At 71.7% G+C, this 107,496-nt stretch carries 116 protein-coding genes and 3 pseudogenes (2 of these 119 cut by a window edge); 73 read left to right on the top strand and 46 right to left on the bottom strand.

Annotation, left to right across the window (positions count from 1 at the left end):
- Positions 1-88: the 5' portion of a hypothetical protein gene (locus ACFFF6_RS03895; RefSeq protein WP_376978384.1), read on the bottom strand. The gene continues 323 nt to the left of window position 1, outside the view; 88 of the gene's 411 nt are visible here — the first part of the coding sequence; its start codon is at positions 86-88; its stop codon lies off the left edge, out of view.
- A gap of 526 nt (positions 89-614) precedes the next feature.
- Here ACFFF6_RS03895 and rplN point away from each other — a divergent pair.
- The 20 genes from rplN (at position 615) to ACFFF6_RS03795 (ending at position 12,876) form a co-directional block, all read left to right on the top strand.
- On the top strand, positions 615-983 hold the full coding sequence (rplN, locus tag ACFFF6_RS03890) for a 50S ribosomal protein L14 (RefSeq protein ID WP_376978382.1): 369 nt from the start codon (positions 615-617) through the stop codon (positions 981-983).
- Positions 984-985: 2 nt separating this feature from the next.
- Positions 986-1,372 (top strand): 50S ribosomal protein L24, encoded by a 387-nt coding sequence (rplX, locus tag ACFFF6_RS03885; RefSeq protein ID WP_376978380.1) that lies wholly within the window; start codon positions 986-988, stop codon positions 1,370-1,372.
- Positions 1,372-1,941: a 50S ribosomal protein L5 gene (gene rplE / locus ACFFF6_RS03880; RefSeq protein ID WP_376978378.1), complete on the top strand. Its 570-nt coding sequence runs from the start codon at positions 1,372-1,374 to the stop codon at positions 1,939-1,941. The genes rplX and rplE overlap by 1 nt, the downstream gene beginning before the upstream one ends.
- A gap of 1 nt (position 1,942) precedes the next feature.
- On the top strand, positions 1,943-2,128 hold the full coding sequence (locus tag ACFFF6_RS03875; protein ID WP_038371350.1) for a type Z 30S ribosomal protein S14: 186 nt from the start codon (positions 1,943-1,945) through the stop codon (positions 2,126-2,128).
- A gap of 67 nt (positions 2,129-2,195) precedes the next feature.
- Positions 2,196-2,594: a 30S ribosomal protein S8 gene (gene rpsH / locus ACFFF6_RS03870; protein WP_376978377.1), complete on the top strand. Its 399-nt coding sequence runs from the start codon at positions 2,196-2,198 to the stop codon at positions 2,592-2,594.
- Between the two features lie 19 nt (positions 2,595-2,613).
- Complete coding sequence (gene rplF / locus ACFFF6_RS03865) at positions 2,614-3,156, top strand: 50S ribosomal protein L6 (protein ID WP_376978375.1); 543 nt, start codon at positions 2,614-2,616, stop codon at positions 3,154-3,156.
- Between the two features lie 2 nt (positions 3,157-3,158).
- Complete coding sequence (gene rplR, locus ACFFF6_RS03860; protein ID WP_376978373.1) at positions 3,159-3,545, top strand: 50S ribosomal protein L18; 387 nt, start codon at positions 3,159-3,161, stop codon at positions 3,543-3,545.
- Positions 3,546-3,582: 37 nt separating this feature from the next.
- Positions 3,583-4,266 carry a 30S ribosomal protein S5 gene (rpsE, locus tag ACFFF6_RS03855; protein WP_376978372.1) on the top strand — a complete coding sequence of 228 codons (684 nt, stop codon included), beginning with the start codon at positions 3,583-3,585 and terminating at the stop codon, positions 4,264-4,266.
- Positions 4,263-4,445, top strand: a complete 183-nt coding sequence (rpmD, locus tag ACFFF6_RS03850) for a 50S ribosomal protein L30 (protein ID WP_376978370.1) — start codon at positions 4,263-4,265, stop codon at positions 4,443-4,445. Before rpsE ends, rpmD begins: the two co-directional genes overlap by 4 nt.
- 4 nt (positions 4,446-4,449) lie before the next feature.
- The gene (gene rplO, locus ACFFF6_RS03845; protein ID WP_376978368.1) at positions 4,450-4,905 is read left to right on the top strand and encodes a 50S ribosomal protein L15; all 456 of its coding nucleotides are present in this window, start codon (positions 4,450-4,452) and stop codon (positions 4,903-4,905) included.
- Positions 4,906-5,069: 164 nt separating this feature from the next.
- The gene (gene secY, locus ACFFF6_RS03840; RefSeq protein ID WP_376978366.1) at positions 5,070-6,374 is read left to right on the top strand and encodes a preprotein translocase subunit SecY; all 1,305 of its coding nucleotides are present in this window, start codon (positions 5,070-5,072) and stop codon (positions 6,372-6,374) included.
- Complete coding sequence (locus tag ACFFF6_RS03835) at positions 6,371-6,964, top strand: adenylate kinase (protein ID WP_376978365.1); 594 nt, start codon at positions 6,371-6,373, stop codon at positions 6,962-6,964. The genes secY and ACFFF6_RS03835 overlap by 4 nt, the downstream gene beginning before the upstream one ends.
- Positions 6,964-7,806 carry a type I methionyl aminopeptidase gene (gene map, locus ACFFF6_RS03830; RefSeq protein WP_376978363.1) on the top strand — a complete coding sequence of 281 codons (843 nt, stop codon included), beginning with the start codon at positions 6,964-6,966 and terminating at the stop codon, positions 7,804-7,806. The genes ACFFF6_RS03835 and map overlap by 1 nt, the downstream gene beginning before the upstream one ends.
- 274 nt (positions 7,807-8,080) lie before the next feature.
- Positions 8,081-8,305 carry a translation initiation factor IF-1 gene (gene infA, locus ACFFF6_RS03825; RefSeq protein WP_376978361.1) on the top strand — a complete coding sequence of 75 codons (225 nt, stop codon included), beginning with the start codon at positions 8,081-8,083 and terminating at the stop codon, positions 8,303-8,305.
- Between the two features lie 69 nt (positions 8,306-8,374).
- Positions 8,375-8,488, top strand: coding sequence for a 50S ribosomal protein L36 (rpmJ, locus tag ACFFF6_RS03820; RefSeq protein WP_038371361.1), 114 nt, complete (start codon positions 8,375-8,377; stop codon positions 8,486-8,488).
- A 218-nt stretch (positions 8,489-8,706) separates the two neighbouring features.
- Complete coding sequence (gene rpsM / locus ACFFF6_RS03815) at positions 8,707-9,081, top strand: 30S ribosomal protein S13 (protein ID WP_376978359.1); 375 nt, start codon at positions 8,707-8,709, stop codon at positions 9,079-9,081.
- A gap of 106 nt (positions 9,082-9,187) precedes the next feature.
- Positions 9,188-9,592: a 30S ribosomal protein S11 gene (gene rpsK / locus ACFFF6_RS03810; RefSeq protein WP_376978357.1), complete on the top strand. Its 405-nt coding sequence runs from the start codon at positions 9,188-9,190 to the stop codon at positions 9,590-9,592.
- 124 nt (positions 9,593-9,716) lie between these two features.
- Positions 9,717-10,715 carry a DNA-directed RNA polymerase subunit alpha gene (locus tag ACFFF6_RS03805; RefSeq protein ID WP_376978355.1) on the top strand — a complete coding sequence of 333 codons (999 nt, stop codon included), beginning with the start codon at positions 9,717-9,719 and terminating at the stop codon, positions 10,713-10,715.
- 25 nt (positions 10,716-10,740) lie between these two features.
- The gene (rplQ, locus tag ACFFF6_RS03800; RefSeq protein WP_376978353.1) at positions 10,741-11,232 is read left to right on the top strand and encodes a 50S ribosomal protein L17; all 492 of its coding nucleotides are present in this window, start codon (positions 10,741-10,743) and stop codon (positions 11,230-11,232) included.
- A gap of 132 nt (positions 11,233-11,364) precedes the next feature.
- Positions 11,365-12,876 (top strand): N-acetylmuramoyl-L-alanine amidase, encoded by a 1,512-nt coding sequence (locus ACFFF6_RS03795; RefSeq protein WP_376978351.1) that lies wholly within the window; start codon positions 11,365-11,367, stop codon positions 12,874-12,876.
- Between the two features lie 152 nt (positions 12,877-13,028).
- Here ACFFF6_RS03795 and purL read toward each other — a convergent pair whose 3' ends face one another.
- The 3 genes from purL to ACFFF6_RS03780 form a co-directional block, all read right to left on the bottom strand.
- Entirely contained in the window at positions 13,029-15,365 is a 2,337-nt protein-coding gene (purL, locus tag ACFFF6_RS03790; RefSeq protein ID WP_376978349.1) for a phosphoribosylformylglycinamidine synthase subunit PurL, read from the bottom strand.
- Between the two features lie 275 nt (positions 15,366-15,640).
- Positions 15,641-17,764 carry an acyl-CoA dehydrogenase family protein gene (locus ACFFF6_RS03785; protein WP_376978348.1) on the bottom strand — a complete coding sequence of 708 codons (2,124 nt, stop codon included), beginning with the start codon at positions 17,762-17,764 and terminating at the stop codon, positions 15,641-15,643.
- Entirely contained in the window at positions 17,761-18,591 is an 831-nt protein-coding gene (locus ACFFF6_RS03780) for a TetR/AcrR family transcriptional regulator (RefSeq protein ID WP_376978347.1), read from the bottom strand. The genes ACFFF6_RS03785 and ACFFF6_RS03780 overlap by 4 nt, the downstream gene beginning before the upstream one ends.
- A 236-nt stretch (positions 18,592-18,827) precedes the next feature.
- Here ACFFF6_RS03780 and ACFFF6_RS03775 point away from each other — a divergent pair, with 236 nt between their 5' ends.
- From ACFFF6_RS03775 to ACFFF6_RS03765, 3 genes are all read left to right on the top strand, one after another.
- On the top strand, positions 18,828-20,132 hold the full coding sequence (locus ACFFF6_RS03775) for an acetyl-CoA C-acetyltransferase (RefSeq protein WP_376978428.1): 1,305 nt from the start codon (positions 18,828-18,830) through the stop codon (positions 20,130-20,132).
- A 67-nt stretch (positions 20,133-20,199) separates the two neighbouring features.
- The gene (locus ACFFF6_RS03770; RefSeq protein ID WP_376978345.1) at positions 20,200-21,570 is read left to right on the top strand and encodes a 3-oxoacyl-ACP reductase; all 1,371 of its coding nucleotides are present in this window, start codon (positions 20,200-20,202) and stop codon (positions 21,568-21,570) included.
- Between the two features lie 4 nt (positions 21,571-21,574).
- Positions 21,575-22,462, top strand: coding sequence for a MaoC family dehydratase (locus tag ACFFF6_RS03765; RefSeq protein WP_376978343.1), 888 nt, complete (start codon positions 21,575-21,577; stop codon positions 22,460-22,462).
- 24 nt (positions 22,463-22,486) lie between these two features.
- Here the strand turns inward: ACFFF6_RS03765 and ACFFF6_RS03760 are convergent, their stop codons facing one another.
- A complete protein-coding gene (locus ACFFF6_RS03760; RefSeq protein WP_376978342.1) occupies positions 22,487-23,455 on the bottom strand; it encodes a nucleoside hydrolase in 969 nt (322 codons plus the stop codon).
- Between the two features lie 95 nt (positions 23,456-23,550).
- Here ACFFF6_RS03760 and ACFFF6_RS03755 point away from each other — a divergent pair, with 95 nt between their 5' ends.
- Both ACFFF6_RS03755 and ACFFF6_RS03750 read left to right on the top strand, forming a co-directional pair.
- Complete coding sequence (locus tag ACFFF6_RS03755; protein WP_376978340.1) at positions 23,551-24,819, top strand: MFS transporter; 1,269 nt, start codon at positions 23,551-23,553, stop codon at positions 24,817-24,819.
- Positions 24,820-24,828: 9 nt separating this feature from the next.
- Positions 24,829-26,049, top strand: coding sequence for a class I SAM-dependent methyltransferase (locus ACFFF6_RS03750; RefSeq protein ID WP_376978338.1), 1,221 nt, complete (start codon positions 24,829-24,831; stop codon positions 26,047-26,049).
- Positions 26,050-26,160: 111 nt separating this feature from the next.
- Here the strand turns inward: ACFFF6_RS03750 and purQ are convergent, their stop codons facing one another.
- Both purQ and purS read right to left on the bottom strand, forming a co-directional pair.
- Entirely contained in the window at positions 26,161-26,886 is a 726-nt protein-coding gene (purQ, locus tag ACFFF6_RS03745; protein WP_376978337.1) for a phosphoribosylformylglycinamidine synthase subunit PurQ, read from the bottom strand.
- The gene (gene purS / locus ACFFF6_RS03740) at positions 26,886-27,152 is read right to left on the bottom strand and encodes a phosphoribosylformylglycinamidine synthase subunit PurS (RefSeq protein WP_376978336.1); all 267 of its coding nucleotides are present in this window, start codon (positions 27,150-27,152) and stop codon (positions 26,886-26,888) included. Before purS ends, purQ begins: the two co-directional genes overlap by 1 nt.
- A 307-nt stretch (positions 27,153-27,459) precedes the next feature.
- On the opposite strand from purS, the gene ACFFF6_RS03735 reads away from it, so the two are divergent.
- Positions 27,460-28,164, top strand: coding sequence for an MBL fold metallo-hydrolase (locus tag ACFFF6_RS03735; protein ID WP_376978334.1), 705 nt, complete (start codon positions 27,460-27,462; stop codon positions 28,162-28,164).
- Positions 28,165-28,215: 51 nt separating this feature from the next.
- On the opposite strand, the gene ACFFF6_RS03730 is transcribed toward ACFFF6_RS03735, so the two are convergent.
- Both ACFFF6_RS03730 and purD read right to left on the bottom strand, forming a co-directional pair.
- The gene (locus ACFFF6_RS03730; RefSeq protein WP_376978332.1) at positions 28,216-29,124 is read right to left on the bottom strand and encodes a phosphoribosylaminoimidazolesuccinocarboxamide synthase; all 909 of its coding nucleotides are present in this window, start codon (positions 29,122-29,124) and stop codon (positions 28,216-28,218) included.
- Entirely contained in the window at positions 29,121-30,404 is a 1,284-nt protein-coding gene (purD, locus tag ACFFF6_RS03725; protein WP_376978330.1) for a phosphoribosylamine--glycine ligase, read from the bottom strand. Before purD ends, ACFFF6_RS03730 begins: the two co-directional genes overlap by 4 nt.
- 50 nt (positions 30,405-30,454) lie before the next feature.
- On the opposite strand from purD, the gene truA reads away from it, so the two are divergent.
- The 7 genes from truA (at position 30,455) to ACFFF6_RS03690 (ending at position 35,765) form a co-directional block, all read left to right on the top strand.
- The gene (gene truA, locus ACFFF6_RS03720) at positions 30,455-31,378 is read left to right on the top strand and encodes a tRNA pseudouridine(38-40) synthase TruA (RefSeq protein WP_376978328.1); all 924 of its coding nucleotides are present in this window, start codon (positions 30,455-30,457) and stop codon (positions 31,376-31,378) included.
- 50 nt (positions 31,379-31,428) lie between these two features.
- The gene (locus tag ACFFF6_RS03715) at positions 31,429-32,427 is read left to right on the top strand and encodes a LacI family DNA-binding transcriptional regulator (RefSeq protein WP_376978326.1); all 999 of its coding nucleotides are present in this window, start codon (positions 31,429-31,431) and stop codon (positions 32,425-32,427) included.
- Between the two features lie 319 nt (positions 32,428-32,746).
- A complete protein-coding gene (gene rplM / locus ACFFF6_RS03710; protein ID WP_376978426.1) occupies positions 32,747-33,190 on the top strand; it encodes a 50S ribosomal protein L13 in 444 nt (147 codons plus the stop codon).
- Between the two features lie 49 nt (positions 33,191-33,239).
- Positions 33,240-33,743: a 30S ribosomal protein S9 gene (gene rpsI, locus ACFFF6_RS03705; RefSeq protein ID WP_376978325.1), complete on the top strand. Its 504-nt coding sequence runs from the start codon at positions 33,240-33,242 to the stop codon at positions 33,741-33,743.
- Positions 33,744-33,850: 107 nt separating this feature from the next.
- On the top strand, positions 33,851-34,678 hold the full coding sequence (locus ACFFF6_RS03700) for a hypothetical protein (protein ID WP_376978323.1): 828 nt from the start codon (positions 33,851-33,853) through the stop codon (positions 34,676-34,678).
- Positions 34,675-35,226, top strand: coding sequence for a hypothetical protein (locus ACFFF6_RS03695; protein WP_376978321.1), 552 nt, complete (start codon positions 34,675-34,677; stop codon positions 35,224-35,226). The genes ACFFF6_RS03700 and ACFFF6_RS03695 overlap by 4 nt, the downstream gene beginning before the upstream one ends.
- On the top strand, positions 35,223-35,765 hold the full coding sequence (locus tag ACFFF6_RS03690) for a hypothetical protein (RefSeq protein ID WP_376978319.1): 543 nt from the start codon (positions 35,223-35,225) through the stop codon (positions 35,763-35,765). The genes ACFFF6_RS03695 and ACFFF6_RS03690 overlap by 4 nt, the downstream gene beginning before the upstream one ends.
- Here ACFFF6_RS03690 and ACFFF6_RS03685 read toward each other — a convergent pair.
- Entirely contained in the window at positions 35,737-37,113 is a 1,377-nt protein-coding gene (locus tag ACFFF6_RS03685; RefSeq protein WP_376978317.1) for a hypothetical protein, read from the bottom strand. The two genes, ACFFF6_RS03690 and ACFFF6_RS03685, sit on opposite strands and share 29 nt — an antisense overlap.
- A gap of 123 nt (positions 37,114-37,236) precedes the next feature.
- Between ACFFF6_RS03685 and glmM the strand changes: the two genes are divergently transcribed.
- On the top strand, positions 37,237-38,583 hold the full coding sequence (gene glmM, locus ACFFF6_RS03680) for a phosphoglucosamine mutase (RefSeq protein ID WP_376978315.1): 1,347 nt from the start codon (positions 37,237-37,239) through the stop codon (positions 38,581-38,583).
- A 414-nt stretch (positions 38,584-38,997) separates the two neighbouring features.
- Here glmM and coaA read toward each other — a convergent pair whose 3' ends face one another.
- Positions 38,998-39,954, bottom strand: a complete 957-nt coding sequence (coaA, locus tag ACFFF6_RS03675; RefSeq protein WP_376978313.1) for a type I pantothenate kinase — start codon at positions 39,952-39,954, stop codon at positions 38,998-39,000.
- Positions 39,955-40,242: 288 nt separating this feature from the next.
- Here coaA and glmS point away from each other — a divergent pair, with 288 nt between their 5' ends.
- From glmS to ACFFF6_RS03645, 6 genes are read left to right on the top strand one after another with little or no spacing between them, the layout of a single operon-like run.
- On the top strand, positions 40,243-42,111 hold the full coding sequence (gene glmS, locus ACFFF6_RS03670; RefSeq protein WP_376978312.1) for a glutamine--fructose-6-phosphate transaminase (isomerizing): 1,869 nt from the start codon (positions 40,243-40,245) through the stop codon (positions 42,109-42,111).
- Positions 42,112-42,126: 15 nt separating this feature from the next.
- Positions 42,127-42,618, top strand: a complete 492-nt coding sequence (locus tag ACFFF6_RS03665) for a holo-ACP synthase (protein WP_376978310.1) — start codon at positions 42,127-42,129, stop codon at positions 42,616-42,618.
- Positions 42,615-43,805, top strand: a complete 1,191-nt coding sequence (alr, locus tag ACFFF6_RS03660) for an alanine racemase (RefSeq protein WP_376978308.1) — start codon at positions 42,615-42,617, stop codon at positions 43,803-43,805. The genes ACFFF6_RS03665 and alr overlap by 4 nt, the downstream gene beginning before the upstream one ends.
- A complete protein-coding gene (gene tsaE / locus ACFFF6_RS03655; protein WP_376978306.1) occupies positions 43,802-44,353 on the top strand; it encodes a tRNA (adenosine(37)-N6)-threonylcarbamoyltransferase complex ATPase subunit type 1 TsaE in 552 nt (183 codons plus the stop codon). The genes alr and tsaE overlap by 4 nt, the downstream gene beginning before the upstream one ends.
- Positions 44,353-45,102, top strand: a complete 750-nt coding sequence (gene tsaB, locus ACFFF6_RS03650; protein WP_376978304.1) for a tRNA (adenosine(37)-N6)-threonylcarbamoyltransferase complex dimerization subunit type 1 TsaB — start codon at positions 44,353-44,355, stop codon at positions 45,100-45,102. The genes tsaE and tsaB overlap by 1 nt, the downstream gene beginning before the upstream one ends.
- A complete protein-coding gene (locus tag ACFFF6_RS03645) occupies positions 45,099-45,650 on the top strand; it encodes a GNAT family N-acetyltransferase (RefSeq protein ID WP_376978302.1) in 552 nt (183 codons plus the stop codon). Before tsaB ends, ACFFF6_RS03645 begins: the two co-directional genes overlap by 4 nt.
- Positions 45,651-45,768: 118 nt before the next feature.
- Here the strand turns inward: ACFFF6_RS03645 and ACFFF6_RS03640 are convergent, their stop codons facing one another.
- Together ACFFF6_RS03640 and ACFFF6_RS03635 are read right to left on the bottom strand one after the other, a co-directional pair.
- Positions 45,769-47,481: a hypothetical protein gene (locus ACFFF6_RS03640; RefSeq protein WP_376978300.1), complete on the bottom strand. Its 1,713-nt coding sequence runs from the start codon at positions 47,479-47,481 to the stop codon at positions 45,769-45,771.
- Positions 47,466-48,353, bottom strand: a complete 888-nt coding sequence (locus tag ACFFF6_RS03635) for an ABC transporter ATP-binding protein (RefSeq protein ID WP_376978298.1) — start codon at positions 48,351-48,353, stop codon at positions 47,466-47,468. Before ACFFF6_RS03635 ends, ACFFF6_RS03640 begins: the two co-directional genes overlap by 16 nt.
- A gap of 183 nt (positions 48,354-48,536) precedes the next feature.
- Between ACFFF6_RS03635 and ACFFF6_RS03630 the strand changes: the two genes are divergently transcribed.
- Positions 48,537-49,727 carry an AI-2E family transporter gene (locus ACFFF6_RS03630; protein WP_376978296.1) on the top strand — a complete coding sequence of 397 codons (1,191 nt, stop codon included), beginning with the start codon at positions 48,537-48,539 and terminating at the stop codon, positions 49,725-49,727.
- 103 nt (positions 49,728-49,830) lie between these two features.
- Here ACFFF6_RS03630 and greA read toward each other — a convergent pair whose 3' ends face one another.
- On the bottom strand, positions 49,831-50,322 hold the full coding sequence (greA, locus tag ACFFF6_RS03625; RefSeq protein WP_376978294.1) for a transcription elongation factor GreA: 492 nt from the start codon (positions 50,320-50,322) through the stop codon (positions 49,831-49,833).
- Positions 50,323-50,496: 174 nt separating this feature from the next.
- Positions 50,497-50,889, bottom strand: coding sequence for a DUF4307 domain-containing protein (locus ACFFF6_RS03620; protein ID WP_376978293.1), 393 nt, complete (start codon positions 50,887-50,889; stop codon positions 50,497-50,499).
- A 232-nt stretch (positions 50,890-51,121) separates the two neighbouring features.
- Between ACFFF6_RS03620 and mca the strand changes: the two genes are divergently transcribed.
- Entirely contained in the window at positions 51,122-52,006 is an 885-nt protein-coding gene (gene mca / locus ACFFF6_RS03615) for a mycothiol conjugate amidase Mca (protein WP_376978291.1), read from the top strand.
- 70 nt (positions 52,007-52,076) lie between these two features.
- Positions 52,077-52,442, top strand: a complete 366-nt coding sequence (locus tag ACFFF6_RS03610; RefSeq protein ID WP_376978289.1) for a hypothetical protein — start codon at positions 52,077-52,079, stop codon at positions 52,440-52,442.
- A gap of 44 nt (positions 52,443-52,486) precedes the next feature.
- Here ACFFF6_RS03610 and trhA read toward each other — a convergent pair whose 3' ends face one another.
- Complete coding sequence (trhA, locus tag ACFFF6_RS03605; protein WP_376978424.1) at positions 52,487-53,143, bottom strand: PAQR family membrane homeostasis protein TrhA; 657 nt, start codon at positions 53,141-53,143, stop codon at positions 52,487-52,489.
- 221 nt (positions 53,144-53,364) lie between these two features.
- Between trhA and ACFFF6_RS03600 the strand changes: the two genes are divergently transcribed.
- From ACFFF6_RS03600 to ACFFF6_RS03575, 6 genes are all read left to right on the top strand, one after another.
- A complete protein-coding gene (locus ACFFF6_RS03600; protein ID WP_446680628.1) occupies positions 53,365-54,159 on the top strand; it encodes an isoprenyl transferase in 795 nt (264 codons plus the stop codon).
- A 127-nt stretch (positions 54,160-54,286) separates the two neighbouring features.
- A complete protein-coding gene (gene phoH2, locus ACFFF6_RS03595) occupies positions 54,287-55,702 on the top strand; it encodes an RNA 5'-3' helicase PhoH2 (protein WP_376978288.1) in 1,416 nt (471 codons plus the stop codon).
- Positions 55,703-55,799: 97 nt separating this feature from the next.
- Positions 55,800-56,114: a hypothetical protein gene (locus ACFFF6_RS03590; protein ID WP_376978286.1), complete on the top strand. Its 315-nt coding sequence runs from the start codon at positions 55,800-55,802 to the stop codon at positions 56,112-56,114.
- A gap of 129 nt (positions 56,115-56,243) precedes the next feature.
- Positions 56,244-57,182: an ABC transporter ATP-binding protein gene (locus ACFFF6_RS03585; RefSeq protein ID WP_376978284.1), complete on the top strand. Its 939-nt coding sequence runs from the start codon at positions 56,244-56,246 to the stop codon at positions 57,180-57,182.
- Complete coding sequence (locus tag ACFFF6_RS03580) at positions 57,179-57,922, top strand: ABC transporter permease (RefSeq protein ID WP_376978283.1); 744 nt, start codon at positions 57,179-57,181, stop codon at positions 57,920-57,922. Before ACFFF6_RS03585 ends, ACFFF6_RS03580 begins: the two co-directional genes overlap by 4 nt.
- 118 nt (positions 57,923-58,040) lie before the next feature.
- Positions 58,041-58,793 (top strand): DinB family protein, encoded by a 753-nt coding sequence (locus ACFFF6_RS03575; RefSeq protein ID WP_376978282.1) that lies wholly within the window; start codon positions 58,041-58,043, stop codon positions 58,791-58,793.
- Positions 58,794-58,856: 63 nt separating this feature from the next.
- Here the strand turns inward: ACFFF6_RS03575 and ACFFF6_RS03570 are convergent, their stop codons facing one another.
- From ACFFF6_RS03570 to ACFFF6_RS03550, 5 genes are all read right to left on the bottom strand, one after another.
- Positions 58,857-59,510: a response regulator transcription factor gene (locus tag ACFFF6_RS03570; protein ID WP_376978280.1), complete on the bottom strand. Its 654-nt coding sequence runs from the start codon at positions 59,508-59,510 to the stop codon at positions 58,857-58,859.
- The gene (locus ACFFF6_RS03565; RefSeq protein ID WP_376978278.1) at positions 59,501-60,661 is read right to left on the bottom strand and encodes a sensor histidine kinase; all 1,161 of its coding nucleotides are present in this window, start codon (positions 60,659-60,661) and stop codon (positions 59,501-59,503) included. Before ACFFF6_RS03565 ends, ACFFF6_RS03570 begins: the two co-directional genes overlap by 10 nt.
- A 32-nt stretch (positions 60,662-60,693) precedes the next feature.
- A complete protein-coding gene (locus ACFFF6_RS03560) occupies positions 60,694-61,335 on the bottom strand; it encodes a DedA family protein (RefSeq protein ID WP_376978277.1) in 642 nt (213 codons plus the stop codon).
- 165 nt (positions 61,336-61,500) lie between these two features.
- Entirely contained in the window at positions 61,501-62,910 is a 1,410-nt protein-coding gene (locus tag ACFFF6_RS03555) for a class II fumarate hydratase (protein WP_376978276.1), read from the bottom strand.
- Positions 62,911-63,016: 106 nt separating this feature from the next.
- Positions 63,017-63,934: a carbohydrate kinase family protein gene (locus tag ACFFF6_RS03550; protein WP_376978274.1), complete on the bottom strand. Its 918-nt coding sequence runs from the start codon at positions 63,932-63,934 to the stop codon at positions 63,017-63,019.
- 55 nt (positions 63,935-63,989) lie between these two features.
- On the opposite strand from ACFFF6_RS03550, the gene ACFFF6_RS03545 reads away from it, so the two are divergent.
- The gene (locus ACFFF6_RS03545; protein ID WP_376978272.1) at positions 63,990-64,664 is read left to right on the top strand and encodes a DUF4245 family protein; all 675 of its coding nucleotides are present in this window, start codon (positions 63,990-63,992) and stop codon (positions 64,662-64,664) included.
- A 124-nt stretch (positions 64,665-64,788) separates the two neighbouring features.
- Here the strand turns inward: ACFFF6_RS03545 and ACFFF6_RS03540 are convergent, their stop codons facing one another.
- The 3 genes from ACFFF6_RS03540 to ACFFF6_RS03530 form a co-directional block, all read right to left on the bottom strand.
- A complete protein-coding gene (locus ACFFF6_RS03540; protein ID WP_376978270.1) occupies positions 64,789-65,049 on the bottom strand; it encodes an exodeoxyribonuclease VII small subunit in 261 nt (86 codons plus the stop codon).
- A complete protein-coding gene (gene xseA / locus ACFFF6_RS03535) occupies positions 65,046-66,341 on the bottom strand; it encodes an exodeoxyribonuclease VII large subunit (protein ID WP_376978268.1) in 1,296 nt (431 codons plus the stop codon). Before xseA ends, ACFFF6_RS03540 begins: the two co-directional genes overlap by 4 nt.
- Before the next feature lie 130 nt (positions 66,342-66,471).
- Positions 66,472-67,677: a DNA recombination protein RmuC gene (locus tag ACFFF6_RS03530; protein WP_376978267.1), complete on the bottom strand. Its 1,206-nt coding sequence runs from the start codon at positions 67,675-67,677 to the stop codon at positions 66,472-66,474.
- Positions 67,678-67,793: 116 nt separating this feature from the next.
- Between ACFFF6_RS03530 and ychF the strand changes: the two genes are divergently transcribed.
- Positions 67,794-68,879: a redox-regulated ATPase YchF gene (gene ychF, locus ACFFF6_RS03525; protein WP_376978265.1), complete on the top strand. Its 1,086-nt coding sequence runs from the start codon at positions 67,794-67,796 to the stop codon at positions 68,877-68,879.
- Positions 68,880-69,499: 620 nt separating this feature from the next.
- Positions 69,500-69,895 (top strand): annotated as a pseudogene (locus ACFFF6_RS03520) (DUF933 domain-containing protein); the annotation flags it as partial.
- 6 nt (positions 69,896-69,901) lie between these two features.
- Here the strand turns inward: ACFFF6_RS03520 and ACFFF6_RS03515 are convergent.
- A complete protein-coding gene (locus ACFFF6_RS03515; protein ID WP_376978263.1) occupies positions 69,902-71,320 on the bottom strand; it encodes an ApeA N-terminal domain 1-containing protein in 1,419 nt (472 codons plus the stop codon).
- A 255-nt stretch (positions 71,321-71,575) separates the two neighbouring features.
- On the opposite strand from ACFFF6_RS03515, the pseudogene ACFFF6_RS03510 reads away from it, so the two are divergent.
- A pseudogene (locus ACFFF6_RS03510) lies at positions 71,576-72,828 on the top strand (IS256 family transposase).
- A 109-nt stretch (positions 72,829-72,937) separates the two neighbouring features.
- Here the strand turns inward: ACFFF6_RS03510 and ACFFF6_RS03505 are convergent.
- On the bottom strand, positions 72,938-74,485 hold the full coding sequence (locus tag ACFFF6_RS03505; protein ID WP_376978261.1) for a hypothetical protein: 1,548 nt from the start codon (positions 74,483-74,485) through the stop codon (positions 72,938-72,940).
- Positions 74,486-74,875: 390 nt separating this feature from the next.
- Here ACFFF6_RS03505 and ACFFF6_RS03500 point away from each other — a divergent pair, with 390 nt between their 5' ends.
- The gene (locus ACFFF6_RS03500; RefSeq protein WP_376978259.1) at positions 74,876-75,214 is read left to right on the top strand and encodes a VOC family protein; all 339 of its coding nucleotides are present in this window, start codon (positions 74,876-74,878) and stop codon (positions 75,212-75,214) included.
- 200 nt (positions 75,215-75,414) lie between these two features.
- On the opposite strand, the gene ACFFF6_RS03495 is transcribed toward ACFFF6_RS03500, so the two are convergent.
- Positions 75,415-76,407 (bottom strand): EamA family transporter, encoded by a 993-nt coding sequence (locus ACFFF6_RS03495; RefSeq protein WP_376978257.1) that lies wholly within the window; start codon positions 76,405-76,407, stop codon positions 75,415-75,417.
- Positions 76,408-76,478: 71 nt separating this feature from the next.
- Between ACFFF6_RS03495 and ACFFF6_RS03490 the strand changes: the two genes are divergently transcribed.
- Entirely contained in the window at positions 76,479-77,381 is a 903-nt protein-coding gene (locus ACFFF6_RS03490; RefSeq protein WP_376978255.1) for a LysR family transcriptional regulator, read from the top strand.
- Positions 77,382-77,693: 312 nt separating this feature from the next.
- Here the strand turns inward: ACFFF6_RS03490 and ACFFF6_RS03485 are convergent, their stop codons facing one another.
- From ACFFF6_RS03485 to ACFFF6_RS03465, 5 genes are all read right to left on the bottom strand, one after another.
- Positions 77,694-78,272: a hypothetical protein gene (locus ACFFF6_RS03485; RefSeq protein WP_376978253.1), complete on the bottom strand. Its 579-nt coding sequence runs from the start codon at positions 78,270-78,272 to the stop codon at positions 77,694-77,696.
- 5 nt (positions 78,273-78,277) lie between these two features.
- Positions 78,278-79,090: a hypothetical protein gene (locus ACFFF6_RS03480; protein ID WP_376978251.1), complete on the bottom strand. Its 813-nt coding sequence runs from the start codon at positions 79,088-79,090 to the stop codon at positions 78,278-78,280.
- Positions 79,091-79,110: 20 nt separating this feature from the next.
- Positions 79,111-79,632 carry a hypothetical protein gene (locus ACFFF6_RS03475; RefSeq protein ID WP_376978249.1) on the bottom strand — a complete coding sequence of 174 codons (522 nt, stop codon included), beginning with the start codon at positions 79,630-79,632 and terminating at the stop codon, positions 79,111-79,113.
- 75 nt (positions 79,633-79,707) lie between these two features.
- Positions 79,708-80,265, bottom strand: coding sequence for a dihydrofolate reductase family protein (locus tag ACFFF6_RS03470; protein WP_376978247.1), 558 nt, complete (start codon positions 80,263-80,265; stop codon positions 79,708-79,710).
- A 151-nt stretch (positions 80,266-80,416) separates the two neighbouring features.
- Positions 80,417-81,037, bottom strand: a complete 621-nt coding sequence (locus ACFFF6_RS03465; RefSeq protein WP_376978245.1) for a CGNR zinc finger domain-containing protein — start codon at positions 81,035-81,037, stop codon at positions 80,417-80,419.
- Between the two features lie 83 nt (positions 81,038-81,120).
- On the opposite strand from ACFFF6_RS03465, the gene ACFFF6_RS03460 reads away from it, so the two are divergent.
- Entirely contained in the window at positions 81,121-82,008 is an 888-nt protein-coding gene (locus tag ACFFF6_RS03460) for an NAD(P)-dependent oxidoreductase (protein WP_376978243.1), read from the top strand.
- Complete coding sequence (locus ACFFF6_RS03455) at positions 82,005-83,207, top strand: MFS transporter (RefSeq protein WP_376978242.1); 1,203 nt, start codon at positions 82,005-82,007, stop codon at positions 83,205-83,207. The genes ACFFF6_RS03460 and ACFFF6_RS03455 overlap by 4 nt, the downstream gene beginning before the upstream one ends.
- A 64-nt stretch (positions 83,208-83,271) precedes the next feature.
- Here ACFFF6_RS03455 and ACFFF6_RS03450 read toward each other — a convergent pair whose 3' ends face one another.
- The 5 genes from ACFFF6_RS03450 to ACFFF6_RS03430 form a co-directional block, all read right to left on the bottom strand.
- Positions 83,272-83,904 (bottom strand): hypothetical protein, encoded by a 633-nt coding sequence (locus ACFFF6_RS03450; RefSeq protein WP_376978241.1) that lies wholly within the window; start codon positions 83,902-83,904, stop codon positions 83,272-83,274.
- 337 nt (positions 83,905-84,241) lie between these two features.
- Complete coding sequence (locus ACFFF6_RS03445; protein ID WP_376978240.1) at positions 84,242-84,601, bottom strand: VOC family protein; 360 nt, start codon at positions 84,599-84,601, stop codon at positions 84,242-84,244.
- 139 nt (positions 84,602-84,740) lie between these two features.
- Entirely contained in the window at positions 84,741-85,370 is a 630-nt protein-coding gene (locus ACFFF6_RS03440) for a glyoxalase superfamily protein (RefSeq protein ID WP_376978239.1), read from the bottom strand.
- 104 nt (positions 85,371-85,474) lie between these two features.
- Entirely contained in the window at positions 85,475-85,702 is a 228-nt protein-coding gene (locus ACFFF6_RS03435) for an N-acetyltransferase (RefSeq protein WP_376978237.1), read from the bottom strand.
- A 140-nt stretch (positions 85,703-85,842) separates the two neighbouring features.
- Positions 85,843-86,520 carry a dihydrofolate reductase family protein gene (locus tag ACFFF6_RS03430; protein WP_376978235.1) on the bottom strand — a complete coding sequence of 226 codons (678 nt, stop codon included), beginning with the start codon at positions 86,518-86,520 and terminating at the stop codon, positions 85,843-85,845.
- Positions 86,521-86,793: 273 nt separating this feature from the next.
- On the opposite strand from ACFFF6_RS03430, the gene ACFFF6_RS03425 reads away from it, so the two are divergent.
- The 4 genes from ACFFF6_RS03425 to ACFFF6_RS03410 all read left to right on the top strand — a co-directional run bounded on the left by ACFFF6_RS03425 (position 86,794) and on the right by ACFFF6_RS03410 (position 90,382).
- Positions 86,794-87,660, top strand: coding sequence for an AraC family transcriptional regulator (locus ACFFF6_RS03425; RefSeq protein WP_376978233.1), 867 nt, complete (start codon positions 86,794-86,796; stop codon positions 87,658-87,660).
- Positions 87,661-87,883: 223 nt separating this feature from the next.
- Positions 87,884-88,342 (top strand): hypothetical protein, encoded by a 459-nt coding sequence (locus ACFFF6_RS03420; protein WP_376978231.1) that lies wholly within the window; start codon positions 87,884-87,886, stop codon positions 88,340-88,342.
- Positions 88,343-88,761: 419 nt separating this feature from the next.
- Complete coding sequence (locus tag ACFFF6_RS03415) at positions 88,762-89,325, top strand: dihydrofolate reductase family protein (RefSeq protein ID WP_376978229.1); 564 nt, start codon at positions 88,762-88,764, stop codon at positions 89,323-89,325.
- 121 nt (positions 89,326-89,446) lie between these two features.
- The gene (locus tag ACFFF6_RS03410) at positions 89,447-90,382 is read left to right on the top strand and encodes an alpha/beta fold hydrolase (RefSeq protein ID WP_376978227.1); all 936 of its coding nucleotides are present in this window, start codon (positions 89,447-89,449) and stop codon (positions 90,380-90,382) included.
- A 120-nt stretch (positions 90,383-90,502) separates the two neighbouring features.
- Here ACFFF6_RS03410 and ACFFF6_RS03405 read toward each other — a convergent pair whose 3' ends face one another.
- On the bottom strand, positions 90,503-91,486 hold the full coding sequence (locus ACFFF6_RS03405; RefSeq protein ID WP_376978225.1) for a GlxA family transcriptional regulator: 984 nt from the start codon (positions 91,484-91,486) through the stop codon (positions 90,503-90,505).
- 184 nt (positions 91,487-91,670) lie between these two features.
- Here ACFFF6_RS03405 and ACFFF6_RS03400 point away from each other — a divergent pair, with 184 nt between their 5' ends.
- From ACFFF6_RS03400 to ACFFF6_RS03380, 5 genes are all read left to right on the top strand, one after another.
- A complete protein-coding gene (locus ACFFF6_RS03400; RefSeq protein WP_376978223.1) occupies positions 91,671-92,261 on the top strand; it encodes a cysteine hydrolase family protein in 591 nt (196 codons plus the stop codon).
- A 108-nt stretch (positions 92,262-92,369) separates the two neighbouring features.
- Complete coding sequence (locus ACFFF6_RS03395; protein WP_376978221.1) at positions 92,370-95,492, top strand: DEAD/DEAH box helicase; 3,123 nt, start codon at positions 92,370-92,372, stop codon at positions 95,490-95,492.
- A gap of 225 nt (positions 95,493-95,717) precedes the next feature.
- The gene (locus tag ACFFF6_RS03390) at positions 95,718-96,221 is read left to right on the top strand and encodes a putative glycolipid-binding domain-containing protein (RefSeq protein WP_376978219.1); all 504 of its coding nucleotides are present in this window, start codon (positions 95,718-95,720) and stop codon (positions 96,219-96,221) included.
- Positions 96,222-96,473: 252 nt separating this feature from the next.
- A complete protein-coding gene (locus tag ACFFF6_RS03385) occupies positions 96,474-96,869 on the top strand; it encodes a ribosomal maturation YjgA family protein (protein ID WP_376978218.1) in 396 nt (131 codons plus the stop codon).
- 73 nt (positions 96,870-96,942) lie between these two features.
- A complete protein-coding gene (locus ACFFF6_RS03380) occupies positions 96,943-97,518 on the top strand; it encodes a hypothetical protein (RefSeq protein WP_376978217.1) in 576 nt (191 codons plus the stop codon).
- A 21-nt stretch (positions 97,519-97,539) separates the two neighbouring features.
- Here the strand turns inward: ACFFF6_RS03380 and ACFFF6_RS03375 are convergent, their stop codons facing one another.
- Together ACFFF6_RS03375 and ACFFF6_RS03370 are read right to left on the bottom strand one after the other, a co-directional pair.
- The gene (locus ACFFF6_RS03375; RefSeq protein ID WP_376978215.1) at positions 97,540-97,770 is read right to left on the bottom strand and encodes a hypothetical protein; all 231 of its coding nucleotides are present in this window, start codon (positions 97,768-97,770) and stop codon (positions 97,540-97,542) included.
- A 306-nt stretch (positions 97,771-98,076) separates the two neighbouring features.
- Positions 98,077-98,874, bottom strand: a complete 798-nt coding sequence (locus ACFFF6_RS03370) for a metallophosphoesterase (RefSeq protein WP_376978213.1) — start codon at positions 98,872-98,874, stop codon at positions 98,077-98,079.
- On the opposite strand from ACFFF6_RS03370, the pseudogene ACFFF6_RS03365 reads away from it, so the two are divergent.
- Positions 98,806-99,924: pseudogene (locus tag ACFFF6_RS03365) on the top strand (phosphotransferase family protein). The gene ACFFF6_RS03370 and the pseudogene ACFFF6_RS03365 sit on opposite strands and share 69 nt — an antisense overlap.
- A gap of 73 nt (positions 99,925-99,997) precedes the next feature.
- On the opposite strand, the gene ACFFF6_RS03360 reads toward ACFFF6_RS03365, so the two are convergent.
- Positions 99,998-100,681: a type 1 glutamine amidotransferase domain-containing protein gene (locus ACFFF6_RS03360; RefSeq protein WP_376978211.1), complete on the bottom strand. Its 684-nt coding sequence runs from the start codon at positions 100,679-100,681 to the stop codon at positions 99,998-100,000.
- Positions 100,682-100,715: 34 nt separating this feature from the next.
- A complete protein-coding gene (locus tag ACFFF6_RS03355) occupies positions 100,716-101,330 on the bottom strand; it encodes a TetR/AcrR family transcriptional regulator (protein ID WP_376978209.1) in 615 nt (204 codons plus the stop codon).
- 117 nt (positions 101,331-101,447) lie between these two features.
- Here ACFFF6_RS03355 and ACFFF6_RS03350 point away from each other — a divergent pair, with 117 nt between their 5' ends.
- Positions 101,448-102,386 carry an NAD-dependent epimerase/dehydratase family protein gene (locus ACFFF6_RS03350; RefSeq protein ID WP_376978207.1) on the top strand — a complete coding sequence of 313 codons (939 nt, stop codon included), beginning with the start codon at positions 101,448-101,450 and terminating at the stop codon, positions 102,384-102,386.
- A gap of 141 nt (positions 102,387-102,527) precedes the next feature.
- Entirely contained in the window at positions 102,528-103,199 is a 672-nt protein-coding gene (locus ACFFF6_RS03345) for a hypothetical protein (protein WP_376978205.1), read from the top strand.
- Positions 103,200-103,215: 16 nt separating this feature from the next.
- Here the strand turns inward: ACFFF6_RS03345 and ACFFF6_RS03340 are convergent, their stop codons facing one another.
- The 3 genes from ACFFF6_RS03340 to ACFFF6_RS03330 all read right to left on the bottom strand — a co-directional run bounded on the left by ACFFF6_RS03340 (position 103,216) and on the right by ACFFF6_RS03330 (position 104,582).
- On the bottom strand, positions 103,216-103,512 hold the full coding sequence (locus tag ACFFF6_RS03340; protein WP_376978203.1) for a hypothetical protein: 297 nt from the start codon (positions 103,510-103,512) through the stop codon (positions 103,216-103,218).
- Between the two features lie 47 nt (positions 103,513-103,559).
- On the bottom strand, positions 103,560-104,240 hold the full coding sequence (locus ACFFF6_RS03335) for an SDR family NAD(P)-dependent oxidoreductase (protein WP_376978201.1): 681 nt from the start codon (positions 104,238-104,240) through the stop codon (positions 103,560-103,562).
- A 96-nt stretch (positions 104,241-104,336) separates the two neighbouring features.
- On the bottom strand, positions 104,337-104,582 hold the full coding sequence (locus tag ACFFF6_RS03330) for a PspC domain-containing protein (RefSeq protein ID WP_376978199.1): 246 nt from the start codon (positions 104,580-104,582) through the stop codon (positions 104,337-104,339).
- A gap of 97 nt (positions 104,583-104,679) precedes the next feature.
- Here ACFFF6_RS03330 and ACFFF6_RS03325 point away from each other — a divergent pair, with 97 nt between their 5' ends.
- The gene (locus tag ACFFF6_RS03325; protein ID WP_376978197.1) at positions 104,680-105,087 is read left to right on the top strand and encodes a VOC family protein; all 408 of its coding nucleotides are present in this window, start codon (positions 104,680-104,682) and stop codon (positions 105,085-105,087) included.
- Positions 105,088-105,102: 15 nt separating this feature from the next.
- Here the strand turns inward: ACFFF6_RS03325 and ACFFF6_RS03320 are convergent, their stop codons facing one another.
- Positions 105,103-105,669: a histidine phosphatase family protein gene (locus ACFFF6_RS03320; RefSeq protein ID WP_376978196.1), complete on the bottom strand. Its 567-nt coding sequence runs from the start codon at positions 105,667-105,669 to the stop codon at positions 105,103-105,105.
- Between the two features lie 101 nt (positions 105,670-105,770).
- On the opposite strand from ACFFF6_RS03320, the gene ACFFF6_RS03315 reads away from it, so the two are divergent.
- The 3 genes from ACFFF6_RS03315 to ACFFF6_RS03305 all read left to right on the top strand — a co-directional run.
- Entirely contained in the window at positions 105,771-106,679 is a 909-nt protein-coding gene (locus ACFFF6_RS03315) for an alpha/beta fold hydrolase (RefSeq protein ID WP_376978194.1), read from the top strand.
- Positions 106,680-106,801: 122 nt separating this feature from the next.
- A complete protein-coding gene (locus tag ACFFF6_RS03310) occupies positions 106,802-107,005 on the top strand; it encodes a hypothetical protein (RefSeq protein WP_376978193.1) in 204 nt (67 codons plus the stop codon).
- 103 nt (positions 107,006-107,108) lie between these two features.
- On the top strand, positions 107,109-107,496 hold the 5' portion of the coding sequence (locus ACFFF6_RS03305; protein ID WP_376978191.1) for a GNAT family N-acetyltransferase. Its footprint extends 77 nt past the window's final position; only the first 388 of its 465 coding nucleotides appear in the window; its start codon is at positions 107,109-107,111; its stop codon lies beyond the right edge, outside the window.

Here is a 107,496-nt window from a genome sequence, read left to right as displayed (position 1 = left end):
CGGTGTCGATCGCGAAGTGGTCGCCGTCCGCAGGGGACCAGCGCAGGCCTGCGTCGCGAAGCCGATAGGCGATGTCGATGTCGATCATGCCGGGAGTGTAGGAGATCCGGCTCCGAGCGGACCGCACCGCAGCCCGCGTCATCGCGGTCCGCGCGCTGCGGGGATCCCGGCACCCATCGGAGGCTCGGCTATGAGTTCCGCCATGAGCTCGGTCATGAGCTCCGTCATGAGCAAGGACACACGCGCCCGCGCTCCACCCATCTTCCCTGGGCGTGCCCGCCTCCCGTATGCTGGACGGGTTGCGATGTCGTGGTACGTCGTGCCCACCGGTCGGGTCCGCCCCGAACGGAGGTCCGGCGCAGCATGGCACTCGCGGACGGCAGCGTCCATCCCCCGACGGAGACCTCGCACCGCCCGTACCGCCCGCCACCGCGCGGACCGGGACGACAGCGTGTGCCTGAGTCCGCCGGAGGGTTTTTTGATGCCCGAGGCCGGCCGCGCCGACAGCACCCCGCCGGGGACGCTGCCGGGCAACGGTCCACCATCCGTTCCGCCAGGCTCGCGCCGCCCGCATCGCGGGGACGAGAGAACCGGCGAGACGACAGGAGTACGGAGTGATTCAGCAGGAGTCGCGACTCAAGGTCGCCGACAACACGGGTGCCAAGGAGATTCTCTGCATCCGCGTTCTCGGTGGCTCCGGTCGCCGTTACGCCAGCATCGGCGACACCATCGTGGCCACCGTCAAGGACGCGATCCCCGGTGGGAACGTCAAGAAGGGCGATGTGGTCAAGGCCGTCGTCGTCCGCGTCACCAAGGAGGTCCGTCGTGCCGACGGCTCCTACATCCGCTTCGACGAGAACGCAGCGGTCATCCTCAAGAACGACGGCGAGCCGCGCGGCACGCGCATCTTCGGCCCGGTCGGTCGCGAGCTTCGCGACAAGCGGTTCATGAAGATCGTCTCGCTCGCACCGGAGGTGATCTGATCATGTCGAAGATCAAGATCAAGAAGGGTGACCTGGTCCAGGTCATCACGGGTCGCACCAGCGACGAGGAGAAGGCCGCCAAGCGCGGGCTCTCCGCCGGCGACAAGGGCAAGCAGGGCCGTGTCCTGCAGGTCTTCCCCGACAGCCAGCGCGTGCTGGTCGAGGGCGTCAACCGGCGCACCCACCACCTCAAGCCCACCCAGCAGGGCGGCGCCGGCGGCATCGAGCAGCGCGAGGCCCCCATCCACGTCTCGAACGTGGCCCTGGTCGACCCCGAGGACAACAAGCCCACCAAGGTCGGCTACCGGGTGGAGACCGTCGAGCTCGAGAACGGCCGCACCAAGCAGATCCGCGTGCGGTACGCCAAGCGTTCCGGGAAGGACATCTGATGACCGACACCGCCATCGCGGCGCCCGCACCGCGTCTGAAGACCACCTACCGCGAGACCATCAAGGCCCAGCTCACCGAGCAGTTCGGCTACAAGAACGTCATGCTCGTCCCGGGCCTGACCAAGATCGTCGTGAACATGGGCGTCGGCGAGGCTGCTCGCGACTCCAAGGTCATCGACGGCGCGATCCGCGACCTGACCCAGATCACGGGCCAGAAGCCGCAGGTCACGAAGGCTCGCAAGTCCATCGCCCAGTTCAAGCTGCGTGAGGGTCAGCCCATCGGCGCCCACGTCACGCTGCGCGGCGATCGCATGTGGGAGTTCCTGGACCGTCTGCTGTCGACCGCGCTTCCGCGCATCCGCGACTTCCGCGGCCTGTCGCCGAAGCACTTCGACGGCAACGGCAACTACACCTTCGGTCTCACGGAGCAGGTCATGTTCCACGAGATCGACCAGGACAAGATCGACCGGGTCCGCGGCATGGACATCACGGTCGTGACCACCGCGAAGACCGACGACGAGGGACGCGCGCTGCTCAAGCTGCTCGGCTTCCCCTTCAAGGAGAACTGACATGGCAAAGACCGCCCTGATCAAGAAGCAGGAGCGCAAGCCCAAGTTCGCGGTGCGCGCCTACACCCGGTGCCAGCGGTGCGGTCGTCCGCACTCGGTGTACCGCAAGTTCGGGCTGTGCCGCGTCTGCCTGCGGGAGATGGCCCATCGCGGCGAACTCCCCGGCGTCACGAAGAGCAGCTGGTAAGGACTATCGCCACAGGTCCCGCATCGCCCGTCGATGAGGGAAACCAGGTGAGGAAGAAGCAAACGACATGACCATGACCGACCCGATCGCGGACATGCTGACGCGGATCCGGAACGCCTCCGGGGCGTACCACGAGACCGCCTCCATGCCGTACTCGAAGTTGAAGAGCCGTATCGCGGACATCCTCAAGGCGGAGGGCTACATCCTCGGCTGGCACGAGGAGGAGGCCGAGGTCGGAAAGACCCTCGTCCTCGAGCTGAAGTACAACCAGAGCCGCGAGCGCGCCATCTCCGGCATCCGCCGCATCTCGAAGCCCGGTCTTCGCGTGTACGCCAAGTCCACCAATCTGCCCAAGGTCCTCGGCGGCCTGGGCGTGGCGATCCTGTCCACGTCCAGCGGCCTCCTGACCGACAAGCAGGCAGCCAAGAAGGGTGTGGGTGGGGAAGTCCTCGCCTACATCTGGTGAGCGGAAGAGGAGAGGCGAAATGTCCCGCATCGGACGCCTGCCGGTCGTAGTGCCGGCCTCTGTCCAGAACGTCAACATCCAGGGCCAGACGGTCACCGTCACCGGCCCCAAGGGCGAGCTGACCCATGTGGTCCCCGCGCCCCTGAGCGTCGAGCGCGGCGAGGACGGCTCCATCGTCGTCAGCCGCCCCGACGACGAGCGCGAGAGCAAGGCCCTGCACGGCCTGACCCGCACGCTCATCAACAACATCGTCCTCGGCGTGACCGAGGGCTACCAGAAGAAGCTCGAGATCGTCGGCACCGGCTACCGCGTGACCGCGAAGGGCGCGGACCTCGAGTTCGCGCTCGGCTTCTCCCACCCTGTGATCGTGAAGGCGCCCGCGGGCATCTCCTTCACCGTCGAGACCCCGACCAAGTTCTCGGTCAACGGCATCGACAAGCAGGCTGTGGGCGAGGTCGCCGCCAACATCCGCAAGCTGCGCAAGCCGGAGCCCTACAAGGGCAAGGGCGTGCGCTACGCGGACGAGACGGTCCTGCGCAAGGCCGGAAAGGCTGGTAAGTGATCATGGGTTACGCACTCAAGCACACCAAGGGCCGCGTCGGAAGCAAGCTGCGTGCGCGCGGCCGTCGTCACCTGCGCGTGCGTCGTCGTGTGGTCGGCACCCCGGCGCGTCCGCGCCTGGTGGTCACCCGCTCGCAGCGCCACGTGTTCGTCCAGGTCGTCGACGACTCCCAGGGCGTCACGCTGGTCTCGGCCTCCACCATGGAGGCGGACCTGCGCGCCGCGTCCGCCACGAAGTCGGACAAGGCCCGCACGGTCGGCACTCTGGTCGCCGAGCGCGCCAAGGCCGCCGGCATCGAGGCCGTCGTCTTCGACCGCGGCGGCAACAAGTACCACGGCCGAGTGGCCGCCGTCGCCGACGGCGCCCGCGAAGCCGGCCTGGCACTGTGACCGCCCTCCGGAACCAGGACGAGAAGAGGATCTGAACATGGCTGCACAGCAGCGAAGCAACGGTCCCGCGGCCTCCGGCCGACGGGGCGAGAACAGCAACGAGAGCAGCGGCGGCGATCGCCGTGAGCGCGGCGGCCGTCGCGGCGAGGGCCGCGGCGGGCGCAACCAGGAGGCGGAGAAGTCCGCGTTCCTCGAGCGCGTCGTGAGCATCAACCGCGTGTCGAAGGTCGTCAAGGGCGGTCGCCGCTTCAGCTTCACGGCCCTCGTGGTCGTGGGCGACGGCGACGGCACCGTGGGCGTGGGCTACGGCAAGGCCAAGGAGGTCCCTGCGGCGATCTCCAAGGGTGTCGAGGAGGCGAAGAAGAACTTCTTCCGCGTCCCGCGCATCCAGGGCACCGTCGTGCACCCCGTCCAGGGCGAGGATGCGGCGGGCGTCGTCCTGCTGCGTCCGGCGGCCCCCGGCACCGGTGTGATCGCCGGCGGTCCGGTCCGCGCCGTCCTCGAGTGCGCCGGAGTGCACGACGTGCTCTCCAAGTCGCTCGGCTCGACCAACGCCATCAACATCGTCCGCGCGACCATCGCGGCGCTCAAGCAGCTGGAGGAGCCGGAGGCCGTCGCGGCCCGCCGTGGCCTCCCGGTCGAGGACGTCGTCCCCGCCGCCCTGCTGCGCGCCCAGGCCGCCGGTCGCGCCGCGGCGCGCGCCGAGAAGGTGGGTGCGTGATGCAGCTGAAGGTGACCCAGGTCCGTTCCAGCATCGGCGGTACCCAGCCCCAGCGTGCGACCCTGCGCGGCCTCGGCCTCAAGCGCATCGGCGACGTGGTGGTGAAGGAGGACCGTCCCGAGATCCGCGGCATGATCCGCGCCGTCACCCACCTGGTGACGGTCGAAGAGGTGGACTGAATCCATGACTGACAACACCAACCCCCTGAAGCTCCACGACCTGCGCCCCGCGCCCGGCGCCAAGACCGCGCGCACCCGCGTGGGCCGTGGTGAGGCCAGCAAGGGCAAGACCGCTGGCCGCGGCACCAAGGGCACGAAGGCCCGCTACCAGGTGAAGGCAGGCTTCGAGGGCGGGCAGATGCCCCTCCACATGCGCCTTCCCAAGCTGCGCGGCTTCACCAACCCCTTCCGCGTCGAGTACCAGGTCGTGAACCTGGCGGCCCTGCAGGAGCTGTTCCCCGAGGGCGGCACCGTGACGGTCGAGGATCTCGTCGCCAAGGGCGCCGTGCGCAAGAACCAGCCCGTCAAGGTGCTGGGCACCGGCGACGTGAGCGTCAAGCTCGACGTCACCGCGCAGAAGTTCTCGGCATCGGCCGAGGCGAAGATCACCGCGGCGGGTGGGTCCGTCACCACCGCGTGAGTGTCTTTTGACGGGGCACCGCGGCGCAGAATACTCTGTGCCGCGGTGCCCCTTCGTCATGGTCGGGGCCGGTCAGCCGCCGCTGGCGCACGGCACCGGTTCCCCACAGCTGGACCGGTCATACTGACGCCTCGTCCGCCATCGGACCCACAGGAGGGACATCCGTGAACGCGTTCATCAGAGCGTTCCGCACTCCGGAGCTCCGGGCGAAGATCTTCTTCACCCTCGCCCTGCTCGCCGTGTACCGCCTCGGCGTCTTCATCCCCACTCCCGGATTCGACTACACCAACGTGTCGATCTGCGCGGAGCCCACCACGTCCGGCGGCACCAGCGTGCTGGGGATGGTCAACCTCTTCTCCGGCGGCGCCCTGCTGCAGCTGTCGATCTTCTCCCTCGGCGTGATGCCCTACATCACCGCCTCGATCATCGTGCAGCTCCTGCGCGTGGTGATCCCGCGGTTCGAGGCCCTCCACAAGGAGGGGCAGGCCGGCACCGCCAAGCTCACCCAGTACACGCGCTACCTGACCATCGGCCTGGCGATCCTGCAGGCCACCACGATCATCACCCTGGTACGCTCCGGCAACTTCTTCGTCGGCTGCACCCTCGACGTCATCCCCGACCAGTCGATCCCCACCCTGCTGGGCATGGTGCTCACGATGACCGTCGGCACGGTCATGATCATGTGGATGGGCGAGGTCATCACCGAGCGCGGCATCGGCAACGGCATGTCGCTGCTGATCTTCACGTCGATCGCGGCCTCGTTCCCCGGTGCGATGGGACAGATCTTCGAGCTGCAGGGCTGGATGACCTTCTCGCTGGTCATCCTGGTGGCCCTCGTGGTGATGGTCGGGGTCGTCTTCGTCGAGCAGTCGCAGCGCCGCATTCCCGTCCAGTACGCCAAGCGAATGGTCGGGCGTCGCATGTACGGCGGGACGTCCACATACATCCCGATCAAGGTCAACCAGGCCGGCGTGATCCCCGTGATCTTCGCGGCCTCGATCCTCGCGCTGCCGCAGCTGGCGACGTCCTTCGCCAAGGACGCCTCCGCTCCCTGGGTGCAGTGGGTGAACTCGCACCTGGTCATGGGGGCGAGCTTCTCCTGGATCTACGCGACCGTCTACGTCCTGCTCATCATCTTCTTCGCCTTCTTCTACACGTCGATCACCTTCAACGCGGAGGAGATCGCCGACAACATGAAGAAGTACGGCGGATTCGTGCCCGGCGTCCGCGCGGGCAGGCCGACCGAGCGGTACCTGCAGTACGTCATCAACCGCATCCAGACTCCGGGGGCGGTCTACCTCGCGGTGATCTCCCTCATCCCCCTGTTCGCCCTCGTGTTCCTGGGCGCGTCCCAGGACTTCCCGCTCGGCGGGGCCTCGCTGCTGATCATCATCGGCGTCGGCCTCGACACGGTGAAGCAGATCGACGCGAAGCTCCAGCAGCACCACTATGAAGGGATCCTTCGTTGACCAGCTCCAGCACCTCCGCCTCCGCCCGTCGCCTGCTGATCGTCGGGCCTCCCGGCGCGGGCAAGGGCACGCAGGCGGTGCGGATCGGCGAGGCCCTCTCGATCCCCGCGATCTCCACCGGCGACATCTTCCGCGCGAACGTCTCCCAGCAGACGGAGCTCGGCGTCCTCGCCCAGTCCTACATGGACAAGGGCGAGTACGTGCCGGACTCCGTCACCAACGACATGGTCCGCGATCGTCTCGCCCAGGCCGATGCACGGGAGGGCTTCCTGCTGGACGGGTACCCCCGGACGCTCGACCAGGTCGGCGCGCTCGACGCGATCCTCGCCGAGGCCGGCACCGCCCTGGACGCCGTGCTCCTGCTCGAGGTCGATCTCGAGGCGGTCGTGGCGCGCCTGGTCGCCCGCGGCGCCGAGTCCGGGCGCAGCGACGACACCGAGGACACGATCCGTCGCCGCATCGACGTGTACTCCGAGCAGACCACCCCGCTCGTGGACGTCTACGACGAGCGCGGTCTGCTGCGCCGCGTCGACGGCATGGCGAGCATCGACGAGGTCACCGCGGCGCTGCTCGCGGAGCTGGGCGCCTGATGTCGCGCCGGGGCCGCCCCCGCGTCGAGCTCAAGACGCCCGAGCAGATCGCGCTCATGCGACGGAGCGGGGAGCTGCTCTCGCGCGTGCACGACATGCTCGCCGCGGAGCTGCGCCCCGGCATCACGACGGGGCGGCTCGACGTCCTCGCCGAGACGATGATCCGCGACGAGGGGGCGACCCCGAACTTCCTGGGGTACCAGGGCTTCCCGGCCACGGTGTGCATCAGCGTCAACGAGGAGATCGTCCACGGCATCCCCGGGCCGCGCGTGATCGAGGAGGGCGACGTCGTCTCGATCGACGGCGGCTGTATCGTGGAGGGCTGGCATTCCGATGCCGCCCGCACGCACATCGTCGGAGAGCCCCGTTCCGCGGCGGACGTCCGGCTCGTCGAGGTCACCCGCAGCGCCCTGTGGGCGGGGATCGTCGCCCTCGCCGGCGCCCGACGGGTGGGGGAGATCGGCGCCGCGATCGAGGACCATGTCGAGGGGGAGGTGGGGGAGGAGCTCTCCCACTTGGAGGACTTCGGCGGCCACGGCATCGGCTCGGCCATGCATCAGCCCCCGGACGTCATGAACTTCCGGACCCGGGACCGCGGGCCGTCGATCCGGGCGGGTCTCTGCCTGGCGATCGAGCCGATGCTCATCCAGGGGCCCGGCGACTGGCGGATGCTCGAGGACGACTGGACGGTCGTGGCGACCGGCGGCGGGCGTGCCGCCCACGCCGAGCATTCGGTCGCCGTCACCGAGCAGGGGCTGCTGGTGCTGACCGAGGGGGACGGCGGCCGCGCGGAGCTCGCCGCGCGAGGGGTGCGGATCGCCCCGGACCCGATCCAGGGATGACCCGGCCGGGCCGGCGGCCGCTCGCGTCGTCCGCTCGGGCCTCCGATGCCCGTCGCTCCCGGGAGTGACGGGCATCATCCGTCCTCCCCTCGGTGATCCGGATCCGCGCGTGTAGGATGGTCGATCGGGTGTGCTCCGTTCTGACAGCGTTCCGGCGCCTGGTGCCACCCCGGCGCGCTTCTGCGACATCCCTGGGGGAACCCGGGAACCGAGGAGCGTGCTCGGAGACGAAACGACCCCGCCCCGCAGCGCTGGGCGAGGAGATCGGAGAGGCATGGCCAAGAAGGACGGCAGCGTGATCGAGGTCGAGGGCACGGTCACGGAGGCGCTCGCGAACGCGCGCTTCCGCGTCGAGCTGGACAACGGGCACAAGGTTCTGGCGCACATCTCCGGGAAGATGCGGCAGCACTACATCCGCATCCTCCCCGAGGACCGGGTGGTCGTCGAGCTGAGCCCCTACGACCTCGACAAGGGCCGCATCGTATACCGCTACAAGTGATCGGATCCGCCCGGGCGGAGACGGTCCAGGGCGCCCCGCGGGCGTCCTCCCTCTCGTGAGAAGGAAGAAATGAAGGTCAAGCCGAGCGTCAAGCCGATCTGTGACAAGTGCAAGGTGATCCGTCGCCACTCGCGCGTCATGGTGATCTGCTCCAACCCGCGTCACAAGCAGCGCCAGGGCTGATCAGGTCCCGTACCTGAGCGCACTGCCGCTCCCGTCGCCACGGCGACATGGCCTCCGGGCCGCCGCCCGCGTAGCGGGCACACAACAGAAGAGACGACACCGCCGAGGGCCACGCCCTCGGACACCCGCAGTGCGGAGGCTGCGGCGCAGCGGATCAGAGGATCCGCGGGATGCGAGGTGTCGGATCAGGCCTCCGGCAACAGTAGGAGAACTGCACTATGGCACGTCTGGTGGGCGTCGACCTCCCGCGCGATAAGCGCCTCGAGGTCGCCCTGACGTACATCTTCGGCGTGGGTCGCACCCGCGCCCTCGAGACCCTGGCCGCCACCGGCGTCTCGGGCGACAAGCGCGTGCGCGAGCTGAGCGACGAGGAGCTCGTCCAGCTGCGCGACCACATCGAGGCGAACTACCGGATCGAGGGCGATCTTCGCCGCGAGGTCGCCGCGGACATCCGTCGCAAGGTCGAGATCGGCAGCTACGAGGGTCTGCGTCACCGCCGCGGCCTGCCCGTGCGCGGCCAGCGGACCAAGACGAACGCGCGCACCCGCAAGGGCCCCAAGCGCACCGTCGCCGGCAAGAAGAAGGCTCGCTGACCCGCAGCCGTCGCCGCAGCCTCGTCCCCCCGGGACGCTGCAGTCACTTCGCGCCGCAGGACAGGGCGCACCGATCACCTGAACTTTTCCGAGGAGTTCCGCCGATATGGCCACCAAGACTCGCCAGTCCGCAGCGCGCAAGCCGCGCCGCAAGGACAAGAAGAATGTCGTCAACGGACAGGCTCACATCAAGAGCACGTTCAACAACACCATCGTCTCCATCACCGACCCGACCGGCGCCGTGATCTCCTGGGCCTCCGCCGGCCAGGTGGGCTTCAAGGGCTCGCGCAAGTCGACGCCCTACGCCGCGCAGATGGCCGCCGAGGCCGCCGCCCGCCGCGCGCAGGAGCACGGCATGAAGAAGGTCGACGTGTTCGTGAAGGGCCCGGGCTCGGGCCGCGAGACCGCGATCCGCTCGCTCACCGCGACCGGCCTCGAGGTCGGCTCCATCCAGGACGTCACGCCCCAGCCCCACAACGGCACCCGTCCCCCGAAGCGTCGGCGCGTCTGAGCCGCCGGTGCGGAGGCCGCGCCCGCATCGGCTCGGCTTCCGCACGCCCGCGTCTTGGACCTTCCACCCCTTCTGAGCCCCCTCCAGAGCGTCATATGGCGGACGCTCGCAGAAAGGACACATCGTGCTCATTGCACAGCGCCCCACGCTGACCGAAGAGGTCGTGTCGGAGTACCGCTCCCGGTTCGTGATCGAGCCGCTCGAGCCCGGGTTCGGGTACACGCTGGGTAACTCCCTGCGCCGCACCCTCCTGTCCTCCATCCCCGGCGCCGCGGTCACCTCGATCCGCATCGACGGCGTGCTGCACGAGTTCAGCACCGTCCCCGGGGTCCGGGAGGACGTCACCGAGATCATCCTCAACATCAAGAACCTCGTCGTCTCCTCGGAGAACGACGAGCCGGTCGTGATGTACCTCCGCAAGGACGGCGAGGGCAAGGTGACGGCCGCGGACATCACGCCGCCGGCGGGTGTGGAGGTCCACAACCCCGACCTGCACATCGCCACCCTGAACGAGAAGGGTCGGCTCGAGATCGAGCTGATCGTCGAGCGCGGACGCGGATATGTCTCCGCCGCGCAGAACAAGGGCATCGACGGGGAGATCGGGCGCGTCCCGGTCGACTCGATCTACTCGCCCGTGCTCAAGGTGACCTACAAGGTCGAGGCGACCCGTGTCGAGCAGCGCACCGACTTCGATCGTCTGATCGTGGACGTCGAGACGAAGCCGGCGATCTCGCCGCGCGACGCCGTCGCCTCCGCGGGCAAGACGCTGGTCGAGCTGTTCGGCCTGGCCCACGAGCTGAACGAGGAGGCGGAGGGCATCGACATCGGCCCCTCGCCGACCGACCAGGCGATGGCCGCGGATCTGGCGCTGCCGATCAACGACCTGAACCTCACGGTCCGCTCGTACAACTGCCTCATGCGCGAAGGCGTCCACACCGTCGGCGAGCTGGTCGCTCGCAGCGAGGCGGACCTGCTGGACATCCGCAACTTCGGGCAGAAGTCCATCGACGAGGTCAAGGCCAAGCTCGCGGAGCTGGGCCTGGCCCTGAAGGATTCCCCGGCCGGGTTCGACCCGTCGGCCGCGCTGGACTCCTACTCCGATGACTTCGGCGATCAGTACTGACATTTCTTGAACTAGGAGAACGACAATGCCTGCACCCACCAAGGGCGCGCGCCTGGGAGGCTCCCCCTCCCACGAGCGGCAGATCCTCGCGAATCTCGCCACGGAGCTGTTCCGTCACAAGTCCATCACCACGACCGAGACGAAGGCCAAGCGCCTGCGTCCGCTCGCGGAGCGCCTGGTCAGCCAGGCCAAGAAGGGCGACCTCGCCTCGCGCCGTCGTGTCATGCGCACGGTCCGCGACCGCGGCGTGGTCCACGCCCTCTTCGAGGAGATCGCCCCGACGTTCTCGGAGCGCCCCGGCGGCTACACCCGCATCACCAAGGTGGCGCCGCGCAAGGGCGACAACGCTCCGATGGCCGTCATCGAGCTCGTCACCGAGGCCTACTCCCCGAAGCAGGCCGTGGTGAAGGAGGCCGAGGGAGCCGCCAAGGTCGCCGCCGCCGAGGAGGCCCCGGCCGAGGTCGTCGAGGACGCCGTCGCCGAGGAGACCCCTGCTGAGGAGACCGAGAAGGCCTGACGCCTCTCTCGTCGCTCGCCGGAACGGGCCACCAGGATCATTCCTGGTGGCCCGTTCCGGCGTACAGTGGTGCTCCGGCCCCAGGCCCGGCGCCTCCGGCCGCTTCCCGTCCCCTCCCCGGAAGCCAGTCCGATGCCCCCTTCCTCCTCCGCTCCCCGCCGTCCGGCGGCCTCTCGTCCCCTCAGCCGTCGGAGCCTGCTCGCGGCCTCTGCCGCCGTCCCGGCCGTCCTCGCCGCCTCGACCGTGCCGGCCCTCGCCGACCCGGTCGTTCTGGGTGGGAGCACGAGCACGCAGGACGTGCCGCTCGCCACGGCGGATCAGCGCGCCGTCGACGGTGCTGTGATCCGTGTGCTTCCCCGCACCCCCGCCACGATGGTGGGTCTGACCTGGGACGCCTCCGAGGCGGGCAGCGCCCAGGTGGCCGCCCGCGTTCGGGGCCGCGGAGAGGACGGGCGCTTCGGAGCCTGGGTGGATCTCGAGATCGCGATCGACCCGGAGACCGGGGACGAGGCCCCCGGGACGGAGGTCGCCTGGCTCGGCCCGGTCACGGAGCTCGAGATCCGCGCCGAGTTCGACGGCGCTGATGCGACGGCCGCGATGACCGCGCACGTGCTCACCACGAGCGCCGGCGGAGCGGACGGCTCCCTGCGCGCCGATGCTCGCAGCGCCATGACCCGGTCCGGTGGCGGCACCGCCACGACGCTCGCGGCGAGCTCCCCGGAGACGCCGCTCCTCATGGCGGCGCCGGCGATCGTCCGGCGCGCCACCTGGGGCGCCGACGAGTCCCTGTGCCGGGAGACGACCGGGCATGATCTGCTGCGCTCGATCGTCGTGCACCACACGGCCGGCACCAACATGTACACGCGTTCGCAGTCCCCGCAGATCCTCCGCGGCATCCTCGAGTACCACACGCGCACCCTCGGCTGGGCGGACATCGGCTACAACGTGCTCATCGACAAGTACGGCCGGATCTTCGAGGGAAGGGCCGGCGGCCTGCACCGGGTGGTCGAGGGAGCCCACGCCCGCGGCTACAACACGAGCACCGCCGGCATCAGCCTGCTGGGGGACTTCTCGAGCGCGGCCGTTCCCGCCGCGGCGATCAGCGCGATCGCGAAGGTCGCCGGGTGGAAGCTGGGCGGAAGCTTCGTCACGAGCGCGACGAGCTCGACGACGGTGAGGGTCACGGCGGACGGGGTCGTGCACCCCAAGGGGACGATCATCTCGCTGCCGCGGATCTTCGGGCATCGGGACGTGAACTACACGGACTGTCCCGGCGACCGGCTCTACGCGCAGCTCGATGCGATCCGTCGCGGCGCGCAGGAGGCGATGAGCTCGGGATGGATGGTGCACCGGGACGCGTACTACGCGGCGGGAGGGGCCCCGAAGCTCGGCATGGTCTTCCAGATCGCGCACTGGGAGGACGGGTACTGGGTGACGCGGCTGACCAAGGGGCTCGTCCTGTCCCAGGGCGATGCCGCAGGGACCGGCTACGCGACGCCGTTCGCGCGGGAGTGGACGCCCGCCTGGGGCCGGCCGACCGGCAGCGCGGTCACGCAGGCGACCGGTCGGATCACGCAGGCCTTCGCCGCGGGCACGGCATCCCGCCCCTCTGCGACCGGGGCGGTGACGTTCACGAGAACGTAGGGCGACGGAGACCTGTTCATCTCCCCCCTCTCCCTCCCCGCCCCCGGCGGTGCGGTGAAGGTGACGGTATGGCGCTGGGATATCGGCACGTTCACCGCACTGGCGAGCCCGCAGCCGCGCCCGATGGGGCAGGAGCGGCGGGCTCGCCGGCGTCAGCCGAAGTGCCGCGGCAGGGTGGCCTCGCGCAGGGAGCGCAGCTCCGCGGCGGGGAACTCGCCGACGCCCTGGATCTCGAGGGCATCGCCGGTGCTCACGCCGATCCGCACGAGCGGGAACTTCCGTGCGGTGCACATGTCGGTGAAGCGGACCTCCTCGCTGCGCGGGACAGCGACGACGGCGCGACCCTGCGACTCGGAGAACAGCGCCGTGAACAGGTCCACGCCGTCGCGGGCGAGCACGTCGTCCAGCACGATCCGCGCACCGGTACCGAAGCGGGTGACGGATTCGACGAGGGCCTGGGCGAGACCGCCCTCGGAGAGGTCGTGCGCGGCGTCGACCATGCCGTCACGGGAGGCGGCCACGAGGATCTCGGCGAGGACGCGCTCGGTCTCGAGGTCGACCTGCGGCGGCAGCCCGCCGAGGTGCCCGTGGGCGACGTCGGCCCAGGCGGAGCCGGAGAGCTCCTCGCGGGTCCGGCCCAGCAGGAAGATCGCCAGGCCCTCCTCCTGCCAGCCCGAGGGGGTGCGGCGGGCGACGTCGTCGAAGACGCCGAGCACGCCGACCACCGGGGTGGGATGGATCGCGGAGTCGATGCGGCCGCTCTCCCCGGTCGAGTTGTACAGGGAGACGTTGCCGCCGGTGACGGGCACGCCGAGGGTCTGGCAGGCGTCGGCCAGTCCGTGGATCGCCTCGACGAGCTGCCACATGGGGCCCGGGTCCTCGGGGGAGCCGAAGTTCAGGCAGTCGGTGACGGCCAGCGGCACGGCGCCGGAGGTGGCGACGTTGCGGTAGGCCTCCGCGAGGGCGAGCTGCGCGCCCGTGCGGGGGTCGAGCTTGGTGTAGCGGCCGTTCGCATCGGTCGCCAGGGCGACGCCGCGGCCGGTCTCCTCGTCGACGCGGATCACGCCCGCGTCATCGGGCATCGCGAGCGCCGTGTTCCCGCCCACGTAGCGGTCGTACTGGTCGGTGACCCAGCCCTTCGAGGCGAGGTTCGGGGAGGCGATCAGGGTGCGCAGCGTGTCTGCCAGCTCCTGGGGGGAGGCCGGACGGGGGAGATCCTCGGCACGGTCGGCCTGGAGGGCGTCCTGCCATGCGGGACGGGCGAAGGGCCGGTCGTAGACCGGGCCGTCGACGGCGACGGTCGAGGGGTCGACGTCGACGATCCGGTGGCCGTCGTGGTCGATGGTCAGGCGCCCGTCGCCGGTGACCGTGCCGATCACGGACATCTCGACGTCCCACTTCCCGGTGATCGCCTCGAACTCGGCGAGCTTCTCGGGGGAGACGACCGCCATCATGCGCTCCTGCGACTCGCTCATGAGGATCTCGCCGGCGTTCAGGGTGGGGTCGCGCAGCAGCACGTTCTCGAGGTCGATGTGCATGCCGGAGCCGCCGTTGGCGGCCAGCTCGCTGGTCGCGCAGGAGATGCCGGCTGCGCCGAGGTCCTGGATGCCCTCCACCGTGCCGGCCGCGAACAGCTCGAGGCAGCACTCGATGAGCACCTTCTCCATGAAGGGATCGCCCACCTGGACGCTGGGACGCTTGACGGGGCCGCCCTCGTCGAAGGTCTCCGAGGCGAGGATCGAGGCGCCGCCGATCCCGTCGCCGCCGGTCCGGGCGCCGAACAGCACGACCTTGTTCCCAGGGCCGGTCGCGGAGGCGAGGTGGATGTCCTCGTGGCGCAGGACGCCCAGGCACAGGGCGTTGACCAGCGGGTTGGTCTGGTAGGCGGCGTCGAAGACGGTCTCGCCGCCGATGTTGGGCAGGCCGAGCGAGTTGCCGTAGCCGCCCACGCCGGCCACGACGCCGTGGACGATGCGAGCCGTGTCCGGGTCGTCGATCGCACCGAAGCGCAGCTGGTCCATGACGGCGACGGGGCGCGCACCCATGGAGATGATGTCGCGGACGATGCCGCCGACGCCGGTGGCCGCTCCTTGGTACGGCTCGACGTAACTGGGGTGGTTGTGGGACTCGACCTTGAAGGTCACGGCCCAGCCGTCGCCGATGTCGACCACGCCGGCGTTCTCGCCCATGCCCACGAGGAGCTTCTCGCGCATCGCCTCGGTCGTCCTCTGGCCGAACACGCGCAGGTGCTTCTTGGAGGACTTGTAGGAGCAGTGCTCGGACCACATGACCGAGTACATGGCGAGCTCCGCATTGGTGGGCCGGCGCCCCAGGATCTCGCGGATCTGCTGGTACTCGTCGTCCTTGAGTCCCAGCTCCGCGTAGGGCTGGGCCTGGTCGGGGGTGCTCGCGGCGCGCTCGACGGTGTCGACGTCGCCGGCCTCGGTCTGCGGGGAGGCGGTGGGCACGCGGGGATCAGATCCGGTCATCGGTACGCTCGGTCCATTCACGCTGGGCGGGGCGCTTCACGAGGCCGCGGGCGACGCCCCGGGGCGGGGCGGACCGGGCTCGGGCGCGGGGTCGTGGCGGCCCGGTCCGCAGGCGGGTCGGGCCGGTCCCAGTCTACGTCCGGCCCGGTGCTCCTGGGCGCGGCGTCCGCAGCCGCGGGGAGCACCGGGCCGATGCCGCCGTCGATGGGCGCCCCCGTTCCGGGAGGCCGCAGGGCCATGGTCCCCGGCCGGATGGGCTCATCGGCCGACCGGGCTCACCGGCCGCGGCGGGCGTCGCGCAGCGCCTTCTCGCTGATCGGAGCGGAGGTGCTCGCGCGCTGGGCCCGGAGATGGGCGGCGGCCTCCTCCTGGCGCCGAGCCTCCCCGCCGAGGGCGATCGGCGCCCGCACGTGCTCGGGGGCCAGATCGAAGGCGGCCACGAGGTCGAGGGCATGGGGACGCAGGCGCCACAGCAGACGCCGGATGTCCGCGCTCACCTGCCGCCCGCGCTGGGCCGAGAGCATGCCGTCGAGCAGGAACCAGGCGAGGTCCTCGGCGACGAGCGTGAGGCCGAAGAGATCGCGCAGATCGGTGAGGACCGCGCGCGTCCCGGGGTCCTCGAAGCGGGCGACCCCGGCGCTGAAGGCCCGCCAGAGCACGAGGTCCGCATGCGCCCGGGCGGCGTCGAGCATCTCGACCTGGTGCTTGTTGACCAGGGCTGCGGCATCGGCCGGGGACATGCGCCCGGCGGCCCGCAGAGCGAGCGCGACCTCCTCGACCTTGATGCGGGCCCGGTCCGCGAGCAGCGCCTCCTGGAACTCGGCGTCCCGCAGCGTCTGCGAGGAGCGCTGCGCGGAGCCGGCGTCGCTCGCGGTCTGCACGAGGCGGTGCCAGGGGGTGTGGCGCCGGGCGAGGACATCGGCCCGCTGGGCGATGAAGCGTCCGATCCCGGCTCGGTCGATGCTCTTCAGCTCGTGCCGGTAGTCGGTGAGCAGACGCTTGGCCACGAGCTGCAGCAGGATCGTGTTGTCGCCCTCGAAGGTCGCGTACACGTCGAGGTCCTGGTGCAGGCCCACGAGGCGGTTCTCCGCGATGAACCCGGCACCTCCGCAGGCCTCCCGGCACTCCTGGATCGTGTCGAGGGCGAGCCGTGTCGAGGTGGGCTTGAGGGCGGCGGCGAGGGTCTCGAGGTCCTCGCGCGCCTCGGGGGTGTCCCCGCGGCCGGAGAAGACGTCGTCGAAGGCGTGGAGCAGCTCCTCGTGCGCGAAGGCCCCGGCGTAGGTCGCGGCGAGCTTCGGCAGCAGCCGGGCGAGGTGGGACTGGTAGTCCAGCAGCACGGTCTCCTCGGTCGGGGAGGCGGCGGTGAACTGGCGCCGCTGGGAGGCGTAGGTAATCGCGATGTGCAGGGCGAGCTGCGCGGCGCGCACCGAGGATCCGTCCAGCGACACACGCCCCTGGACGAGGGTGCCGAGCATCGTGAAGAAGCGGCGGCCGGGCGACTCGATGGGGGAGGAGTAGGTGCCGTCGGGGGCGACGTCCCCGTAGCGGTTGAGCAGGTTCGTGCGCGGCACACGGACCTGGTCGAAGGCGAGGCGGCCGTTGTCGATGCCGTTCAGTCCGCCCTTGGGCCCGTCGTCCTCGCTCCGGACGCCGGGCAGGAGCTTCCCGTCCTCGTCGCGCACGGGGACGAAGAAGCAGTGCACCCCGTGGTCGACCCCCTGGGTGATGAGACGGGCGAACACGGTCGCCGCGCGAGCGTCGATCGCGGCGCTGCCGAGGAACTCCTTCCAGGCGGCCCGGAAGGGCGTGTGGATCACCCATTCCTCGGCGTCGATGTCATAGGTCGCGGTGGTCGCCAGGGACTGCACGTCCGAGCCGTGGCCGATCTCCGTCATGGCGAACGCTCCGGGAAGGGCGAGGCTCATCGCATCGGGGATCCAGGCCCGATGGTGCTGCTCGGTGCCCAGCTGCAGGATCGCGGCGGTGAACAGCCCCCACTGGACGCCCGCCTTGATCTGCAGGGACGGATCGGCGAGGACGAGCTCCTCGAAGGCGGCGACGTTGGCGCCGTTGTCGTTGGGCCCGCCCAGGGACTCGGGCAGCATCGGCAGCGAGACGCGGGCGTCGGCGAGGCGGCGCATCTGGGCGCGCACCTGATCGCGGTGCTGGGCGACGGTCATGTCCAGCGGCCGATGCGTGCGCGGGTCGCGGGCCCGCTCCCGGGAGGCGCGGCGGGCCTGGGCCCAGTCGCCGAGCAGCGCCTCGGCGACGGCGGGGACGTCCAGACGCGGCGCCCCGGCGGCAGGCACGGGGATGGGCCCGGTCGGGTCGGCGGTGCGGCGCTCGCCGGAGGACGCCCTCTCGGCGGCGGAGGATCGATGGCTGGTGGTCGACGTCAATGTCGCAGTCCCTTCATGAGCCAGGTGACGAGGTGGTCGATGAGCTGGTCGTCGGTGATGACGGGGGCCCGGCCCTCGGTGCCCGGGCAGGCCGCGGCGCCGGCGGGCCCGTCGGCGGCCGCGGCCCGGTCGGCCTCCGCGGTGCTCTCCGCGCCTGCCGCGGCACCGCCGGAGGCACCGGCGGCGGAGGCCTCGGCCCGGGCGCGGTCGGACATCCAGCGGTCGACGGCGCCGCGGACGAAGCCGACGGCCCCGGCGGACCAGACCTCGGGGGAGGGGGTGCCCGCGGGCAGGGCCGCGGCGACCAGGCGCGCGGTCGAGGAGAGGAAGTGGTTCAGCCCGTCGCTGGGCCGGGTGACGAAGCGGTACACGTGGGGGGAGCGCTCCGCGGTCGAGACGTACGCGGAGATCATGACGCGGATCCGGGCCTCCGCATCGACCTCCTCCTTTCCGCCGGCCTCCTGCTCGAGCTGCGCGATGCCCGCGACCAGCTGATGGTGCATCCCGGAGAGGATGTGCATGCCGATCGCCCGCTGGAGCTGCGCCTTGTCGGTGAAGTAGCGGTAGACGATCGACTTCGAGGTCCCGGAGGCGACGGCGATGTCCTCCATGGTCACGTCCGGGCCCTGGGTGTGGATGAGCCGACGGGCGACGTGCATCATGTCGGCGCGGCGCTGCTCGCGGTGCGCCGCCCAACGGGCCGAGCGGCCGTCGACCGTGCGGAGGGCGGCCGCTGGGCCGCCGTCCTCGGCGACGGCGCCCAGGACGGCGCTCTCGAGGGCCGCGTCCGGAATGGCGGTCGAACCGCCCGGAGAAGAATCGTTCACGCAACCCAGGGTATCAAGTACTGACGGTTGCAGGTAGTCTGGATCGGAGACGAGGAATACGCCCCGTCCCGCATCGCCCCGCAGCTCGACTCGAAGAGGTGTCCAGTCCGGTGACCAGCTCCGCCGTCCCCGCCAGCCCGTCCAGCGTCCCCGCCCCCGGCGCGGCGCCCGCCCCCGCGACCCCGCTCTCAGCGGAGGAGGGCCGCAGCACCCTCGAGCAGCGTCGCACCCCCGAGCTGCGCGAGGCCTACGTCCTGGGGGGCAATCGCATCCCCTTCGCCCGCATCGGCACGGCCTACGCCGGGATCTCGCAGCAGGACCTGCTGACCGCGGCCCTCGACGGGCTCGTGGCCCGCTACGGCCTCCAGGGAGAGCAGCTCGGGGAGATCGCCGGCGGCGCCGTGCTCAAGCTCTCCCGCGACCTGAACCTCACCCGGGAGAGCGCTCTGGGCACGCCGCTGGATCCCCGCACCCCGGCGATCGACCTCTCCAAGGCGTGCGCGACCGGGCTCGAGGCGGTGGTCCACACGAGCAACCGGATCCGCCTGGGCCAGATCGACTCGGCGATCGCCTGCGGCGTCGACTCCGCCTCCGACGCCCCCATCGAGGTGAGCCCGCGCCTGCGCCGTCTCCTGCACCGGCTGAGCCGCGCCCGCACGCTCCCGCAGCGTCTCGCCGCCCTGGCCGGTCTGCGCCCGGGCGACCTCGCGCCCGTCCCCCCGGCCAACGCCGAACCCCGCACCGGCATGTCCATGGGCGAGCACCAGGCCATCACGACCGCGCAATGGGGCATCACCCGCGAGGCCCAGGACGAGCTCGCGCTCGCCTCCCATCGGAACCTCGCCGCCGCCTACGAGGACGGCTTCCTCGACGACCTCGTCACCGGCTACCGGGGCCTGGGTCGGGACAACACCCTGCGCCCGGACTCGAGCATGGAGAAGCTCGCGGCGCTCCCGCCCGTCTTCGGACGGGGCAATCCCGCCGTCGCCGAGCCCACGATGACCGCCGGCAACTCGACCCCGCTCACCGACGGCGCCTCCGCCGTCCTGCTGGGCAGCGCCGCCTGGGCCGCACAGCGCGGCCTCGTCCCGCTGGCCCGCGTCGTCGATGCCCGCTCCGCGGCCGTCGACTTCGTCCACGGAGCCGAGGGCCTGCTCATGGCGCCCGCCTACGCCGTGCCCGCGCTGCTGGACGCGCAGGGCCTGACCCTGCAGGACATCGACCTGTACGAGATCCACGAGGCCTTCGCCTCGACCGTCCTCTCGACCTTGAAGGCCTGGGAGTCGGAGGAGTTCTGCCGCGAGCGCCTGGGACGCGGGGCTCCGCTCGGCGCCATCGACCGCGGCCGCCTGAACGTCCTCGGCTCCTCCCTCGCCGCCGGGCATCCCTTCGCCGCGACCGGCGGACGCATCGTCGCGACCCTCGCCAAGGCGCTGCATCGTCGTGCCCAGGAGATCGGCCGCCTCCAGCGCGGCCTGGTCTCGATCTGCGCGGCCGCCGGACAGGGCACCGTCGCGCTCCTCGAGGCCGAGCCCTCCTGAGCCCCGGCCCTTCGTCCCGGCACCGTCCCGCACCCCGATCTGCCGCACCTCGAACTGGAGACCCACCGTGGCTGACGCCTACACCCGCCTCATCCGCTCCGCCCCCGGGCGCCTGCTCGCCGCACGCACCCCGCTCCCGGATCCGCCGCGCCTGCTGCGCCGCGCCGACCGCCCCCAGCCCGTCCTGGATCCCGTCGTCGTCCTCGGCGGCTCCGCCGGAGCGGAGAGGATCACCGCCACCCTGCTCGGCTGGGGGGCCGATGTGCGCCGCCGCTTCGAGGAGACCTCGGCTCCGGGCAGCGTCGTCATCGTCCTCGACGAGATCGACGCGCCCGGGGACATCGGCCCGCTCGTCCTCCCGCTCGCGGGGGCCCTGCGCGGGCTCGCCGCCGGCGGCCGGATCCTCACCGTCTCCCGTCCCCCGACCGGCCAGGACCCGGCCCGCGACGCGGCCCGCGGCGGTGTCGAGGGCCTCGTACGCAGCCTCGGGCACGAGATGCGGCGCGGCAGCACCGCCAACGGCATCCAGGTCGCCGAAGGCGTGGAGCTCGACGCCCCCGCGGTGACCGGGGCCTTGCGCTTCCTGCTCTCGGCTCGCAGCGCCTTCATCGACGGGCAGCTGCTGCGCATCGACGGCCCCGGCGCCGCTCTCCCCGCGTCCTGGGATCTCCCGCTCGCCGGACGCACCGCCCTGGTGACCGGGGCCGCCCGCGGGATCGGGGCCGCGATCGCCCGGACGCTCGCCGCGGACGGCGCCCGCCTCGTCCTGCTGGACGTCACCGCGGCCGGGACCGAGCTCGCCCGGCTCGCCAACGAGCTGCGCGCCGTGCCCGTCCAGCTCGACGTCACCGCGGCCGATGCCGGAGCACGGCTCGCCTCCACCCTGCGCGAGCGCGGGATCGTCCTGGACGTCCTCGTCCTGAACGCCGGCATCACCCGCGACCGCATGTTCGCGAACATGGCCGCCGACCGCTGGGACCCGGTGATCGCGGTCAACATCTCCAGCCAGATCTCCCTGGTCCGCGATCTCCTCGCCGCGGACGCGGCGGGCGAGGGGACCGGCGGGCCGGGACGGCTCCTGGGCGAGCAGCTGCGGCTGGTCTCCCTCGCCTCGACGAGCGGCATCGCCGGCAATCGCGGCCAGTCCAACTACGCGACGTCCAAGGCGGGCGTGATCGCCTTCGTCGACGCCCTCGCGCGCCAGCTCGAGGGCCGCGGCGGCACGGCCAACGCCGTCGCCCCCGGCTTCATCGAGACGGAGATGACCCGCAGGATCCCGCCGCTGCAGCGGGAGGTCGCACGCCGGATCAGCTCCCTCCGGCAGGGCGGGCTGCCCGTCGACGTGGCCGAGGCGATCTCCTTCCTGGCCTCCGGACCGGCGGGCGGGGTGCGCGGGCAGACCCTCCGCGTGTGCGGCCAGCACATCGTGGGACGCTGATCCGATGGACCCGATGATCCGGACCCTGCGCGAGGTGCCGTCCTTCCCCGCGGTCTACGCCGCCGCCCTGAGGCCGCGGCCCGGCGTGCGGCGGCGCGACACCCTCCCGGAGACGGTCCTCGAGGTGCGCTCCGTGCGCATCGACGCCGCCCGCGCCACGGCCTTCGACCACCTCATGGGCGGCCCGGCGACCGAGCTCGTCCATCCCGGGATCCTCCACGTGCTGGCCTTCCCGGTCTCCCTCGCGCTCATGGCGCGCGGCGACTTCCCGTTCCCGCTGCTGGGGCTCGTCCATCTGCGCAACCAGCTGCTGCAGCACCGGTCCGTCCGCGTGGGGGAGAGCGTCGACGTGCAGGTGCGCGCCCGGGGTCTGCAGCCGCACCGGCGCGGCACCGCCTTCGAGGCCGTCTCGACGATCAGCGCCGACGGGGACATCATCGCGACCGACGTGTCCACCTACCTCGCCAAGGGACGCCGTCTCGCCGGGCCCGCGGAGGAGGAGCCGGCACCGCGGGAGGCCTTCCGGGCCCCTGTGCCGACCGCGCGCTGGAGCCTGCCGGCCGATGCAGGACGGCGCTACGCCGAGGTCTCCGGGGACGCGAACCCGATCCACCTGTCCGCGCTGACGGCGAAGGCGTTCGGCTTCCCGCGGGCGATCGCCCACGGCATGTACACGGCCTCGCGCGCCTTCACCGAATCGCGCGTGGACCTCTCGCGGCCGCTGCGCTGGGACGTCTCCTTCGCGACGCCGGTGATGCTGCCCGGCACGGTCCTCGTGCGCTGCGAGGACGACCGGGAGGCGGGGACGAGGCGCACGATCGGCTGGCGACCGGAGCGTCCGGGTCGCCCGGCGCGCGAGCACTTCACGACGGAGGTCACCTCCTTCGGGTGAGGCGCCCTCGGGAGAGGGCCGCGCTCATCCCCGGTGCGCGAGCCCCTCGCGGAGGGTGTCGAGCAGATGCGCGATGAACGCCTCCGCCTGCACGTCCCGGAGCGCCTGGACCGTCGGCGGCCGGCCCCAGCGTCCCAGCTCGTCGGCGACGGTCTGCCCGCGAGTGAGGGAGCCGAGCAGCTCCACGTCCACGGGCAGCGCACAGGTCCGCGCGAAGGCGCCGGTCACGGCGTGAGCGGCCACGAGCGGATCGTGCACATGCGCCATCCACCCGAAGCCGTCCGCCTCATGGAACTCGAAGTACCAGCGCAGGGCGTCGACGAGGATCTGTGCGAGGGGATGCTCGCTCCCGCGCGCGATGCCGGCGAGCTCCGCGAGCGTCGCGTCGGTGAAGCGCACCGCCTCCGTCGCCTCGAGCGCGCCGAGCACCGGCAGCTGCGGGGCGGCGGCGAAGGCGGCGAGCACGCGCTGGGCGGCTTCGGGGTCGACGGCGATGTTCCATTCGCTCGTGGGCCCGGTGTTGCCCCGATGGTTCAGCGCCCCGCCCATGATGTGCAGGCGGGCCAGCAGCTGCGGGAGCCGCGGCTCGATCTCGAGGGCGAGCGCGAGGTTCGTGTGCGGTCCGAGCACGAGGCCGACGAGCTCCCCGGGGTGCTCGCGCGCAGCATCGACCCACAGCCGGGCGCCCGCGCGCGGATCCGCGGTGCGGGAGGGCTCGGGCAGGACGGCGTGGCCCAGCCCTGTGGGGCCGTGGGTGTCCTCGGCGTACATCGGCTCCTGGACCAGCGGTCGGTCTGCTCCGGCGGCGACCGGCGCCTCGAGGGCCAGGAGCTCGGCGAGGACCAGGTTGTTGCGCTGGACCGCCGCGGTGGGCACGTTGCCTCCGGTCGAGACGATCCCGCGGATCTCGACGTCCGGACGGCAGGCGAGATAGGTGAGGGCGAGGGCGTCGTCGATCCCGGTGTCGCAGTCGACGAGGACGGGGATGCTCATGCCCCTGATCGTACGACCGCCCGGTTCCATGGCATTTCGCAGCAGTATTGCATAATCCCTGGATACCGGGCTCCGCCCCCGGTACAGTCACGAGGATGTCGCCCCGGTCACGTCCCTCGGCACCCCGCGCCGCCGCTCCGGCGCTCAGCGGCGAGCACGCCCCCCTGCCCTACCACGCCCTCATCTGGCTGGCCGTCGCCACCTTCAGCACCGGCATCGACGGCTACGTCCTCGCCGGCCTGCTGCCCGACATCGCCGCGGACCTCGCCGTCAGCGAGGCCGCCGCCGGCCAGCTGGTCACCGTCTTCGCCCTCACCGCCGCCCTCGCCGGGCCCGTCCTGGGCGCCATCACGAGCGGCTGGGAGCAGCGACGCACGATCATGACGGCGCTGGCCGCGTTCGTCCTCGGCAACGCCGTCAGCGCGATCGCGCTCACCTACGGCATGGCCTTGTCCGGGCGCGTCATCGCCGCCCTGGGGTCCTGCGTGCTCGGCGCCGCCGTGACCGGGTACGTGGTCCACCGCGTCCCGGAGCGCTTCCGCGGCCGTGCCCTCTCCTTCGTGCTCGGCGGCTGGATGACCGCGACCGCGCTCGGCGTCCCCGTCGGGCTGCTGCTGGGCCAGAGCAGCTGGCGGTTCCCCCTACTCATGGTCTCCGTCGTCGGGACCGCGGCGCTGATCGGCATCGGCGCGAAGCTGCCCGCCCTGCGGTACCCGCCGACCCGCCTGCGCGAACGCCTCCAGCCGCTCCTGCACCCCCGGCTGGTCGCGGGCCTCGGGGTCTCCACCGGCGTCCTCAGCGCGAGCTACACCTGCTTCACCTACGCGGTCCTCATCCTCGCGCCGCTGCATCCCGGGGCCGGGACGATCATCCTCATCATGTTCGGCTACGGGCTCGCGAGCATGCTCGGCAACGCGCTCAGCGGACGTCTCGTGGACCGCTTCTCCCCGGTCGCGGTGCTCACCGTGATCCTCGGGGTGCTCCTGGCCGATGCCCTGCTGGCCGGCATCGCCTTCGCCGTGCTGGGCGCCGCGGCGCTCGTCGTCCCCAGCCTCGTGTGGTTCTTCGCAGCGGGCGTCGGCAACGGCGGCCACGCCGTCCCGCAGCAGACGCGGCTCGCCGCCATGGCGCCGGGCTCCGCGAGCGTCGTCATGGCCCTGAACGCGAGCGCGGTCTCCCTGGGCGTCGCGCTCGGCGGCGGTGCGGGCGGCCTCGGGCTCACCCTCGGCATGCAGCCGGTCCAGCTGCCCTTCGTGGCCGCGGCGATCCTGCTGCCCACGCTGGCCCTGCACCTGCTCGTCGCGCGGTGGCCCTGGTCGCGCGCGACGGGGGCCCGCCCGGCGCAGGAGGAGGCCTCCGCATAGGATCCCGGGGTGAGCACCGACCCCGACCGCCCCGCACCGACCCTCCACCAGAGCGACCGCGTGATCCTCGACCACGCCCGGTGCGTCTCCGGGATGGGATGCCCCTGCGATCTGATCGTCCTCGAGGACGAGAGCGGGGACCTCACCGCCGCGGCGCTCGAGGCGACCGCCGAGCACCGCTCCGCCCGCGTCCACACGTGGTCCGCCTCCCGCTCCCGCATCCTCGCGCTGACCGAGCGGTTCCCCCGCGAGATCACCGACGGCCGCCTCCTGATCCCCGCGGCCGATGCCGACCCGGAGGAGGCACGGCTGACCGCGCATCTGGCGGGCGCCGGGACGCGACCGACCGGGGAGCCCGGTGCCGGGGGACGCGCCAGCACGGCGCATCTCGCGCTCCTGCGGCTGCCGAAGGCGCTGCGCGAGCTCGATGCCCGGGCCCGGGAGCTCGCCGCCCACGTGGCCGCGACCGACGAGGGGACGGCCCTCGAGATCGTGGCCGGCGGCCGGGTCAAGCACATGACGCGCTCGCAGAACGAGGTGCTCGCCGCCATCTTCGAGGAGGTCGCCGCCACCCGCGGCGTCGGCAAGTCCCGGGCTCTCGTCGCCGACGGACCGCGGGTCCCCGTCGCGGCCCAGGAGCCGGCCCGGGGCCTCGCCCGGGTGCGCGTCCGCGGGAGCGACCGGGAGCTCGCGCTGCGCGGCGTCGGCGGCGTGTTCGGGGGAGCGGGGGCCGATCCCGGCAGCCTGCTCCTGCTGCGCGCCCTCGACGAGGCCCGCCTCCCCGCCGAGGAGGTGCGTCGCGCGATCGACCTGGGCTGCGGCAACGGGCTGATGACCGCATGGCTCGCCGCGGCCTTCCCGCAGGCGCAGGTCCTCGGCACCGACGACCATCTCGACGCGGTCGCCTCGACCCGGGCGAGCCTCGGAGCCGGGGAGCTCGAGCGCGAGGGCGTGGACGTCGTCTGGGACACCTCGCTCAGCCGCGAGGAGACGGGCGGCGCCGATCTCATCCTGCTGAACCCGCCCTTCCACGACGGCACCGCGATCGATGCGACCCTGGTCCAGGATCTGCTCGATGCCGCGGCCCGCGTGCTGCGGCGCGGGGGCCAGCTGTGGATGGTCCACAACTCGCATCTGCGCTATCGGCCCGAGGTCGAGAACCGGGTGGGCCGCGTGCAGCAGATGGCCCGCGACCGCCGCTTCACGATCCTGCGCGCCACCCGGGCCTGAGCCCCCGGCCGGAGCGCGGCCGATCAGGCGGTGCTGGTCGGCCCGATCGGCGGCGCACCGGTCTGCGGTGCGCCTCGTTCCTCGGCGCACCTCCGGCCGGAGCGCGGCCGATCAGGCGGTGAGAGCCGAGAGCACCGAGGTGAAGAAGCCCAGGCCGTCGGTGCCGGTGCGGGTTCCGCGACCGGGCTCATCGGGCCCGAATCCCGGCTCGACCGCATGCTCGGGATGCGGCATGAGACCGACCACGTTGCCGTACTCGTTGGTGATGCCCGCGATGTCGTTCCAGGAGCCGTTGGGGTTCTCCTCGAAGCCCGCGGGACCGTGGGTCGCCCCCGCCGTGTAGCGGAACACCACGCGGCCCTCGCCCTCGAGCTCCTCGAGGGTGCGGGCGTCGGCCACGAACTGGCCGTCCTGGTTCTTCAGCGGGATCCGGATGACCTGGTCCTTCTCGTAGGCGGTCGTCCAGGCGGTGCGGTTGTTCTCGACCCGCAGCGGCTGATCGCGGCAGATGAAGGAGCGGTGCGCGTTCTTGATCATCGAGCCGGGAAGCAGGTGCGTCTCGCACAGGATCTGGAAGCCGTTGCAGATGCCGAGGACGGGGATCCCGCCCTTCGCCGCGTCGACGACCTTCTCCATCACCGGGGCGAAACGGCTGATCGCCCCGGCGCGCAGGTAGTCGCCGTACGAGAAGCCTCCGGGCAGCACGACCGCGTCGACGTCGAGCAGGTCGTCCTCCGCGTGCCACAGGGCCACGGGCTCCGCGCCGGCGATCCGCACGGCGCGCAGCGCATCCCGGTCATCGAGGGTGCCGGGGAAGGTCACCACGCCGATGCGCATCAGCGCGCCGCCTCGACCGCGGGGACGACCTCGATGTCGACGACGTCCTCGATCACCGGGTTCGACAGCAGGGTCTGCGCCGCCTCGCGGATGGTCCCGAGGACGGCCTCGGTCACCTCGCCCTCGACCTCGAGCTCGAAGCGCTTGCCCTGGCGGACCGAGGCGATGCCCTCGAAGCCCAGCCGGGGCAGAGCGCCGGCGACGGCCTTGCCCTGCGGGTCGAGGATCTCGGGCTTCGGCATCACGTGCACGACGACGCGCGGCATGGATTCTCCTGGAAGGACGGGCCCTGGGCGCACGCCCACGGCCGATGGAAGTCAGCGGCGCCCTCATTCTAGGGCGTGCCCGCGCCGGCACGCCGCGCGTCCCGAGCGACGGGACCCGCGGGGTGCTCTGCCGCGTCCGCGCTCCCGCTGGCCGCGGTCCGAGCCCGTCGACAGGCGGCGACCATACCGGCGGAACCGCCCACGGAGGTCACAATTCGGATACGGTGACGATGCGCGCTGGGGAGCGCGCATCCGTGCGCGGGCGTGCACCGCGGGCTCGGGCACGGCGGACCAGAAGGAGTACCTCATGCAGATCCGTCATCTCGGACATTCATGCCTGCTCGTACGGGTCGCCGGGGCCACGGTGCTGATCGACCCGGGGGGATTCAGCGACGACGGCGCCGGCTCCCTCACCGGGGTCGACGCCGTCGCGGTGACCCATCAGCATCCCGATCACGTCGACCCGGGCCTGCTCGCCCGCGTCCTCGCCGGCAACCCGGGCATCCCGGTCGTGGCAGAGCCGCAGACCGCGCATCAGCTCGTCGACCTCGAGCAGCTCGCCTCCGCACGCCGGGCCGGGACCGAGGTGATCTCGCTCTCGCCCGGACAGGAGCTCGCGATCGGGCAGGCCACCCTCACCGCGCTGGGCGGCGACCATGCCGTCATCCATCCGGACATTCCCCGCGTGGGGAACATCGGGCTGCTCCTGACCGGTCCGGGCGAGCCGCGGCTGGGCGTGACCGGCGACAGCCTCGAGGTCCCTGCCGAGTTCCGGGGCATCGACGTCCTCGCCTTCGCCCTCGTCGCCCCCTGGTCGAAGATGCGTGAGACCATCGACTTCCTGCGCGAGGCGGCGCCGCAGCTGGCACTGCCCGTCCACGACGCGATCGCGAGCCCTGCAGGCCGCGCGATCCACCTGCGCCAGGCCACGGCGCTCGCTCCCGAGGGCACCGAGGTCCGCGATTGGGCAGGCGACCGGGTCCTCGAGGTCCCGGCTCCGGCTCATTCCTGAGGCCCCCTCCCGCGTGCCCGCCCGGGATGCGGGAGGGGGAAGGGAACGAGGTCAGGCGAAGGCCCTGCCGGTCAGACGCTCGTAGGCCTCGACATAGCGGTCACGGGTGGCCGCGACGACCGCCTCGGGAAGCACCGGGGGAGCATCCTGCCCGCCGCGGTCCCAGCCGGAGGCGGCCGAGGTCAGCCAGTCCCGCACGAACTGCTTGTCCAGGCTCTCCTGGACGACGCCCTCGCGGTAGCGGTCGGCGAACCAGAAACGGGACGAGTCCGGGGTGAGCACCTCGTCGCCCAGCGTGAGGCGACCCCCGTCGCGGGAATGCCCGAACTCGAACTTGGTGTCCGCGATGATCAGGCCCTGCTTCGCGGCGATGTCCTGCGCGCGGCGGTACAGCGCCAGGGTCAGCTCCTCGAGCTCGTCGGTGAGCTCGTCGCCCAGACGCATGCGCGCCTCCGCGACGGTGATGTTCTCGTCGTGATCGCCCTGCTCCGCCTTGGTGGCGGGGGTGAAGATCGGCTCGGGAAGGCGCGAGGACTCGGTGAGCCCCGCCGGCAGGACGTGCCCGCCCACGGCCCCGCCCGCCCGGTAGTCCTTCAGCCCGGATCCGGTGAGGTACCCGCGGGCCACGCACTCCAGCGCGACCATGTCCAGGCCCCGGCAGCGCATCGCCCGCCCGGCGACCTCGGCCGGGACGTCGGTCGCGGAGATCACATGATGGGGGACGATCCCGGCCAGCTGCTCGAACCAGAACATGCTGATCGCCGTGAGGATCCGGCCCTTGTCCGGGATGCCCGGCTGCAGCGAGAAGTCGTAGGCGCTGATGCGGTCCGTCGCGACGACCAGCACCTCCTGCGCCTGCAGGATCGGGGTTCCCGAGGGCACGTACAGCTCGCGGACCTTGCCGGAGACGGCGAGGTCCCAGCCCGCGAGGGCGGGCGCGTCGATGACGGCGGCGCTCATCGCACCTCCACCCGGCCCTCGGCCGCGGCGAGCGCGATGTCGTGGCGATGGAACGCGCCGTCCAGCTCGATCGCCGCGATGCCCGCGAGGGCCAGCTCCCGCGCATCGGCGAGGTCGGCGCCGGTCGCGACGACCGAGAGCACGCGGCCTCCGGCGCTGACGATCCGGCCCTCGGCGTCGAGGGCAGTGCCTGCGTGGATCACCCGGGCGCCCAGCTGCTCGGCCGCCTCGAGACCGCCGATGGCGTCCCCCGTGCGGGGCGTGGCCGGGTAGCCGAGCGCGGCGAGGACGATGGTGACCGCCGCCTCCTCGGACCAGGTGGGCGCGTCCTGCCCGGACAGGTCCCCGCGCGCGGCGGCGAGGAGCAACGGGGCGAAGGGGGAGGAGAGCCGCTCGAGGACGACCTGCGTCTCCGGATCGCCGAAGCGGGCGTTGAACTCGATGACCCGGATGCCGCGGGAGGTCAGCGCCAGTCCGCAGTAGAGGATCCCGGTGAACGGGGTCCCGCGGCGGGCCATCTCGTCCAGGGTCGGCTGGGCGACGGTGCGCACGACCTCCCGGGAGAGGTCCGCGGGGGCCCACGCCAACGGCGAGTAGGCGCCCATCCCGCCGGTGTTGGGGCCCTCGTCGCCGTCCAGGGCGCGCTTGAAGTCCTGGGCCGGGGCCAGCGGGACGGCCCGTGAGCCGTCGCAGACCACGAACAGCGAGACCTCGGGGCCGTCGAGGTACTCCTCGAGGACGACGCTGCCGCCGGCGCCGATCACCGCCTCGCCATGGGCGAGCGCGGCCGCGAGGTCGGCTGTGACCACGACGCCCTTCCCGGCGGCGAGCCCGTCGGCCTTGACGACGTAGGGGACGTCGCCCAGCGGGTTGACGCGCTCGAGGCCGGCGCGCAGCTCCGCGGCATCGGCGACGCTCACGGAGCGGGAGGTGGGGACGCCGGCGGCCTCCATGACCTCCTTCGCGAAGCTCTTGGAGCCCTCGAGGCGGGCCGCGGCGGCGGAGGGGCCGAAGACGGTGTGGCCCGCGGCCGTCAGGAGATCCGCGAGGCCGGCGACGAGGGGGGCCTCGGGGCCGACGACGACCAGGTCCGGTCGCAGCTCGTCGGCGAGCGCGACGAGGCCCTCGAGATCGCCGAGGGCGACGTCGTGGATCGTGGCGAGGGAGGCGATCCCGGGGTTCCCGGGTGCGGCGTGGAGGTCAGGGGAGGGGGTATCGAGGGAGAGGCGGCGCACGATCGCGTGCTCTCGTCCGCCCGATCCGATGACGAGAATCTTCACCGGGCATACCTTACAGATTCCCGCTAGCATCGGACCCTATGGTCCAGCTGGTGCACACATCCGACGACGCTGCAGGTCACAGCCCCGGCACGGGCGTCCGCGGCGAGGGGGCGGGGGCTGTGCGGCTGCGTCTGGACCTCTCCTACGACGGGACCGGCTTCCACGGCTGGGCCGCCCAGCCCGGGCTGCGCACCGTCCAGGGGGCGCTCGAGGAGGGCCTCGCCCGCGTCTGCCGCGTGCCCGTGCCGGTCACGGTCGCGGGACGGACGGATGCGGGCGTCCACGCCCGCGGGCAGGTCGTGCACCTGGATCTGCCGCCCGCGGTCCTCGCCGGGCTGCCGGGGCGCTCGGACCGCAGCCCCGCGGACGCCCTGCTGACCCGCCTCGGAGGAGTGCTGCCGCCGGACCTGGTCGTCCGCAGCGCCGTCCCGGTGCCTCCCGCCTTCGACGCGCGCTTCGGGGCGCTGTCGCGCCGCTACCGCTACCGCATCTCCGACGGCCCGGGGGTCCACGACCCGCTGCGCCGGGACGTGCTGCGGCATCGACGCCCGCTGGACGTCGCGGCCATGGCGGCGGCGAGCGCGGCCCTCCATGGCGAGCACGACTTCCTCTCCTTCTGCCGGCCGCGGGAGGGTGCCAGCACGGTGCGGACCCTGCGCGAGCTCAGCTGGCGACGCCCCGGGGAGGGACGGGCCGATGCGGGGCTCGTCGTGGCGACCGTCGAGGCCGACGCCTTCTGCCACCACATGGTGCGCTCCCTGGTCGGGGTGATGCTGCAGGTGGGGGAGGGGCGGCGCGGCGTGGACTGGCCGGCACGGGTGCTCGCCGCGGCGACCCGCGACCCCGGCGGTCCGGAGGTGCCCGGCGCGGCGCCGATGTGCCCGCCGCAGGGCCTCACGCTCGAGCACGTCGCCTATCCCCCCGATGCCGAGCTGGCCGCGCAGGCAGCCCGCGCCCGGACGTTCCGCGGGTGAGCGGGGATGCGGCCGCACCGCGTCGGCGCCGGGGGTCCGGCCGGCCGTCCATGGCGCAGGTCGCGCAGCGGGCGGGGGTCTCCCTGGGCACCGTCTCGCACGTGCTGAACCACCCCTCGAGGGTCACCGAGTCCACCCGGGAGAGGGTGCTCGCCGCGATGGAGGAGCTGAGCTTCCATCCGAGCGCGGCGGCTCGCACCCTTGCGGGCGGCCGCAGCGATGCGATCGGCCTGGTCCTCACCGATCTCGGCAACTCGCTGTTCGTGGACGTGGCTCGCGGCGCCACCCGGGAGGCGGAGGCGCAGGGCATGTACGTGCTGCTCGCGGACGGGGACGCCGAGCGGGGCCGGGAGCTGACCCAGCTGCGGGTGTTCGACGACCTGCACGTGGCCGGGAGCATGGTCACGCTCAACGACGAGACGCATCGGGCGGAGCTGCTGGCGCGGCATCGGCCCGACAGGCCGCTCGTGCTGCTGAACATCTGCGCGCCCGATGACCGCTCGTGCAGCGTCGAGGTCGACCATGAGCTGGGCGGGCGTCTGGCCACCGCGCATCTGCTCTCGCGAGGTCGGCGCCGGATCGCGTTCCTGGGCGGAAGCGCGCGCCTGCGGCCGGTGGTGCAGCGCCGCACCGGCTTCCTCCGGGTCCTCGCGCAGGCCGGGCTGGGGCCCGCGCGGGTGATCGAGGATCCCGAACAGCTGGGCCGCGCCGACGGCTACCGCGCCGGTCGTCTCCTCGCCGCGGACGTCCGCGCCGGCCGGGTCGATGCGGTCTTCGCGGTGAGCGACCTGATGGCCGCGGGCGTCCTCGAGGTGCTGCGCGAGGAGGGGCTGGACGTCCCCGGCGACGTGGCGCTCGTGGGCTATGACGACAACGTCGCGGCCCATGACGTCCCCGTGCCGCTCACGACCCTCGCCCAACCCGGCATGGAGATGGGCAGGCAGGGGGCGCGGCTCGTGATCGAGGAGGCCCGTTCCCCCGGGGAGCACCGGCATGAGCAGGTCGTGCTGCAGCCGCAGCTGGTCGTGCGCGCCTCCACCGGGGGCTGAGCCGCGGGGGCGGGCGCGGCGATGTGAGGGAGACCCCAGCGCATCGACCCCCTGCTCGATTGACCCCCTGCGGCGCCCCGCCTAAGCTGGGTTGTCGTTGTGCCTCGATGCGCACCCCTCCCGCAGCCGGGCCTCTCACACCTGGCGCGATACGGGGCTCTCACTCGCATCCTCGGCCGTCCTCCGTCGTAGGGAGGCCGGTGGCGGGCACGGCGTCACGGCCATGCTTTAAGCCAAAGGAAGCGTGTCCACGGTCCATCGATTCGTGCTGCCGGACAATCCCGTCCGGTCGGCACCACGACGAGAGAAGAAGGCACGAGTGCGTACGTTCACCCCGAAGCCCGGCGATGTCGAGCGTTCCTGGTACGTCATCGACGCAACGGATGTCGTCCTCGGCCGGCTCGCTTCCCAGGCTGCTCAGCTGCTGCGGGGAAAGCACAAGCCGGTCTTCGCACCCCACGTGGATGCAGGCGACTACGTCATCATCATCAACGCTGAGAAGGTTGCCCTGACGGGCAACAAGCGCGAGACCAAGCTGGCCTACCGCCATTCCGGCTACCCGGGCGGCCTGCGCGGCATCCCCTACTCCGAGCTGCTCGAGACGAAGCCCGAGCGCGCGGTGGAGAAGGCGATCCGCGGCATGCTCCCCAAGAACTCCCTGGCTGCCCAGCAGATCAAGAAGCTGAAGGTGTACCGCGGCGCGGAGCACCCTCATTCGGCGCAGCAGCCCGTCCCGTTCACCATCGATCAGGTGGCGCAGTAAGCGGGGCCCCCCGCCCGCGCCCTGCTACACGGAACATTCAAGGAGAACCGTGACTGAGACCACCGCCCCTGAGGCCCTCGAGGAGATCACCGACGAGTCGGCTCCCTCCAGCTTCACCACCGAGTCCACCGATGAGGCCGTCGTCGGCCGCGGCCAGTCCGCGACCGCTCCCGGCTACGGCACCGGCCGTCGCAAGGAGGCCGTCGCCCGCGTCCGCCTCGTGCCGGGCTCCGGCCAGTGGACCATCAACGGCCGCGCCCTCGAGAACTACTTCCCGAACAAGGTGCACCAGCAGGAGGTCAACGAGCCCTTCCGCGTGCTCGACCTCCAGGGCCGCTTCGACGTCATCGCCCGCATCCACGGCGGCGGCCCCTCGGGCCAGGCCGGTGCGCTGCGCCTCGGCGTCGCCCGTGCGCTGAACGAGATCGACGAGGAGAACAACCGGCCCACCCTGAAGAAGGCCGGCTTCCTCACCCGCGATCCCCGTGCGATCGAGCGCAAGAAGGCCGGCCTCAAGAAGGCCCGCAAGGCCCCGCAGTACTCGAAGCGCTGATCGACAGCCTCGATACCGCATCGACACCGGACCCCGGCACCCTCGTGGTGCCGGGGTCCGGTGCGTTCGGGGACCGGGCGCCGCCGCGCGGGCTCTATAGTGTGGCCGTGCACGTGCTCCCGCCTGACGACGAGGCCGCCGGCGTCCCCGAACTCTCCGGCGCCGCCCGCGTGCGCCCCGCGCCGCTGATGCCGCGGCCTCCGGCGAGCATGCTCCCCCCGCCGCCCGTCGCCGCCCCCTCCGCCCCCGCGCCGCCCATCGCCGCGCCGTCCGCGGGGGCCGGGTCGGCCGCGACGGTCCCCGCGACCACGGCCGCGCCGCGCCCCGGCAGCTGGATCCGTCGAGGAGCGCGGCGTCTGCCGACCTCGTGGATCCTGACCTCGGCAGGAGCGGTGCTGCTCGCGAGCACAGCGGCGTTCGGCGGCCTCGCCGAGGTCACGGGCCCCGCCCCGGCGGAGCTCGCGCTCGGCGAGCCTGCGCACGGCGCCGACCTCACGATGACCGTCCGCTCCGTCCGGCTCGTCGCGGAGGCCCCGCCCGGCACCGGCGTCTTCGCGGACGCCGCCGCCGGCGAGCAGGTGCTGCTCGTGCAGGTCGACGTCGTCAACGAGTTCACCGCGCCCCGCTTCAGCACCTCCCTGACCGAGCAGGGCGTGAGCGTGGACGGCATCACCGTCGAGGGCGTGCCGGGGAAGCCCGTCATCAGCCGTGCCGACGACGGCACGGTCGCCCCCCGGCTCCAGCCGGGCGTGCCCGCACCCCTGACCCTCGCCTGGGTGGTTCCCGGCGACGCGCTCACCCCCGGCGAGGAGGTCGTCGTGACGCTGCCGACGGCCACCCGCCAGACCGGCGAGGCCGTCCTGCACGGCGACTACTGGACCGACCCACGCCCCATCGCGCACGTGCGGGCCCCGCTCGAGCAGGGCAGCGCATGAGGATCCCGCGCCTGCTGCGAGGAGCGCTCGCCGCCGTCCTGCTGCTCGCCGCCTGGGGGATCGGCCAGATCACCCTGCCCGAGGACGCGGGCCAGGAGCCGTTCGTGACGACGACCGGCGTCGGCCAGGGCGCACGGACCCGGAATCTCGAGGCGACCGTCGCGGCGGCGCGCACAGCCGACCGGGTCAGCGCGGAATCGGGCTGGAGCGCCGAAGGGAACTGGCTGGTCGTCGAGGTCGAGGCCGCGGCGGGCACCGCCTCCGGTCCGGCGACCCTCGCGCTCGCCGAGCTCCGCGTGGACGGTCGCACCTACAGCGTCACGGACCGCACCGAGGGCATCGCCGGCACCGCCCTGGTCGACGGCGTGCCCAGGGCGGGATCCCTCGCCTTCGAGCTGCCGGAGCAGCAGCGCGGCGGCGCGGCGACGCTGCGGCTGTCCGGGGCGGCCGACGTCCGCTCCGACGCCGTGATCGAGGTCCCCCTCGACCTCGGGGCGCTGCCGCGCGAGCAGAGCCTCGCGCTGACCCCCGCCGGATGGGCGCGATGATGGCCCGCCCCTGGTGGAGGGCGAACCTTCTGCCCGCGCTCGCCCTCGTGGTGCTGCTCCCGCTGACCGCGGGGACGATCACGATCAACGAATGGCGCCAGAGCCCGGAGGTGATGAACCGGGCCGAGGAGGTCACCGTCGATCCCGAAGCGGCGACCGAGGTGCTCGGGGGACGCATCGGACCGGTGAGAGCCGCACCGATCGAGGATCTGACCGGGATGGACGTCCCCCCGGGGACGCGGCTCCTCGCAGCGCGCGTCGAGATCGACGGCGGATCTGCGGGCATCCTGTGCGGGGAGCCCTCGCTCGTCGAGCAGTCCAGCGGTCGCCTCTGGATGCCGTCCCGCGAGGAGATCGGCCTGACCCCGAGCCCGCAGGAGCCGACGAGCTGCACGGGGGCTCCCGGTCCGATGGACGCCCTGATCCTGCCGTACCTCGTGCCGACCGATGTCGAGGGGCCGTTCTGGATCGAGATCGAGGCGACGGCCGCTCAGGGCCTCGCCCCGCCGGTCACGGTGCGGATCCCGGTCGAGGCATGAGCGGTCCCGGGGCGACCGGGCCCGCGACGGGCACGCCTTGCTCCGCAGCCGGGATCTCGACCCCGGCGGCCTGCGCGAGCGCCCCGGCGTCGGCCTGCGCCCGGTCCTGCGGGATCGCCGCCTGGGCGCGCCGCAGCCGCCCGAGCGTCGCATCGTAGGCGGCGGCGACCAGCGCGATCCGCAGCGGCTCGACCAGCAGCGGCGTCACCAGGGAGAGGGGCTCGTCGAACACGACCCAGAACCCGCCGAGCTCGTGGGGACCCAGCACCCGCGTGACGCCCAGCCGCAGCCACGACTCGACCAGCAGCACGAGCGCGTACAGGACCGCGTAGCCGGCGATGAGGACCACGCCGGCCCGCCACATCAGCAGCAGCGCACGGCCGATCGGACGGAACCGCTCGCCCAGCTGTCCTCCCAGGTCGTGGAGCCGCTGCGCGACGTGCTCCCCGGCTCGGCGGGTCAGCCCCGCGGAGAACCGCTCCTGCAGGCTCAGCTTCTCGGCGACGATCGCCTGTCCGTACACGACGCCGGCGACGGTCAGCCACACCACCGGCACCAGCAGCACCGGACCGGCCGCATCGAGCAGCCAGCGCCCGCCGTCGAGCACCCATCCCAGCGGCGGCAGATGCGCCGACAGCATCGCTGCCAGCTCCTCGAGCCAGTGCAGCGCCGCACGACGATCGATCCAGCCCGTCACCGAGCCCACCAGCTCCTGGACCACCAGCAGCGAGAGGAACACCCACACGACCTCGAGGTAGACCGCGAGCAGGGCGAGGGGGCGGGGGAGCGAGGCGGACCAGCGGGCCCAGGCCCATCGGCCCAGCAGGGCGAGGACGATCGCCGCCGCCGTCCAGGCGCTCAGCGGCACGTCGAGCACCGTGTCCGGGGCCTCGGCGACGACTCCCGGGGATCCTCCCGCCGCGATGTCCTGCGCCGCCTTCTCCCACAGCAGCGTCTGCTGCACCTCGAGGGCCCGCCGCGAGTAGCCGATCACGTCCTCGCGCAGGAGCCCCTGCGCCGCGTACACGGTGAAGAAGGGGAGGATGCTGGCCAGCAGGGCGGCGAAGAACGTCCGACGGCGCTCGGCCGGGGCATCGGGCAGCGGCGCGATGCCCTGCAGCTCGCGCAGGCCGTCGCGGAGCACGAGGAACATGGCGACCAGGCTGATCAGCCGGGCGAGGATCGCCAGCGGCAGGATCATGAGCGCCGCCGTCGCGGAGAACGCTCCCACGAACCCGGCGATCTCCGTGATGACGTAGTGCACGAGGGTCCCGGCGAGGAACCATGCCGCGAGCGCCGGCCCGTGGCGCAGCAGCGTGCGGCCGGTCGTCCTCAGCATCGTTCCCACGCAGGACAAGGTAGCGCGCGGACCGCGGTGTGACGAGACCGTCCGCGGCGCGGGCCCGGACGGCTCGCGCCGCGGGCGGTACAGTCACGGTGACGATCCCTTTCCCCACGGAGGCATGGACCCATGGCACGACTCTTCGGCACCGACGGTGTGCGCGGCAGGGCGAACGACGACATCACCGCAGAGCTGGCCGTCGAGCTGTCCGTGGCTGCGGCCCATGTGCTCGGCACCTTCGGCGCGTTCGACGGCCCGCATCCCCGCGCGATCGTCGCGCGCGACACGCGTCCCTCCGGGGACTTCCTCTCCGCCGCGGTCGCCGCGGGCCTCGCCTCCGCGGGGGTCGACGTCGAGGACGCGGGCGTGCTCGCGACCCCCGGCCTCGCCTACCTCGTGCAGTCCTCGGGCGCGGACCTCGGCGTCATGATCTCCGCCTCCCACAACCCGGCCCCCGACAACGGGATCAAGTTCTTCGCCCGCGGCGGCACCAAGCTGCCCGACGAGGTCGAGGACGCGATCGAGGCCCGCATGCACGAGCAGTGGGACCGGCCCCAGGGCGACCGGGTCGGCACCATCACCCGCTACAGCCACCCGGTCGAGCAGTACGTCGGGCATCTCGCGGCGAGCATCGACACTCCGCTGGACGGCCTCGTCGTCGTCGCCGACTGCGCGAACGGCGCCGCCTACCAGTCCGGCCCCGCCGCCCTGCGCGCCGCGGGAGCGACCGTCCACGTGATCGGCGATCGCACCGACGGCCGGCAGATCAACGAGGGCTGCGGCTCCACCCATCTCGAGGGTCTCGCCGAGGCCGTGGTCCGCCTGGGCGCCGACTGCGGCGTCGCCTTCGACGGCGACGCGGACCGCTGCCTCGCGGTCGACCACCGGGGCGAGGTCGTCGACGGCGACCAGATCATGGGCATCCTCGCGCTCGCCCTCGACGCCCGCGGCGAGCTGCCCGACCGCACCCTCGTCGCGACCGTCATGTCGAACCTCGGCCTCAAGCTCGCCATGCGCACCGCCGGGATCGCGCTCATCCAGACCGCCGTCGGCGACCGCTACGTCCTCGAGGAGATGAAGCGCGGCGATCATCCGCTGGGCGGGGAGCAGTCCGGGCACGTCGTCATGAGCAGCTACGCCACCACCGGCGACGGCGAGCTGACCGCCCTGCACCTCCTGCAGCGGATGGTCGAGACCGGCTCCTCCCTCGCGGAGCTCGCCTCCGTCGTCGAGCGTCTGCCGCAGGTGATGATCAACGTCAAGGGCGTCGACAAGGCGCGCGCCGGCGTGGACCACGGCGTCCAGGACGCCGTCGCGGAGGCGGAATCGGAGCTCGGCGAGACCGGCCGGGTCCTCCTGCGGCCCTCCGGCACCGAGCCCGTGGTCCGCGTCATGGTCGAGGCGGCCACGGCCGAGCAGGCCCAGGCCATCGCCGACCGCCTCGCCGGCGTCGTCGAGTCCCGCCTGGCCCTCTGAGCCCGAGGCGGGGACGGCTCCGGTGCCGTCCTCCTCGAGATGCACGGACATGAGGCGCGCTTCGATCCAGCCGAGGCGCTGCATCCGGTGGCCGCGGTCGATGTCCCTCGAGAGCTGCTCCGCCCTGCGGTGATGCGGTCCCTCGTGCTCGGCGGCCACCCGCCACCGGGGCCATTGCAGATCGGGTTCGTGGTGCTCCGTCCCGTCGGGGCCGATGAGCGGGACGTTCTGCTACGCCGTGCCTCGGAGATCGCGGACTCCGGCCATCTGTGCCGATCCCGGGCGACGACGACGTGGATTCTCCGGTCAGTCACCGTGCATGCCTGAAGGTCGTGCGGGGACGGGATGCGCAGGGAGAACAGGAGCGACGGGGAGGGCCTGTGCTGTCGAGGGGCGAGGGTGCCGGCGGCGCGCTCAGACCTTCCGCAGGAGCACGCTGTGGACGCGGTGCTGGGGATCCTTGCGCAGGACCAGATCGGCCCGGCCGCGTGTGGGCAGGACGTTCTCGACGAGGTTCGGGCCGTTGATGGTGCGCCAGATCCGCTGAGCCGTCGCCCGGGCCTGCTCATCGGTGAGCTCGGCGTAGCGGCGGAAGTAGGAGCGCGGATCCATGAACGCGACCTCGCGCAGCTTGAGGAAGCGGTCGATGTACCAGCGTCGCACGTCCTCGGGCTTCGCATCGACGTAGAGGGAGAAGTCGAAGTAGTCGGAGACGGCCAGGCCCAGGCGCCCGTCGAAGCGCGGACGGGCCGGCTGCAGGACGTTGAGGCCCTCGACGATCAGCACATCGGGCCGCTCGACGACGACCTTCTCGTCCGGGACGATGTCGTAGACCAGATGGGAGTAGACGGGCGCCTCGACGCGGTCGACCCCGGCCTTCACATCGGCGACGAACCGCAGCAGGGCGCGGCGGTCGAAGCTCTCCGGGAACCCCTTGCGGTGCATGATGCCGCGTTCCTCGAGGACCGCGTTGGGGTGGAGGAACCCGTCGGTCGTCACGAGCTGCACCCGGGGCGTGTCGGGCCAGCGGGCCATCAGCTCGCGCAGCAGACGGGCCGTGGTCGACTTGCCGACCGCGACCGACCCCGCGACCCCGATGATGTACGGGGTCCGCTCCTGGGCCTGGGCGAGGAAGGCGCTGCGGGAGCGGCGCAGGTTCTGGGCGGCCGCCACGTGGATGTTCAGCAGCCGGGAGATGGGCCGGTAGACGGCGTCGACCTCCTGCAGGTCGATCAGATCGCCCAGCCCGCGCAGCCGGTCCACATCGGCCGCGTCCAGGGGCAGCGGCGTGCTCGCGGACAGCCCCGCCCAGTCGGCGCGGGAGATCTCGTCGAAGGGAGAGAGCGTCCCCGGAGACGCAGCAGGCTTCATGTCCGGCATTCTTCCAGGTGCCCGCGGCCCGGCGGGGCCGATGTCTCGGATCCGCGCCGGCCGATGCGACCGATCTCGCCTCCGATCGCGCCCTGCCCGCTCCCCGGTCTCGCCCTGCCCGCGCCCCGTCCCCTGGCCGCCCCGTCCGGGAGCCCGTGAGCGTTTCTGACAGCTCCGGTCACCCGTCCGCCAGCCCCGAGCAGCCACCCTCGGAATCGTGAGCAGGACCTCGCCCGAAGACGCCCGCGGGCCTCTGAACGGGGCCTTCGCGCCGCTAGCGTGAGGCGCATGTGTGGAATCGTCGGATATGCAGGCCCCGTCAGCGGCGCCCCCTCCTCCCGTCCCGTCGACGTCGCCCTCCAGGGGCTGGCGCGGCTCGAGTACCGCGGATACGACTCCGCGGGCGTCGCCGTCGTCGACGGCGATCAGGTGCGCATCGACAAGCGCGCCGGCAAGCTCGCGAACCTCCGCGAGGCCCTCGAGGGCAGGCACGCGACCGCTTCCCCGGTGGCGATCGGCCACACCCGGTGGGCGACCCACGGCGGGCCGACCGACGGCAACGCCCACCCGCATCACGGCGGCCGCGACGGCGAGCTCGCCCTGGTGCACAACGGCATCATCGAGAACTTCGCCTCCCTGCGCGCCGAGCTCGAGGCCGACGGCTACTCCTTCCTCTCCGACACCGACTCCGAGGCGGCCGCGCACCTGGTCGCCCGCGAGATGGAGCAGGTCGGCGACCTGACCGAGGCGATGCGCCGCACCGCCGGTCGCCTCGAGGGCGCCTTCACGCTGCTGGCCGTGCACCGCGACGCGCCCGGCGTCGTCGTCGCCGCCCGCCGCAACTCCCCGCTGGTGGTGGGCCTCGGCGAGGGCGAGAACTTCCTGGGATCGGACGTCGCCGCCTTCGTCGACGCGACCAAGGACGCCCTCGAGATCGGCCAGGACCAGGTCGTGACCGTCCGCGCGGACCGCGTCGACGTGATCGACTTCGAGGGCGCCCCCGTCACCGACAACAAGCGCTACACGATCGAATGGGATGCGACCGGTGCGCAGAAGGGCGGCTACGCCTCCTTCATGGCCAAGGAGATCCACGAGCAGGCCTCCGCCGTGGCCGATACGCTGCGCGGCCGCATCGAGGACGGCAAGCTGCAGCTGGACGAGATGAAGATCGACGAGGCCGTGCTGCGCACGATCGACAAGATCGTCGTGGTCGCCTGCGGCACCGCCGCGAACGCCGGCGCCGTGGTGAAGTACGCCATCGAGCACTGGTGCCGCATCCCGGTGGAGGTCGAGCTCGCCCACGAGTTCCGCTACCGCGATCCCGTCGTCACGGAGAAGACCCTGGTCGTGGCGATCTCGCAGTCCGGCGAGACGATGGACACCCTGATGGCCGTGCGCCACGCCCAGGAGCAGGGCGCGAAGGTCGTCGCGATCTGCAACACCCGCGGCTCGACCATTCCCCGCGAGGCCGATGCCGCGCTGTACCTGCACGTCGGCCCGGAGATCGCGGTCGCCTCCACCAAGGCGTACCTCGGCCAGATCGCCGCCTGCTTCCTGCTGGGCCTGTTCCTCGCGCAGGTGCGCGGGAACCTCTACCCCGACGAGATCGCCCAGCAGATGGAGGACCTCTCGGCGATCCCCGAGAAGATCCAGGAGGTGCTCGACAGCTCCGATCAGGTCGAGCGGCTCGCGCTGGAGATGAAGGACGCCACCAGCGTCCTGTTCCTGGGCCGGCACGTGGGATACCCCACGGCGATGGAGGGCGCGCTCAAGCTCAAGGAGATCGCCTACATCCATGCCGAGGGCTTCGCCGCGGGCGAGCTGAAGCACGGTCCGATCGCGCTCGTCGACCAGGGCCAGCCGGTGTTCGTCATCGTCCCCTCGCCGGGCGGCCGGGACTCCCTGCATTCCAAGGTCGTCTCGAACATCCAGGAGGTCAGGGCGCGGGGCGCCCGCACCCTGGTGATCGCGGAGGAGGGCGACGAGGCGGTCCTGCCGTACGCCGACGAGGTCATCCGCTACCCCCGCACGCGGGCCCTGTTCGCCCCGCTGCTGACGGTCATCCCGCTGCAGATCTTCTCCTGCGAGCTGGCGACCGCGAAGGGCCTGGACGTGGACCAGCCGCGCAACCTCGCGAAGTCGGTCACCGTCGAATGATGTGATACTGCCGGGGTGAACGGCGTATCCGAGGCTCGCAGCCCGCAGGCGGCCCCCGTCCCCTCCCCGGGGCGGGGGCGCCCGCGGGCTTTCGCGCCCTCGGGGCGGGCGCAGCTGGCCGGGGTCGGGATCGACGTCGTCGACGTGCCGCGCCTCACCGCGATGTTCGCGCGCACGCCTGCCCTGCGCGACCGTCTGCTCACGCCGTCCGAACGGGGCCTGTCCGATGCCTCCCGGGCCGCCCGCGTCGCGGCGAAGGAGGCGGTCGGCAAGGCCCTGGGGGCGCCGGGAGACTATTCCTGGCACGATGTGACGGTGGAGCGGACCGTCGACCGCCGCCCGTACCTCGTGCTCAGCGGCGCCGCTCTCGAGGCCGCCGAGCAGCTCGGCGTGGCCCACCTGCACCTCTCGCTCTCGCACGACGGGGACATCGCCACCGCGATCGTCGTCGCCGAGCGGGGCGCGCCCGCCGCTGACGACGCCAGCATCGACCGAGGAGAACGATGACCGTCCCGATCCCCGCGGAGGACCCGCGTCACGTGCCCAACCGGGCCGTGATCGATCCGTCCGCGATCACCTCTAACACCCGCCAGATCAGCGGCATGCTCGCCGAGCAGACCGCCCTCATGGCGGTCGTCAAGGCGGACGGCTACGGCCACGGGATGCTCACGGCGGCGCGCGCGGCGCTCGAGGGCGGTGCGACCTGGCTGGGCGCCGCGCACCCCTCCTCGGCGCTCGCCCTCAGCCGTGCCGGATTCGACGTCCCGATCATGACCTGGCTGTTCGAGCCGCAGACCGCGCAGCTCGTGCTGCCGGACGTGGTCAAGGCGGGGATCGACGTGTCCGTCGGCAGCGAGCTCATGCTGCGCATGGTGGCCGATGCCGCCCGCGCCGCCGACCGCCGTGCCCGCATCCATCTGAAGATCGACACGGGAATGGGCCGCGGAGGGGTCATGCCCGCGAAGGTGCGGGAGCTGGCAGCGGCCGCCGCAGCCGACGACTACGTCTCCATCGGCGCGGCCTGGACGCATCTGGCGGCGGCCGATGATCCCTCCGACCCGATGACCGATCAGCAGGTCGACGTGTTCGACGCCGCCTTCGAGCAGCTGTGCGAGGAGGTCGGCCCGGTCCCGCTGCAGCACATCTCCGCGACCGCGGCGGCGCTGACCCGGCCGGAGCTGCACCGCGACCTGGTGCGCATCGGCATCGGCCTGTACGGGTATCCGCCCGTGCCCTCGCCCGTGCGCCTGCGCCCCGCGCTCACGCTCACCTCGCGCCTGGCCATGGTCAAGGAGGTCCCGGCCGGGCAGGCGGTCGGCTACGGGCACATCCACCGCTCCGAGGAGCCGACCCGCCTGGGCCTGGTCCCGATCGGCTACGCGGACGGGCTGCACCGGGCCGCCTCCGGCAAGGTCGAGGTGCTCGTGCGCACACGCAGCGGCTACCAGTCGGCCCTCCAGGTGGGCCGCATCAGCATGGACCAGATCGTCCTGGATCTGGGACCGGAGTCGCGGGCGCAGGCGGGCGACGAGGTCGTGCTGCTGGGCTCGGTGCCTGATGGGCTCCTGCCCGATGCCGAGGGCCGGACGCTCACCGTGCCGACCGCGGTCGACTGGGCCGAGGCCGCCGGCACGATCACCTACGAGGTGCTCACCTCGATCTCCGCCGCGGTGCCCCGGCAGGTGAAGGCATGACCCCCGCACCGATCGTGCTCGCGACCACCCGCTCCCAGGGCACCCGGGACGTGGCGATCGCGCTCGCCGGGCATCTGCGGGCCGGGGACCTGCTGGTGCTCGACGGCCCGCTGGGGGCGGGGAAGACCACGTTCACGCAGGGCCTCGGGGCGGGCCTGGGGGTGCGTGGGCCGGTCGCCTCGCCGACCTTCGTGATCGCCCGGGTCCACCCGAACCTGGGGGAGGGCCCGATGCTCGTGCACGTGGACGCCTACCGGCTCGCCGGCGGCTTCGACATCGACGACCTGGACCTGGAGACCGAGCTCGAGGACGCCGTGACCGTCGTCGAATGGGGCCGGGACCGGGTGGAGCATCTCGTGGACTCGTACCTGATGATCGAGCTGGAGCGTCCCGCGGAGGTCGTGGACGGCGGGGCCGACGACCCGGAGGAGCCGCGCACCCTGGCCGTGCACGCGGTGGGACCGCGCTGGGACGACGCCGCGGTCGCGGATCTGCGGGCTGATCTCGTGCGGGCCGCGGCCGGCGGGACGCCGGAGGAGGAGAGCTGATGCTGCTGGGGATCGACACGTCCGGGGCCGTGAGCGTCGCGCTCGCGCGCGGCGCAGGGGAGGGAGACGGCGGGACGGGGCAGGAGCTCCAGGTGCTCGCCGTGCGCAGCGACGAGCGCTCCCGCCATCATGACGAGGTGCTCCTGGGCCTCGTGGACGAGGTGCTCCTCGAGGCCGGGGCCGGACGTGGGGACGTGACCGGCATCGTCGCGGGGCGCGGACCGGGGCCCTTCACGGGTCTCCGGGTGGGGCTGGTGGTCGCCCGCACGATCGCCGCCGCGCTCGGAGTCCCCCTGCGCGGGGTGTGCTCGCTCGACGCCCTCGCCCTGCAGGCCGCGACCGCGCCGGGCGCGCCCGCGGGGAGCGCGGGGGAACCGCGTCGGATCGCGGTCGCGCTCGACGCACGCCGTCGCGAGGTCTACTGGGCGCTGTACGAGGCCGCGGCGGACGGCACGATCACGCGCCAGGACGGGCCGGCGGTGGACGCCCCGGCCACGGTGTCCGCCCGCCTGCGTGCGGCCGATGCGCTCGTGGGATCGGGCACCGACCTGTACCCGGAGCTGCTGCCGGCGACCACGCGGATCCCGCACGTCGATGCGGGCGCGCTGATCGCGGTCGCCGCTCAGCTCGAGGCCCGCGGCGAGGACCTCACGAGCACGGAGCCGATGTACCTGCGCGCTCCGGACGCCGCCAAGCCCTCCGTGCGCAAGAGCGCCCTGGGCCTCGGCGACCGTCCCGGCGGCCGATGACCGCAGGACCCGCGGACGCGGCAGCCGCCTCGCCGCCGCCGGGCGTGCGCCTGCGCCCGGCCGTCGGCGGGGACCTCGAGCAGATGGCGGCCGCGGAGCTCGCCCTGTTCCCGGGCGAGGCGTGGAGCCCCGCCCAGCTCGCGGAGGAGATCTCCCACCCCTCGCGCCGCTACGTCGTCGCGCTCGTCGAGCCGCCCTCGACCCCCGGCCCGCCCGCCCTGGTCCCCGCCGCGCCCGTGCTCATCGGCTACGCCGGCATCATGCTCGCCGGGGACACCGCCGATCTGCACACGATCGGCACCCTGCGCCCGGGGCAGGGGATCGGCCGGGCGCTGCTGGCGTGGTGCGAGGAGCAGGCCCGCGCCGGCGGTGCGCAGCGCATGCTGCTCGAGGTGCGCGAGGACAACCGGCGGGCCCGTGCCGTCTACGCCCGCGCCGGGTACGAGGAGATCGGCGTGCGGCGCGGGTACTACCGGATCGGCACCCGCAGCATCGACGCCATCCTCATGCGCCGAGAGCTCCGCGGCCCCGCGCCGGCATCGGCGTGACACCTGCCCGGTCCGGCCCTCATGCATGGGGGCCTGCTCCGGGCTCGTCCCGACGGGGATGCCGGGGCGGTGATCCCCGGGGCACGACGACGCGGTGGCCGGCCCCGCACCGCGTCGCTCAGAGGAAGGCGCGGACCTTCTGGAAGAGGTCGACCATGCGCCGGTCCAGGATCGAGGCGGCCACCCGGATGCCGACGACGATCGTGATGATCCCGGCGATCAGGGCGATCGCCCCGGCGAGGATCTGCAGCCCGAGCGAGCCGACCACCGCGCCCCAGATCCCCACGCCGATCGCCGGGATCTGCGGGATCCAGATCCCGATCATGCCCACGGCCATCGCGATCATGGCGTTCGAGGTCGAGGAGGACTTGTCCTTCATCGGGTTGGTGCCGGGCGGCGCCGTCGGATACGGCAGCAGCACCGAGATCAGCACCGACACGCCCAGCCCCGACAGCAGCAGCCCCAGGGTCCCCGGCAGCATCATGGCGATCAGCTCGCCACGGCCCAGGAGCAGCGGCACCGCGATCGAGGCGATCGCGATGAAGGGGACGGCGAAGAGCGCCAGCGCGATGACGCGACCGGCGAGGTTGGGGCGGGAGGGCAGCCCCGCGGTCATCGTGACCCAGCCGGAGGGCCCGTCGAAGCCGATCTCGTTCATGAGCGAGATCCCGCCCATCCCGGCGATCAGCAGCAGGCCCAGGATGCCCATGAAGGGCCCGGCCGGGCCCAGCATGCCCATCGCCACGAAGAACACGAGCATGAGGGGCATGACCGCGATCGCGGCGATGTACCGGGAGTCCCGGCGCCAGTAGCGCAGGGAGCGGCCGATGCTCGCGCCGAGGGCGTTCCTCGGGGCGAAGCGGGGCACGAGCGGCTTCTCCGCGGTGGTGCCCGAGGACGAGTCGCCGATCAGGGCGGAGGTCAGCGCGGCCCCCAGGGAGCTGCGCCACCACAGCCAGAGCCCGACGATGCTGGCGGCCCCGATCACCAGACGCACGAGCGCCGGGAGGTAGTCGCCCGAGGCCAGGTCCACCGGCACCGAGAACAGGGCGCCCAGCGGGGTCCACGACAGCACGCCCACCGCCTCGAGCAGCTTCCGCCCGATCACCTCGATGCTCGCCCCGTTGATGGACTGCGCGAACAGCGAGAAGCCGTAGAGACCGCCGATCAGGACGACCATGCCGAGGATCGAGCCGATCTCGCGGCCCCGTCGGGACGAGGCGCGGCCCGCGGAGTGGGCGAGGATCGCGCGTGGCAGCAGCACGCACAGCGCGATCCCGGCGAGGTTGGCAGGCACCAGCAGCACCAGGCCGAGCACGGTCGGGACCGCCCCGGCGCCGTGGAGGACCAGGAAGATCCCCTCGAAGACGCTGAACAGGAGGGCTGCGACGACGGTGAACAGGGTCGGCAGACTCAGCAGGGCGGCGAGGAACATGCCCGGCTGCAGCTCCCGAGGCGTGCGCGGGTAGATCGCGAAGGCGCGCGGATCCAGGGTGTCGTCGAGGCCGAAGGCGAAGACGGGCACGACGAGCCACAGCAGCGTCGCGAGGATGCCGACGCCCCGCACGACGGCGGCGAAGAGCCCGCCCTCCCCGTCGACGAAGACGAGGGCCACGAGGGCGAAGGTCATGCCGACCAGCCCGCCCAGGCCGTACAGGGAGCCGATGATGGTGCCGATCAGCTTGCCCACGTTCTTGCGGTAGGAGCGCTTCCACAGCGTCCACTTGAGCTTCAGCAGCCCGGCGACGAGAGTGCGCTGCTCGACCGTCCCGGCCCGGACGTGTCCGATCCGGGCGGCGTCGCGCTCCGCCCCGGTCAGGATTCCAGCCACGACAGGCTCCCCTCTGCGACCTGACCGCCGCCGACGAGATCCAGGAAGCGCTGGACGAGGCTGCCGCCCGCGCGGACCTGCTCGAGGGTGCCCTCGGCGAGGATCTGCCCGCCGGCGATGACCGCGACATGGGAGCACAGCTCCTCGACCAGCTCCATCACATGGCTGGACAGCACCACCGTGCCGCCGCCGGCGACGTAGGCGCGCAGGATCTGCCGGATGACCTGTCCGGAGACGGGATCCACCGCCTCCAGCGGCTCATCGAGCACGAGCACCTTCGGGGCGTGGATCAGCGCGCACGCCAGCAGGATCTTCTTCGTCATGCCGGCGGAGTAGTCCACGACCAGCTTGCCGTCCTCGCCCGCGAGGTCGAGGGCCGCGAGCAGGGACTCGATGCGCTCGGCGACGACATCGGCGTCCATCCCGCGGATGAGGCCCACATAGGTGAGCAGCTCCCGGCCGGTGAGCCGGTCGAAGGTGCGCAGCCCGTCGGCCAGCACCCCCAGCAGGGCCTTGGCCTCCGCCGGCGTGGACCACATGTCGACCCCCAGGATGTGGGAGGTGCCGGCATCGGGGCGCAGCAGGCCCGTCGCCATCGAGAGCGTGGTCGTCTTGCCGGCGCCGTTGGGCCCGACGATCCCGTAGAACGAGCCGCGCGGCACGTCCATCGAGATGCCGTGCACGACCTCGGTGCCGTCGAAGGACTTGGTCAGGCCGCGGATCGCGAGGGCGACCTGCTCGGGTGGCGGGACCGGCGCATCGGCGCGCACGGGCGCGGCCTGCGGCGGGATGGGCGGGCTCAGCGGGGCGGCGTCAGGGAGCGCCGCGGCGGCCGGGCCGGCGGCGGGGACGGGCTGCTCGGGAGAGGACATGCTTCGAAACTAGCAATCCCTCGGGGCCTGGGCGCCCGTCCGGAGGCGGTGACGATCGCCGACTTTGGTCGAGGACCTGCCCGGACGGCGCCTGCGGGACTGACGCGGACGGCCCGGCCCGACTAGAGTGCACCCCGTGACACCCGGCCGAAACTCCCGATCCGGCCCCTGTGAGGAGCTCCGATGATCAAACCCCGTGACCGTGGACGACCCGCGTCGCTGCCCCCGGAGGTCGAGGAGATCCCCATCGGGGTCCGGCGCCTCTCCGCCTGGTCCTGGCGGATCCTCGTCATCGTCGCCGCGCTCGTGGTCCTCATCAAGGCGGCCTCCTACGTGAGCAGCCTGATCCTCGCGGTGCTCGTGGCCGTGCTGCTCGCCGCGATGCTGACCCCGCTCGTGCGCCTGCTCACGCGCTACACGTTCCTGGGCCGCGCGGCGGCCAGCGGGGTCGCGCTGATCGGCCTGATCGTCGTGGTGATCGGGATGTTCACCCTCGCCGGGCGGCAGCTGATCACCCAGTGGGCGGACATCCAGGACAAGGCGGTCACCGGCTTCCAGACCGTGACGGACTGGGCGACGACGACCTTCAACATCGACGCCCCGATGCTGACGACGGCGCTCGACGAGCTGGTCGAGAAGCTCCAGGAGAACGCCACCACGCTGCTGAGCGGCGCCGTGTCGACCGTCGGGGTCGTCGGCAACCTCGTCACCGGCCTCGTGATCGCCCTGTTCACCCTGTTCTTCATGCTCGCGGGCGGATCGGAGATGTGGCGCTGGGCGGTGGGGCTGCTGCCCCCGGGCGCGCGTGTGCCCACCCATGAGGCGGTGCGGCGGGGATGGAAGGCCCTGTCGGCGTACGTGCGCACCCAGATCCTGGTCGCCGGCGTGGACGCGACCGGCATCGCGATCGGCATGATCGCGCTGGGCCTGGGGTCCTACGCGGTGCCGATCTGGCTGCTCGTGTTCCTGTTCTCCTTCATCCCGCTGGTGGGCGCGATCGTCTCCGGGGCGATCGCGGTGCTGCTGGTGCTGGTGCTCAAGAGCTGGGTGTTCGCGATCATCATGCTCGTGATCGTCCTGGCCGTGCAGCAGATCGAGGGCAACGTCCTGCAGCCCTTCCTCATGGGCAAGGCGGTGTCCCTGCACCCGGTCGCGGTGCTGCTGGGCGTCGCCGCGGGCGCGACCGTCGCCGGGATCCCCGGCGCCCTGTTCTCGATCCCGCTGCTCGCCTTCGTCAACGCCACCCTGCTGTACCTCACCGGCCGGGACCCGTCCCCGGATCTGGGCGCGGACACCGCGACCCAGGAGCATTTCCTCGCGATCGAGCGGACGGTGGCCGCGGCCCGGTCCGCCCGCCGGATCGCGCGACGCTGAGGACGTCCCCGGTCCGCGGGCGAGGTCCCGGGCATGGAGAAGGGTCCCGCACCAGGTGCGGGACCCTTCGTCCGTCCTGCGGGCCCGGAACCGGGCCGCGGGTTCAGCTCCGGTACGGCGTGGCCTTGAGGATCTCGATCTTCAAGGACTTCCCGTTGGGAGCCGTGTAGTCGATGGTCTGCCCGACGGAGGAGCCGTGGATCGCGGCGCCCAGCGGCGACTCGGAGGAGTAGACCTCGAGCTCCTCGCCGTCGGCGGCGATCTCGCGGTTGCCCAGCAGGAAGGTCCGCTCCCGGCCGGCCATCGAGATGGTCACGACCATGCCCGGTTCGACGACGCCGTCGTCCTCGGGGGAGGCGCCGACGACCGCGGTCTTGAGCAGCACCTTCAGCTCGTTGATGCGAGCCTCCATCTTGCCCTGCTCCTCGCGCGCGGCGTGGTAGCCGCCGTTCTCCTTGAGATCGCCCTCGTCACGAGCCGCGGCGATGCGCTCGGTGATCTCGGAGCGGCCCGGTCCCTCCAGATGGGCGAGCTCCTGCGAGAGGCGGTCGTAGGCGTCCTGGGTGAGCCAGGCGCCATTCGGCTGGCTGCTCATGGTGTCACTCCTCGGTTCATCGGGTGCGGGGACGCCGGGGAGGGCGTCCCCGACACAGGACACGGGGCACATGTGCGCATGCGCCCCGTGTGCGGGTAAAAGAAGTACCGGTCGTGTGACCGGTATCCGGACATCCTACACGCAGATGTCTGATCCCCCGCCGGGGGCGCCCGGTCAGCGTTCCGTGCAGCCCAGGGCCTCGCCGCTCACGGCCGGACCCTGCGTGGCGATCGTGACCGTGTGCGAGACCTGCCGGTCCGGGGACGCGGGGATCTCGACCTCGACGAAGCCGACCTGCGCCCGCCCCTCGTTGAGCGCCTGGACCGTGCAGGTCACGGCCGTGTCCGGTGCCTTCGTGACCAGGAACTGCACGGAGATGTGTCCGTCGTCCACGTGGCTGTAGGACGTCGTCTCCACCCGGACGGGCTGATCCGCGAAGCGCAGCCCGACGGCGACGACGACCGCCGCGAACACGGCGCCGCCGATGATCAGCAGGATGCGGGCGGTGCGCGGGGCGATGAGGGGCCCGCCGTACCGGGAGCGGAGGTGCTCGGGGACGTCGTTCATGCTCCCAGTGTCTCAGGGGGATCGGCGCATCCGCTGAGAGCATGCGGTCCACGGTCCACGGTCCACGGTCCACGGTCCACGGTCCACGGTCCACGGTCCACGGTCCCGGGCAGGAGCGGGGAGCCCGGGCCGGGTGTGCTCGGCGTCGGGCCGTCGCCCAGCGCTGCGGGGTACGCTTTCGCTCGCGGCCGCCGGACGGCGGCCGTCTCCGCTGTCCCCCGGAAGGTGCGCCGTGACCCAGCCTGTGACTCCTGCCGTCCACGACCTGCGCATGGTCGCGGTCCACGCGCATCCCGACGACGAGTCGAGCAAGGGTGCCGCGACGATGGCGCGCTACGTGCGCGAGGGCGTGCAGGTCACCGTCATCACCTGCACCGGAGGGGAGCGCGGCGACATCCTCAACCCGCGCATGCTCGAGGACCCCGAGGCGCTCGCGGATCTCCCCGCCGTGCGCCGCCGCGAGATGGCCCGGGCCCAGGAGATCCTGGGCGTGGACCATGAGTGGCTCGGTTTCGTCGACTCGGGTCTGCCGGAGGGGGATCCGCTGCCGGCGCTGCCCGAGGGCTCCTTCGCCACGATTCCGGTGCGCGAGGCCGCACGGCCTCTGGTGGAGGCGCTGCGCCGGCTGCGGCCGCACGTGCTGACCACGTACGACGAGAACGGCGGCTACCCGCACCCCGACCACATCCAGACCCACCGGGTCTCGCTGGCGGCGTACGAGCTCGCGGCGGACCCGGAGTTCGCCCCCGAGCTGGGCGAGCCCTGGCAGGTGCTGAAGGTCTACTACATCAACGGGTTCTCGAGGCAGAAGTTCGCCGCGGTCGCGCGGCACCTGCGGGCGCACCACCAGCCCAGCGAGGACATCGAGCAGATGCTCCTGCGCTTCGACGAGACCCGCGACCGGGCGCTGACCTCGTTCATCGACGTCTCCGACTACATGGAGCTGCGGGACGAGGCGCTGCGCGCGCACGCGACCCAGGTCGACCCGGAGGGGCTGTTCTTCTCCATCGACAACGAGATCCTGCGCGCGGCCTGGCCCACGGACGACTACGAGCTGCACAGCTCGCGCGTGCCCGTGACCCTGCCCGAGCACGACCTGTTCGCGGGCATCCGCTGAGCGGCACCGCCCGCGCGGTGCGGGGAACGCATCACCACAGACGACGGAACCATCGGACGCAGGGAGCATCGTGACGGATCTGAGCAGCATCGCCTTCGAGGTCGTCCTCGCAGGGCCGTCGGACGGCACGGATTTCAGCCCGGCCACGGTCTCGCCGGGCCTGCCGGGGTTCATCGCGATGTTCCTGCTGGCCGCCGCCCTGGTGGGCCTGGCCGTGGACATGACCCGTCGGATCCGGCGGCTGCAGGCGCAGGAGCGTGTCGCGGAGCGTCACCGCCTCGAGGCCGAGGAGCAGGAGCTCGCAGGCAGCGGCGAGCATGATGCCGATGCCGATGCCGATGCCGATGCCGATGCCGATGCCGATGCCGTGGTGTCGGACGAGGGCGACTCGGACGCCGGTCCCGGCTCCCGCTCTCCGGAGGATCCGCGAGCCTGATCGGCCCCGGGCCGCCGCGCTCCTCGGGGCGCGGTCCTCGCGGGTCAGATCACGGCGAGGGCCACGGCGATGAAGTGGCAGGTGAAGCCTGCGACGGTGAAGGCGTGGAAGATCTCGTGGAAGCCGAACCAGGTGGGGGAGGGGTCCGGGCGCTTGAAGCCGTAGACGAGCGCGCCCAGCGTGTAGCAGAGACCGCCGGCGATGATCAGCCAGGCGACGGCCCAGCCGCCGCCGGCGACGATCTGCGGCATGTAGAAGATCGCGACCCAGCCGAGCGCGACATAGGCGGGGACGTACAGCCAGCGCGGCGCGCCGGTCCAGAAGAGTCGGAACAGCACGCCGATCGCCGCCCCCGACCAGGCGATGATCAGCAGGGTCAGGGCGCTGCGGGGCTGCAGGTTCGCGACCGCGATCGGGGTGTAGGTGCCGGCGATGATCAGGAAGATGTTGGCGTGGTCGAAGCGGCGCAGCATGAGCGCGTGCTCGGGACGCCAGGTGCCGCGATGGTAGGTCGCGCTGATCCCGAACAGCAGCCCGGCGGTCGCGATGAAGACCATGCAGGCCAGCCGTGCGGCGAGCGTCTCCCCGAGGGCGACGAGCGTCAGCCCGGCCAGGAGCGCGGAGGGGAAGGCGATGAGGTGGATCATCCCGCGCAGCCGGGGCTTGGCCAGGGGCAGGGCGGCGCCGATGCCGCGCGGCATCGGCGAGGGCGTCGGGGCGGCCGCGGAGGCTGGCGCTGTGCTCATGACGGAAGCGTAACCTACGTTCCCGTAACTTACGCGACCGCGACCTGTGATGATCCGGTGTGGATCCCGCCCGAGGGGCCCGCGCGTCCCCCAGGCAGGTCCTCGTGCCCGATAATGGAAGGGCCGCCCGGAGCGGATGCCGCCGCGACCGCGGCGGGCCACCGGGAGGCGAAGGCATGACCAGCACGGGAACGAGCCCTCGGGAGGCGCGCATGGCGGACGACGGAGTGCTCTACCGCGTCTACGAGCGACGTCTCGCCCGCGAGCTGTCCACCCTCCCGCTGCCCCAGCATCTCGGCGTGATCGTCGACGGCAACCGGCGCTGGGCCAAGGCGTCCGGGGCGAGCACCGAGGAGGGCCATCGGCAGGGGGCCGCGAAGATCACCGAGTTCCTCACCTGGTGCGAGGAGCTGTCGATCCCGCTGGTCACCGTGTGGATGCTCTCCCATGACAACCTGCGCCGCCCCGCCGAGGAGCTCGAGGCGCTGTTCGGCATCATCACCGACACCCTCGGCGAGCTCGTCGACGCCGGCTACGAGGTCCGCCTCACCGGCAACGCCGACGTCCTCCCCGAGGAGGTCCGCGAGCAGATCCGGTGCCGCCAGGAGCGGGGACGGGTCACCCGCGAGCTCGCCGTCAACCTCGCCATCGGCTACGGCGGCCGCGAGGAGATCGTCGTCGCCGTGCAGGAGCTCGTGCGCGAGCTGGGGGCCCAGGGGCTCGAGCCCGATGCGATCGCCGAGCGGATCACGACCGAGGCCATCGGCGAGCACCTCTACACGCGCGGCCAGCCCGACCCGGACCTCATCATCCGCACCTCCGGCGAGCAACGCCTGTCCGGCTTCCTCATGTGGCAGTCGGTGCACTCCGAGTTCTGGTTCTGCGAGACCTACTGGCCCGGGTTCCGCCACGTCGACTTCCTCCGCGCGATCCGCGACTTCTGCAAGCGCGAGCGCCGCTTCGGTGCCTGAGCTCGCGCGCGCCGCGGAACGCGCGGTGACGATCCGATGAACGCGCCCGACCCGCCCCCGGACGTGGCCGGGATCACCCGCCGGTCGCGCTAGGGTCCAGTCAACAGCGCGAGAACCGGAGGCTCCCATGGACGAGACCACCACCGACCGCAGCACCCCGGAGGGTGCCGGCACCGGGTCCTCGCAGGAGGCGCCCGTCGTGCCGTCCCTGGCCGCAGGCTCCGCGCAGGCCGTGCTCCCGGACCTCGCCGCAGGGCCGATCACCCACGTGCTGGACACCTCGGTGCTGCTGTCGGACCCGCTGTCCCTGACCCGCTTCGCCGAGCATGACATCGTCCTGCCGATCGTCGTGGTCACCGAGCTCGAGGCCAAGCGCCAGCATCCCGACCTCGGCTACTTCGCGCGGCAGGCCCTGCGCATCCTCGACGACCTGCGGGAGCGTCACGGGAACCTGTCGGTGCCGCTCCCGATCGGCACCGCGGGCGGGCACATCCACGTGGAGCTCAACCACGGCTCCGCCGCCGCCCTGCCGGACGGCTTCCGCCTGGGGGACAACGACACGCGCATCCTCGCCGTGGCCAAGAACCTGCAGCTCGAAGGCCGGAACGTCGTGCTCGTCTCCAAGGACCTGCCGATGCGGATCAAGGCCTCCGCCTCCGGCATCCACGCCGAGGAGTACCGTGCCGAGCTCGCCCGCGACCGCGGGTACACGGGGCTGGTGACCGCCGCGCTCGACGACGAGGCCATGAGCGCCCTCTACGACGGCCAGGAGGTCGCGATCCCGGAGGTCGCGCATCAGCCCGTCCATACCGGCATCACGGTCACGAGCCCCCGCGGATCGGCACTCGGACGCGTGACCCGGGACGGAACGGTGCGACTGGTCCCCGGCGACCAGACCGTCTTCGGGGTAGCCGGGCGCTCCGCCGAGCAGCGCATCGCGATCGACCTGCTGCTGGACGACGCGATCGGCATCGTCTCCCTGGGCGGCCGGGCCGGCACCGGCAAGAGCGCCCTCGCCCTGTGCATGGGGCTCGAGGCCGTGCTCGAGCGCCGCACCCAGCGACGCATCATGGTGTTCCGTCCGCTGTACGCCGTGGGGGGCCAGGAGCTCGGCTACCTGCCCGGTGACCAGCAGGAGAAGATGGGGCCGTGGGGCCAGGCCGTGTTCGACACGCTCGGCTCGATGGTCTCCCAGAACGTGATCGACGAGGTCATCTCGCGCGGGATGCTCGAGGTCCTCCCGCTCACGCACATCCGCGGCCGCTCGCTCCACGACGCCTTCGTCATCGTCGACGAGGCGCAGTCCCTCGAGCGCAACGTCCTGCTGACCATGCTGTCGCGGATCGGTCAGAACTCGCGGGTCGTCCTCACCCATGACGTCGCCCAGCGGGACAACCTGCGGATCGGCCGCTACGACGGGATCGCCTCCGTCGTGGAGGCGCTGAAGTCCTATGAGCTCTTCGCCCACATCACCCTCCAGCGCTCCGAGCGCTCGAGGATCGCCGAGCTCGTCACCCGCGTGCTGGACGAGCCGCTGCCCTAGAGGGCCGTGCGCGGACCGGCTCGCCCGCATCCGGCGGCGCGAGGGAGCTCCGGCTCCCATCGGCCCGGCGCAGGATCTCGTCCTCCACCTCCCGGCCATGCGTTCCCGGCCGGATCACGATCCCGTCCCCGCACTCGAGATGGTGCTGGTCCATGCGGCGCGGTGTCTCCCTCCCGTGCAGGCCGCGGTGCTCCTCGAATCGGCGGTGCACCGAGGACAGATGGGCATCGAGGCCGCGCGGCCTCGTCGCCGGTATGACGAGGATCGGGACCGGGATCTGTACCTGCGCTCGCTCGGGTACCACGTCACGCGCCTGACCTGGGAGCAGGTGTCCCTCCGCTGGCCGCAGACGGAGCTGATGCTGCTGAGGATCCTGCGCCGGGGCGAGCATCGCCGTCGCCTGCCACCGTAGGGACGGCGGCCGTCGTGCTCGCGCCGGAGGGCAGCGCGAACGCGGACCGGAGCGGGTCCACCGATCGGGGGACCCGCATCCCGCCGATGGGACGGTCCGCGCCGCGCCGCGGGACGGAAGGATCCAGACATGTCGTTGATCACCGCACACGGGCTGACCAAGAGCTACGGGGACCGCCCCGTCCTGCGCGGCATCGATCTGGACGTCGAGGCCGGGACGATCCTCGGCATCGCCGGTCCCAACGGTGCCGGGAAGACCACGCTGGTCGAGTGTCTCGGCGGGGTGCGGGACCGCGACGGCGGAGCCGTCGCCGTCGCCGGTGTCGATCCGGCCCGACCGACCCGGCAGCTGCGACTCGACCTCGGGATCCAGCTCCAGCAGATCCGCGTCCCTCCGATGCTCCGCGCCCGCGAGGTGCTCGAGCTGTTCGCCTCCTTCTACCCCGACCCGCTTCCGCCGGACCAGCTGCTGGAGGAGTTCGATCTCGCAGACCAGGCGAAGCAGGCGTTCGGGAAGCTGTCCGGCGGGCAGCAGCAGCGGCTGTCGGTGTCGCTCGCACTCGTCGGCCGCCCGCGGATCGCGATCCTCGACGAGCTGACCACGGGGCTGGACCCGACGGCGCGACGACGCATCTGGGCGCAGCTGGAGAGGCGTCGCGCCGAGGGCATGACGATGCTGCTGGTCACGCATTCGATGGAGGAGGCGCAGCGGCTCTGCGACCGCATGGTCATCCTCCAGGACGGGCGGATCATCGCCGATGCAGCTCCGCAGGAGATCGTCAGCCGGGGCGGGGCCCAGAGGATCCGTTTCCAGGCGGACGTCGATGCGAGCATGCTGGGACGTCTCGAGACCTGCGAGGACGTGCGCCGGGTGGCGCGCGAGGGCGGCGGCCTCGTCGTCGAGGGCGGCGACGCCAGCCCGCAGGCCGTGCTCGCGATGCTGGATCGGATGGGCGTGCGGGCCCGATCCGTGAGCGTCGAGCGACCCAGCCTCGAAGACGCCTACCACCAGCTGACCACCGGCCCGGAGCGGGCGGACGCGGGCATCCCCAGGGAGGAGATCTCATGACCACCAGCGCGCTCGGCGCCCTCGTCCGTGCCGAGACCCGTCAGCTCCGCCGTTCGCCGGCCGCGCTGATCTTCGCGATCGGCCTGCCCCTGCTGGCGATCATCGTCATGGCGCTCATCCCCGGTGCCCGGGCGCCTCGTGAAGCATTCGGCGGGCTGAGCGTGATCGAGGCGTTCACGGCCCCGATCATCATGGTGTCGGTGACCGTGATCTGCGTGATGTCGATGCCGCAGACGATCGGCACGCATCGGGAGTCCGGATTCCTCCGACGGCTGCGGACCACCCCTGTCCCACCCGCGACGGTGCTCGCGGCGAGCCTGGTCGTCCATGCGGTGCTGGCACTGGCGATGCCCTGCGCGGTCCTCGCGGTCACGCTTCTCGCCGGCGGCCGCGCGCCTGCGCACCCGGTGCTGCTGGCGGGGACGATCGTTCTGATGAGCATCACCTTCCTGGCGATCGGTGCCGTGCTGTGCGCGGTCATCCCGAACGTGCGCGTGCTGTCCGGGGCAGGGAACGTCGTCGCGATCCTCATGTGGTTCAGCGCCGGCTTATGGATCCCGAGGGCCGTGATGCCCGACTGGGCGCGGACCCTCACGGATCTCACCCCCGGCGGCGCCTCCGCGGAGCTGCTGAACACCGCGATGGCCGGTGGACAGGGAGACTGGCTGGACCTGCTGGTGTGCCTGGCCTGGACGGTGCTCGCGCTCGCCGTCGCGGTGCGCTCCTTCCGCTGGGAGTGAGGGGAGCGGATGCGTCGCGCGGATCGGCGCGTCCGGGCCCCGCTGCTCCGGCAGCCGCCCGCTGTCACCGCGCTGCCGGGCCTTTCCTGCGGGGGACCCCCGTGGCATGCTTCCGCGCATGGTCATCTACGACGGTCCCCAGGACCTGCGACGCGCCGTGCTCATCGACGTCGATCTCTCCGGGGCACGGCTGGTGCGCACGAACCTCGCCGGCGCCACGATGCGAGGAGCGGACGTGACCGGCACGGAGATCGACTCTCCCTGGCTGCTGGAGGACGAGGGCGCCACCCTCGTGATCAACGGCGTGGACGTCGTCCCCTACCTGCAGGCGGAGCTCGATCGTCGCTGGCCGGGGCGTGCGCTGCGGCATGCCGAGGACCCCGAGGGCCTGCGCGAGGCGTGGACCGCGCTCGAGGCCACATGGCGGCGGACGATCGACCAGGCGCTGGCGATGCCGGACGGGAGCGTCGATGCCAAGGTCGACGGGGAATGGTCCTTCTCCCAGACGCTGCGCCACCTCGTCATGGCGATCGACACGTGGCTGGGGCGTGCCGTCCTGCGCCGCGAGGACGCCCTCCACCCCATCGGCCAGCCGCATGCGGACTACGAGGCCGACGGGTACGACATGTCCGTGTTCGCCCCGGGCATCCCCGACATCGGCGCCGTGCTCGCCGTTCTCGACGAGAAGTTCACGATGGTCCGGTCCTTCCTCGCCGAGGCGACCGCGGACGTGCTCGAGGCACCGCGTCGCAGCCCCTGGGACCCCCGGCGCGAGGTCAGCGTGCGCTCCTGCCTCCACGTGATCCTCAACGAGGGATGGGAGCACCATCGCTACGCCGTCCGCGATCTCGAGGAGCTCGCACAGAGCTGACGGCCGGGCGAGGGGCCGGATCCGTCGCGGTGCGGAGTCGGGGCTCCGCGTGCCTGGGCGGAGTCAGGCCTGGTCGGCGCCGAGGTACAGGAGCACGGCGAGGACGCGGCGATTGACCTCCCCGCCGGCGGGGATCGAGAGCTTCGAGAAGATCGTGTTGATGTGCTTCTCGACGCCGCTGCGGCTGATGTAGAGGCGTTGGGCGATCGAGCCGTTGGACAGCCCCTGTGCCAGATGCGCGAGAACGTCCCGCTCGCGGTCCGTGAGCGCCGCGAGCCGGGGATCGGGGCCGGTCCCCGCGGCGAGGAGCTGGCGGATGACCTCGGGGTCGAAGGCGGTGCCGCCGGCGGCGACCGCCTCGATCGCGTCGAGGAAGCGGCGGATGTCGGAGACCCGGTCCTTGAGCAGGTACCCCACGCCGCCGGAGCCGTCCAGCAGCTCGCGGGCGTAGCGGCGCTCGACCACCTGGGACAGCAGCAGCACGGCGGTCCCGGGGTGATCGCGGCGGATCCGCAGGGCCGCGTGCACCCCCTCGTCCACGAAGTCCGGAGGCATGCGCACGTCGATGATCGCGAGATCCGGGGCGTGCCGGGCGACGGCGTGCAGCAGCTCGGTCGCGTTCGAGGTGCCCTCGACGATCTCGTGGTCCTCGAGGGTGAGGAGCTGGGCGATCCCTTCACGCAGCAGGAGGGAGTCCTCGGCGAGCACTATGCGCATGGGAAGCGTGCCTCCACGATCGTCGGGCCTCCGTCCGGGCTGGTCACGTGTATGGTCCCACCGCGCGCCGCGACGCGGGAGCGGATTCCGCTCAGGCCCTGCCCGCCCGGATCCGCGCCGCCTCGGCCGTCATCGAGGACCTGGATGCCCAGCGTGCCTGGATCGCGGGTCAGCCGGATCTCCAGGCGTGTCGCCCCGGAATGCTTGAGCGCATTGGAGACGGCTTCGCTCGCCACATAGAAGGCGGCTGTCTCCGTGGCGAGGTCAGCGCGGAGCGGGGAGCGAGGACCCGTGACGGTGCCCGGGAGGGAGCCGGGCCGCGGGTCGAGGTGCAGGGCCGTCGGGAGCGTGGTGCGGTCGCGCAGCGCCTCGAGGGCGGCGTCGAGGCCGTCGCGGGCGAGCATCGCCGGATGCAGGCGCCAGGACACCTCTCGCAGATCATCGAGGATCGCCTGGACCTCGTCCCGGGCCCGGGTCTGCAGGGCATCGCGTTCCGAGCCGGGCTCGGTGCGATCGGCTCGGGCCAGGAGAAGGGAGAGGGCGACGACCCGCTGCTGGACGCCGTCGTGGAGATCGCGCTCGATACGCCGCCGTTCGTCGTCCACCGCCGCGACGACGTCGTCCAACGTGGTGGACAGAGAACGCACCTGGCGCTCCAGATCATCGGCCCGAGGCCGGGAGAGAGCGGCGCGCGCCCGACGGGACAGCCAGCAGGTCCCGACGAGGCCGGACATCGCGAGGAACAGGAGCACCAGCCCGGGAGGGCCGAGCCAGAGGACGGATGTCCAGGTCACGGCGCCGGCCGGGGCGTCGAACACCGCGACGGGACCGCCGGTGGCGGCGCCGATCACCATGCTCGCGCAGGTGACGAGGCCCAGGGCGATCAGCACCCAGATCGCTGCGGCGAGGATGCCGATCGCGAGCTGGACCGTGAGGAACACGGCGGGGCTCCGCAGCGGGCGCGACGGCCCTGCGCCCGGTCCATCGGCCCCGGTATGGAGGCGGTCGACAGCAGCGACCGCGAGACGGGCGGGACTGCCGCTGACCGGAAGAGCCAGCAGTGCGACGACCAGGAGGGGGACCAGGGCGGCGACCGCCACGGCCTCGACGGCGCAGCGCAGCGTCTGGCGTGCGAGGTGCGGTGCTGTCATGACAGGCCCGGGCCTCCTCGTGGTCGGGGTGCTCATCGTGCAGCTCGCGCCCGCAGGCCCTGGCGGATCCGGATCGCGAGGAACCCGGCGAGAGCGGTCGTGCAGACCAGGATGACCAGCTTCTGCAGGATGTCAGCGTACTGCTCGACCAGATGCCAGTTCTCGCCGAGTCCGTAGCCGGCCAGCACGAACACGGTGTTCCAGATCCCGCTGCCGATCGTGGTGAGCACCGTGAACCGCATCAGAGACATCCTCTGCACACCCGCCGGGACAGAGATGAGACTGCGGAACAGCGGGACCATCCGTCCCAGCAGAACCGCCTTTCCTCCGTGGCGGGCGAACCACGCCTCGGCACGTTCGACGTCAGAGACACGGACGAGGGGAAGCCGGTCGGCGATGCGCTTGAGACGCTCTGCTCCGAACCAGACGCCGAGCCCGTACAGGGCGAGCGCCCCGAGCACGGATCCGACGGTGGTCCATACGAGCGCCTCGAGCAGGCTGAAGCCACCGCGGCTGGCGGTGAAGCCCGCGAGGGGAAGGATGATCTCGCTGGGCAGGGGCGGGAAGAGGTTCTCCAGGGCGATGGCGATGCCGGCGCCCGGCGCGCCGAGGGTCTCCATGAGGTCGACCGCCCAGGCAGCGACGGTGTCCAGGGGCAGGGGTGTCGGTGTCATGGCATCGACGCTAGAGGCGCGGACGGCGTGATCCACTCCTGCTGGCCACCCGACCAGGTGCGGAGAACCGCAGTGCTCCGCGTGGTCCGAGGGCTCGGGACGCATCTGCGCACGTGATCGCAGACGGCGATCGCGTGCGCGGATGCGTCCCGTCGAGCCCCGGGCTCAGGCCTTCGGCGCCGTCATGGAGAGGACGTCCAGGGCCGCGTCGAGCTGCTCCTCGGTGAGCTCGCCGCGCTCGACGAAGCCGAGGGCGATCACGGCCTCGCGCACGGAGATGCGCTCGGCGACCGCGTGCTTGGCGATCTTCGCAGCGGACTCGTAGCCGATCAGCTTGTTCAGCGGAGTGACGATCGAGGGGGAGGCCTCCGCGTAGAAGCGGGCCTTCTCCTCGTTGGCGACGAGGCCGTCGACGGTCTTGTCCGCGAGCACGCGGGAGGCGTTGGCGAGCAGGCGGATCGACTCGAGCAGGCTCGTGCCCATCAGCGGGATCTGCACGTTGAGCTCGAAGGAGCCCTGCGCGCCGCCCCAGGCGATCGCCGCATCGTTGCCGATGATCCGCGCGCACACCATGAGCACGGCCTCGGGGATCACGGGGTTCACCTTGCCGGGCATGATCGAGGAGCCGGGCTGCAGGTCCGGGATCGCGATCTCGCCCAGGCCGGTGTTGGGACCGGAGCCCATCCAGCGCAGGTCGTTGTTGATCTTCGTCAGGGACACGGCGATGGTGCGCAGCGCCCCGGACATCTCGACCAGACCGTCGCGGGCGGACTGCGCCTCGAAGTGGTTGCGGGCCTCGGTCAGGGGCAGCTGCGTCTGCTCGGCGAGGTTCGCGATGACCTTCTGCGGGAAGCCGGCCGGCGTGTTGATGCCGGTGCCGACGGCGGTGCCGCCCTGGGGGACCTCCGCGGTGCGGGGCAGGGCCGCCTCGACGCGCTCGATGCCGTAGCGGATCGCGGCCGCGTAGCCGCCGAACTCCTGGCCGAGGGTCACGGGCGTGGCGTCCATGAGGTGGGTGCGCCCGGATTTCACGACGCCCTTCCACGCCTCCGCCTTCGCCTCGAGGGAGACGGCGAGGTGGTCCAGGGCCGGCAGCAGCTGCTGCACCACACCTGCGGTGACGGCCACGTGCACCGAGGTCGGGAACACGTCGTTGCTGGACTGCGAGCAGTTCACATGGTCGTTGGGATGGACCTCGAGGCCGGAGGCGCTGCTCGCGAGCGTCGCGAGGACCTCGTTCATGTTCATGTTCGAGCTGGTGCCGGAGCCGGTCTGGTACGTGTCCACAGGGAAGTGGGCGTCGTGGGCGCCGGAGATGACCTCGTCGGCGGCGGCGACGATCGCGTCGGCGATCGCGCCGTCGAGCACCCCCAGGTCCTTGTTGGCGCGGGCGGCGGCCTTCTTCACCTCGGCGAGGGCATGGATGTGGGCGGGCTCGAGGCCCTGCCCGGAGATCGGGAAGTTCTCCACGGCGCGCTGCGTCTGGGCGCGGTACAGCGCGGTCGCGGGGACCCGCACCTCGCCCATCGTGTCGTGCTCGATGCGGTACTCGACCTGGGGGTTCGTATCGGTCATGTGGATTCTCTTCCTCTCCGACCCTGCCGCGGCGGCAGCGTCCTTCGGGTGTGCGTCCGCTGCGCCCGTGCAGCGGGATCGGGGCCGTGAGGCCGATGGGGGATGGTCAGGCGCCGTCGATCTCGTGAGCCCACGGCGGGTTCGCGCCGGGGCGGGAGACGGTGACGGCGGCGAGGCGGGCGGCGCGGGCGAGGACCGTGCGCAGCTGCTCGGCCCCGATCGCGTGCAGGCCCTCCCTCTGGACGGCGCCCAGCAGCCCGGCGGTGCCGAGGGCGTCGAGGAGACCGGCGGAGAAGGTGTCCCCGGCGCCGACGGTGTCGGCGACCTCGACCTTCACGGGGTCCACGGCGATGCGCCCGGCCGCGGCGAAGCCGACTGCGCCTTCGCCGCCGCGGGTGAGGACGGTGATGGCGGGGCCCAGCTCGCGCCATGAGGCGACGACGTCCTCGACATCGTCGGTCCCGTACAGCCAGGCGACGTCCTCGTCCGAGGTCTTCACGACGTCGGCGCGGGCGATGATCGCCTCGATCGCGGGACGGGTCTGGGCCGCCGATCCCATGAGGGAGGGGCGCGCGTTGGGGTCGTAGCTGATGGTCGCGGTGGGGCGGTAGCGCTCGAGCACGGAGGCGACGGTCGCGGCACCGGGGGAGAGGACCGCGGCGATCGACGAGGTGTGCAGGGCGTCGACATGCTCGGGCAGCCCGGTCTCGCGCGGAGCCCAGGCGATGTCGAACTGGTACGTGGCAGTGCCCTCCGCGTCGATCATGGCCAGGGCGGTGGAGGTCGGCTCGGGGCCGATGCTCCCCCCGGTCAGCTGCACCCGGGACTCCTCGACGTGGCGGCGGATCTGCTCGCCGCGGGCATCCTGACCGATCATGGTCAGCAGGTGGGAGGAGTGTCCGAGCCGTCCCAGGGCGACGGCCACGTTCAGCGGCGAACCTCCCGGGTACTCGGTGCTGTCGCCGTCGGCGCGGGTCACGATGTCCGTCAGGGCTTCGCCGACGGTGAGGTATGTCGCGGTCACCGCTCGATCATCCCAGTTTTCGCGGCTCGGGGCGAACGCGCGAGACAATGGGGTCATGAGCTCGACGCCCTCGCCTTCCCCGTCCCCGGGTCCCGCGCCGCTCGAGTCGGCCGATGCGCCCGCCGCCGAGCAGGGGGCGCGGGTCCCGTCGGAGCAGCCGGCGCCGAAGTCGCCGTACGGGCGGATGACGAAGAAGGACACCTCGGTCCGCAACATCGCCTGGGCGCTCGCCGTGATCATGGGCTTCGTCGTGGTGCTGGCGCTGCTGTTCTTCGGGGTCGGGAACGATCCCGACCGCAGCATCCCGGAGACCTCGCAGCTGAACGTCGCCGAGAGCGCCGAGCGCGCCGCGGCGCTGGCGCCGTTCCCGGTGGTCGAGCCCGAGCTCGGGGAGCAGTGGACGCCGCGGTATGCACAGTTCAGCGACGGCGCTTCGCCCCGCTGGGAGCTGCGGTACAGCTCGCCGAGCGGGAAGCTCGTCACCGTGATAGAGACCGAGCAGGTCGAGGCGCCGCTGTTGTCCGCCGTGCTGCCCGGGGCGGTCGTGGAGGGAGAGCTGAGCATCGAGGGGGTGGCGTGCCAGCAGCTGCGCGGCAGCGGCGCGGAGGCCGCCGGGACGTCGGCGCTCAGCTGTGAGACCCCGGAGTGGGCGATTCTCGTCCATGGGGACACCGATCCGGCCGAGCTCGAGACCGTGGCGCGTGCCGCGATCCTCTCCGCCCGATCCTGACCACCGGGCCCGCAGGTGCGGAATGCGACCTGCTGGCCCTTGGCGAGCTCACCGGACTCGAGCCCCGGGCCCGCCTGGGCGGGAGGGCCAGCCGCCTGCGCGGGATGGGGACCCGCGCCCGGGATCAGCCGTCCTGCTCGCGTGCGGCCATCGCCACGTCGAGGCGCTCGCGAGCGCCGTCGAGCCACTGCTGGCAGCGGCGGGCGAGCAGCTCCCCGCGCTCCCAGAGGGCGATCGACTCCTCGAGCCCACCCTGCCCCGACTCGAGGCGACGCACCACGTCGACCAGCTGGTCGCGTGCCCCTTCGTAGCTGAGCGCGGCCATGTCCTCGGGCAGCGGCGGATCCTGCTCGGGGGTGGCGGTGTCGGTGGGGCGGGTGCTCATGCGTCCTCCTGCGGGGTGCTCGAGTCGGTGACGGGCGGCGTGTACGGGTCCTCGGTGGTGCGGCGCACCCCGAACCTGCCGCCGGCGACGCGGACGGACAGGGCCTGCCCGACGTCCGTGTGCTCGGGGGAGCGGATGACGGCGCCGTCCGCGTCCTGGACGACGGCGTAGCCGCGCTCGAGGGTCGCCAGCGGGCTGAGCGCCCGGACCTGGCGGGTGTAGTGGGCGACCTCGTCCTGCGCCCGGTCCAGCCGGGAGCCGATGATCGTGCGCGCGAGCGCGATCCGGCCGCGGACCTCGTCCTGGCGGCCCACGAGGATGCTCGCGGGCTGGTCGAGGACGGGCCGCGAGCGGGTCGCGTCGAGCCATTCCTGCTCCCGCTCGATCCGCCCGCGGATCGCGGTGCGCAGCCGGGAGCGCTGCAGGGCGAGCTGATCGTGCTCGGCTTGGATGTCGGGGACCACGCGCTTGGCGGCGTCCGTCGGCGTGGAGGCGCGGACGTCGGCGACGAGGTCGATCAGAGGGGTGTCGACCTCGTGGCCGATCGCGGAGACGATCGGTGTGGAGGCCGCGGCGACCAAGCGGACGAGCTGTTCGTCGGAGAAGGGGAGGAGATCCTCGAGGGAGCCGCCGCCGCGGGAGACGATGATGACGTCGATGTCGTTGACGGCGTCGAGCTCTCGCAGGGCCGCGGAGACCTCCCGCACCGCGCGGTCGCCCTGCACCGCGACCTCCCGGATCTCGAAGGAGGCCGCAGGCCAGCGCCGGGTGGCGTTGACGACGACGTCCCGCTCCGCAGCGGAGGCGCGTCCGCAGATCAGGCCGATGCGGCGTGGCAGGAACGGCAGGGGCTTCTTGCGGGAGGCGTCGAACAGGCCTTCGGCGTGCAGGACCTTCTTCAGGTGCTCGAGGCGGGCCAGCAGCTCGCCGAGGCCTACGGGACGGATCTCATTGGCCTCGAGCTGGAGGCTGCCTCGCTTGGTCCAGAAGGTGGGCTTGGCGTGGATGACCACGCGCGCGCCGGGGACCAGGTCGATGTTGAGCGCGCGCAGCACGTGCTCGCGGATCGGCACCGAGAAGGACATGTCGACCTCGACGTCCCGCAGGGTCATGAAGGCGAGGCCGCTGCCGGGGCGCCGGTTCAGCTGGACCATCTCGCCCTCGACCCAGATCGGGGACATGCGGGCGACGTACTCGCCGACCTTGACGGAGAGCTGCCGCAGGGGCCACGGATTCTCCGGGGTCGTCTGCGCGGCCGTCGCGGCCAGCGGGGGGCGGGTCTCCTGCGTCATGGCTCCACTCTGGCACGGGGAGGGGACAGGCGGAGCATCGGACAGGCGCGGGGTGGGCGAAGAGGACCGGGGGAGGATGAGCCTTCGTCGCGGGCGCCGTCCTGGCGGCCGGGATCGGAGCGAGACACGATCATCCCGCCTGGGCATCCGGCTCGGACTGCTGCCCGGACGTGGGGCGGGTGCCCTGTGCGAGGTCCGCGATCTCCGCCTCGTCCAGGGTCCGGGAGCGCCGGGTCAGCTGGTCGACGTCCTCGATGCGCCCGGCCGTCAGCTTCATCTGCTCGAAGCGACGCGCGGTGACCAGGACCCGGGACTGCAGCGAGCCGACGGTGTCGTTGAAGGAGGCGACGGATGCGTCGAGCGAGCGGCCCAGCTTGCTGAGGTGCGAGGTCATCGTGCCCAGCCGGTGGTGGAGCTCCCGCCCGGTGTCGAGGACGGCGCGGGCGTCCCGGTTCAGGGCGTCGGTGCGCCAGGTGTGCGCGACCGTGCGCAGCAGCGCGACGAGCGTGGCCGGGGAGGCGACGACGACGTCCCGGCTGAAGGCGTGCTCGAGCAGGCCCGGATCGGATTCGAGGGCCGCGGCGAGCACCCCGTCGCTGGGAACGAACAGGACCGTGAATTCGGGGGTGTCGCCGAGCCCGGCCCAGTACGCCTTCTTCCCCAGCACGTCCACGTGGTGGCGCAGCGCCTTCGCGTGGGCCTGCCGGCGGGAGGCCGCACGCCGGGGGTCGGTCTCCTCGACGGCATCGAGGTAGGCGTCCATCGGCGCCTTCGCATCGACCACCACATGCCGGTCCCCGGACAGGTGGACCACGAGGTCCGGGCGCTGGGCGGCGTCGCCGGAGGCGCGCTGGCCCGCGAGCTGCTCGGTGAAGTCGACGTGCTCGATCATGCCTGCCGCCTCCACGATGCGCCGCAGCTGTACCTCGCCCCATCTGCCGCGGGAGGTGGGGGCGCGCAGCGCCGCGGTGAGCGCGCTCGTGCCCTGCCCCAGCTCCGCCGCGCGACGTGCGAGGTCCTGCAGATGCTGCTGCAGAGCGCCATCCGCGGTGACCCGCGCGTGCTCGGTGCGATGCAGGGAGCGCTCGAGCTGGCCGAGCGACTCGACGATGGGGGAGAGCGTTCGCTGCAGATCCGCCTCGCGGGCGGCATCGGCCGCATCACGGCGGGCGGCGTCGCGGGCGAAGCGCTCATCGGCCAGATCCAGGAGCTGGTCCGCAGCACGGGGCTCGTCACCGGCGGCCGCCGGACGGTGGCGCTGCACGAGCGCGGCGCCCGTCACGCCGAGGGCGAGGCCGACGAGGAGACCGATCAGGAGGGCGAGCGTGGGGTCCATGTGACCAGCACACCACGGGGCCCCGACAGACGAGCGGAGGTGAGGGAGGCGAACGTGCGCAGAGCCTCCCCGCAACGGAGGGACGGGAGCCGGGCGGGCCCGTAGAATCGGGTCCCGTGGCTCTTACTATCGGAATCGTCGGACTGCCCAACGTCGGCAAGTCCACCCTCTTCAACGCCCTGACCCGCGCCGAGGTCCTCGCCGCGAACTATCCGTTCGCGACCATCGACCCCAACGTCGGCGTCGTGCCGCTGCCGGACCCGCGTCTCGCGCAGCTCGCCGGCGTGTTCGGCAGCGAGAAGCTGGTGCCCGCGACCGTGTCGTTCGTCGACATCGCCGGCATCGTCAAGGGCGCGAGCGAGGGCGAGGGCCTGGGCAACAAGTTCCTCGCCAACATCCGCGAGGCCGATGCGATCTGCCAGGTCACCCGCGCCTTCTCCGATCCCGACGTCATGCGCGTGGCCGGCAGCGAGACGCCGGCCGGGGACATGGACACCATCGCCACCGAGCTGATCCTCGCCGACCTCCAGACCCTCGAGAACGCGCGGCCCCGCGTCGAGAAGGAGGTCAAGCGCAAGACCATGGAGGCTTCGGTCCTGCAGGCGATGGACGCCGCGACCGCTCTGCTCGAGACCGGGAAGACCCTGTTCCAGGGGGCGAAGGCCGCGGGCATCGACGTCGAGGAGCTGCGCGAGCTGCACCTCATGACCGCCAAGCCCTTCATCTACGTGTTCAACACCGATGAGGACGGTCTCGCCGACGAGGCCATGCAGCAGCAGCTGCGCGAGGCCGTGGCCCCGGCCGAGGCGATCTTCCTGGACGCCAAGTTCGAGTCCGAGCTGATCGAGCTCGACGCGGAGGAGGCCAAGGAGATGCTCGAGTCCACCGGGCAGGATGAGCCGGGCCTAGACAAGCTGGCCCGCGTCGGCTTCGACACCCTGGGCCTGCAGACCTACCTCACCGCCGGCCCCAAGGAGTCCCGCGCCTGGACCATCCCCAAGGGCGCGACCGCCCCGCAGGCCGCCGGCGTCATCCACACCGACTTCGAGCGCGGCTTCATCAAGGCGGAGATCGTCTCCTTCGACCAGCTCCTCGAGGCCGGCTCCATGGCCGAGGCCAAGGCCAAGGGCTGGGTCCGCATGGAGGGCAAGGAGTACGTCATGGCTGATGGGGATGTGGTGGAGTTCCGCTTCAACGTATAGATTCACTCGTCCGCCGGTCTAGCCTGGGTGACTTCATCGATAGATGTTCAGCGAGCTCGACTGGGTGGCAGGCGGTGGATCACTCGATGGCGTGAGAAGCGTTCGGGCCGATATGATCGGTGCATGGACTGGATAAGCCTTGTAGTACCCGTGTCGGCACTCGCCGGAGCTTTGCTCGGCGGATACCTTACGCAACTTACTGGAGGTTGGGTCGCGGAGCGACGTGAAGATCGTCGACTTCTAAGAGAGGCGCGTGCGGCTTTGGAGCGCTGGGTCGCGACCCGTACTGGCCCTCTCGGACTGGGGTATCCAGGAATATCTGCGGACGACATGGCTCCAATCGAAAAGCGGTCTCGGGAAGAGTTCTTTTCTCGACATTTTCAAGCAACATACGAAGCAAAGGCGGCCCTCGGTTCGGTGCGTCGGTTCGACGAAAGAATTGGACGGGTGCTCGATCAGGAGCGCTGGGACTTGCCCATCGAAAGTGTCGGCGAGCTCCGCGAAGCGCTAACGCAAGCTGAGCGGCGGGCGAAGCTCACTCAGCGGGAGACGAAAGCTTTGCTTGTCGATCCGCATGCTCGATAGGGGCTTAACCGGACTGGAGTGGAGCAATGTGAGACGGCCTGACCGATACCGCCATGCAGCAGCAGCTGCGGGAGGCCGTTGCCCTGGCCGAGGTGATCTTCCTGGACGCCAAGTTCGAGTCCGAGCTGATCGAGCTCGACGCGGAGGAGGCCAAGGAGATGCTCGAGTCCACCGGCCAGGACGAGCCGGGCCTGGACAAGCTGGCCCGCGTCGGGTTCGACACCTTGGGCCTGCAGACCTATCTCACCGCCGGCCCCAAGGAGTCCCGCGCCTGGACCATCCCCAAGGGCGCGACTGCCCCGCAGGCCGCCGGTGTCATCCACACCGACTTCGAGCGCGGCTTCATCAAGGCGGAGATCGTCTCCTTCGACCAGCTCCTCGAGGCCGGGTCCATGGCCGAGGCCAAGGCCAAGTGCTGGGCCCGTAAGTAGGGCAATTCAGAGTTGCTTGTCAGAGGCGCGCTTCCACTTCCCGCCTTTATCCAGGGAGAGTGTGTATGCGTCCAGCATCTGCTGAATCTCGTGGAAGCCGCCGTCTCGTCGGTAGGGGGTGAGGAGTTCTTTCTCCTTGCCCGTCAGGCAGATAGCGAGGAGACGAACGATCATCTGATTTACCTCGCTCACCACATGAGACTCGTCGTGCTGGGGGAAGTCGCCGCGATCGAAGTGCTTCACGTCGTTGTAGTTGTTGGCTACGGCCCGAGCGAGGCTGACCCGGTCAGCAATGGGATCCGGCCAATGAGCGTCGAGCACGTCAAGGCAACGGAAGGCGTAGGTAGCCGTAGTCGGCTTCGGATTTCGGGCCCTGCTCCATGTTTCTCGCTCTCCTGGTCGCTCCCCGATAATTACACCGGCGGCCTCGATGCTCATCGACGTCGAGACGATGATATCCTCAAGAAAGCTCGCAGGATTTCCCAGAGCGCCGGCGCTAGGCAAGATGAATCGCTTCCAGGTCTCGTAGTTCTCCGACCAGGCTTCGAGTCCCTCGGACCCAATCTGGGCCATGTGTGCAAGGGGGCGCCCGAGCTTCTTCGGGGTGGGGACCTCATTGCGGCGCTCTCGGTAGCTGTAACTGCTTACAACTTCGATCTCCGGGCGCTTACTTGTGCTTGTCGCGAAGAGTTCATCGCGCAGGTTGTGTTCCCGGAAAGACAGTGGGAGGCCGAACAAAAAGACCATCAGGTTTGCGACCTTGCGCTGCTCGATGAGATGGTCCAAGAAGGGCATTTGACCCGAGTCGGAAGAACTCTCAATAAATGCATTGTCCTGCAGGGAAATGAGGCGGTTGTAGCCGTCCTCGCTGGTCGAGTACCGCCATCCTGCTCGGATGGCCATTGTCACCTCGCCCTGTCGCCATGTCAGTCCATCGTTTTGCTGGATGTGCATTTCGACAGAGCGGACCTTGTTGGCCTCATTGAGACCGTTCTTCTGCTCTACACACGACAGCCTCGACCACTCATTCAAGCCATCCAGTCGGCTACGAAGTTCCTCTATGACCAGCGGGGGTTCGAGCGGGCCAGGACGCACACCGAATGCTGTGACCGTCGGCCGTAGGGTGCCAACAGATGTTCGACTTCCGTCCCACGTCTCAGTTTGCCCACTCCACACGACGTCAAAGAGCGAAATGGTCCCATCTCGGGTGGCGAAGAGCATGTTAGATGGCGGCGATTGATCCCGGAACCACGTGAGGACGTGGTTGAACTGCTCGATGCTCGGATCAGGCAGGTAGGGGACTTCGACCGTTATCCCTCGCTCCTGCGTCATCAGAATGGTGGCCCCAACGTAGGGGGTTCCATCGACGCCGTCGATAAGCAAGCCGCTGAGGCTGTCACCAAACTCGAGTCGCTTCATTTGCATGGACCGATTGTCGCACAAGTGTCTGACGCTCGAGCTGTCTCGAGCAGTTTCCGCGACAAGTGCTGCTTGGTGCATCAGGCTCGTTGAGGTGCAGCAACGAGGGCAAGAACAGGAACGACGCTACTGGCTCGTCCGCATTTGGGCCCCGCATAGTGGTGTAGCGCGGTGGCCCCGTGATCGTCCCGGACGAGGACGCGGCCACCGTGTGATCCTTCGAGTGAACCTCTAACAGCACTCTCGATCGGAGTCACCACGATGACCGCTCCTCATACTGTCGACCCTCAGAGCCTCCTCGGCGAAGCCCTGGCCGAAGCGTCCCCCGATCTGATGCGGACCCTGCTGCAGAAGATCATCAACGAGCTGCTGTCCGCGGATGCCGACCAGGTCGCCGGCGCGGAGTACGGGCGGCCCAGCAGCGACCGCGTCGCCCAGCGCAACGGCTACCGCCACCGCGACCTCGATACCCGCGTGGGCACCATCGACGTCGCCATCCCCAAGCTCCGCACCGGCACTTACCTCCCCGAGTGGCTGCTCGAGCGGCGCAAGGGTGCCGAGTCCGCTCTGATCACCGTGGTCGCCGACTGCTACCTCGCCGGCGTCTCCACCCGCCGCATGGACAAACTAGTCAAGACCCTCGGCATCAACAGCCTGTCGAAGTCGCAGTTCAGCAGGGTGGCGGAGTCGTTGGACGAGCACGTCGAGCAGTTCCGTCACCGCCTCCTGGACCAGGCGGGCCCTTTCACGTTCGTCGCCGCCGACGCACTGACGATGAAGGTCCGCGAGGGCGGACGCGTGATCAACGCGGTCGTGCTGCTGGCCACCGGCGTCAACGGGGACGGGCACCGGGGAGTCCTCGGCATGCGCGTGGCCACGTCCGAGACCGGTGCGGCGTGGAACAGCTTCTTCGCCGACCTCGTCGCCCGGGGTCTGGGCGGGGTGCGTCTGGTGACCTCCGATGCGCATGCGGGACTGGTCGAGGCGATCGCCGCGCACCTGCCTGGCGCGTCCTGGCAGCGGTGCCGCACCCACTATGCCGTGAATCTGATGAGCATCTGCCCCAAGATCATGTGGCCAGCGGTCAAGGCGATGCTCCACAGCGTCTATGACCAGCCCGACGCAGCGGCCGTCCAGGCCAGTTCGACCGGCTGCTGGACTACGTCAGTGAGAAGCTCCCGGCGGTGGCCGAGCACCTCGATGCAGCCCGAGCGGACCTGCTGGCGTTCACGACGTTTCCCAAGGGCGTGTGGGTGCAGATCTGGTCGAACAACCCCACCGAGCGGTTGAACAAGGAGATCCGCCGCCGCACCGATTCCGTAGGCATCTTTCCCAACCGCGACGCGATCGTCCGCCTCGTCGGCGCGGTCCTGGCCGAGCAGACAGACGAATGGGCCGAGGGACGCCGCTACCTCGGCCTCGACGTCCTCAACCGCTGCCGCCTCACCCTCGCCCCCAGCAGCGTCCCCGAGAGTGAGGCGAGCCCCCAGGCCCTTCCCGCCCTGACCGCCTGACCCCTCAACCAGACCGAAGGACTGCTACACCACTACCAGGGACTTGACCTCTAGATGAGACGCGGGTCTGTTTTCTTTCTACCCCGGGTACAGGGGATGTCGAGTTGGCTTAGTGTCGCCACCAGCTAGGCCGACCGATCATGCCCGGATGCCATGGTCGGGGCTGCGGCACGTGTATAGCTTGCGGCTCGGTCTTTCGGTACGCAGCGCCGTAGTCCGTGTGGGGTGCGGAAGGATCCCAGCCCTCCATGTATGGACGGAGATCCTCAGCGGAAGGCTCTGCGTCGAAAACGTCGTCGTCTAGGCGGGCCAGGTTCTTGACCGGATCGATCTCGTCCGCGCGATCTCGTGCCCATTGCAGCCACTGCTGCAGTCTTGGGCGATCTACGAGCAACTGCTGGTCGACGGCGTCAGATTGGAGCTGTTCCGCGAACGCGCGCAGCTCTCTCGCTTCCTGCCAAGCTGTGAACGCGCGAGTAAAGGTGGTCTCGCGCAGCTCGAGCATGGCCTTGTCGCGGGCTCGACTGCGCACCTCCTGCCAGGTCCGCAACTCCTCAGCCTTCTGACGCTCGAACTCCAGGCTGGCCTGCTCCCGGCGTCGCTCGTCGCGCTCGCGGGCATCCCTGTCGTCGTCGACGCCCTTCTTGATCGCGCGAGCTATCTGCCGGACTTGTTGCTCGAGCGAATTGCGCTTCGTATCCGAGAACTCGTCGACGTTATTCCTGCACCAGGAGTTGCCGCGACTGTCCGGTTTCGTCATGTGCGAACCCTCGCGGTTCACGCGAAGTAGCAGGCGGCCGGAGCGAACGTGATCGACTTCCGGGATCTGCTTCCAGGGCGCGCGCCGGAGCTCCCGCTGTTCCTGGGGTGTCATTTCGTGTGGGACCTCATCGTGGATCTCCGTCAAGAAGACGTCTCGGCGTTTGCTGCCGACTTGGAGAAACAATTTGGGGGTCTTCAACTTGACGTTGGCTCCAAGCTTCAGGTCCTCGGCGCGAAGTCGCTCGGCGAGGTCGAGCAGAAAGTCGGTCGCGCGAGACCGCAGGCTTTCACTCAGCTCATCTAGGATCGAAGATGTCTCCAGCGCTGTCTGCAACGCCCCGAGGTCCGTCGTGACCTTCCTTGTCGTCAGCCGGATGCGGTTCCAGTCCGTCTCGTCGGCGGAGGAGCCGGTGACGAGCGTGATGACGATGTCGCCGGTGTTGCGGCCAGTGAAGCGCAACTCCTGTCCGACGGGCACGAGGTGGCGGGACCTACAGGCGTGTAGGGCTCGGCGGTAGCTCGCGCGTGTCTTCTCGTCTGGATCGGCTACGGTGATCGTGCCCTCTTCCTGAAGGCGCTCGATCAGTGCCCTTGCGATCTCCAGCATCGCGGGGTCGCTGTCATGGGTGCGAGGATCTGGTGCCTCCACAGCGCTGGCCTGGACGCGGGAAGAGTTCGGAGGGTATGTGCCGTGTTCGAGGTAGTAGCCGCCAGCCTCGGTGGTCGAGGCTGACCAGGTCCTCGCGTGTCCCTTGATCGTCACCAACCCTCTGGACTTCAACGCAGCGGCGCTGCTCTTGTACGAAAAATCTTCCTCGGGCCACCTGCCCGCAGGGCATCCTTCTGCGATCCACTTCAGGACGTGGAGCTGACGATCGTTCAGAGGGCTCTTCATGATCTGAGCGTAGTGCGAAGGGCCGACACCACCAGCCTCCTGTGGGGTTGCGGAGCTCGTCAGTGCGGCGGCGCTTCCCTGGTGACGCGCTGCTCGTGGCATCCTCCCTGCTATGCGCGCCGGTCCGGGTGCCACGGAGATGGTGGCCGGGTGGGCGGTGACGATCAGTTGGTCGGAGCCGAGGAGGTGGGACTTGAAGTCTTCGCGTTAGGTCGACGATCGCCCCCTGACCCCAGACTGCCCTACGTGCTGGGACGTGGTGGAGTTCCGCTTCAGCGTCAGAGGATCATCCCTGACACGTCGCGGGCGTGCCCACGGTGCCGGTGGCGTTCCGTCGTCGCGGAGAGGGGAGGAGCGACCTGGCGATGTCCAGATCGGTAGTGTGGTGGCATGGATCAGAATCTTGTGACGTGGCTTCAAATCCCGGCGGACGATGTCGATGGGGTCTGGCACTTCTACGGTCGCGTCTTCGGTTGGTCGGCGCAGGCGACGTACGCGAATGAATCGCGACCCGGGGCGATCTACGGTGAGGTGGTTCCGCGCACGGAGGATCTTCGGGAACCGCGGCCGGTGATCCGAGTCTCGGACATCGATGCCACGCTGGCGCAGGTGGAGGCCGAAGGCGGGTCGATCGTCGCGGGGCGGAAGGAGATACCGGAGATCGCGATGGTCTTCGCAGTGTTCGCTGATCCGGCGGGGAACCTGATCAACGTGGTCGGAGACATGTGATAGTCCACCGCTCGGCTGAGGGTGCATGTGATCGGCCTCGGCAGCGTTCTGGCGCGGGCAGGCCCTGTGGGGGCTCAGCACCTGGGCCACGGCGTGACTCGCGGAGGCATTCGGTGGGCAGCTGATCTCAGGTGCGGCGACGTGGTGGAGTCCCGCATCACCGTGTGATCGTTCCTCCGGCTCCCGGCGGGTCTCCGAGGTCATCCTCGGCTATCGCTCCCGATGCCTGCCGCTGCCGCTTCCGTCGGCGTCCCGCCGCACGCTTCCCTCATGGCTCGCGCGCGCGAGGGTGGAGCTCCCGCGCTCCTCTTCGGTCCAGATGCCCGCGGAAGCCGCCGCAGAGACCCGAGGAGCACGCCGCTCACGAGGAGTACCCCGCCGAGCAGTTCCTGCCATGCCGCCGCCTGCCCGAGCATGATCCATGCGGCGGCGATCCCGACGACCGGGACGAGCAGCGAGAACGGCGCGACCGAGCCGGCAGGGTGGCGCGCCATGAGCCAGGACCAGACTCCGGACCCGGCGATCGTCCCGATGAGCACGGTGTAGGCGAGCCCGGAGAGCGCAAGGGCGCCGGTCGGGGTGGCGAGGGTGGAGAAGGAGCTCATGATGGCGTCTGGGCCTTCGACGATGAGGGACAGGGCGAGCATCGGAAGCGGCGGGACGACCGACATCCACAGCGTGAGGCGCAGCGGCTGGGTGGTTCGAGCCTGTCGATTGCAGATGTTGCCGATCGCCCACCCGAACGCGCCGGCCACGGTGAGCAGGAACGGGAGGATCGCGGCCGCCTCCGCCCGGTACGCGCCGACAGTCGCCAGACCCGCCACCGCGACCAGGATGCCGATGAGCTGCGGACGGCTCAGCCGCTCGCGGAGGAGCGTCGCACCGAGCAGGACGGTGAAGGGAGCGGAGGTCTGGAGCACGAGGGATGCGAGTCCGGCCGGCATCCCGATCGCCATGCCCCAGTAGAGGAACAGGAACTGGAGGGTGCCGAATCCCAGGCCGTATCCGATGAGCCATCTCCACTCCACATCCGGGCGCGGGACGAGAAGGAGCGTCGGGATCGCGATGAGAGCGAAGCGGAACGCCACGAGGAAGTACGGCGGGAACTGTGCGAGGGAGGCGTCGATCGCGAGGAAGTTGAAGCCCCACATGATGGCGACGGAGGCCGCGAGGAGTCGGTGTGTCATCGGCATGGCTCGATCGTGGTCCGTACGTCGCTGAAGCACAATCGAGAAGTTCTGCATCGGTGCTGTAGGGTGCCTTCATGGATCCGAGGCACCTCGAACTCCTGCGGCAGTTCGCCGAACATGGCAGCGTCACGGCGGTCGCGGAGGCCACGCACCGCACTCCCTCGGCCGTCTCCCAGCAGTTCCGCACCGCCGAGCGCGCCTTCGGGGCTCGACTCCTCGAGCCCGCGGGCCGCGGGCTGCGCCTCACCCCGGCCGGCGAGGTTCTCGCCGCCGGCGGCGAGCAGGTGGCCGTCGCGGTCGAGCAGGTCCGGGCGCAGTGGGACTCCTTTCGCTCCGGTCCGCGCGGAACGGTGACGGTCGCGGCGCTCGCGAGCGCCGCGACGTTCCTCTACGCCTCCCTGCTGAAGCGCTTCTCCGGCACGGGAGTCGAGCTCGTCCTCCACGATGTCGACGTCGCGGAGGAGTCCTACGCCGAGCTCACCCGCGAGTTCGACATCGTGATCGGGCACAGCCTCTCGGGTCCGAGCCCTGCGGGCTCCGATGGCCTGCGCCTCCTGCCGCTCGTCCGGGAACCTCTCGACATCGCGATGGCGCCGGACCATCGGCTCGCCGCTCTCACGGCGGTGACCCCGGAGGACGTCGCGGAGGAGACCTGGATCGGCGTCCCCGAGGGCTACCCGTTCGACACGGTGCTCCGATCGCTCGCGCTCGCGGTCGGACAGGACCTCCATGTCGTCCAGAGGCTGCGGGACAACCGACTCATCGAATCGCTCGTCGGCACCAGCGACCATCTGGCCCTGCTGCCGCGGTTCACGACGCCGACGACCGGGCAGGTCGTGCTGCGACCTCTCGCGGGCGTGGAGGCGAGACGGTTCGTCACGGTCCTGAGCCAGCCGCATCGTGCCGAGCGCTTGGCCGTCCGCGCTGTCCTCGAGGCGCTCGGGGGCGTCGCGAGGGACGTCGCCTCCCCGCGGTGACGACCGTCCCGTCGAGGTATCGGGCGCAGCGCGCCCACGCCAGCACTCGATCTTCCGGCCGGGGGGGAAGGAACGGGTACGCGGCCAGCACCGCCAGCGCGGGGACGACGACCACGAATCGGGCCCAGCGGGTCGGGGTCCACCAGCTGGTCGGCGTGTTCACCGTCTCGACGGTCATGACGTGAACGCGCGTCTCCCGTCCAGGACCTGCGATCCCTCTGCAGGGGCCGGGGGCTCGTGGCCTCGGGGCCGCCCAGATGCGCCACAGGCGTCCTCCTCCCGGCGCCGGCAGCGATCGGTGCAAGATCGCTCCTATCCTGCGTCGTCGGGCCAGCCGTCGAACAGGATGTCGTCCAGCTCCTCAGGATCATGGGTGTTGTGACGGAACCGGATCGGGCCACCCTTCCGACGGCCGAGCCGTTCGCCCTCGACATGGAGCCGCCGCCGCAGCACGGCCCCGTCCGACAGCACCGCGCTGATCCGCAGATCCCACCAGGTCGCGTCGTCACCGCTGCCGGGATGCTCGATCGCTCGATCCACGGTGCCCGTCGTCAGCCGCCCGTCGGCGAAGCAGGCCTGCTGCCGTCGCGTCGTCGAGAGCAGGGACGCGATCGTGCCGCCGAACACGATGGCCGCCGTCACACCCCAGACCCACCAGTGCAGCCAGGAGCGGTCGACGTCGCCGACGCTCGACCAGACGGCCACGGCGATCGAGGCGAACGGAGCCAGGCAGAGCAGCGCGATGCCCGCGAGCATCGCGACCATGCTGATGCTCTCGATCTTCGACCAGCGCCTGATGCGCCTGCGCACCTCCGGGGTGCGCGCCGCGGCCATCCACTCCCGGGTCTGCTCGTCGGTCGCGACCAGACCGAGGAGGGAGATGTTCTTCATGATCCTCATCGCGCCCTCCGCTCATCCCTCCGACGCAGCGTCGCCCGGATCCTCCGCAGCTTCGCCGGAACAGGCACCGGCGTGACGAGGACGTCGCCGCCCTCCGCGCGAGGCTCGGTGATGAGCAGCCACTGGTGCTCCACCGGCTCGCCTGCCGTCTGCGGGAGGGGCATGTGCAGGATGTAGTAGCCGCCCTTCGCCGCAGCGCCGAACAGATCCTCCGACGAGATGGGTCCCGATCCGGGCGGCGCGCTGTTCTCGAGGAGCCACTGCTCGAAGGCCTCGTGGATCCGCGCGGCGTGCCCGTCGTCCAGCCGGTGGTCCAGCGCGATGTGGGTCGCCCAGGCGCCGCCCTCGCCGTCGTCATAGCTCACCGAGGCGCGGTGGATCGAGTGGGCGACGCTGCGCTCATGGATCCACCGGTTCTCCCTGCTCAGGTCCCTCCAGACGCTCAGGCGCAGAGCCAGCACGCAGACCGACACGAGCAGCCAGATCCCCACCGCGATCCAGATGAGCCAGACGAACCACACAGGCCACGCGTGCACGGTCTCGCCGAAGAACGAGGCGTTCCCTCCCCGGCCGGTCGGGTCCGTGACCGCTTGCTGGACGAGGAAGCCGAGCGCCGTGATCGGCAGCAGCACCCAGACGACCGGTGCGGTCACGAGCGTGGTGCGGCGGAAGTCCTCGCTGCCCGCCCACGCGGCGACTTCTTCGACCGATTCCGCACGGGGTGCGGGGCCGGGGCGGGAGATGCCGGGCACGGGGCCGGCGGTCACGCGCTCCCAGATCCCGGCACCGCTGCCCGTCATGGTCTGCATATCGGCTCACCTCCCAGCCGTCACGCTCGGCGAGGACGGCCGCGGTCAGGCCTCGACGGCTCCGTCGTCATGCCCGTGCCCCTGGCGCTCCGCGCCGACCGGGAACGCAGCAGGACCGAGCTGACCAGGGCGGCTGGTGCGACGATCAGGAGCATGGCGCCGATCCCGATCACCTGCGGAGCGGGCTCGTACTCGGTGCCTGCAGGAGACGACCGAACGCTCAGGCCCGCGCGTCCCAGGAGCAGCCCGGCGCCGACGCACCCCGCCCAGGACCCGAGCGTCCCCAGCAGGAGCGGCCACGGGGGAATGGTCCGACGCCCGGTCCGGGCGGAGCTCGCGCCCGTCCACCCGGCCAGCAGCGCGCAGAGGACGGCGGCCGGGAACAGCCATGGGGTCCCGAGCAGATCACGCCCCGGGAAGGCGACCAGCACGAAGGGGATCGCGAACATCATCGCCCCCGAGGCGCACCAGAGCAGCGCTCTCAGGGGCCGTGTCCAGCTCGCGCGGCGGACGACGACGTGGGTGGTGTTCCTGATGCTCATCTCGGGATCTCCGATGCTCGGCGGTCCTGCCGCGGGCTGCGGGAGCCCCAGGACGGCGATGCCGCCCAGGGCGCCTCAGGACGATGCGGACGTCGCGGGCCTGTAGGTCAGGGCCAGGTTCCCCTTCGGGAAGGACTTCACGTCGATCAGCGTCAACCTGGTGAGCTCGGTGAACAGCGGGCTTCCGCTGCCGTGGGCGAAAGGGCCGACCAGCAGGTGGTATTCGTCGACCAGGTCTTCGCGGACGAGCGCCTGGGCGAACCGGACGCCGCCGTGCGCGAGGATCGGGCCGCCGTCCTCGGCCTTCAGCCGGGCGATCTCGGTGGCCAGGTCCCCTGAGCAGACGGTGGTCCTCGGCCACGGCGTGTCGATCGGCGAGCGGGAGAAGACGACCTTGGGGATGGAGTTCATCGCGTCGGCCTCGGGGCCCGTCTGGAACGGCCAGTGTCCGGCCATGTCGCGGTAGGTGCGGGAGCCCATCGCGTGCACTCCGGCCGAGCCGAGCACGGCGGCCATGTGCGCGATGAACTCCTCGTCCTCGTCGTACTCGACGAAGACGTCGTCGCGCACCCCCGGCGGAGCCGCGGCGTATCCGTCGAGGGACAGGCTGTGGCGGAGGATGAGCGGACGCATGAGGACTCCCAGCGGTGGAGCGCCCCGGCCTCGTGGGGGCGATGATCTCACCGTACTCGTCCTGTCGCCGTCCCGCGTGCTCGAGGGCGCGCATCCGTGCGGCGACGGGGCGAGCGCCGCACGACAGCTTGATCGCCCCTTCTCGTCTCGGTCAGGGGACGACGTCCGTGGCGCGGGGCCCGCGGAATCTGGCCTTCTTGGCGCGGTTGCCGCAGTGGTTCATCGAGCACCAGCGCCGATTCCGTGCGCGGCTGGTGTCGACGTAGAGGCCGCCGCAGTCCGGGTTCTCGCAGGCCTTGATGCGATCGCGGTCCTCGCTCCCGAACACGGTGATCGCGTGCTGGGCGATCAGTCCGAGCGCTGCGCCGGTCGTGTCCGTCGAGCGGGTGCGCCAGGCCAGGCCGGATGCGGTGAGCTCGGGGAAGGTCTCGCCCTCGGAGGCGAGCCGGTTGATGAGCTCGACGTCCTCGGGCCGCGGATCCGTGACTCCTCGGGTCCCGCTTCCCGCCAGCGCCGTGCCGGTGCGATGGATCGCCTCGCGGAGACGGTGCGCCAGGGCGAGATGAGGCGGCGCCGCCGGATCCGGGCCGAGGCGCAGACCGGTGGCCTCCAGCCAGTCGTCGAGGCGGGCGGGGGTGGGGAGCCGTTCCACCGGGCTGCCGTAGCGGTCGCTGACGGTCGCGGTGAACCGGAACGCCAGGTGCTCGTTGTCCAGCCGGAACGCCGGCTGTGCGGCCGCCGCTCCCGGCTCCGGTGACGCAGGAGAACTCATGGAACCAGTCTAGTTGGTTCTTCTGCCGCGCAGCAGGTAGCCTGGAACCGGTTCAAGTGGTTCCATATGGAGGAGTGAAGGTCATGACGGATGTGACGGTGGTCGGCACCGGGGCGATGGGATCCGCGATCGCGGAGAACCTCGTCGCGGCGGGGTACGAGGTGGCGGCATGGAGCCGGGATGCGTCCCGCCTCGTGCCGCTGGCGGGGGCAGGGGTGGTCGCCCTGGAGCGCCCTCGCGGGATCTTCGGCTCACCGGTGGTGTTCTCGGTGCTGGCCGATGACGCGGCGATGCGCGAGGTGTTCCTCGACTCCGGACTGCTCCAGGAGGCCCCGGCTGGAGCGGTGCACGTGAACCTCGCGACGATCAGCCCGGCGCTGGCGGAAGAGGCCGTGGCCATGCATGCCGAGCACGGCATCGGCTATGTGGCCGCGCCGATGTTCGGCGGGGTGCCGGTCGCCAGGGCCGGCAAACTCACCATCGTCGCCGCCGGCGATCCGGCCTCGGTCGAGCGGGTGCGCCCGATGCTGGAGGCGATCAGCACCCGCGTATGGCCGGTCGGCGCGGCGCCCCGGCAGGCGAACGTCGTCAAGGTCGCCGGCCAGGTTCTCATCGCCTCGGCGATCCAGTCGATGTCCGAGGCGGTGAGCATCGCCGAACGCGGCGGCGTCGACGCCGACACCGTGGTGGAGCTGTTCACCTCCACCATCACGCCCGGTCCGGTGTACACGAACTACGGCGGGCTCATCGCCGCGCAGCGGTACCAGCCGGCCGGGTTCACGCCGGTGCTGGGGCGGAAGGACGTGGACCTGGCGCGTGCGCAGGCGGCGTCGACCGGGCTGCGCCTGCCCCTCGGCGACCTGCTCTCCGCGCTGCTGACCGAGGCGATCGAGATCGGGCACGACCGTGACGACTGGGCCGCGCTCGCGGATGCTCAGCGCCACCGCGAGCTCCGCGAGGAGGCCCGGTGACGGCGGCGACCGAGGCGCAGGCGCAGACCCGGCGCGTCGATCGCGGCGGCTTCCCCTGGGTCGCGCTGCTCGCCCTCGCCGCGGCCGGGTTCCTCGCGATCTTCACCGAGACCATCCCCGCAGGGCTCCTCCCGCAGCTCTCGGCCGGTCTGGGCATCTCCGAGTCCGCGGCCGGCCAGCTGGTCACCCTCTACGCGATCGGCTCCGTGCTCGCGGCGATCCCGCTGGTGGCTGCCACACGGCGGGCGAGCCGCAAGAAGGTGCTGCTGGTCGCTGTGCTGACGCTGCTGGTGTTCAACACGGTCACCGCGCTCGCGCCCTGGTACGCGCTCATCCTCGTCGCCCGGTTCGTCGCCGGTGCGGCAGCGGCGCTGGTGTGGGGCGTCCTCGCCGGCTGCGCCCGCCGCCTCGTCCCGCCCGCGCTGCAGGGACGGGCGCTCACGGTCACGGGGATCGGGCAGCCCATCGCGCTCGCCGCGGGCGTGCCGCTCGGCGCGCTCGCGGGCTCGCTGGTGGACTGGCGGTGGGTGTTCGCGGCGATCTCCGTGGCCGCCGCGCTCCTGGCCGCCTGGATCGCCGTCGCCGTGCCCGACATCCCCGGGCAGGCGTCCTCGGACCACATGCCGCTGCGCGGCGTGATCCTGCTTCCCGGCATCCGCGCGGTGCTGTTGGTCGCGCTCGTCTGGGTACTCGCGCACAACATCCTCTACACCTACATCGCCCCGCTGCTCGAACCCACCGGACTGCGCCTCGACATCGGGCTCGCGATCTTCGGCATCGCCTCCTTCCTCGGGATCACCGCCACGGGTGTGGTGATCGATCGAGCTCTGCGGGGAACAGTCCTCGCCGTCCTCGTGCTCATGGGGGCGGCGGGGCTCGCCCTGGCGCACCCCGCCCTCGGCGCGCTGGGCATCGCGGGCGCGGTCGCGATCTGGGGGGCCGGCTTCGGCGGCGCACCCGCTCTGCTGCAGACGGCGCTGGCAGATCGCGCAGGAGAGCACACCGATGCCGCCCAGTCGGTGTTCGTCACCGTCTTCAACGCCGCCGTCGCGGGAGGAGGCCTCGTCGGCGGACTCGTCCTCACAGCCCAGGCGCCGGTCGCGGCCCTGGCGTGGACCGCCGTCGGTCTCGTCGCCGTGGCGATCCTGGCGGTCGTCTGCGGGAGGCGAGCATTCCCGCCGGGACGCCGAGGAGCGTGATCGAGATCGTCCGTCGAGGTCCTCCGCCGGATGCCGCTCACCGCCGGCGATGCGAGCCGCCGCCTCAGTCCCGGTGCAGGAGGTGCCGTGTGCTCGCGTGGAAGAGCTCGGGGCTGAGGTCGAGATCCGTGTCGATCGTCGTGGGAGCCCACGCCTCCGTCGAGCTGTCCGCGCGCAGGACGGCATCGGCGAGGAAGTCCGCGATGACCTCCAGCACGGGTGGTTCGCAGGTAGGGCAGGAATTGACCTCGTACACCACGTATTCGCCGGTCGTGAGATTCTCGCCGACGTCGATCCCTCCGATGAGAGTGCCGGCGGCCCGTGATGCGCGCGCGGCGATATCGGCCAGTCCCGGGGAGAGGGGGCACATCGCGATGGACCCGCCGGACGCGACGTTGGTGACCCATGCGCCATCGGGTGCGTAGCGGTACATCGCGAAGACCGGATGATGGTTCACCGTGTAGACGCGGATATCGCGACCCGGATTGTCGATCCACAGCAGCAGCTCCTCGAGCATCCAGCCGACGACGAGATCCGGTTCGAGGGTCTCTCCGCGGACCGTGAAGCTGATTCCTGCGGGGCCCAGATGCGTGACCAGATCGAAGGGATGCACGCGGATGATCTCGACCCCTCGCCTGCGGACCTCGGGGAAGAGCACGTCATGGTCCTCGTCGTCCCGCGCGTCGCCCAGGATCACGATCAGGGGCAGGTCAGGGGGGGGCTCCGCCGCGGACCCGCGGTGATCGAGGTGGACATGGCAGGGACCCTTCACCGGGGGGAGCCCTCTGCTGGACCATTCGCGACGCTCCCGCTCTGCGACCAATATGGCAAGGGAAGAAATATATCGGGCGCCGATGGAAAGAGCCGGTTCCTCAGTATTCCTCGGCATGACGGGTCTTCGCCGTGTCATTTTCCGGCGCAGGCTGCCGCGGGGCGCGCCGACCGCCCCTCCCAGCTCTGCATTCTCACCGCGGGCGGACCCGCCGTGACGCTCCGCGCGCCGCCCGACGACGATCCGCGCGAACTCCCGACGGTCACGCCTCCGCGAACACGCCCAGCCGGTTCCCGCTCGGATCGGTGAACTCGAACCGTCGACCGCCCGGGAAGGCGTAGGGGCCCGCGACGATGGTGCCTCCGGCGTCCGTCACCGCGGTGACGGTGGCGTCGAGGTCGGTCGAGAAGAGCAGTACCAGCGGCCCGTCCGCGGACGGGGCCGCGAAGGTGCTCAAGCCGCCGATCTCGCCGTCGCCGTCCGCCGCGCGGATCCCCGCGTACTCGGGCCCGTAGTCGTGGAACTCCCACCCGAAGGCGGCGGCGTAGAAGGCGCGGGCGGCCTCGAGGTCGGTGACGCCGAACTCGATGTAGCTGATGGCGTGGTGCACGGGCTGGGGCATGCTGACCTCCGAGGTAGGCGTGCGTGTCGCGAGCGTAGCAGCGTCCTCCGGGCGCGGGCGGCGCGGGCATCGGCTGCTCGATCCCGTGACTCGCACGGTCCGTCTCGCGCGTCGCCGTGGCCCGTCTCCTGCCCGTCCCTCAGCCGACGAACGTGATCGCGTTGCCGTCAGGGTCGCGCACGATGAAGTCCGTCCCGCCCCACGCCTGCTTGGTCAGCTTCTGCACGATCTCGACATCGGCGGCCAGGTACTCCGAGTAGAGGTCACGGACGTTCGGGGCGTCGACGAACGCCATGATGAGCCCGTTCCGCTCGGCTGCACCTGGCGCGAACACCGGTTCGTGGACGAGCTTCAGGTGGAGAGCCGCGCCGTCGCGCGACACCGATCCGTAGAACGGGGGACTGCCGTGCAGGAAGTCGATGCGGAAGCCGAGCATGCCCCGGTAGAAGGTCGCCGCGGCATCGACATCGGCGACGAAGAGCACCGGGGTGGCGCGAGCGAGGGCAGTGCTCCCGGCGCTCGGGTCCACCCTGCTGGGCCGGGCGGCCTCGGTGCTCGCTCGGAGCGAGGCCCCATCGGGGAAGCCCGCCTCGAGCGCGATGATCTCCTGGGCCTCGGCGAGGGGGAACGGCAGCGCGAGCGCGTCGCGATCGGTCAGCGCGCGATAGCGCGCGAGCTGCCGGATGCGACCGCCGATCGAGAAGTTCCCGTCGCGGTGCCAGCGGACGAGCAGCTTCGCCTGCTTCCTGTAGGTGTCGAGCGTGGGCATGACGAGGTCCTCTTCGTCGGTGAAGTAGGTGGGCCTCGCCCTTTCGGCGTGCTGCGCCGCTGCGCCCTACGACCGGGTGTGCACCCGCGCCAGGGGCTCAGAGGCTAGCACAGGCGGGGTTCCGCGGCGCCGGCCGGCGCCGGCCACACCATCGTCAGCTGATGTGCCCGGCCGCCTCCCGTGAGCCGCAGCCCGGGTACGGCGGAGGCGGTGCCATGGGGCACGAAGCCGCTGCGGGCGAAGAACCGGGCGGCGCGCTCGTTCTCCACGAGGGTCTGCAGGTAGGCGCCCGCCGCTCCCGCCTCGCGCACGTGCGTCTGGAAGGCCTCCATGAGCTCCTGGGCGATCGGTGCCGCGAGATCGCCCGGGCCATGCGGTCGTCCTCGCTGGGTACCACGCCGTGTCCGAGCGACCCCGCGAGGTACCCGACGAGCGCGCCGTCCGCGACGGCGACATCGTCGCGGCGTTCGGCTCAGCTCGCAGAGCCCCGTCTGCTCAGCAGGAGGTGGACGACGCCGCTGGGCGAGGGGATCGCCTCGATGGCGTAGTGCTCCTCCAGCCCCTCCAGACCCGTCCAGAGGTTGACGCCGCGACCGAGCAGGATCGGCACCTGGACCAGATGGGCGGTGTCGATGAGCCCGGCGGCCAGGAAGTCGCGCACGATGCTCGGGCCGCCGCCGATGCGCACATCGAGACCGCCCGCCGCCTCCTTCGCGATCTCGAGCGCCTGCGCGGGGGAGGCGTCGAGGAAGTGGAAGGTGGTGCCGCCCTCCATCTCGAGCGGCGGTCGCGGGTGGTGGGTGAGGACGAAGACAGGCGTGTGGAACGGGGGGTCCTCGCCCCACCAGCCGCGCCATTCCCCATCGGTCCCGACATCGGTGACCGGCCCGGAGCGCCAGCTCCACTTCCCGCGCCCCATGATCTCCGCGCCGACCCCTCGTTCATGGCGGGAGGCGAGGAGGTCATCGATACCGGTGCTCCCCGCCGACGGGTCGGGATCCCCGGTCATCCGCGCCCACATCCGGGTCGCGAACATCCAGGTGTGCAGGCGCTCCCCGGCATGCCCGAACGGCTCCTGCTGCGTGAGACCCTCGCCGGTGCCGTACCCGTCCAGCGAGATCGAGAAGTTGTGGACGACGACCTGGGACACGATGATGCTCCTTCGCAGCGGCGGTGCGCCGACCGTATGCCGAGCGCGTGCCCCGCGCAAGTGATCGCCGTCCCGCGCCCTCGTCCCTGCGACGTCCGGTTCCGGGCACGGCATCCCTGTTCTGGAGGTCGGTGATCATCGACCTCCCCTCCGCCCGGGGGGATCGCGCAGTCGCTCGCCGGTCCGCTCTGCACCGAGGCTGATAGAACCGGTCCGGAGATGTCGGGCGGGCATGGCGCCCGACGGACCAGAGTGGAGGCGAAGGGAGCACCCATGATCGAGATCCTCAACCGACTCGTCGACGAGATCGAGCTCCGCCTCGGCGGTGAGATCGACGTCGATGCACTCGCGGCGGAGGCAGGCACGACGGGCTACCACGTCCGCCGCATGTTCTCCTCGCTCGCGGGGATGCCGGTCTCCGAGTACGTACGCCGTCGCCGGATGACGCTCGCGGCGGCCGATGTGATCGGTGAGGAAGATCTGCTGACGATCGCCGTGCGCTGCGGCTACGGCTCCGTCGAGGCGTTCGGGCGGGCGTTCCGCTCGGTCCACGGGGCCGCTCACGGCGACGTCCGCCGTGACGGTGGCCCCCTTCGTCCCCAACCCACACTCAGGTTCCGCCTGACCGTCGAAGGGAGCACCGCCATGGACGCTCGCATCACCCACCGCCCCGACCTGCGCCTCATCGGGCATGCCGTGCGGGTGCCGCTGATCCACGACGGGATCAACCCGCACATCCAGCAGCACATCGCCTCGCTGCCCGCCGCGGAGCATCTACGGCTGAAGAGGCTGAGCTCCGTCGAGCCCCGCGGCCTGCTGCAGGTCAGTGCAGACCTCGACCCTGGCGCCACGGAGGGCGGCGAGCTGACCTACGTGCACGGCGTCGCGACCAGCGCAGACGACGATGTGCCCGACGACCTCGACGCGATCACCGTCAAGGCCGGAGCCTGGGTCGTGTTCCGCACCTCCGGACCCCACCCGCAGGCGCTGCAGGAGGCCTATGCCGCTTCGGCCACCGAATGGTTTCCCTCGAACCCATGGCGGCTGCGACCGGGGCCGTCGATCGTGGCGATCCTGGAGCATTCCGCGGACTTCAGCACGGCGACCTGCGAGCTCTGGATCCCGATCGAGCGCGCCTGAGACCACGGGGCCGCTCCGCGTAGGCTGGGGATGTCCACAGCCCGCTTCGCGAGGAGATCCCATGGACCCGCTGCCGACGATCGCCGCTCCTGGACATTCCGGTGACGGGCGTTGCTGGACCCGATGCGGGCGGACGATGCGCGGGTGCCGGATCCGCGGTCTGCTTGCGATCGCCGTACCGCTGCTCCTGCTCGGTGCGGCCGCCTGCACCGGTCCGGGCACTGTGGAACCGCCTGCCGGGGCGCCCCCCGCCACCGGGTCGACGTCCACGGAGGCGCCGGGATCGCAGGAGCCCACAGAATCCGAGGAGGCCGCGGCGACGACAGCCCCCTCGGCCGAAGCCTCCGGGGCCGAGGACCCGGCCCCGGGCCCGGAGGCGGTCGAGGGCCGCTGGTGCAGCGCCGATGCGGACGACGACTCCGCCATGGCGTGCTTCACCGTCGAGCTGCCCACCGTGACCTACGACGACGGCACCGCCTACGACATCACCGCCCACGACTCGCCCTGGGACCACGGCGACGGTGTGTTCGAGTACGCGATGGAGGACGCGCCGTTCGGCACCTACTACCCCGCGGGCGTCCCGCTCGAGGGCTACGACGGGAGCTACGGCCCGGACCCGATCGACCAGGACCGCATCTGGAACTCGCAGGCCGGCCCGCTCGCGCTGCGCGTCGAGGACTGACCGCCGGCGACCGCGCCCTGCCGACCCGCGCGGCGCCATCGGCCCCCGATCCTGACGTCCCGACGTCCGGGTGCGGTGAAGCTGTGGCTTTCGGCGCCGGATTCCCGCATCTTCGCCGCATCGGCGGGGCAGTGAGTGAACGGCGTGGTGGGGTCGCGGGGCGTGCGGTGAAGCTGTGGCTTTGGGCGCCGGATTCCCGCATCTTCGCCGCACTGCTGGGGGCGAGGGCGCGACGGAGCGCGCGTCGGCGGGGTGGGCCGAGCGCGTCGGGGCAGGGCGGGGGAACGGGCGCGGGACAGGGCGGGGCGGGGGATCGGACGCCGTGCGGGGGTCTCTCTTGACGAGCCCTCCGCGACGGCCCTACGGTCAGCCGCACGGCGCGCCCGGATCCCCGGGCGCGATGACGGAGGAGTCGTCGCATGGGTGTTCTGACGTTCGCGATCAACACGACCCTGGACGGATGCATCGACCATCGCGAAGGCATCGCCGATGACGAGACGCACGCGTTCTTCACCCGGCTCATGGACGAGCACGGGGCGATGCTCTGGGGACGCATCACCTACGAGATGATGGAGAGCTACTGGCCGCAGGTCGCCCGCGGCGAGGTCGAGGCGCCGGAGGCGATCCGCCGCTGGGCCATCCAGCTCGAGCAGAAGCCGAAGCACGTCGTCTCCACGACCCGCAGCGACTTCCCCTGGACCGGAAGCCACCATCTCGTCGGCGACCTGCGCACCGCGGTGCAGGAGCTCAAGGATCGCACCCCGGACGGCGTCCTCCTGGGCAGCTGCCGGCTCGCGACGGCGCTGGACCGCATGGACCTGATCGACGAGTACGTGCTCCTCGTCCACCCGCGGATCGTCGGCCACGGCCCCACCCTCCACGAGGCCGGGCTCGCCGAGACTCGCCGCCTCGAGCTGCTCTCGGCGCAGCCCCTGCGCTGCGGAGCGGTCGCGATGCGCTACCGGCGCGACGCCCGCGCCTGATCGCGCCGCCCTCGCAGCGAGCTCAGAAATCCCCCTCTGACCTGGGGATGAGCATGTCGGTGCGTGCTATCGTGCGATCATCGGACCTGCTCTCATCCACCGTCGCATGAAGGAGCCGACCATGGCGCTCATCGAGATCGACCTCCCCTCGAGCAACGGCCGGGACACGATCCACGCCTGGGTGCATGAACCGTCCCTGCCGCCCCGCGCCGTCGTGCATCTGATCCATGGGCTCGGCGAGCACTCGCGCCGGTACCTGCGGCTGATCGCCCGCCTGCTCGACGAGGGATTCGTGGTCGTCGCCGACGACCATGCCGGGCACGGCAGGACGGCGATGACCTCCGGCATCTGGGCCGATGCCGGCGATGGGGCGGACCGCGTCGTCGTCGCCGACGAGCAGAGCCTCCGCGCGAAGGCGAGGGCGCTGCACCCGGACCTGCCGTACATCGTCTTCGGGCATTCCTGGGGGTCGATGATCGCGCGCGGGATGGCGGCCGCGTCGAGCGCGGAGATCGACGCGCTCGTGCTGGGCGGCATCGCCGCCCAGATCCACGGGATCGAACAGGTGCTGGACCGCGACGCCCTGGCCTCCGCTGCCGATGCCGAGGCGCCGGCGGACGCCGCGCTCGTCCAGCAGGTGTTCGACGGCTTCACCGCTCGGTACGGTCCCGATGCTGGCCCCACCGACTGGGTCGCCCGCAGCGCGGATGTGGTCCGCGACCACGCCGCCGATCCGCTGAACAACTTCGGCGCGCCCATGAGCGTGCGGTTCCTGCGCGGCTTCGTCGACCTCTACGACGCCGTGAACGACGCCGCGTGGTACGACGCCGTCCGGCCCGACCTGCCCGTCCTCATCCTCGCCGGGAGCGAGGATCCGGTCGCGAACTACGGCGAAGGGGCGTTCCACGTCGCGAACAGGCTCGTCGCCACCGGCCATCCGGACGTCCGCACGTGCGTCTGGGCGGGGTTCCGTCACGAGGTGCACAACGAGCCGGAGATCCGCGACCAGGTCGCGGACGAGATCGTCTCCTTCGTCGACCGCGTCATCGGCGGCTGAGGGGGGGGGGGGGGGGAGGCTCCCCTGACGCTCGCCGGCGGCCGATCAGCCCGCTTTCGCGGGCGCCGATGACGAGCTGAGCCTGGTCCTCGCGCCCGGGCGTCAGGACGCGCGAGAGCATCAGCCGCGAAGGCGGAACCGCTCGCGGTACTCGCCGGGCGTGATGCCGAGGCTGCGCCGGAAGGCTCGGGCCAGGGTGTCCACGGTGCCGAACCCGCAGGCCGATGCCACGGCGGCGAGCGTCTCCTCCGTGGTCTCGAGACGGTTCTTGGCGAGCTCGACGCGGGCCGACTCGATGTAGGCCGCGGGGGTCGTGCCGAGCTCGGTCCTGAAGATCCGGCTGAGCTGGCGCTCGCCGATGTGGACGTGCGCGGCGAGGTCCGCGACGGTGATCGGCTCGCCTGCATGCTCGGCGATGTAGCGGCGCAGGTCGTCGACGCGCCGGGTGCTGGAGGCCGGCTCGAGGGGGACGCTGAACTGGCTCTGTCCGCCCGGCCGCCTGAGGTAGACCACGAGCTGGCGGGCGACGCGCTGCGCGAGCTGTTCGCCGAAGTCGTCGGCCACGAGGGCGAGGGCGAGGTCGAGGCATGCGCTGATGCCCGCCCCGGTCCACACGTCGCCGTCGCGGATGAAGATCGGGTCGGGGTCGACCTCGACCTGGGGATGCTCCTCGGCGAGCTGGCGGGCCGTCGACCAGTGCGTGGTCGCCCGCCTGCCGTCGAGCAGCCCCGCCGCGGCGAGGACGTGGGCTCCGACGCAGACGGACGTCAGGCGGCGGGTGCGATCGGCGAGCTCGCCGATCCGGGCCACCACGGAGGGGTCGGCTCTCGCCCGCACGCGGCGCTGGTCGTCGACGTCGACGGCCCCGGGGACGATGAGCGTGTCGATGCTCCTGCCCGCGAGTTCGTCGAACGTGACGTCCGGCAGCACCCGCACCCCGGCGGAGGTCGTCACCGGTGCCGCCGTCTCCGCTGCGAGGACCACCTCGTAGCCGGTCGGCTCGTCCATCTCCCGCTGGAGCAGCGAGAAGACCTCCGGCGGTCCTGACACGTCGAGCAGGTCGATCCGGTCGAACAGCACCACCACGATCAGGCGTGTCCTCATACGGCCTCCTTCTCCCCGGGCCCTCTCCCGCGGATGTCGGTATCTGCAGGTTACATGGCATTGCCGACACGATGGTCCGCTCCTAGCGTGGACGGGGAACCGCACGATGCGGAACGCGGCACGAGAGAACGATGCGGACCGCGGCACGAGAAGAAGACGGCAGAGAAGAGAGCAGGGACATCCCATGGCGCGCACGACCCTTCGAGAGCTCAACGGCCTGGACCGGACCCCCGCGGTCCTGGCGCGATCGACGGTGGTCCTCATCGACTACCAGAACACCTACACCACCGGCGTCCTGGAGCTCGAGGGCTGGCGGGCCGCCCTCGACGCCGCCGGCGACCTCCTCGCCCGCGCCCGGGAGGCAGGGTCTCCCGTCATCCACGTCGTCCACGACGGCGGCGCGGGGACCCCGTACGACATCGGTGCGGAGATCGGCCGCATCCACCCGGACGTCACCCCGATCGAGGGCGAGGCCACGGTCGTCAAGGGAGCGCCGAACGCGTACGTGGGCACGGATCTGGGGGCGCTCGTGGACGCCGCCGGGAACGAGGACGTCGTCCTCGCCGGCTTCATGACGCACATGTGCGTCCAGTTCACGGCCGAGGGGACGTTCCTCGCGGGGAAGAGGCCGACCGTCGTCGCCGACGCCTCGGCCACCCGCCCCCTCGACTCGGGGATCGCACCCGTCTCGGCCGAGCAGCTGCACGCCGGGGCGCTGGCGACGATCGGCGACCTCTACGGCGTCGTCGTGAGATCCGCATCCGACCTCGGCTGACGGCGCCGTCCCGGCCTCGGGTCGGGGTGAGCATGTCCCGTCGAACCCCCGCACGATGCCGCCGTCGCATGGTAGACAGGAGCGCACGACGACGATCGAGGGGGACCCGTGGTCCAGGCGCGCGCGGTGGCGGAGCACTTCTCGCAGGTGCTGCGGCGGGGACGGCTCGACGCGGTCCGGTTCGCGGGCGCGGAGCGCTTCGCGGCCGTTCCCCGGGAGACGATCGCGACGGGCCGGCTGCCCGCCGAGGTCGCCGACTCCCTCTTCGCCCAGCACGATCGGAACCAGGGGAGAGGTCCCCGGGGAAAGGCCGAGCCGGACGCGGCGATCTCCGTGGTCATCTCCCTCCTCTCGGTGACGGGCGCCTCCGGCGCCTTCCATGACGGCCTGCTGCTGATGGGCGCGACCCTGCAGCGCGACGGTCGCCTCGAGCCGGTCCTCGAGGCCGGGTCCTCGCCCTGGATCCCCGCCGAGCGACTGAGCTCCGAGGCCCTCACCGACCGGGAGGTGATGGTCGGAGCGCTGCGGGACTTCTGGGCCCATGTCCGCACCCGCCTCGCCGCTCAGCTCTCGCAGGTCGAGACGGGCTCCGGACCGGACGGTGCCGCGGGCGCCGTGGAGGTCGCGCAGATGCTGCTGCGCGCCGTCGCCGGGACGGACGCCGCGGGCTTCGCCGCCCGGTACGGCGACGCGGGGGTCACCATCGAGCACGAGACCTGCTACGTGCAGGAGCTGGACCGCATCGATGCCGCGAAAGGGCTGCTCGAGGTGTACGAGCATCTGCGTCACGCCGAGGAGCTGCCGCCCCTGGTCGTCCGGACGATCCAAGGCTGGCCGGGGCCGCGGATGCCCGAGGAGGCGATCCACCTCGGGGAGGGACGGCACGCGGCCGCCCGCCTCGCCTGCGGATCCATGAGCGCCGGGCGCCCCCTCACCCCCTCGCAGCGCCGCGCCGTCCACGGCTTCCTCATCGGGGGAGAGGGCGCCGTCACCGCGGTCAGCGGCCCGCCCGGGACGGGCAAGACGACGATGCTGCAGTCCGTCGTCGCGAACCTCCTCGTCCGCCACGCCCTCGAAGGACGGGAGGCGCCCGTGATCGTGGGGACCTCCACCAACAACCAGGCCGTGCAGAACATCATCGAGTCCTTCGGCTCGGTGGCCCCGGACGAGCCCGGCCTCCTGGACCTGCGCTGGCTGCCCCGCGAGGAGGACGGCGTCGCCGTCTCCGCGGAGCCGATGCGCTCCCTCGCCGTGAACTGCCCCTCGCGCGCGAAGCTCGAGGAGGCCCGGAAGCGCTACCTCGTCGAGCAGAAGGACAAGAGCCTCACGTACGCCGCCTATAGCGCCGAGGAGTATCTCGCCGGAGCCCGCGACGTCTTCGTCGCCCGTGCCGCCGCCTTCCTCGGCCGCATGGCGGACCCGCCGCGCCTGCAGGAATGGCTGCACGAGGCGCTGGCAGAGGTGGACGCCCTGCGTCTGCGCCTGCTCGATGCGATGCACGTCCACGGACCCGGCTCGGAGCAGTTCGGCAGGGCCTGCGCGGCGGCCGAGTCCTGCGAGCACCTGCGGGAGCTCCCGGGGCTGGCACGGCTGCAGGGCTGTGCGGACCTCGAGCAGCTCGACGGGGTCCTCGACTCCACCCTCCGCCACGCCGAGTTCTGGCTGGCGGTGCACTGCTACGAGGCCCGGTGGCTCGGCACCGAGGACTTCCTCGGCCCGGACGACCGATGGAAGTCCACGCCCGCGGTCATGGAGCGCTACTGGCGCCAGGCCGCGGCGCTCACCCCCTGCTTCGTCATGACGGTCTACCAGGTGCCGCGGTACCTCGAGAGGTGGGTCAAGGACGGGGAGCGCCCCGAGTTCGACATCGGGCGCATCGACCTGCTCATCGTCGACGAGGCCGGGCAGGTGGACACGCCGCTGGCGCTCCCCGTCCTCGCCCTCGCCCGCAGCGCCCTCGTCGTCGGCGACGAGCAGCAGCTCGCCCCCGTGTGGTCGATCGACGAGGAGACCGATCGGGAGATGGCCTCGGGCGTCGGCATCGGCGCCGCGCCGTGGGAGACGGAGCTGCGAGCGCGAGGGCTGACGTGCTCCGTGCCCTCGAGCCTCATGCGCGCCGCGAGCCACGCCTCCCGCTGGAGCTTCGGTGACGGCGCCCCCGGCCTGCTGCTGCGCGAGCACTTCCGCTGCCACCCCGACATCATCGGCTTCTGCAACGACCTCCTCTACGACGGACTGCTCGAGCCGATGCGAGACCCCGCGGCCACGAGGATCGACGGCCCGGCCTTCCGCTTCGTCGACGTGCCCTCCTCGCAGGATTCCCGGCAGGGCACGAGCCGCATCAACCGGCCCGAGGCCGCCGCCGTCGCCGCCTGGATCGTGGGGCACTACGCGGAGCTGCTGGACCTCTACCGCGGGCAGGAGGAGGATCCGGGGGCGACGGTCGCGGCCGATGCGCTCATCGGCGTGGTCACCCCGTTCGCCGCCCAGGCGCGGGTCATCACCGAGGAGATCCGCTCCGCCGCCCGGGCCGCAGGCCCGGAGGCCGGACTGCCCGGGGACCTGGCCGGGAGGATCACCGTCGGCACCGCCCACCGGCTGCAGGGAGCGGAGCGGCCCGTCGTCCTGTTCTCCGCCGTGTACGGCACAGGCAGCGATGCGGCGCCCTTCATCGACGCGACCCCGCAGCTGATGAACGTCGCGGTCTCGCGCGCGAAGGACCTGCTCGTCGTCTTCGCGGCCCCGAACCGGTGGGCGCGCGGGCCGGTGTTCGAGGTGATGAGCGCCCATGCGACGCGCTCGAGCCGCACTCCCGATGCTGGACTTCCCGATGCTGGACCTCCCGATGCGGAGCCTCCCGGGCGCGCCGCCGATGCCGGATCTGCGGAGCCCTCGGGCCGGGCGGCGCCGCAGAGCTCGGCCGAGGACCGGCCGCTGCCCGCGACCGCGGAGCCGGTCACGCTCAGCCGCCTGCTGAGGGCGTGGCGCGAGGACGCGACGCTGCGGGAGGAGGACGCCGGCCTCACGGCGGCCGCGCTGAACCTGCGCCTGCGCGAGGCCGGGGTCCTCACGGGCGGGCCGGGCGGCTGGGCGCCGTCCCCGCTGGCCGCCCACCTCGGCGTGCAGGAGGTCGAGCGCACCGGCGCCGACGGCACCGCCTTCTCCTCGATCGAGTACACCGCGGCGATGCAGGAGATCCTGCGGGCCATGTACCGGGACGGGAGGATCTGAGGGCGCGGATCACCGCGCTCGGCCCTCTGCCGCCCCGGCGTTGACGCGGCCCTAGGCTCGCATGCCGCGAGGGCGCGTGGCCTTCCCACCGTGCTCGCCGCAAGACCCCGGGCGGGGTTCTCCGTGCAGTCTTGTGCGGTCTCCGACTCCTCGTGTACGTGCCTCTCGCTGCGGACCTCTGCGGGGCTCCGGCGGACGATCACCTGGCCATGGGAGGGTGGGGGCATGAACGTCGAGCGGTACCAGTGGTGTGGGATTGATGATCTGAGCCGTATCGAGACTGCCGTTGTCCGACTCGGAGAGGACTCCCTGCGTGCCCACGGTGGGTCGGTCTCCACGGACTACGCGACTGCATGGCATCTGAAAGTCGGCGCTGGCTGGGTGACCGAGGAACTCGCGGTGTCAAGCTTCGGAGACGGCTGGAAGCGGTCGCTCACGCTTGCCCGCGATTCGTCGGGCTGCTGGTCGATAGACGCCGACCACCTGGGCGAGGTCGAGCTGCCGGCCCCGGGTCTCCACGACCCGAGCATCCTTCACGGTGCCATCGATTGTGATCTGGGTCTGTGCCCGTTGACCAACATCATGCCCGTCCGTCGTCTGGGGTTGCTCAGCCACCAGGTAGAGCCGACGCCGCCTCATCATGCGGAAGCAGACGGGACTGCTAGACAGCAGTACCGCTTCCAGCGGTTCCCACGGGCGGCGTCGTGCTCCCGATATCGGGGCTCATGAGGAGATTCCTCCGTCGCGGTGTCGTGACGACCGTGACGACGTCGTTCAGCGCTCCCCAGGCGCTCCGTGCCACCTCCAGGGAAGCCTGACCCACGCGGATCGTCTCGACCGTCCTGCCCGGTGCCGCTCCGGTCGCATGGTCGTACGGATCGTCGTGGGAGGTCAGAGGGCCGAGAGCGCCGGCATGCACGGCGTCGGTCCGAGCGCAGAGCTATGAGAGCAGTGCACATGCCCCGTGCCTACGATGCTCGGATGCGCCGCCTCGTCCTCGCCCTCCTCGCCGTCGTCACCGTCGCGGCAGGACTCGCCGTCCATCGCCTCGCCCCGGAGGGCTTCGCCGGCGATGCGGCGGGCGACGTGCTCTACGCGGCCCTCATCGTGCTGCTCCTGGCGCTTCTCGCCCCGCACGCGCCCTGGTGGGCGACGGCGGCTGGTGCCCTCGCCTGGTGCGGCGGTGTGGAGCTGCTGCAGCTGACGGCGCTGCCCGCTCGCTGGGGTGCGGCCTTCCCACCGTTCCGGCTGGTGCTGGGCACGACCTTCTCGCCGTGGGACCTGCTCTGGTACGTGCTCGGCGCTGCGCTCGTCGGGGGAGCGGACGGCCTGCTGCGCTCACGGCGGCGGGAGATCCCGGAGCACGCGCCCCGCTGATCTCGGCCGTGCCGGCCCAGCGCCCGCGGCGCTGCCGCCGCTTCCTCGCTCGCTCACCGTCTACCCTGCAGGTATGCCGAAGCCGCCGCTCCTGCTCGACGTCGACGGATGCCTGTCCGTGTTCCCGCATGAGGAGGTGCACCGCATCACCTCCCCGCACGAGGCGGTCGGGCCGGACGGCGGCACCTACGTGCTGAACCTGCGACCGGAGCTGCCCGCGTGGCTCGAGGAGCTCGGCGAGGCCTTCGAGCTGGTCTGGTGCACGACCTGGAGCACCGCGAACGAGGCCGTGGGCCCGCTGCTGGGCCTGCCGCCCCTGGACCAGGTGCCGTTCCCGCCGGTGTGGGAGGACGTGCCCGCGATGCTGTGCCGAAAGACCGAGCACGTGCGCCGCTTCGCCGCCGAGCGCGGGCACACGGTGCTCGCCTGGGTCGACGACGAGGTCATCCGCGAGGATGCCCGGGCTCTCGAACGCGACTGGACGGGCACCGCCGTGGTCCGGCGCTGGCAGCGCGCCTTCGTCGAGACCCCGCCGCTGCGCAGCGCGCTCGCAGTGACGACCATGCCGGACGACGGGATCACCCGGGCGCACGTCGAGCAGCTGCTCGCCTGGGCGGGGATCGACGCCGCCGGGCCGGGGCAGAGCTGAGCCCCGCGGTCGGCACCGGGGTCAGAGGAGCGCCATCGGGACGCCGATGACGAGGCACAGGATCAGCGGGAGGATCATCCGCACCCGTACGAAGGACGGGCGGTCGCGCTCGTCGACGGCCCGGTATCGGCGCTGCCATCCCCACAGCGCGGTCCACTGCGTGCGCGGCGAGACGAGGCCCCACAGGCACAGTGCCGCGAGGATCGCCCACGGCAGGATGCGCAGCAGATCATTCTCGGGGATGTTCCACACGGCGGCATCTTAGTGGGGCCACGCGCCCGCCCCGTCGACCCCGCCCGGGACGGCCTGCCGGGCGTGCACCCACAACGATGCTGCGGCGAGCGCAGCAGCACCGACCAGCGCGACCGTCCGCTCGGCGATCCCGCCCAGGCCGATCTCCTGCAGCGGCGGGATCGCGAACAGCCCGAGCCCCAGCGCGACGCCGAGGAGGCCCAGCGGTCCCGTCCCGCGCAGCGCGGGCCGCAGCCCGAAAGCGGAAGGAGCGCTCGGCCCGTTCGTCGCCGGGACCGACGGCCTGCCCCGCTTCCCGCGGGTTCCTCAGCCCGCCGTGGATGAGGAGTACGTGCCCTCCGCGACGTCGTAGCACAGGACGTTGAGCCGGCCCGTCACCTCGACGGCTCCATCGATGTACCAGTGCGAGGCGCCGTCGTGGAACACGCCGTGGGATCCGTCCGGGTGCAGCTGGTGGGTGCGCACGTGACCGGCGACCACGTCCTTGAGGAACGGCCCCGTGCTCGCCGGGAACTTCTCCGTGAGCACGTGATCGGGCGTCGCCGCCCGCCACAGCTCCCCGGCCTCCTCGTCCACGCCCGCGTGGACGAAGATCTGCTGCTCCGTCTCGTGCACCCGCGGCAGGGCCCGCAGCCAGGCCAGCAGGGGCCGGTGCCGCGAGAGGAGCGCGCGCTTGAGGTTCCGGTTCATCGTGGGCCCGTCGAGCCGGGAGGCGTCGCTGCCGGGGTCCTCGTGGCCGAGCGCACGGGCGAGCTCGAGCGGGCTCAGGAAGGACCTCACGGTCATGAGATCGGCGTCGCCCATCAGCCAGTCGAGATCGTGGTCCTCGCCGTCCAGCCACCCCAGCAGCCAGTCGTCGTGGTTGCCCAGCAGCGCGGTGACGCGGCCGGGATGCCGGCGCTGCGTCTCCCGGATCTCCTCGAGGACGGCACAGCTGTCCGGCCCGCGGTCCACGTAGTCGCCCAGGAGGACCAGCTCCGCCCCGGGATCGCCGTCGAGGTCGACGAGGTCGAGCGCGGCCTGCAGCGGCGCGAGATGCCCGTGCACGTCGCTGATCGCATAGATGCGTGCGGTGGGGCCGATGGGGGCGACGGGATCGGTCATGCTCCCATCCTCGCCCACGGAGAGCGCACGGATCCGTGGAATGCTCGGTCCATGCCCGATCTCCCCGCCCTGCCCCTCGACGGCCCTGCCGCCGATCCCGTGCTGCGACGCACGCTCGCGGCGGCCGGCCTCACGGCGACCGGGCGGTTCCGCCGCACGGCCGGATGGGTCAGCCGCGCCTGGATCGGCGACGACGTGGTCGTGCGCGTGGGAGACGGCCGGTTCCCGGGCGCGTACGGCCACGAGGCGAGGATCGCGGAGCTGCTCGCCGACAGCGACGTCCCTCATGCCCGCCATCTCGCCCATGGCGAGGGCCCGGACGGACCGTGGTACATCTCCTCCCGCCTGTCCGGGCGCAGCCTGCACGAGGCCTGGCCGGAGGCCTCCCGGTCCGAGCGCCGGAGCATGATCGAGAGCCTGGGCCGGGCGCTGCGCGAGCTGCATCGGGTGCCGGTCCCGGCGGGCCTGAGGCCGCCCTGACTGGCCGAGGCGCTCTCCGGCGGGCGGTGGGCGGCCTTCCATCCGCCCCTCGTGGAAGCGGTGCCCGGGCTGGTCGGGGACGCTCTCCGGTGCCCCGGCCACGACGCGTCCCTGCTCGCTGAGGTCGCCGTGTGGGTCCGGGAGAGGCTGGAGCTGTTCGCCGGGGAGGAGCCGGTCCTCGTGCACGGCGACCTGCACGGGTCCAACGTCGTGGTGGACAGGGGGCGCGTCACCGGCATCGTCGACTTCGCGGAAGCGGTGGCCCAGCCGGCCGATGCGGAGCTCGACACCATTCTGCGCTGGTGCGCGAGTCCCGGGGACTTCCCGGCGGCCCCCGGGGGCCCGGTGCTCGAGGACGCCGCCCTCGCCGAGGTCCCCGGGTGGCTGCGCGGCGTCCATCCCGAGCTGTTCGCGCCCCCGCGCCTGCGGGAGCGGCTGGCCCTCTACGACATGTACGTCCAGCTCGCGCTCCATGCGCACCACCCGGAGCCGGAGGGGCGCGAGACGGCGCGGGCGAGGATCGTCCGTCTGCTGGCCGGACACAGCCACCTGGACCGGCTGGACTGGTAGGGCGCGCCCGGGAGGATCGACCTCGCCGCGGCGCCTGCGGCGGGGCGGCCGGGGAGCGGAGCCCGCCTCCCGCTCAGAGCAGCGCCAGCACCTTCCGCGCCGTCGCCCGCGCGGAGCTGGGGTTCTGCCCGGTGACGAGTCGGCCGTCGGCCACCGCGTAGGGGACGAAGGGGAGGAGCGCCTTCCGGTAGCGGGCGCCGCGGAGGACCATCTCCTCCTCGGCGTTGTAGGGGACCAGCCCGTCGACGCGGGCGAGCACCTCCTCCTGCCAGGCGAAGCCGGTGACCTCCTTGCCGGCGACGAGGAGCGAGCCGTCGGACAGCCTCGTGTTCAGCAGTCCGCAGTACCCGTGGCAGACGGAGGAGACGACCCCGCCGTTCTCCCAGATCTCCCGGGTGAGACGCTGCAGCCCGGCGGAATCGGGGAAGTCGTACATGACGGCGTGGCCGCCGGTGAAGAAGATGGCGTCGTGGCGCGACGGATCGACCTCCTCGGGGTTGAGGGTGTTCTCGAGCAGCGCCATCCGTGCAGGGTCGCGGTGCCATGCCCGGGCGACCCGGTCGTAGGTCGGGAACGTCAGGGAGCGCGGCTCCAGCGGCGACCGTCCGCCCGCCGGGCTCACGATCATCTGCTCCGCGCCGCGCTTCTCGAACACCTCCCAGGCGTGCGCGAGCTCCGACAGCCACAGGCCGGTGGGATGGGAGCGGTCGTCGTAGCGGTCGACGTTGGTGACGACGTGGAGGATGCGCGGTGCCATGGGATCTCGTCTCGCTGCGGGTGGGTGGGGGCGCTCAGGCGCGGAGGGGGTCTGCGGGAGGGCGTGCGGCGCCCAGCCCCAGCACGGCCTCCATGGCTGCGCGGACGCGGCCTGAGACCTCGTCGAACGGCTCCGGGCGGTACTTGCCGTCGAGATGGAGGAAGGCCATGCCGTGCGCGAGGCTCCACAGCGCGGTCGCGAGCGCCGGTGACGTCTGCTCCGGGACGAGGCGGGCGAGCACGTCGCCCAGCAGGGCGTGCAGCGCCTGGGACGCCTGCACGCGGTCGCTGTCCTCCTCGTCGCACTCATGGCCGAACATCAGGCGGAACACCGCTGGGCGATGCAGCGCGAAGCCGACGTAGGCGACGGCGAGCCGCGCGAGCACGTCGAAGGGCTCCGCCGTCCCCGTGTCCTCCTCGAGGGCCTCGGCGAGCGCTCGGCGGAGATCCCGGAAGCCTTCGACCGCGACCGCGGAGTCCAGGGCGTCCCGGTCGGGGAAATGCCGGTACGGCGCCGTCGGGGACACCCCGGCACGCCGGGCGACCGCGCGCATCGAGTACGGCTCGCCGCTCTCCAGCATCTCGACCGCGCTGGCGACGAGTGCCGCGCGCAGGTCCCCGTGGTGATAGGACCTCTCCGATGTTGACACCGCTCACTCCGCTCTCTACTGTCATGTAAGCACTGTCAACATATCGTGTCCCAGACGCCGTGTCCATCCCGGCATCGGCCACGGACGCCCCACCCGCAGGAGAGGACCGGAACGAGGATGCAGACCATCCTGGGATCAGGCGGCCAGATCGCCGTCGAGCTGGCGCGCGAGCTGCGCCGTGCCCACACCGAGGAGCTGAGGCTCGTCAGCAGGACGCCGCGCCCGGTGGGCGAGGGGGACGCGGTCATGCCCGCCGACCTCCTCGAGGCCGAGCAGACCCGGGCGGCGGTCGCCGGCAGCGAGATCGTCTACTTCGTCGCGGGCCTCCCCGCGCGGACGGAGCTGTGGGAGACACAGTTCCCCGTGATGCTGAGGAATGCGCTGGATGCCGCCCGGGCCGCCGGCGCGAAGTTCGCCTACTTCGACAACACGTACATGTATCCGCAGGACGACCGGGTCCAGACCGAGGACACGCCCTTCGCCCCGCTCGGGCGCAAGGGCCGCGTGCGCGCGCGGATGGCGACGATGGTCCTCGAGGAGATGGCGCGCGGGGACATCCCCGTGCTCATCGGCCGCGCCCCCGAGTTCTACGGCCCCGGCCGCACCCAGGGGTTCACGAACACCCTCGTGATCGACCGGATGAAGGCCGGCAGGAGACCGCTCGTGCCCGTGCGGGAGGATCGCCGCCGCTCGCTCATCTGGACGCCCGACGCCAGCCGAGCGCTCGCCGCCCTCGGCAACGCCCCCGACGCCTACGGCCGCACCTGGCACCTCCCCGTCGACGAGCTGCGGCCCACCTACCGGGAGCTCGTCGGCATGGCGGCGGAGGCCTTCGGCCGCCCGGCTGCCCGCACCGTCATCCCGCGATGGACGCTGAGCGCGGCCGGACTCCTCTCTCCGCAGGCCCGGGAGATCCGCGAGCTGCTGCCCCGGTACGCCCACGACAACCTCTTCGAGGACCGTCGGTTCCGCGAGAGGTTCCCCGACTTCGCCGTCACCCCCGTATCCGAGGGGCTGCGCCGCATCGCCCGGGAGGCGAGGCGCGGCTCGGACTGACGCGACCCGCTCCCGCCGCGACGCCCGAGGCGGTGAAGCAGCGCCTCAGCCCCTCCCCGTCGCGGCCGTGCCCAGGGTGCCCGCGCGACCTGCCGCCGCCTATGATCGAGAGCGCGATCGACCCAGGGGAGGGACAGGATCATGAGCCTCATCGACCCCGGCACCCGCTGGTGGAACCGGGACCGGGTCCGCCGCGGCGCCGCCGTCCTGTGCTGGGCGCTCGCCGACGTGCTGGCGTTCGCGGGCACCTGGGGCGGCCTCGCAGGCCAGGCCTCGCCCCTGCCGCTCTGGTTCTCGCTGATGGGATCCTTCCTGCCGATCCCGATGATCGTCGGCGCCATGTTCCTGTTCACGTCGGGGATCGCGGAGCCGGCGCGGGCCGATGCGCGGATCATCGTGATCCCGCTCTCCGCCTACTTCATCGCCACCGGCCTCGGCTCCCTGCTGGGCGGCTGGATGTCGCCGCAGGGGCTCAGCGGCATGCACGCCGTCTTCGTCGTGTTCGTGCTGGGCGGGATCCTGGCGATCGTGCTCGCCCAGGTCCTGCGGCGCCGCGCGCGCCGGGCACAGGCGGTGCGCGAGCACGTCGAGCGCAGCGGCATCGTCACCACGGGCGTCATCACCCGGGCACGCGGCATGTCGGTGAACTACCAGGAGGTCACGCGCGTGATCGTGAGGTTCACCGACGCCGAGGGACGCTCCCGGTGGGCGCGGGCGCGGGTCGCGGGGACCGTGCAGGAGGGTCGACGGGTGCGGCTGAAGTACGCGCCGGAGCACCTGGGCAGCCGCGCCGGAGTGGTCCTGCTGGGCTGATCGCGAGCGGGACGGCTCAGCCGTCCGCCCGCGAGGCGCGCCCGTCCGCCTCGCGCAGGAGGTCCACCTGCTGCTGCGCGATCTGCCGCACCCCGAGGAGCACGAGCGCCCCGATCGCGCAGCCGACCGCCGCCGCCATGAGCCCGAAGCCGATCGCGGCCTGGAGGTTGAGCGGCCCGCGCATCTCGCCGGCCGAGGCGACCAGGGAGATGAGCCCGAACATGAACAGGATCGGGGAGGGGAGGAGGAGGGCCCCGGTGGCGCTCGGCAGGACGATGCGGGGGGACGGGACGGGAGAGGATGATGTGGCCATGGCGCGAGAGTAGCGGGCACGGAGCCCGGCTGGCGGGTGCACGGCGCTCAGAGCTCGCGGATGCTGCCGTTCAGCGTGGCGGCCTCGAGGTCCCAGAGCGCGAGGACCGCGCGGGCCAGGGAATCGGGGTCGAGGGTCCCGCGCGCACGCAGGACGAGAGCGGCCGCCCGCAGCGGTCCGCCGGAGGCCAGCGCCGCCGCCTCGTAGCCCTGCGCGACGGCACGGGTCCAGGTCTCGCTCGCCGCCTTGAAGCTCGCGTAGGTCGCGGTGTCCGCCTGCGGATGCGCGACCGCCGTGCTCGAGACGATCGCGAAGCGTCCCGCCGGTGCGGCGCGCAGAGCGGCGTCGAAGGCGCGGCTGGTCGCCCGCACGGCCTGGAACGCCGGCAGCAGGGCCGCGACGTCCGCGTCGCCCTGCCCGGCGATGCCCTGTGCTCCCCGCCAGCCGCCCACCAGCGGGATCACCGCATCCACCTCTGTCAGGCGCTCTGTGAGCGCGCTCATGTCCTCGAACGAGGTCGCGTCCGCCTGCACGGTCCGCAGCGTGGACCCGGGGGCGGGACCGCCCACGGCGTCGGCGAGGCCGGCGAGGCGATGGGGGTCCCTGCCGGTCGCGACGACTCGCATGCCCGCCTCGAGCAGCGTGCGGACGAGGGCGGCGCCTGCGGCGCTGGTGGCTCCGGCGAGCACGACGGTGCGCCCTGCGGAGGGCGGTCCGGTTCCCGGCATGATCTGCTCCTCGCCTCGGGCCGGCCCGGAGCGGACTGGCGCATGCCGGCGAGTGTAGCCCTGCCACCGGGGCGGGGCCCGGCGGTCGACGAGGCGTCAGCGGTCCCCGCCGAGCACCCGCTCGAGAGGGATCCGGCCGTCCTGCCAGGGCGTCAGCAGCCAGGCCGCGATGTAGGCGCCCAGTCCCACGACGGGCAGGAGGAAGGACACCAGCAGCGCCAGCCGGACCAGCCACACGTTCAGGCCGGACCTCTCGGCGAGGCCGCCGGCGATGCCGGCCAGCAGGCGTCGGGGACCGCGCCGGAAGCCCAGTCCGCGGAGGGAGTCGAAGATGCTCGTCATGCCGATGACGCTACGGGGCACCGGCCGTCGCCGCAGCGGGGCTCCCCTCCGGGCCGGGAGGGGGAAAGCCGTACGGCCCGACGCGTAGTCTCGACCCATGGAGCAGAGAGTCAGCCTCATCACCCTTGCCGTCGCCGACGTCGAGCGCAGCCGCCGGTTCTACGTCGAGGGTCTCTCGTGGAGCCCGATGTTCGAGGACGACGAGGTCGTCATGCTCCCGGTGGGCGAGCACCTGCTGCTGTCCCTGTGGAGCCTGGAGGGCTTCACGGCCGAGGTCGGCGAGGCTCCGGCGCCCGGGATCGCCCCGATCGCCCTCGCGCACAACGTCGCGACCGAGGCCGAGGTCGACATCGTCCTCCAGCAGGCGGCGGCGCTGGGAGCCGTGGTCCAGCCGGCGCAGCGGCGGGAATGGGGCGGATACTCCGGGTACTTCCGGGACCCGGATGGCTTCCGCTGGGAGATCGCGATGAACCCGGGGGAGACCGGCGCCTTCGTCCTTCCGTGACCGGGGCCGACGAGCTCAGCCCGGTTCGGTGAGATGCCCGCTGTCGCCGACGCGCGCGACCGCCCATTCACCGTCCCCGCGGGCGATGAGCTCCGTGATGCTCGCATTGTCGATGGGCAGCTTCATCCACGCATCGGGCGGCGCCCCGAGCGCATGACCGACCAGCCCGGCGATCACGAAGGCATGGGAGACCGCGAGAAGGGTCCCGGGCGCACCCGGCGCGCTCAGACGGGCCCAGGTCTCCGCGATCCCTCTGCCGTCGATGTCCCGCTCCTCCTCGGGGGTCTCGCGATGCCATTCCCACCGGTGCGCCGGATAGTCGCTCCGACGTTCCCGGGACGGATACGGGGTGCGGTCCTCCAGGAGCACCGACTCCTGGAGCGGGAGCCCGAGTCGGTCGGCGAGGATCTGTGCGCTCTGCCGGGCCCGTCGACGGGGCCCGTGGAGGATGCCGTCCGCAGAGATCCCGGCGAGGCGTGCCGCCAGGGCACGGACCTGCGCCGTGCCGGTCTCGCTGAGCGGAGGATCGGCATCGTCCGAGGCCCCGGCGCGGCCATGACGGATGAGCAGCAGACGGTCCATCGTCCGCAGTGTACGCGGTGCGATCACCGCGGTCCCCGCCCGACGCAGCGGCATCTGAGAGGATGGACGGCGGATACGCCATCGATCCAGGAGGACCGGCCATGACGGCCCTGCGGCAGGATGCCGACCCCGACAGACCCGTGACCGATGCGGGCGTCCCGATCACGACCCGGCGCGCGGAGCGCACCCTGCGCGGCATGGTCTTCGGCCCCGAGGACGGCACGCCCGTCCTGTTCATCGCCGGCGCCGCGACCGGTGCCAGCATGCGCTTCGGCGAGGAGCTGCTCGAGCGCGAGGGCATCCGTCTGCTGACCATGAGCCGCCCCGGGATGGCGGGCTCGGACGAGGACCCGGCGCGCACCCTCGACTCCACGGTCCAGGACTACCGCGCCCTGGTCGAGGAGGTTCTCGGCCCGGACGCCGAACCGCTCCCGGTGGTCGCGAACTCTCAGGGCGGCGTGTTCGGTCTCGGAGCGGCGCTCTCCGGATGGGCCTCGAGCCTCGTCCTCGTCTCCCCGGCCGACGAGGTCGCGTTCCCGCCGATCCGCTCCCTGCTGCCCTCGGAGGCAACGGCGCTGTCGGTCCTCGCCGAGGAGGATCCCGAGGCGGCCGCGACGATCCTCGGCGCCTACACCGCCGAGGCGATGGAGGCGATGGTGCTCGGCGGAGCCCACCCCAGCGACCATGCCGTCTACGCCGAACCGGACTTCCTGGCGCTGTACCGGCGCAGCCTCGCCGAGGGCTTCGCCGACGGAGGGAGCGGCTATGTGCGCGACACCCTCATCGCCATGCGCCCCTGGTCCCTCGCCCTCGAGGATCTCGACGTGCCGGTGACGATCCTGTTCGGCGAGCGGGACGCCGGGCATTCCCCGGACCTGGGCCTCACCCTCGCCGCCCGCATCCCCACCGCCCGCCGCACGGTCGTGCCGGAGGCCGGCGGGGCGCTGCTGTGGACCCATCCCCAGCTCGTGCTCGAGGCCCTCGCCCCGCAGACATGCGGCAGCCGATGAGCATCCCGTGCAGGGGGCATGACGCCTCGGCCCCGGTCCGGGGCGGGTCCGGCGTGCTGCTAGAGTCCGAGCCCACGGACCGGCAGCCGCCGGTCCGCACCGGAGCCTGAACGGAGCCGCTCATGGACGTGGATCCCGCCTTCGACGCACGACGCGCCGCCTACGATGCCGCCACGGCCGCCAGCGGCCGCGCCATGACCGCCTTCGAGGAGCACCTCGCGGCGGCCGTGGTGGCCCTCGCGATCTCCCACGAGCAGCTGAACCTCAAGCTCGACGCCCTGCTCGCGGCGGTTCCCGCGTCCGACGAGCCCGATCAGCGGCCCTGATCCCGCGGCCCCGCGCGGTGCGCAGGGACCCGGGCCCGGCCGCTCCCGGATCACGAGGCCGTCCCGGCGGGACCGACCCCGTGCACAAGGAGAGATGCGCCCCATGACCGACCCTGATCTGAGGATCCGTGCAGACCGCGGCCCCGCCGAGCACCCCGTCCTCGTGGCGATCTGGGCGAGCGCGGTCGAGGCGACCCACGCCTTCCTGGACCCCGAGGACCGCGAGCAGATCCGCGCTCGGCTGATGCCGCAGTACTTCCCGCAGGTCCGGCTGCTGGTCGCCGAGCGCGGAGGCCGCCCCGTCGGGTTCGCGGGCATCGCCGGGACGGGTCTCGAGATGCTGTTCGTCCACGCGGACGAGCATCGGCGCGGCATCGGCGGCGCGCTCCTGGCCCGGGCGATCGCCGAGCACGACATCCGGACCGTCGACGTGAACGAGCAGAACCCGCAGGCGACCCGCTTCTACGCGGCTCGGGGCTTCGAGGTCGTCG

Source organism: Brachybacterium hainanense (assembly GCF_042434575.1).
Taxonomy (GTDB): Bacteria; Actinomycetota; Actinomycetes; order Actinomycetales; family Dermabacteraceae; genus Brachybacterium; species Brachybacterium hainanense.
The sequence above is the reverse complement of the archived record's forward strand: the minus strand, read 5'-3'. Positions and strand labels throughout refer to the sequence as shown.

Bases quoted from the DNA above. Each gene is read 5' to 3' on its own strand.
- trhA (WP_376978424.1), bottom strand. From the start codon at position 53,143: ATGCCGCGCGGCATCGGCGCCGCCCTGCCCCTGGCCAAGCCCCGGCTG.
- ACFFF6_RS03345 (WP_376978205.1), top strand. From the start codon at position 102,528: ATGAGCCTCATCGACCCCGGCACCCGCTGGTGGAACCGGGACCGGGTC.
- ACFFF6_RS03490 (WP_376978255.1), top strand. From the start codon at position 76,479: ATGGATCCGAGGCACCTCGAACTCCTGCGGCAGTTCGCCGAACATGGC.
- rpsM (WP_376978359.1), top strand. From the start codon at position 8,707: ATGGCACGTCTGGTGGGCGTCGACCTCCCGCGCGATAAGCGCCTCGAG.
- ACFFF6_RS03320 (WP_376978196.1), bottom strand. From the start codon at position 105,669: ATGGACCGTCTGCTGCTCATCCGTCATGGCCGCGCCGGGGCCTCGGAC.
- map (WP_376978363.1), top strand. From the start codon at position 6,964: ATGTCGCGCCGGGGCCGCCCCCGCGTCGAGCTCAAGACGCCCGAGCAG.
- ACFFF6_RS03530 (WP_376978267.1), bottom strand. From the start codon at position 67,677: ATGGACCCCACGCTCGCCCTCCTGATCGGTCTCCTCGTCGGCCTCGCC.
- ACFFF6_RS03575 (WP_376978282.1), top strand. From the start codon at position 58,041: ATGGTCATCTACGACGGTCCCCAGGACCTGCGACGCGCCGTGCTCATC.
- ACFFF6_RS03340 (WP_376978203.1), bottom strand. From the start codon at position 103,512: ATGGCCACATCATCCTCTCCCGTCCCGTCCCCCCGCATCGTCCTGCCG.
- rpsH (WP_376978377.1), top strand. From the start codon at position 2,196: ATGACCATGACCGACCCGATCGCGGACATGCTGACGCGGATCCGGAAC.
- ACFFF6_RS03325 (WP_376978197.1), top strand. From the start codon at position 104,680: ATGGAGCAGAGAGTCAGCCTCATCACCCTTGCCGTCGCCGACGTCGAG.
- glmM (WP_376978315.1), top strand. From the start codon at position 37,237: ATGGCACGACTCTTCGGCACCGACGGTGTGCGCGGCAGGGCGAACGAC.
- ACFFF6_RS03545 (WP_376978272.1), top strand. From the start codon at position 63,990: ATGAGCTCGACGCCCTCGCCTTCCCCGTCCCCGGGTCCCGCGCCGCTC.
- ACFFF6_RS03410 (WP_376978227.1), top strand. From the start codon at position 89,447: ATGGCGCTCATCGAGATCGACCTCCCCTCGAGCAACGGCCGGGACACG.
- purL (WP_376978349.1), bottom strand. From the start codon at position 15,365: ATGACCGGATCTGATCCCCGCGTGCCCACCGCCTCCCCGCAGACCGAG.
- ACFFF6_RS03500 (WP_376978259.1), top strand. From the start codon at position 74,876: ATGGATCAGAATCTTGTGACGTGGCTTCAAATCCCGGCGGACGATGTC.
- rplE (WP_376978378.1), top strand. From the start codon at position 1,372: ATGACCGACACCGCCATCGCGGCGCCCGCACCGCGTCTGAAGACCACC.
- tsaE (WP_376978306.1), top strand. From the start codon at position 43,802: ATGACCCCCGCACCGATCGTGCTCGCGACCACCCGCTCCCAGGGCACC.
- ACFFF6_RS03475 (WP_376978249.1), bottom strand. From the start codon at position 79,632: ATGAGCATCAGGAACACCACCCACGTCGTCGTCCGCCGCGCGAGCTGG.
- ACFFF6_RS03335 (WP_376978201.1), bottom strand. From the start codon at position 104,240: ATGCCGGGAACCGGACCGCCCTCCGCAGGGCGCACCGTCGTGCTCGCC.
- rpsK (WP_376978357.1), top strand. From the start codon at position 9,188: ATGGCCACCAAGACTCGCCAGTCCGCAGCGCGCAAGCCGCGCCGCAAG.
- ACFFF6_RS03735 (WP_376978334.1), top strand. From the start codon at position 27,460: ATGCAGATCCGTCATCTCGGACATTCATGCCTGCTCGTACGGGTCGCC.
- ACFFF6_RS03435 (WP_376978237.1), bottom strand. From the start codon at position 85,702: ATGGAGGCCTTCCAGACGCACGTGCGCGAGGCGGGAGCGGCGGGCGCC.
- rplQ (WP_376978353.1), top strand. From the start codon at position 10,741: ATGCCTGCACCCACCAAGGGCGCGCGCCTGGGAGGCTCCCCCTCCCAC.
- ACFFF6_RS03440 (WP_376978239.1), bottom strand. From the start codon at position 85,370: ATGCCCACGCTCGACACCTACAGGAAGCAGGCGAAGCTGCTCGTCCGC.
- tsaB (WP_376978304.1), top strand. From the start codon at position 44,353: ATGCTGCTGGGGATCGACACGTCCGGGGCCGTGAGCGTCGCGCTCGCG.
- ACFFF6_RS03310 (WP_376978193.1), top strand. From the start codon at position 106,802: ATGGACGTGGATCCCGCCTTCGACGCACGACGCGCCGCCTACGATGCC.
- ACFFF6_RS03620 (WP_376978293.1), bottom strand. From the start codon at position 50,889: ATGAACGACGTCCCCGAGCACCTCCGCTCCCGGTACGGCGGGCCCCTC.
- ACFFF6_RS03730 (WP_376978332.1), bottom strand. From the start codon at position 29,124: ATGAGCGCCGCCGTCATCGACGCGCCCGCCCTCGCGGGCTGGGACCTC.
- ACFFF6_RS03540 (WP_376978270.1), bottom strand. From the start codon at position 65,049: ATGAGCACCCGCCCCACCGACACCGCCACCCCCGAGCAGGATCCGCCG.
- ACFFF6_RS03385 (WP_376978218.1), top strand. From the start codon at position 96,474: ATGCGCCGCCTCGTCCTCGCCCTCCTCGCCGTCGTCACCGTCGCGGCA.
- rplX (WP_376978380.1), top strand. From the start codon at position 986: ATGTCGAAGATCAAGATCAAGAAGGGTGACCTGGTCCAGGTCATCACG.
- ACFFF6_RS03565 (WP_376978278.1), bottom strand. From the start codon at position 60,661: ATGACAGCACCGCACCTCGCACGCCAGACGCTGCGCTGCGCCGTCGAG.
- coaA (WP_376978313.1), bottom strand. From the start codon at position 39,954: ATGAAGCCTGCTGCGTCTCCGGGGACGCTCTCTCCCTTCGACGAGATC.
- ACFFF6_RS03405 (WP_376978225.1), bottom strand. From the start codon at position 91,486: ATGAGGACACGCCTGATCGTGGTGGTGCTGTTCGACCGGATCGACCTG.
- ACFFF6_RS03590 (WP_376978286.1), top strand. From the start codon at position 55,800: ATGCGTTCCCGGCCGGATCACGATCCCGTCCCCGCACTCGAGATGGTG.
- ACFFF6_RS03875 (WP_038371350.1), top strand. From the start codon at position 1,943: ATGGCAAAGACCGCCCTGATCAAGAAGCAGGAGCGCAAGCCCAAGTTC.
- ACFFF6_RS03555 (WP_376978276.1), bottom strand. From the start codon at position 62,910: ATGACCGATACGAACCCCCAGGTCGAGTACCGCATCGAGCACGACACG.
- ACFFF6_RS03645 (WP_376978302.1), top strand. From the start codon at position 45,099: ATGACCGCAGGACCCGCGGACGCGGCAGCCGCCTCGCCGCCGCCGGGC.
- ACFFF6_RS03635 (WP_376978298.1), bottom strand. From the start codon at position 48,353: ATGTCCTCTCCCGAGCAGCCCGTCCCCGCCGCCGGCCCGGCCGCCGCG.
- alr (WP_376978308.1), top strand. From the start codon at position 42,615: ATGACCGTCCCGATCCCCGCGGAGGACCCGCGTCACGTGCCCAACCGG.
- rpmJ (WP_038371361.1), top strand. From the start codon at position 8,375: ATGAAGGTCAAGCCGAGCGTCAAGCCGATCTGTGACAAGTGCAAGGTG.
- ACFFF6_RS03350 (WP_376978207.1), top strand. From the start codon at position 101,448: ATGCAGACCATCCTGGGATCAGGCGGCCAGATCGCCGTCGAGCTGGCG.
- ACFFF6_RS03425 (WP_376978233.1), top strand. From the start codon at position 86,794: ATGATCGAGATCCTCAACCGACTCGTCGACGAGATCGAGCTCCGCCTC.
- ACFFF6_RS03585 (WP_376978284.1), top strand. From the start codon at position 56,244: ATGTCGTTGATCACCGCACACGGGCTGACCAAGAGCTACGGGGACCGC.
- ACFFF6_RS03760 (WP_376978342.1), bottom strand. From the start codon at position 23,455: ATGAGCATCCCCGTCCTCGTCGACTGCGACACCGGGATCGACGACGCC.
- glmS (WP_376978312.1), top strand. From the start codon at position 40,243: ATGTGTGGAATCGTCGGATATGCAGGCCCCGTCAGCGGCGCCCCCTCC.
- rplF (WP_376978375.1), top strand. From the start codon at position 2,614: ATGTCCCGCATCGGACGCCTGCCGGTCGTAGTGCCGGCCTCTGTCCAG.
- ACFFF6_RS03690 (WP_376978319.1), top strand. From the start codon at position 35,223: ATGATGGCCCGCCCCTGGTGGAGGGCGAACCTTCTGCCCGCGCTCGCC.
- ACFFF6_RS03445 (WP_376978240.1), bottom strand. From the start codon at position 84,601: ATGCCCCAGCCCGTGCACCACGCCATCAGCTACATCGAGTTCGGCGTC.
- greA (WP_376978294.1), bottom strand. From the start codon at position 50,322: ATGAGCAGCCAGCCGAATGGCGCCTGGCTCACCCAGGACGCCTACGAC.
- ACFFF6_RS03415 (WP_376978229.1), top strand. From the start codon at position 88,762: ATGGGTGTTCTGACGTTCGCGATCAACACGACCCTGGACGGATGCATC.
- ACFFF6_RS03315 (WP_376978194.1), top strand. From the start codon at position 105,771: ATGACGGCCCTGCGGCAGGATGCCGACCCCGACAGACCCGTGACCGAT.
- ACFFF6_RS03505 (WP_376978261.1), bottom strand. From the start codon at position 74,485: ATGAAGAGCCCTCTGAACGATCGTCAGCTCCACGTCCTGAAGTGGATC.
- ACFFF6_RS03480 (WP_376978251.1), bottom strand. From the start codon at position 79,090: ATGCAGACCATGACGGGCAGCGGTGCCGGGATCTGGGAGCGCGTGACC.
- xseA (WP_376978268.1), bottom strand. From the start codon at position 66,341: ATGACGCAGGAGACCCGCCCCCCGCTGGCCGCGACGGCCGCGCAGACG.
- ACFFF6_RS03515 (WP_376978263.1), bottom strand. From the start codon at position 71,320: ATGCAAATGAAGCGACTCGAGTTTGGTGACAGCCTCAGCGGCTTGCTT.
- ACFFF6_RS03695 (WP_376978321.1), top strand. From the start codon at position 34,675: ATGAGGATCCCGCGCCTGCTGCGAGGAGCGCTCGCCGCCGTCCTGCTG.
- ACFFF6_RS03460 (WP_376978243.1), top strand. From the start codon at position 81,121: ATGACGGATGTGACGGTGGTCGGCACCGGGGCGATGGGATCCGCGATC.
- purQ (WP_376978337.1), bottom strand. From the start codon at position 26,886: ATGCGCATCGGCGTGGTGACCTTCCCCGGCACCCTCGATGACCGGGAT.
- ACFFF6_RS03570 (WP_376978280.1), bottom strand. From the start codon at position 59,510: ATGCGCATAGTGCTCGCCGAGGACTCCCTCCTGCTGCGTGAAGGGATC.
- rplR (WP_376978373.1), top strand. From the start codon at position 3,159: ATGGGTTACGCACTCAAGCACACCAAGGGCCGCGTCGGAAGCAAGCTG.
- ACFFF6_RS03380 (WP_376978217.1), top strand. From the start codon at position 96,943: ATGCCGAAGCCGCCGCTCCTGCTCGACGTCGACGGATGCCTGTCCGTG.
- rplO (WP_376978368.1), top strand. From the start codon at position 4,450: ATGACTGACAACACCAACCCCCTGAAGCTCCACGACCTGCGCCCCGCG.
- ACFFF6_RS03765 (WP_376978343.1), top strand. From the start codon at position 21,575: ATGGACCCGATGATCCGGACCCTGCGCGAGGTGCCGTCCTTCCCCGCG.
- purS (WP_376978336.1), bottom strand. From the start codon at position 27,152: ATGCCGCGCGTCGTCGTGCACGTGATGCCGAAGCCCGAGATCCTCGAC.
- ACFFF6_RS03390 (WP_376978219.1), top strand. From the start codon at position 95,718: ATGAACGTCGAGCGGTACCAGTGGTGTGGGATTGATGATCTGAGCCGT.
- rpsE (WP_376978372.1), top strand. From the start codon at position 3,583: ATGGCTGCACAGCAGCGAAGCAACGGTCCCGCGGCCTCCGGCCGACGG.
- ACFFF6_RS03580 (WP_376978283.1), top strand. From the start codon at position 57,179: ATGACCACCAGCGCGCTCGGCGCCCTCGTCCGTGCCGAGACCCGTCAG.
- ACFFF6_RS03600 (WP_446680628.1), top strand. From the start codon at position 53,365: ATGACCAGCACGGGAACGAGCCCTCGGGAGGCGCGCATGGCGGACGAC.
- ACFFF6_RS03400 (WP_376978223.1), top strand. From the start codon at position 91,671: ATGGCGCGCACGACCCTTCGAGAGCTCAACGGCCTGGACCGGACCCCC.
- ACFFF6_RS03470 (WP_376978247.1), bottom strand. From the start codon at position 80,265: ATGCGTCCGCTCATCCTCCGCCACAGCCTGTCCCTCGACGGATACGCC.
- ACFFF6_RS03330 (WP_376978199.1), bottom strand. From the start codon at position 104,582: ATGACGAGCATCTTCGACTCCCTCCGCGGACTGGGCTTCCGGCGCGGT.
- ACFFF6_RS03795 (WP_376978351.1), top strand. From the start codon at position 11,365: ATGCCCCCTTCCTCCTCCGCTCCCCGCCGTCCGGCGGCCTCTCGTCCC.
- ACFFF6_RS03485 (WP_376978253.1), bottom strand. From the start codon at position 78,272: ATGAAGAACATCTCCCTCCTCGGTCTGGTCGCGACCGACGAGCAGACC.
- phoH2 (WP_376978288.1), top strand. From the start codon at position 54,287: ATGGACGAGACCACCACCGACCGCAGCACCCCGGAGGGTGCCGGCACC.
- ACFFF6_RS03465 (WP_376978245.1), bottom strand. From the start codon at position 81,037: ATGAGTTCTCCTGCGTCACCGGAGCCGGGAGCGGCGGCCGCACAGCCG.
- ACFFF6_RS03360 (WP_376978211.1), bottom strand. From the start codon at position 100,681: ATGGCACCGCGCATCCTCCACGTCGTCACCAACGTCGACCGCTACGAC.
- ACFFF6_RS03755 (WP_376978340.1), top strand. From the start codon at position 23,551: ATGTCGCCCCGGTCACGTCCCTCGGCACCCCGCGCCGCCGCTCCGGCG.
- ACFFF6_RS03715 (WP_376978326.1), top strand. From the start codon at position 31,429: ATGGCGCAGGTCGCGCAGCGGGCGGGGGTCTCCCTGGGCACCGTCTCG.
- ACFFF6_RS03495 (WP_376978257.1), bottom strand. From the start codon at position 76,407: ATGCCGATGACACACCGACTCCTCGCGGCCTCCGTCGCCATCATGTGG.
- infA (WP_376978361.1), top strand. From the start codon at position 8,081: ATGGCCAAGAAGGACGGCAGCGTGATCGAGGTCGAGGGCACGGTCACG.
- ACFFF6_RS03370 (WP_376978213.1), bottom strand. From the start codon at position 98,874: ATGACCGATCCCGTCGCCCCCATCGGCCCCACCGCACGCATCTATGCG.
- ACFFF6_RS03630 (WP_376978296.1), top strand. From the start codon at position 48,537: ATGATCAAACCCCGTGACCGTGGACGACCCGCGTCGCTGCCCCCGGAG.
- ACFFF6_RS03560 (WP_376978277.1), bottom strand. From the start codon at position 61,335: ATGACACCGACACCCCTGCCCCTGGACACCGTCGCTGCCTGGGCGGTC.